The following is a 103,990-nucleotide window of genomic DNA, read 5'->3' as shown; positions in this document are numbered from 1 at the left end:
GCTCAATGTCTATCGACCCGATCGAAAATTTGATCGGGTCGCAAAGGCAAAACCACAACGCTATCCAGAGCGACGTCTCAGGCGAACACTAACTTAACGGCATTAGGGTCTGACCCCGGCTTTGTGCTGTGGGCTGAAGATTATTTCTTGCCCGCGCCAGCCTTTTCCAGCGCCACCTGATAATCGGTCTTTTCATAGCCGGCAAAATACTTGTTGGTCACGTCCAGGAAGGCGCGCGAGCGGTAGGCTGCTTCCAGGTCTTTCACCCAAGGTTTACCTTTGTCGGCAGTGCGGATGGCCACCAGGTTGATGTAGGCGTCCGAGATTTTCTCGGCCACCAGGGCACTGGTCAGCTTGATGCCGGCCGCCTGGGCGAAGTTGCCGTTGATAAAGGCGAAGTCGGTGTCGGCCAGGGCGCGCGGCAGTTGCGCCGCTTCCAGTGGCACCAGTTTCAGTTTCTTCGGATTGGCGGCCACGTCACGCTCGGATGCTCGCAGCGGATCGACGTTCGGTTTCAGCTTGATCCAGCCCATCTTGTCGAGTACCACCAATGCGCGCGCCTGGTTAGTCGGGTCGTTCGGCATGGCGATGGTGGCGCCATCCTTGATTTCCGTCAGAGCCTTGTGCTTGCTGCTGTACATGGCAATCGGAATTGTCGGCACCGTGATCAGGGGCGTGATGGCCAGCTTGTTATCGGTGGCGAACTTGTTCAGGTAGACGATGTGCTGGAACACATTTGCGTCCAGCGAGCCTTCGGCCAGCGCGAAGTTCGGCTGCACGTAGTCATTGAATTCGACGATCTTGACCTTGTAGCCCTGTTTTTCCAGGATGGGCTTGATGCCGACTTTGAGCTGGTCGCCATACGGGCCGGCGCTGGTGCCGATAACGATTTCCTTCGGGTCTTTGGCGTGGGCCGAGAAGGCCAGGGACAGGCCGACGGCGGCGGCTAGCAGGTTGCGGCGAATTGTATTCATGAGTGTCCTTTGATTCAATATGGATTAACGTTTGTCGAGTCGCTTGGCGATGCGGGTGCCGGCGAACTGGATGATTTGCACCAGCACGATCAGGATGGCGACGGTGACGACCATGATGTCGGTCTCGAAGCGGTAGTAGCCGTAGCGGATCGCCAGGTCGCCGATGCCGCCGCCGCCCACTACGCCGGCCACGGCCGAATACGACAGGAAGCTGATCGACAGCACCGTCAGGGCCAGCACCAGGCCGGAGCGCGCTTCGACCAGCAGCACGCGCACGATGATCTGCATTTCCGAGGCGCCCATGGCGTGCGCCGCTTCGATCACGCCGCGCGGCACTTCGCGCAGGCTCTGCTCCACCAGGCGCGCCAGATACGGAATCGCGGCGAACGACAGCGGCACGGCGGCCGCCAGCGGGCCGATCGAGGTGCCGGCGATGATGCGGGTAAAGGGCGTCAGGGCGACCAGCAAAATAATGAACGGGAACGAGCGTACGGTATTGACCAGCCAGCCCAGTATCATCGACAGCGGACGGTTTTCCAGCGACTGGTTTTCCGACACCAGGAACAGCAGCACGCCCAGCGGGCCGCCGATCAGGATCGCGGCGGTCAGGCCGATGCCCAGCATGGTCATGGTCTGTCCCATTGCGACCCAAATTTCCGGCAGCAGGGCAACGACGTTATTGATCGATTCTTCAAACATGGCTTGCATCCTTCCAGGCGGTCGCTTCAAACGCTTCGGTGCCGTAATAAGCCAGTTCGCGGCCCAGCGCCGTCTTGCGCGGGGTGGCGGTGTCGGCCAGGTCGAACTGCTCGGCAATCGCGCCGTTTTCCACCACCGCCACGCGGTTGCAGATGGCGCCCAGCACCGACAGCTCATGGCTCACAAACACGATGGTCACGCCCAGGCGCTGATTGATATCGCGCAGGGTGCCCAGCAGCGCACGCGTGGTTTCGGCGTCCAGCGCAGAGGTCGGTTCATCGCACAGCAGCACGTCCGGGTGGCTGGCCAGTGCGCGCGCAATCGCCACGCGCTGTTTCTGGCCGCCCGACAGTTGCGCCGGATAGCTGTGCTGCTTGTCGGACAGGCCGACCAGCGCCAGGCATTCCCCGACACGGGCGGCGATCTGCTCGCCCTTGGTGCTGCCGTGGATTTTCAGCGGGAAGGCGACATTGTCGAACACGGTGGCGTTTTGCAGCAGGTTGAACTGCTGGAAGATCATGCCGATATTCTGGCGCGCATCGCGCAGCGCGCTTTTCGACAGGCTGGTCAGTTCACGGCCGGCCACGGTGATGGTGCCGCTGTCCGGGCGTTCGAGCAGGTTGATCAGGCGCAGCAGGGTCGACTTGCCGGCGCCGCTCTTGCCGATCAGGCCGAAGATATCGCCAGGGTAGACATCGAGCGTGACGTTTTTGACCGCGTGAAATTGCTCGCCTTTTGGCAGCGCGAAGGTCTTGTTCGCGCCTTCGATGCGGATCACCGGCGGGCGGGATGGTGTGGTCATGCTGTTCCTTTTTATTATTGGCGCCTCACGGCGCTGGCAGTGCACGTGCATGGGCGAATGGCCGCCATGCGACGTCGGTTGCGTAGTATACCCGATCACGTTATTACGCCAACGACAGATTCTTGCTTTGGATATGCAAATAATGTCTATGCAGCCGTCTTTTTCGTTGAAAAGGCGATGCGTGGGAAATTTGCCGAATAAAATTCAGTTCGGGATGCCAGGCCTGCTGCGGGGCGAGCGATTATTAGCCGGCAACTGCGCTGCTTTTATGCGCCTGGTGCACCGGCTGGCGGCGCGAATTACCGGTCAAGACTGGCCAGCAGGGGGTGTCGGGGCAGATTCTGCTACTGCCGGCAGGGGGGCTGGCGCCGGGCCTTCCGGGCGGCGCAGCAGGTAAATCAGTACGCACAACTCCACCGCGCCGACCATGGCGATGACCCACCAGGGCGGGTCGCCCAGGCACATGGCGACAAAACCGATCGCCATGCCGATGCAGGCCATGGCTTTGCCGCGGCGCGAGACGGCGCGGTGCTGGCGCCACTGGCGCAAAGGGTGGCCAAAGCGCGGATGGTGCAGCAGCCAGTGTTCCAGGCGCGGCGAGGCGCGGCTGAAACAGGCCAGCGCCAGGATCAGGAAAATCGTGGTGGGCATTACGGGCAGCATGGCACCGATGACGCCCAGCGCCACCATCAGCATGCCGGCCGCTGTCCAGACCCAGCGGCGCAGGCGCGCGCCATGCGCTTCGCGCACGATCGCCGGCACTGCCTTGGCCGGAACCGTGTCGCTCATAGCCCCAGCGCCTCGACATGGCCGTGCATGCGCATAAAGGCGGCGCGCGCGCCTTCGATCAGGCGTGCCTCGCCTTCCATGTCCAGCGGCGCCGAGTCGAGCACCGCCGTGAAATCGCGCCAGTGACGCGCGCGGCCATCCGGGTGGCCGGCCAGGTGGCGCGCACCGTAGTGTTCATCGAGGCCGATCTTGTTGGCCAGTTTATACAGCACGGCGGCGCCCAGTTTCGAGCCTTCGCTGACATACAGCCAGCCCAGGGCGGTCGCCAGGTCCAGGGGGGCGTCGAACGGCGGCGTCGGCGAGCCGGCCGGCAGGCCGGTAGCCAGGTCGCGCAGGTCGGCGGCGATGCTGGCGTAGCGGCGGCGCTGTTCCAGATCGGGCAGCAGGGCGGCCAGGCCGGCATGGTCGTACAGGGCGTCGACATCGCGCAGGAAGGCATATTGCGCCTGCAGGAAGCGTGCATAATTTTGCTGGTTGTCGAACGGTGCGCTGGCCATAATGCGTTTGTCTAGCACATCGTGGGTGGCCGAGGTGGCGGCCTTCAGGCGCGCGCTGCGCGGCAGGGACGGGTTCGGGGTAGCGCTCAGGGCGGTGGCATCAGGAATGGCTGCGGTCATGTGGTCGGGTCGCTTTACGTCTGTCTATTATGGATGATACCGCCCGGCGCTGCAGTGCGGACGGGCGGGGCAGCCATAGCCGCGCTGGTGGCGCGGCAAAAGGCAGGGATAATAGCAAGCACCGATAATAAGAACAAGAATCATTCTCATTTAAAATGATGGAGTTTTTCGGCAGTGCGGTGAATAATCGAGAACAGAAGGCGATGGTTTGCGGTATTTGCTTTTATTATCGATTTTTTCGATGCTAACTAGGTAAATTTTCCGTTTTACATCAATCTTCATGCCATGCATAATCGTTGCAACACAAGCCACTCCAGCGAGCCCGTGCAGAATGCTGCGGGCGAGCTGGCTGCGGTTTCCCTTGATTCACACTTTCAGGAACTGAATATGAAAAAACTGCTCGCCTTTATCGCCGCCGCCGGCTTCTCGCTGTCCGCCTTTGCCGCTCCGGAAGTCTACGTCATCGACGGCAGCCATACCTTCCCCAGCTTCAGCTACACCCACATGGGTTTTTCCCAGCAGCAGAGCCGTTTCAATAACACCACCGGCAAGATCACGCTGGACCGCGCTGCCAAGACCGGTTCGGTCGAAGTGCTGATCGACACCAAATCGGTCGACACCGGTTCGACCCTGTTCAACACGCATATCCAGGGCGAAGACTTCCTCGACACCGCCAAGTTCCCGGTCGCCACCTACAAGTCGACCAAGTTCAATTTCAACGGCGACAAGCTCGCTAGCGTCGAAGGCAACCTGACCCTGAAAGGCGTGACCAAGCCAGTCACCCTGACCGTCACTTCGTTCAACTGCGCACCGCACCCGATGCTGAAAAAAGACGCTTGCGGCGCCAACGCCACGGCCCAGATCAAGCGCTCGGAATTCAACGCCGGCAAATATGCACCAGCCGTCAGCGATGAAACCACCCTGACGTTCTCCATCGAAGCCGTCAAACAGTAATTGTTTTACATGAAAAAATGGCGGCGGGCTGATGGCCGCCGCCATTTTTTTCGTCTGTCGATCCGTTCATCAAGACAGGTGATGCACCTGCTGCTGCCCATACACGGGCGTTTCCAGCCCCTCCATGCGCGCCTTTAACTGCAGCGACAGATACTGCGAATAATGGCGCGACTGGTGCAGATTGCCGCCATGGAACCACAGCGCCTGCTGCTGCGTCGGTTTCCACATATTGCGCTGTTCGCCTTCCCACGGACCGGGGTCCTTGGTGGTGTTTGATCCGAGGCCCCACACTTTTCCGACCTTGTTGGCTACTTCCTGCGAGATCAGGTCGGCCGCCCAGCCGTTCATGGAACCGTAGCCGGTAGCGTACACCACCAGATCGGCCGGCAGTTCGGTGCCGTCCGTCAGCAGCACCGAATGTGTTTTCAGTTCCTTCACGCCGACGCCGCTTTTCAGCTTGATCTTGCCTTCGGCCACCAGCTCGGAGGCACCCACGTCGATGTAATAGCCGGAGCCGCGCCGCAGGTATTTCATGAACAGGCCCGAGTCGTCGTCGCCGAAGTCCAGCATGAAGCCTTTTTCTTCCAGTCGCGCATAAAAGTCGGCATCGCGTTCGCGGATCGCCCTGAACACGGGCTTTTGAAAATCGGCCAGTATCTTGTACGGGATTGAAGCGAAGGTCAGGTCGGCCTTGGCCGTCGTCATGCCGGCTGCCAGCGCCCGTTCGGAATACAGGTCGCCCAGCGCCAGGTCCATCAGCGAATCGGATTTGACGATATGCGTGGAAGAGCGCTGCACCATGGTCACGTCCACCCCCGCTTCCCATAGTGCGGCGCAGATATCGTGCGCCGAATTGTTCGCGCCGATCACCACCACCTTCTTGCCCGCATAGGCGTCCGGTCCCGGATGTTGCGACGAGTGCTGCTGTTCGCCCTGGAAGATATCCATGCCCTTGAAGTTGGGCATATTGGCCTTGCCCGACATGCCGGTAGCCAGCACCAGCTGCTTCGGCGTCAAGGTTACCGGCTGGCCGTCGCGTACCACCTTGACCGTCCACTCGCCGCTTGCCTCGTCAAAACTGGCCGACTCGCAGCTGGTCGAACCCCAGTAGTTCAGTTCCATCACCCTGGTGTACATTTCCAGCCAGTCGCCGACCTTGTCTTTCGGCGTGAACACGGGCCAGTTGTCGGGGAACGGGATATACGGCATATGGTCGTACCAGACCGGGTCGTGCAGGCACAGCGACTTGTAGCGCTTGCGCCAGCTGTCGCCAGGGCGTGCATTCTTTTCGATGATGATGGTCGGTACGTTCAACTGGCGCAGCCGCGCGCCGAGCGCGATGCCGCCCTGGCCACCGCCGATGATCACGCAATATGGCTGGCGCGCATAGCCGAGTTCGGCCGCTTCGCGCTCGCGTTGTTCCAGCCAGCTGCTGCGGTTGGTGTGCGCGCCGTGCTCGGCGCCCATGGGCCGGCGGCTGCCCTTGGCCTCTTCATGGCCTTTGAGTTCGCTCATGGTGGTGAGCAAGGTCCAGATCTTGCCGTCGCGGATGCGGATAAAGCCCACCCCGCGCGCCACGCTTGTTTCCACCGTGATCCAGCATTGCGTGACGCCTGCGGCCTCGCTGGCCTGTTCGCCCTCGGCGATGCGGATGGTGACGGGCTGCACGGCCGATAGCTGAGACGCCAGCATGGCGGCGATCTGCGCCCGGCCTTCCAGGGTTTTCAGGTTCCAGGTAAACAGCACCAGGTCGCGCCAGTAGCCGTCGTCTTCGAACAGCTGCGCTGCGCCGTCAACGTCATGCTCGCGCAGGGCGCCTTCAAGCTGCTCCAGCAAGGCTGCCACCGTGTGTTGATGTGGATTGGTAGTCATCGTATCTCCTCATGTCGTGATGATGGAATGCGGCTTTGCAGCTTCCACTGCACCGCTGGCGATGTTGTATCACGCACGATCCGAGGCCACATTGCGCATTGCAGCGCGACCGGCCATGAGACAAAAATCTCACGCTATTGCTTGTGTGGCGGCACGATACGGAAGTGTTTCAGGCGCCGGTACAGGGTGGCGCGCGACACGCCAAGCATCATTGCCGCGACCAGCGGACGCCATTTCGATTCCGTCATTGCCTGCACGATGCGGGTGCGCTCGGCCAGTTCCTCGTGCGTGTAGCCGGCAGCCGGTGCTGGCTGGGCGCTCTTGAGGCGGCTGCGCAAGGCGGCCGGTTTGAGCGGCGCGCGTACCCGCGCATGCAGCCAGCCGCCGGCACCCGCCAGGCGCAGGGACAACAGCGCTTGCCCTGCGCGCAAATCGAACAGCCGTTCGGCGCGTACTTCCAGCACTTCGTGCACTGGCCGGGGCAGGGCGCCGAGCCCCGCGATAAGCTGCCGTGCGCAGCGGTTGGCTGCCACCACGTCGCCGTGTTCATCGATGGCCAGCAGCATTTCCGGCTGCACTTCGACAAAATGGCGGTTGCGGTGCGCCAGCACGATGCAGCAGTGGCTGTGTGACTTCAGGAAAAAACCGTCTTCTATCACGGTTGCGCTTTGCCGCACCAGCTGCTTGACCAGGCGCTGGCTGTCGCGCGCGTCCGGCGAGGCCAGGGCGGACGCATCGAGCACCCCGATCAACTCGCCGTGCGGCGAAAAAATCGGCGCCGCGCTGCAGGTCAGGCTGGTAAACGCGGCGCGGAAATGGTCGGTCTTGTGCACCGTGATCGCCTCGCGGTCCAGTAGTACCGAGGCGATGCCGCAAGTGCCTTCCTCGTGTTCGGACCAGCACGAGCCCGGATACAGGCCGGCTTTCTTGAAATGCTTGCGTTGTTCCTGGTCCACCACGTAATCGATGGTCACGCCATGTGCATTGGCCAGTATCACGCAGTAGCCCGCTTCGCGCACCATGGCGTGCAGGCGCGGCAGGCACTGGCCGGTCGAGCGCAAAAAGCCTTCTTCTGCCTGCTGGATCGCGCGCAGCTCGCCGCTGGTGAGAATGCGTGGGCCGGTGGTGGAGGCCGGGTCGAGCCGGTAGTCGTCGAGCGAGCGGCGCCAGGACGAAGCCAGGCGCGCCACGTCGTCGCCGGGGTTGACGATGCGCCCGGCAATCAGGTCGCGTACCCGTTCGAGATGGCTGGTCTGACGCACATAGGGCATGGCGGTCTCTTTTTGCGTTTTTTTGTATGCCGGTTGTAGCACGAAGTGGCGCCTGGCACATCCTGCGGCGCAGCATGGGATTTCAAATTGCCGGCCAAAAGTGCGCTGCTTCTGAGCATTAGTGCAATACTATATTCTTCTCGTTACCAACTATTAATCAAGAAGCAAGCTTCAGAAAGACAAGAACACCATGAATGCCGACGACCACGCCGCACCGCCACAGCCAAGGCTGAGTTTGGGAAAACGCCTGCTCTGGCCCTTCGTGCAAGTGGGCCATGCCTTCAAGCTGACGGGTACGCATTTGCTGCACCATATTATTGGCGCGACCCTGATCGCCTCGGTGATGCTGATGCTGGAAGGATTCCATGTGCTCGAGTGGCTGGACGCGGCCATGCTGCGCGCCAGTGCCGAGCACGGACAGATCGTGCGCGAACGCACCGACCAGGGCGCGCAGTACCGGCCCGGCATCATCGAGATCGACCAGCCCGCGTTTGAAAAGGTGTTTGACGAGCGCGAACCTTTGGCGCGCTCGCGCCTGGAACAACTGATCGCCAGCGCAGCCGCGCGCGGCAGCAAGGTGCTGGCGATCGACCTGGACCTGGCGCCGGCCGTGTATGAACAGCATGACGATGGCGAACGTCCGCTCGACAGCCTGCTCGACAAGCTGGCCAAGGGCGGCCAGCAAGTGGTGCTGATCCTGCCCGAACAGTCGGACCAGAATGCCAACCTGCCCTGGATACGCGAACGTTGCGCCGCCGGCGTGCATTTCGCCAGCGCCCGCATCCGCGAGCGCATGGGCGCCGTCACGCGCATCGAAGTGAAAAGCCCGGTGCTGGCGGCGGTCGCTTTCGAGCTGGCGCATGGCGCCGATGAGCAGGAACAAAAGCAGCCTCTTCCGGCCGTGCTGTCCGAGCAAAAGGAAGTGGTGGCCCTGGCCGACCGCGTGTGCCAGCTGGCCGTGCGTACCAACAGCGAAAAGGAACTTGCCCGCTGGGCGTTCGAGCCGGTGATCCATGGCGACGCCAGGGATGCCAGCGAACAGAACGCCGTCACCGCGCCATTCCATCCGACCGCCGTGGCAAAGGAGTTCCTCGACCCGACACGCACGCGTGTAAAGCTGATCGATGGCAAGGCGAGCGTGGTGCAAGACGCCGTGCGCAAGAACGTGGTGTATATCGGCAGCACCTATGACGTGCGCGACCGCTACACCACGGCCGAAGGCGAACAGGCCAGCTTGCACCTGCATGCGGCGTCGCACACCTCGCTGGGCATCGGCACGGCCGACGTCAACAAGTATGCGGTGTTTGCGGCCGACATCATTATCGGCATTCTGCTCGGTTGCCTGTTCGGCGGCCTGTGGACCTTGTATGGCCGCGCCGAACTGGCGATCGACAAGCGCATGGAAGACCATGATATCGGCAAGCTGCACCAGATGGGCACCCTGGCCGAGTTCTACGGCATCCGCCTGATCCTGGCCGTGGTGTGGGCTTCGCCCGTAATGATCGGCGTGCTGGCCGTCTATCTGTCACACGGCTTGCTGGAGCAGGGCTGGTGGGTCAACCCCGGTCCTTTGATCGCCGGCATGTTCCTGCACGCCATGTCGCTGCGCGACGAAGCGCATCACCCGCACGAAGAGGTGCCTGGCCTGAATGTGTGGGCCCAGCTGCGCCGCACGCATCCGGGCATTGTGCTGGTGCAGGCGCCGCTGGCGGTGGTGCTGTTTGTGATTGCCGTGATCTGAAGCAAAACGGGGCGCCTGCCGTTTTTCGCATAGTATCCGGGCCGGCGTGACCGGAGCGATGCGGCGTGGCGGCAGGATATAAATTGCGCTACACTGGTTGCATCATCAAATTTGATCAAGGGAGGCCTCAATGAGCGCCAGACCAGATATCAAGCCTGCCTCTGCGGTGACCGTTATCCGGCCATCAGGTACGCCGGAAGACCAGAAGCGATTGCGCGCTGAAGCGTTGCTAGCGGCCGAGGTCATGTGGAAAAACCGCAACGATATTCCGCTGGACGGCGTCGCATATCAGGAGCTGATCAGGAGCGAATAGCTTGATTCTCTTCGATACGAATATCTTTATCGACATGCTGGGTGGCTGCCATCAGGCTTCCATCGAGCTTAATTCGTACGACGAACCTGCCATCAGTGCGATTACCTACATGGAGCTGCGGGCCATTACAATAATGTTGTCGAGCGCTCAAGCCAGCAATTTCAAGCCCGGCGGCAGCGCTTCGCCCAGCATGCGCCGGGTACTTGCTTCGTCAAGCTGCACCACTTCGCGCACCATTGCCACCCAGCTCTCGGGCGCACCGATGCCTTTCAGGCGGGCGATGATCGTCGCCCGCTGGTGGTCGCCGATATCGCGCAAGCGGTCGCCTGTCATGCGGGCGATATGGGCGCTGGCAAAGGCGGCCGCTTCGGTTTTCTTCCAGTCCAGCACCAGTAGCATGTCCAGCCATTCGGCAGCGGTGCGGGCTTCCACCACTTCATGCGCGCTGCCGTGGAAGGGCTGGCGTGCGCCGACGCGGGCCAAAGCCCACAGGCTGTGGGCGTCGCCGGCATCGGTGCGCCCCCTGGTTTTTTCCAGGCGCTTGAGCAGCCAGGCGCCCACTTCGGCCTTGTAGCTGCCGGGTATGCGTTCCAGCGACGCGCCCAGGCGCAGCATGTCATCAGTGCTGCCGTTGACCAGGGTGACGGGGCGGCTGCTGCGCTGGGCCACATCGGCCTGCAGGTTAAAGGCGAAATCGTCCAGCAGTCGCAGTTGCGCGGTAGCGTCCAGGCCACCGGTGACGCGGCGCCACAGGGTCCACCATTCAGCGCAGACCTGGCTGTCCTTGTGGTGCTGCACGCCGGCCTCGAACATGGCCCACAGCTGGTCGATGCGCCAGGGATCGAGCGCGTCGCCGTAGCCGGGGCGCAAACACCAGCCGGCCAGGTTCAGCCACACCCGTTCATGTTCGGCGGACCGGCGTCGTCCCCGGTTGCGCTGCAGCAGGGCGTCGAACAGCTGGCGCAGCAAGGCGGTATCCCAGCCTTCGCGCCCGCCCAGGCCTTGTTCCAGATGCTGGCGCAGCTGGCGCACTTCCTTGGGCGTGACTTTTTGCGCCTTGCCGCCGAAGATGCGCTCGATCTTGTCTACCGCTTCCTTGATGCGCGGCGCAACAGTGGAGGCCTCGCTGTCCGGCTCTTCCTCGCCGCGCAGCTGGAATTCCAGCAGCCAGCGCAAACCGGCCTGTTCCTCGGCCACGCAATGCACTTCCAGGGTACCGACTTCCGTCATCACGGTGGCCAGCTGCACGGTGATCTCACGCTTGTCGTTCGGATGGTCGGGGTCGTGCAGCACGCTGGCCAGCGGTGGCAGGCGCACGAAGTCGCCTTCTTTCAGGTCGACGATATCGCCCAGCTGCTGCGGCATCCCCGTGTCACCGGTCGATGAGGCCAGGTGAAAGCGCACCGGCCGGCCCAGGCGCAGCGCAAAGCGGCGCTCAAGCAGGCGGACCTCTTCGCCGCTGGCTGCACCGCGCGGCAGGATGCAGACGGCACGCTGGTCCTTGCCCTCGCCAAGTACCAGGAAATAGCTGCGCGCCGAGCCGCCGGCAATGCGCGGCGCCTGGCCGCGACGCGCCAGCCCATGGGCGACGGCGCCACGCGCGACGGCGACGTCGGGGTTGTCGTTGTGCAGCACGGTAGCCGGTGCACCGCGCCACGCGCTCAAGGTGTCCGTCAGGCGCCGCGCCAGCGCGTCGGCGCGGAACACGCCGCCGTTCAGCAGCAGGGTATCGGGCAGTTCACCGGGATGCTGCTGCAAAAAGCTGGCCAGATGGCGCGTGATGGCCGCGTCTTGCGCATACGGCAGGCCGAATTCAACGATGCCGGCGCGGCCCTTCCTGGCCTTGTCGGACGCTTCGACCAGCGGGAAAAAACCGTCGACCACCATGCTGGCCACTTCCTCGCGCGTGAGCTCGACCGAGCGCGTGCCGCCTATCAGGCGCGAGCCGGCCCCCAGCAGCGTGACTGTGGTCTTGTCGGGCGCGTCCTGTGATAGCAGCACTTCCTTGGCGGCGCGGCAGCGTTCCATCAGCTGCGACAGGCGCGCGGCCGACAGCTTGATGCCGCCCTCGCTGCCTGCCGCCAGCCGTGTCTCCACCAGGTGCGCCAGCGCCAGATCCATATTGTCGCCGCCCAGTATCAGATGGTTGCCCACGCCGCTGCGTGTGAATTGCGGCGCGCCGTTTTCATCGCGCTCGACGTCGATCAGACTGAAGTCGGTGGTGCCGCCGCCTACATCCACCACCAGGATGCGGTGCGTGTGCGCCAGTTGCGTGTGCAGGTCGTCGCGATGCCGGTGCAAAAAGTCATAAAAGGCGGCCTGCGGTTCCTCCACCAGTCTGAGCGTAGGCAGGCCGGCCAGTTTCGCCGCTTCCAGGGTCAAGGCGCGGGCGCCTTCGTCGAACGAGGCGGGAATCGTCAGCACCAGTTCCTGGCGTTCGAGCGGCGCTTCGGGAAAGCGCGCATTCCAGGCGGCGCGCACATACGCAAGATAGCTGGCGCTGGCCGTGACCGGTGAAACCCGGGCCACATCGTCTGCGGCGCCCCAGGGCAGGATAGGTGCGTGGCGGTCGACATGCGCATGCGACAGCCAGCTCTTGGCGCTGGCCACCAGCCGGCCCGGCACCTGCCCGCCCAGCACGCGCGCCAGGGTGCCGGTGACGGCGTTGTCCACGCCCGCAACATCGGCTGTGGACCAGGGCAGGCGCAGTTCGTCCTGCGCCAGCTCGCCATCGGTCGGGTGGTAGCGCAGCGAGGGCAGCAGCGCGCGTGGCCCTACTTCGCCCGGCGCCAGCAGCTGTTCGATGTGGAACAATTTGATGCCGGCTGCCGTATCGCTGGCGTCAGCATAGGCGACCACAGTATTGGTGGTGCCCAGGTCGATGCCGACCAGACAAGAAGCCGGAGCCTTGGCCTTGGCCATTTACTGTACTGCGCCGCGTACGTCGAACTCCACCTTCCAGCGCTCGGCGCCATCCAGCGAGACGGCCAGCAGTTCGAGCGTGCCCGCTTCGGTCACGCGCGCATGCAGTTTCACCTGCACCACATCGCCGGCCTGGCGGTTTTCCGCCGACAGGGTGGCCTGGATCTCGCTCAGTTCCTGCAGTTCGTCGGGCGCCCAGAAGTCGAGCAGGTCGCCGATCTGGTCATTGCGGCGGGTCGACGAAGCAAAGAAGCGGAAGTGCACGGGTTCGCCGACCACCAGGCCGAATTGCTGGCCCGGCAGTTCCAGCTCGCTGCCTTCCTCCATGCCGAATGGCGCCACGCACAGGGCCTGGGTGGGCGGTTCCATGCCGGGGATGGCCGGCATGGCCGATTCGATCGCCACGTAAAAGGCGCTGGCCGTGCCGCCGCGTATGCGCACGCCATGGCCGCGCCGCACATAGCTGTAGTAGGCCGCGCCACGCGCCACCGCCAGGTCCAGGTCGGCGCCGGCCAGCATGCGCGCCGGTTCCGCGCCTTCCAGGTACAGCCAGTCGTTGACGGCGCCCATGATGCGCTGCACCAGCAAGTCGGACTTGAACACGCCGCCGTTGAACAGCACGGCGGTCGGGTGCAAAAAGCTGGCCTCGGCGGGCTGGCGACCTGAAAAACCTTCCAGTTCGGCGGTGGCCGCCACTTGCCGGCCCAGAAACGCGGCCAGGTGGCGCGTGATGGCCGCGTCCTGCGCATACGGCAGGCCCAGTTGCGTCAGGCCGGCGCGCGTGCGCACGGCAGGACGGCTTGACGCTTCTACCTGCGGGAAGAAACCGTCAAGGATAAAGGTCGATACTTCCTCGCGCGTCAGTTCGGTGCGGATCGAGCCGCCGATCAGTTTCGAGCCGCGGCTCGGTACCACAATCGGCGCGCTTTGCGTGCCGCTGTCGGCCAGCAGGCTTTCCTTGGCGCTGCGGCAGCCGTAAGTCAGCGCGCGCATTTGCCAGGCATCGAGCGTGGTGCCGCTGGCAGCCAGCTTGCGTGCTACCAGGTGCGCCAGTGCCAGATCCATATTGTCGCCACCGAGCAGGATATGTTCGCCGACGGCCACGCGGTGCGGTTCGAGCACGCCGTCGCGTTCGAGCACGGCGATCAGCGAAAAGTCGCTGGTGCCGCCGCCCACGTCGACCACCAGGATAATGTCGCCCGGTTTCACGTCCTTGCGCCAGCGGCCTTCGCTGGTCTGTATCCAGCTATATAAAGCCGCTTGAGGCTCTTCCAGCAAGGTCAGGTTGCCGTAGCCTGCGGCCTGCGCCGCTTCCATCGTCAGTTCGCGCGCCGATGGGTCGAACGAGGCGGGGATGGTGACGGTGATTTCCTGCTGCGCAAACGGCGCTTCAGGGTGGGCGTGGTCCCAGGCCTGGCGCAAATGCGTCAGGTAGCGCGTGGCTGCCGTGATCGGCGAGATGCGCGAAACTTCGGGTGGTGCGTCAGCCGGCAAGATGGCCGCGCGGCGGTCCACACCAGGGTGGCACAGCCAGCTTTTGGCACTCGATACCAGGCGGATCGGCGTGGTGGCGCCACGGCTGCGGGCCATTTCGCCGACCACGAACGGCGCCTCGACTTCTTGCGTCACCCAGGGCAGGGCCAGGTCGCCGGGCGCCACTTCGTCGCTGTGCGGCAGATACACAAACGACGGCAGCAGCGGCAGCTGTTCCAGCGTGCCCGGGGCTGACAGCTGCGGCACTTGCAGCACGCCGTGGACCGATGTTTCACCGTCGCTCAGGCCCAGGTTCACATACGACAGGGCGCTGTGGGTGGTACCCAGGTCGATGCCGATCGCAAATTGCGCAGTTTGCGCGCTCACAGCTCCACCTCGGCTGGCGCCAGGATGGCCGCGTCGTGCTTGTCGTTCAGTTTCGGCAGGCGCACGCTGGACGCACGCCAGCCGCGATGGCTCAGGGTTCCCTTGAACGGCGCCGAGCCGACCACATTGCCGGTCAGGCGCACGGCAGCTGGATCAAAACCTTCCTGCAGCACGATGCGGCTGCCTTCGTTTTCCGCGCGTACCGGTTCGATGCTGAAGTACTCGCGCATCACCTTGGCGCAGCCTTCGTGCACCACGCGGGCGGCCGCGCCGATATCGGCGTCTGCATGGCTGGCCAGGTTTTCCTGGGTAAAGTCGATCAGGCGTGCTTCACGTTGCAGCAGCGCCAGCAGTTGCAGGGCGGCGTCAGGCGTGGCTTCTTTCAGGATAACAGGGGCGGCGGCAGGTGCAGGCGCCGGCGCAGGCGTGACTGGCGCGACCGGTGCCGCCTCGGGCAGGTTCAGCTTTTCCACGCGGGCGGCATAAGCGCCATCGGACAGGGTGCTGAAAAAGGCGCCAAACGCCAGCGGGATGCGGCGCCAGAACGATGGATGATTTGGTGTGCTCATGATGGATGGTTTCTCTTATAGTATGGCGTCGGCGGCGCGCGCCTGAACAGCTCGATGCGCGGGGCCGCTTCGCGGTGTGTTGCAAGGCTGGGGCCATGGGCAGGCCAGCGTTTGCCCGCATGATACCAGTTAGCGGCGCTGGGCCAAAGCGGGCGCCGTCCACCGCGTTGGTCACAAATTACGTTTGGCAATAAAATGCAGGCAATGCCATATTAATAAAAAGGAAATCATGCAATTTTCTATCAAGAAGGTCAAGGTGGTGGCGGCCATGGTGCTGATCGCGCTGGCTGGCTGCGGCAGCAAGGGAGAAGCTGGCGGGCAGTCGAGTGCTGCGCGCTTGCAGGGCAAGGAAAAGGGCGCGGAGTTTCTCGCCTATGAACATTCGGTTGGCGTCGATACCAGCGAGGCCCGGGTGCAACCGCTGTATGAAAAAGTGGTGGCCGCCTGCAAGGCCGATACCGCAAACGGCTGCATGCTGCTCGATTCCAGTCTCGATAGCGGCCGTTACATGCAGGCGCGCATCAGCCTGCGCGCCAAGCCGGCCGGCATCGTGAAGCTGGTCGCGCTGGTGGCGACCGAAGGCGAGCTGACCAGTCAAGGCACCAAGGCTGAAGATCTGGGGCGCCCCGTGCTGGACAGCCGCAAGCGCCTGGAAATGCTCAGGCAGTACCAGGCGCAGTTGCAGGAACTGGAAAAACGCTCTGGTAATAATGTCGATGCACTGATCAAGGTCACGAAAGAACTGGCCACCGTACAGACAGAACTGGAAGAGGCGACGGCCGCCAACTCGCTGCTGATGCAGCGCATCGACACCGACTTGCTCAATGTTGCGATCAGCGCGCAAGGCAAGCGCAGCTTCTGGTCGCCCGTCAAGCGCTCCTTGGGCAACTTTACGGAAAACCTGTCCGAGGGCACGGCCAATGCCATCACGGCGCTCGCGTTTATCCTGCCGTGGCTGGTTGGCTTTGCCATCTTTTTCCCGCTGCTGCGCAAAGGCTGGCGCCGCCTGCGCGCACCACGCAAGGGCGTTGAAAAGTAAAGCACCAGCGCGTTGCATTTGCAGAACCCGGTTGCACAGCCCTTGTGCATCCGGGTTTTTTTTCGTGCAAGAAATACGCGTGCGCACCAGACAATGGCGTATTTGCTCATGTGGCGAGCAAGCCGACGCTGGCATGCATTCTGCTTTAACAACCCTGTATGCCCCTCTCGACTATCCATCCACACTCAGGAGTCCACATGTCACGACGCATCATCTTGAAAGCGGCAGCAGCAGGCGCATTGGCCATGGTTGCCTCGGCCTGCATGCAGTCGGCGTTTGCCGCCGATACCATCAAGGTAGGGATTTTGCATTCCCTGTCCGGCACCATGGCCATTTCCGAAACGTCGCTGAAAGACGTGGCGCTGATGACGATCGCCGAGATCAATGCCAAGGGTGGTGTGCTGGGCAAGCAGCTGGAACCTGTAGTGGTCGACCCGGCTTCGAACTGGCCGCTGTTTGCGGAAAAAGCGCGTCAGCTGGTAGCGCAGGACAAGGTGTCGGTGGTGTTCGGCTGCTGGACCTCGGTGTCGCGCAAGTCGGTGCTGCCAGTGTTCAAGGAACTCAACAGCTTGCTGTTCTACCCGGTGCAGTACGAGGGCGAGGAACTGGAAAAGAATGTGTTTTATACGGGCGCCGCGCCGAACCAGCAGGCAATTCCCGCCGTCGAATACCTGATGAGCGCCGATGGTGGCGGGGCTAAACGTTTTGTGCTGTTGGGCACCGATTATGTGTATCCGCGCACGACCAACAAGATCCTGCGCGCTTTCCTGAAAAGCAAGGGTGTCAAGGACAGCGATATCAGCGAGGTCTACACGCCGTTCGGCCATGCCGACTACCAGACCATCGTTGCCAATATCAAGAAGTTTTCGGCCGGCGGCAAGACGGCCGTTATCTCGACCATCAATGGCGATTCGAACGTGCCGTTCTACAAGGAACTGGGCAATGCCGGCCTGAAAGCCACCGACGTGCCGGTGGTGGCTTTCTCGGTCGGCGAGGAAGAGCTGCGCGGCATCGACACCAAGCCTTTGCTGGGCCACCTGGCGGCGTGGAACTATTTCGAGTCCGTCAAGAACCCGGTAAATACCGACTTCATCAAGAAGTGGAAGGCCTACGCTGTCAAGCAGAAGCTGCCGAACGCCGCCTCGGTGGTCACCAACGATCCGATGGAAGCGACCTATGTCGGCATCCATATGTGGGCGCAGGCGGTGGAAAAGGCCAAGTCGACCGATACCGACAAGGTGATCGCCGCCATGGGTGGCCAGACCTTCAAGGCGCCGTCGGGCTTTACGCTGACCATGGATGCCACCAACCACCACCTGCACAAGCCGGTGATGATCGGCGAAATCAAGGCCGACGGCCAGTTCAATGTGGTGTGGAAAACCAAGGAGCCGATCCGCGCCCAGCCGTGGAGCCCGTATATCAAGGGTAATGAGGCGAAGCAGAAGTTGTAATCGCTTGCGCGTCGAAACTTAGTTGTGACCCCAGGCAAAGAGCTGGGGGCCAGACGGGGACGCCGAGTCCCGTCGGGTCTGACCCTGGAATTTGCCTTCGGGGTAAGGAAGCTCATCAACATAGTTGCTTTTCCATCCAGGAACCCATGCGCATGCAGCTCCTCCCCAAACTGCTGGTCTTCGCCTGTCTGATTTTCTCTTCTTTGGCACAGGCCGCCATCGATCCCGCCTTGCTGAAACCGCTGTCCGGCGACGACCCCGAAGCCCGGGTTGCGGCCGTCGGCCAGATTGCCGCCCTGGCCACGCCCGAGGCTGCCCGTGTGCTGCAGGCATTGCAGGCCGAAACCCTGTATGCCACGCCGGGCGGCCAGTTGCTGATCGTCGAGGGTGACGGCGGTCTAGCCTATGATCCCGCCACCGGCAAGACCGGGCCTGCACCGGACGGCATCGACGGCGTGATGGTCAACAACCGCCTGCGCGGCGTGGTCGAAGGCGCTTTGTCGGGCCTGAAACTGCTGGCGCCGGAACGTGCCGCGCGTCTTGCCGCAGCCCGCGAATTGCAACAAGCCGTCAGCCCGGCACAGCTGCCCCTGATCCGCAAGGCGCTGGCGCAGGAGAACGATGCCGAGATCAAACAGATGCTGCAGTTGCTGATCGCCAGCGCTAACCTGCATGCGCCCGATGTGGCCGCGCGCAAGCAGGCGGTGCAGGACCTGAGCGTCAGCAGCGATGCGCGTTTGCTGGCGCCGTTGCAAGCGATGATAGACAAAGGCGCTGACGGCAAGCCGGGCGAGCCCGATGAATCCGTGCGCATCGCCGCCGTCGATACCATAGCCAAAATCAAAGGACGGGTGCAGCGCACCGAATTCATCGGCAATATCTTTTATGGCCTGTCGCTGGGCAGCGTGCTGCTGCTGGCGGCGCTGGGCCTGGCGATTACCTTCGGGCTGATGGGCATCATCAATATGGCCCACGGCGAGTTGCTGATGATAGGCGCTTACACCACTTACCTTTGCCAGCTGTTTTTCCGCGCGTATTTGCCAGGCATGCAGGACTGGTATCTGCTTGCGGCGCTGCCGACGGCGTTCTTTGTCGCCGGCCTGGTCGGCGTGGTGCTTGAACGCACGGTGATCCGCTGGCTGTATGGCCGGCCGCTGGAAACCTTGCTGGCCACCTGGGGCATCAGCCTGATTTTGATGCAGACGGTACGCACCATTTTTGGCGCGCAGAACGTGGAAGTGGCCAATCCGGCCTGGATGTCGGGTGGCGTGACGGTGCTGGGCTCCTTGGTGCTGCCGTACAACCGCATCGCCATTATCGTGTTCGCCATGCTGGTGGTGGTGGCCGTGTGGTTGATCCTGAATAAAACCCGGCTCGGCCTGTTTGTGCGCGCCGTTACGCAAAACCGCCGCATGGCCGATTGCGTGGGCGTGGCCACCGGCAAGGTGGACATGCTGACCTTCGGCCTCGGTTCCGGCATCGCCGGCCTCGGTGGCGTGGCGCTGTCGCAGCTGGGCAACGTAGGGCCGGACCTGGGGCAAAGCTATATCGTCGACTCCTTCATGGTAGTGGTGCTGGGCGGCGTGGGCCAGCTGGCCGGCACCGTGATCGCGGCCATCGGCCTGGGCGAAGTCAACAAATTCCTGGAGCCGGTGGCGGGCGCAGTACTGGCCAAGATCGCCATCCTGGTATTCATCATTATCTTTATCCAGCGCCGGCCGCAGGGCCTGTTTGCCATGAAGGGACGCAGCGTCGAATGATTACTTCTCTACGCGTCAAGCAGGGCCTGTTCTCGCGGCCCGTATGGGCAGCGCTTGCCGCCTTCACCGTGGTGGCCGCCATGCTGCCAATCTTTAACCTGCTGTTTGCCGAAGGTCATCCGCTGCATGTGTCGGCCTATACGGTCGGCCTGGTCGGCAAGTTCATGTGCTATGCGCTGGCCGCGCTGGCGCTGGACCTGGTATGGGGCTATACCGGCATTTTGTCGCTGGGCCATGGCGTGTTCTTTGCGCTGGGCGCGTATGCGCACGGCATGTATCTGATGCGCGCGATTGGCGCCAATGGCCAGTATCAAAGCGCCTTGCCGGATTTTATGGTCTTCCTCGACTGGAAGATCTATCCCTGGTATTGGGCCTTCACGGAGCATTTCTGGTACTGCATGGCGCTGGTGGTGCTGGTGCCGGGTGTGCTGGCGTTTGTGTTCGGCTACTTCGCGTTTCGTTCGCGCATCAAGGGCGTGTATTTTTCGATTATTACGCAGGCCATGACGTATGCCTTCATGCTGCTGTTCTTCCGCAACGATACCGGCTTTGGCGGCAACAACGGCTTTACCGACTTCAAGACCATCCTCGGCTACAGCGTGACAGCGCCGGCCACCAAGGCCGTGCTGTTCCTCCTGACGCTGGCGTTCCTGGTCACGGCGCTGATCGGTGCGCGTGCCATCGTCAGCTCGAAACTGGGGCGTGTGCTGCAGGGCGTGCGCGATGGCGAAGCACGGCTGATGTTCCTCGGCTATAACCCGCTGTGGTTCAAGCTGTTCGTGTGGACCCTGTCTGCCGTGCTGTGCGGCATAGCCGGCGCGTTGTATGTGCCGCAGGTGGGCATTATCAACCCGTCCGAAATGTCGCCGGCCAATTCGATCGAGATGGTGGTGTGGGTGGCAGTCGGCGGGCGCGGCACGCTGATTGGCCCCATCCTGGGCGCATTTACCGTCAATGGTTTGAAAAGCTGGTTTACGGCCGCCTTGCCGGAACTGTGGCTGTTCGCGCTGGGCCTCCTGTTTATCGTCGTCACCTTGTTCATGCAGCAGGGTATGCTTGGCGTACTGGCCAAACTGAAACGCAAGCAAGCCGCCGTGGCGGCAGAGGAGGCCGCATGAGCATCCGCATGCTACCCGGCATGGCGGGCGGCGAAGCCGGTGCGTCCTATGCCAGGGTCAAGGGCGAGGGCGTCGACACCACCCATGGCGCGATTCTGTACCTGGAAGACATCACGGTGTCGTTCGACGGTTTCAAGGCGATCAACAAGCTGAGCCTCGATATTTCGGCCGGCGAATTGCGCTGCATTATCGGCCCGAATGGCGCCGGCAAGACCACCATGATGGACGTGATCACCGGCAAGACGCGGCCCACCTCGGGCACGGCCTGGTTCGGCCAGACCATGGACTTGTCGACCATGACCGAATATGCGATCGCCCACGCCGGCATCGGCCGCAAGTTCCAGCGCCCCACCGTTTTCGAACAGCACACGGTGTTCGACAACCTGGAACTGGCGATGAAGATGAACAAGCGGGTGGTCACTACCCTGTTCGCGCGCCTGAACGCCGAGCAGGAAGGCAAGATCGAGGCCATCTTGCGCCTGATCCGCCTGAATGGACAGGAAGCGCGGCTGGCCGGCTTGCTGTCGCACGGGCAAAAGCAATGGCTGGAAATCGGCATGCTGCTGATGCAGGAGCCGCAATTGATCTTGCTCGACGAACCTGTGGCCGGCATGTCGGACGCGGAAACGGCGCGTACGGCGGAGCTGCTCAACGAGTTGCGCGGCAAGCATTCCATCATGGTGGTCGAGCACGACATGGGCTTTGTCACGGAAATCGCCCAGCAGGGCATCGTGACGGTGCTGCATGAAGGCAGCGTGCTGGCACAGGGCCGCATGGACGAGGTGCAAGCCGACGAACGCGTCATCGAAGTCTACCTGGGAAGATAACATGCTGGAAGTGATGCAACTGAACCAATATTACGGCTCCTCGCACACCTTGCGCGGCGTGTCCCTGACGGCGAAGAAAGGCGAATGCCTGGCTTTGCTGGGCCGCAATGGGGTTGGCAAGACTACCTTGCTCAAGTGCCTGATGGGCGTGCTGCCGGTGGCGCAGGGCAAGGTGGTGTTCAATGGCCGCGATATCACCAGATTGTCGCCGCATGCGCGCGCCAGGCTCGGGCTGGCCTATGTGCCGCAGGGGCGCGACATTTTTGCCCGCCTGACGGTCGAGGAAAACCTGCTGATGGGCATGGCCGTGAAAAGTGGCCGGCAGGCCTCGCGCATCGACGACATGGTGTATGACCTGTTTCCGGTACTGAAGGAAATGCTTGCGCGGCGCGGCGGCGATTTGTCCGGCGGCCAGCAGCAGCAACTGGCGATCGCGCGCGCCTTGCTGGCCAGCCCGGAGCTGATTATTTTCGATGAGCCGACCGAAGGCATCCAGCCGTCCGTGATCAAGGATATCGGCCGCGTGATCCGGCTGCTGAAGCAGCGCGGCGATATCGCCATCGTGCTGTGCGAACAGTATTTCGATTTCGCGCGCGAACTGGCCGACCAGTTTATCGTGTTGTCACGCGGCAGCGTGGTGGCCGGCGGCGGGGCGCAATTGATGGATGGCGAGGATGTCAAACGGCATCTGGCCGTGTGAACCTGGCGGGGTAATTCAGATCAGCTTGAACCACCCCAGCACACCGCCTGCCCCCAGCAGCCACAGCAGGTGTATTTTCGTGCGCCAGATAATCAGGCCGGCCACCACCGACAAGCTCCAGATCGGCCAGTCGGTGGTCAGGTTGTGGTTGGCGCCGCCGAGTATCATGCCGGTGGAGATCAGCAGGGCGACCACGATGGGCGCCATGCCTTGCTTGAAGGCACGCACGCCGCGCAGGTGGCGGTTGCGGTGGCCCCAGCTGGCGGCCATATAGGTCAGGGTAGTGCTGGGCAGCATGATGCCGACCATGGTGACCAGCACGCCCAGGCAGGCGGCGGCCGTGCTGCCGGCGTTCATGCCCACGTTCCAGCCCATCAGGGCGACAAACAATACATTCGGACCGGGCGCGGCCTGGGCGATGGCGATCGATTCATTGAACTGCGCCTGCGTCAGCCAGCCATGCTGTTCCACCAGGAAGCGGTGCATCTCGGCGGTGGTGGAAATGGCGCCGCCGACCGACATCAGGGAGAGCATCAGATAGTGGCAGAACAGGCTGAGCCAGTCGGAGGTGCTCAGCACGAGTTGCAGCGGCGGGTTCATGGCGACAGCTTGCGATAAGTGAGGGTGCAGCCCAGCGCGCCCAGCACCAGCAGCACATACACCAGCGGCAGGCGCAGCACGGCCACCGCCAGTACGCCGAGTGCCACCAGGCTCAAGGTCAGCCACAGGGGCAGCGGGTGCCTGGTGAGGGAAGCGGCCAGCTTGATGCCGGTGGCGGCGATCATGCCGGCCGACACGGCCGCCATGCCGCGCAGCGCACCGGCCAGTCGCGGGTCAGTGCCGAAATGCGTGTACAGCACGCCCAGCAACAGCACGATCAGCAGCGGCACGGCCAGCATGCCGGCCAGCGCCGTCAGGGCGCCGGGCAAGCCGAAATAGCGGCCGCCCACCATCAGCGCCAGATTGACGACATTGGGGCCGGGCATGATCTGCGCCACCGCCCAGTCTTCCAGGAACTCTTCCTGGGTCAACCAGCGCTTGCGTTCGACCATTTCGCGCTGTACTACAGCCAGCACGCCGCCAAAACCCTGCAGGGCCAGCCAGGTAAACGACAAAAACAGGTCGGACAGCGACGCTGGCCGGGGCTGGCTGGTCTCGGGCGGGTCGGCGAGTGGCGCGAAGGAAGGGCTGGGCATGCCAGATTATCACCGCCACTGCATGCGCTTGTCCATGGCTTTTGCCGCTACCGAAAGTCAAGTGGCGGCGGCGCCATAGGGCGCGCGGGCTGCCGCTTGCCAGGCTAACTGCAAATTGGGAGGTTGTTGCTGGAAGCGCGGATGCAGGCTTGCCGAAATAATCATTGCCGCGCAGTTATGCACAAATGATGAGGTAGCGAAATTCTGGAAACTATTTTCAGCTGTCGATAATTCGGTTTGTAACCATTTGATTTTATTACATTTTATTTTTGCTGCTTGATTGAGCAGTTTGTTGAAAGCCGCACCGGCTGTGGCTTTGGGGGCTGTCAAGTGGCGCTTATCCACAAAGATATCCACAATCTGTGTGGATATCTGAAAAAGCGCTTAACAATCCGCTACTTAGCGCTGCCGCGGCGAAATACTGTGTTTTTTGCGGTGCGTGGCGCGCGATGCGCAGCGGGAGGAAAGCGCTGTATGCCCATCCAGTGCTGTTGTTTGCCGAGCAAAAGTTACCCTGCCGGTCTCAGCGTGCAGGGTGGGGAGGCAGTTCGATGCAGTGCTCGAGCGCTGCCGCCAGGTCGCTGACCTGCCGCTCGGCGTCGCGCAGGCTGGCATAGGTACGCAGCGAAGAAATCACGGTGGTAAACAGTTTGCGCGTGGTGAGATCGGTCTTGCACCAGAAATCGTTGATATCGTAGTCGATGATGATACGGTGCTCAAGGGCCTGGCCCGGCTGGCCGGTGCGCAGGATAATGCGCACGGCGCTGTTGTGCAGGTCTTCGCGGATCTGGCGCGCCACCTGCAGGCCCGCATCCTGGGTTTCCATGATGACGTCGAGCAGCACCACGGCAATATCTTGTGTGCTGCGCAGCAAGGTCAATGCTTCTTCGCCCGTATAGGCGTGCAGAAAGCTCAGCCTGCGGCCTTCGAAGCTGGCCTGGCTGAGCGCGAATTTGGTAACCACGTGGACGTCGACATCATCGTCGACGATCAGCACGCGCCACGGTTGCGCGCTGGCCTGAACGGCGTCTTCGTCATCGCCGTGCTGCGGGTCGTCGACCAGCCAGTCCGGTTCATTCTCCGCGTTGGCGGCTTTTACAGTATCAGTATTCATGCATTTCCCAGCGTTGAGCGTGCGCGCCGCATCTACCTTAGGCCAGTGCGCGCGCTTTGTCAAAGGGCAGGGCGGATGTGCAGCTGCTTTTCGCCGTGCTCTTATACACAGAAAATATATTTTTCCTTATGGACAAAAAATTCCTGCGTCAGCGCAAAGGTGATATCGCAAGTCATTGATTATATTCAGGAAAAAAATTGCCTGCGAATTCAGCAAATTATTGAAACCCGCACCAATACTGGCGTTGCGGCTTGTCAAGAGGGGCTTATCAACAACTTTATCCACAGTTGCTGTGGATATCTGAAAAAGCCCTGCAAAAACCGTGGCTTAGCGTGACAAAGAGGCATCAGCCTGTGAGGTCAGGCAGCGCTTAATTCATGGAAACGCTGCAGGAAGCATTGCTTTGCTACACCCGGGTCCATGGCGACAATTATACCGGGCAAGGGAGCGATGCCGTCAAGATAGGCCCAGCGCTCGGCCGAGTGGGGCATCAGGTCGCGCTTCTCGGTGGCCAGCGCGATCAGGTCGGCCCGCTTGATGGGCGCGTAATCGGAAAAATCGATGCCGTAGGTGGCGGCGATGATGGCCGTCACCCGGTCTTCCAGTGCGGCAAACTCCGGCATCAGCACTTTCAAGGGCTTGACCATGTCGCCCAGATAGGCTTCGGCTGCGTCGTGCAGCAGGGCGGCCAGGCGCAGCGGCGGCGGCACCAGGCTGGCGACGATCAGGCTGTGCTGGGCAATTGAATAAAAGGTTTTCGTCTGGCCATTGAAGCGGCACTGGTAGGCCAGGCCGTGGGCGATATCCTCGATGGCGACCCGGTCGATATGGGGCCGCAGCGGATAGAAGCGGTTGCCGGAAAAGGTGGAAACGTAATCGGTGGTAATGGCAGCGGCTTGCATGTCGATAGTCCGGATGGCGGGTGCGATGGGCATGCCGCCATCGTACACCGCGCGGCGCAGCAAGGCAGGTTCCCATGGCTGACCCTGCAATTAATTTCATATCGACAATCTTTCATTTCCGCCTAGACTATATGCAACATTTACTCTTCATCTGCGGGGGCGTGGCGATTATGGCAAGACCTTCTTATATCTACCAGGGCGGCTCGGTAATGATGCACTCGCCGCTGCAACTGAAACAGTCCGAGATGTACGGCTACTTCGTCAAGGGCGAGCTGACGAAGCTGCAGGCAACCGTCGACAGCACCCTGAACCAGGTGGCCGGCAAGCGCATGACGTTCAAGGTCTTGTCGCCTTACGTGATGCTGACCTTTACGCGGGTCAACCATGCCGACTCGGCCAACCCGGTCGACCAGGCCAAGGGCTGGATCACGGAAGTCGATATCGTCACCTGGGTGATGGTCGGCGAGATGGATGAGCACGGCAAGCTGGCCCATCTCTATTGGTACCCATGCCATATCTTTGTCGATGACGCGATGGCCCTGATTAACGGACGCGAACTGTTCGGCTACCCGAAATACCTGTGCGAATACGAGATCCCCGAAGCAGGCAGCGAGCCGCTGCGCTGCTCGGTGGCCGCCAGGGGCTTCCAGTCGTTTTCTCCCGAAACGAAAATCGCCCTGCACCCGCTGCTGGAAGTAAACGCCATCGTGCAGACCGGGCCGCACAAACCCGTCAGCAGTTTTCTGGAACTGATCGAGCAGGCCTTCAAGATTTTCCTCTCCATTCCCGACTTTTTCGACCTCGACCCTGCCGGCTGGCACGATATCCTGTCGCTGCTGCGCAAGCCGCGCATCGACCAGATCTTCCTCAAGCAGTTCCCCGACAGCGCGGGTGTGAAAGCCGTCTACCAGGCGCTGGTGGCGGCGCCGGCCGAAATCAACCGCCTGCACAGCGGCCGTTTGCTGGGCCATGAATACGAATGCACCTTGCACGCCTTCGACAGCTTCCCGCTGGACCAGACCCTGGGCCTGAAGCTGGGCGCGCAATCGGCCATCTTGCCATTCAATGTGAATTTCGACTTCACCGCCATGCCGGGCGAGGAGCTGGTCGACAATTCGGCCATCGCGCCGGAAAAAATCGCCATACTCGGTGGCGGCGTCGGCGCACTGACGACGGCCTGGTACTTGAGCGACCAGCCGGGCTGGCAAAACCAGCACGCGATCACCGTCTACCAGCTGGGCTGGCGCCTGGGCGGCAAGGGCGCCAGCGGGCGCAATGCGCAGTTTGGCCAGCGCATCGAGGAACACGGCCTGCATATCTGGTTCGGCTTTTATGCCAACGCCTTCAGCATGATCAAGCAGGCATACGCCAGCCTGGACCGACCGCCTGGCGCGCCGTTGGCCACCTGGCGCGACGCCTTCAAGCAGCACGATTACGTGGCGCTGTCGGAAGACGTGCGCGGCGAGTGGCGCAACTGGTCGATCGTGTTTCCCACCTTGCCGGGCGAACCGGGCGAGGGCGGCGAAGACGTCACGCTGTGGCAGATGGCGGTGGCGATGGTGGGCTGGATCGAACAGTGGCTGCGCCAGATCCGGCAGGTGGCCGAGGCCGACGCGCGCATCGCCCGCGCCGCCGCCGACCTGGGCCAGGGTGGCGAAGGCAAGTGGCCGGGCTGGCTGCGCCGGCTGGCCGACGAAGTGGTGGAGCAGGCCGACGAGCTGGGACTGGACGTGGGTTTGTCCGTCGCTGCGCTGGTGGCGCTGGTAGCCGACCTGGCGCCCGACTCCAGGCGCCACGATGCGGCCCGCCATCAACTGCTGGCCGGTACGCTTTCCGGCATCCGCGCCTGGCTGCGGTTGCGCTACCGCGCACTGATCGAGGCAGACGACGAGTTGCGCCGGCTGTTTACCTGCCTGGACCTGGGCATCACGGTGCTGAAGGGCTGTTTCGAAGATGGCGTGTTCAAGCATGGTTTTGACGTCATCAACGATATTGATTTTCGCGACTGGCTGCGCAAGCATGGCGGCGACGAGCGCTTCAGCATAGATTCGGCCCCTGTGCGCGGCTTCTACGACCTGGTATTTGCCTATGAAGGCGGCGATTTTTCAAAGCCGAATATTGAGGCCGGCACCTTGCTGCGTTCGATGGCGCGCATCGGCCTGGCCTACAAGGGCGGCATCATGTTCAAGATGCAGGCCGGCATGGGCGACACTATCTTCACGCCCCTGTATGAAGTGTTGAAAAAACGCGGCGTGCAGTTCAAGTTCTTCCAGCGCGTGGAAGAACTGGTGCCCGGCACCGGCGCCGGCGCCAACGAGATCGAGAGCATCCGCATTACCGAACAGGTGGCGTTGCGCAAGCCGGCCGCCGGCTACGCGCCGCTGGTCGACGTGAAAGGCCTGGCCTGCTGGCCTAGTACGCCCGATTACGAGCAGTTGGAGCCTGCCCAGGCGGCCCTGCTGCAACAGGCCGGCATCAATCTGGAGTCGTACTGGAGCGACTGGCCGCAGCAGTACCAGCAGGCTTTCGGCCAGCCGCTGCCCGTCACGGTGTTGAAGAAAGGCGTCGACTTCGACAAGGTGGTGTTCGGCATCTCCATCGGCTCGCTGCCGGCGCTGTGCCCGCAGTTGCTGGCAGCCAGTCCGGCGCTGGCGCAGACGGTCGGCAAGGTAAAAACGGTTGCCACGCAAGCCTATCAGGTATGGCTGAACAAGGACCTGGCGCAGATGGGCTGGACCACGCAGCCGGGCGGCCAGCAGCCGGTGCTGTCGGCCTTTGTGGAACCCTACGATACCTGGGCGCCGATGGACCAGTTGCTGGCGCATGAAGACTGGCCGGCAGAGCTGGAACCGAAGAACGTGTCCTATTTTTGCAGCGCGTTTCCGGTCGATGCCTACCCGCCCGTGACCGACACGGCGTTTCCGGCCCGTTGTGCAGCGCAGGCAAAGCGCGGCGCCGTCAATCAGCTGGAAAACCAGATCGCCGCTCTATGGCCAGAGGCGGCGCCGGCCGGCGCGTTTCCCTGGCAGTGGCTGGTCGACGCGAAACAGGCCAGCGGCCCGGCCCGCTTCGACAGCCAGTACTGGCGCGCCAACGTCGACCCGTCCGAACGCTACGTGATGTCGGTAGTCGGCAGCACACAATACCGGCTGGCGGCCGACCAGTCGGGTTTCAGCAACCTGTTCCTGACCGGCGACTGGATCAAAACGGGGCTCAATGCCGGTTGTGTCGAGGCGGCCGTGATGGCGGGCATGCAGACTTCGCGCGCGATGACCGGGCACCCGGCGGTGATCAAGGGCGAGACCGACTTCTGAGTTGGTATGATGGTGCATCCTGTTGGCTGGATTACCCATGAAACGTCTGCTTGGTCTCTGTTTTCTGTCTTTCAGCCTGCACGCGCTGGCCGTGCCGCCCGGCGCGATTGCATTATGGCCGGGCGCGCCGCCCGGTGGCGCGGCCACCGGGCCGCAGCAGGCGAGCGCCAAAGGGTCGATCACCCAAGTGGTGCAGCCGTATCTGATTGCCCACTTGCCGGCGCATCCCAATGGCACGGCGATGCTGGTGATCAGCGGCGGCGGCTACGCCCATATCGAGGCGGGCAAGGAAAGCGGGCCGGCTGCTGCCTGGCTGCAGTCTCAGGGCATCGCTGCCTTTGAATTGGTCTACCGCCTGCCGCAGGAGGGCGGCGGCACGCAAGCTCCATTCCAGGACGCGCAGCGGGCCATGCGGCTGCTGCGCTCGAACGCGGCGCAGTGGCAGATCGATCCGGCGCGTATCGGCGTCCTCGGTTTTTCCGCCGGCGCGCACCTGGCAGGCATGACGGCGGTACGGCCCGATGCGCCACTCACCACCACCATCGACAAGGTCGATGCGGTGTCCGCGCGGCCCGACTTTGCCGTGCTGTTATACCCCGTGCTGACCATGCAAGTGCCGTTTGACATCACCCATGCAAAAAAAATCCTGCTGGGCGCCGCGCCCTCGCAGAGCGCGCGCGATGCGCTGTCGGTAGAGACGTTGGTCGATGGACGTACACCGCCGGTATTCCTGGCGCAGGCGCTGGACGATCCGATTGCTCCGGTCGACAACAGCCTGCTGATGTTCGCCGTGCTGCGCCGTGCGCAAGTGCCGGTGGCGCTGCATCTGTTCCAGCGCGGCGGCCATGGGTGGGGGATGGGCAAGGCGGGCAGCGAGCCTGCTGCGTGGCCGCTGCTGCTCCGGGCCTGGCTCAAGGCCGGCTCAGATTGACGCGCCCAAGTCCCGCCGCGCCTCGTCCAATGCCGCCTCGATCTGCGGCAGATGTGCTTCCACTTCATCGAGCTTGCCGTCCGACGCCAGCGCTTCCATCTGGTGGCACAGGGCGTGCAGGGTAGGGCGGCTGAGGTAGCCGGCGCTGCCTTTCAGCGCATGGAAGGCGGCCGCCACGGCGCTGGCGTTGCAGTCATGCACGGCCTGGCGGGCCAGGTCGTAGCGGCGGGGGGCTTCGTCGATGAAAGCGTTGGCGATGCGCTGCAAATGCTGCGGCGACAGGCCGGCCAGCGGCAGGATATGCACGGGCGCCGTCATCGGGTCGAGTGGTGCCGGTGCGCTGGCTTCCTCGCTTGCGGATTTGCCCAGGCCGAACTGGCGCGCCAGCGCGTCTTCGTCGGCTTGCGCCGGCGGCACGGGCGCGGTGGATGGCAGCGCATGGTCGCGCGCCAGCAGCAGGTCGATCAGCGCGTCGATCTTCTGGAACAGCAGCGCTTCGTCGACCGGTTTGCTGAGGAAGTCGTCCATGCCGGCGTCCAGGTAGCGCTGGCGGTCGTGTTCGCTGGCGTTGGCCGTCAGCGCAATAATGGGAATCTGCGGGTCCGGAATGGGAAACGCCTGGTTGCCACCGGCGCGTATCAGGCGCGCCGCCTGTTCGCCATCCATCAAGGGCATGCGCCCGTCCATCAGCACCGCGTCGTAGGTGCCGGTGGCCAGTGCGCGCAGCACTTCCTCGCCGTTCTCGACGATGGTGACGGTGTGGCCCATGCTTTCCAACAGGGTGCCGATAATGATCTGGTTGGTGCGCACGTCTTCGGCGCACAGGATATGCAGGTGGCAGCCATGGCGCGCATTGCGGGTCACCTGGCGCGCGTCGGCTGGAGGCGCGCTGCCGGCAGCCAAAGGCAGGCTGAAATGAAAACGCGAACCGATGCCGATCCGGCTTTCCACGCCGATGCTGCCTTTCATCAGTTCCACCAGTTCCTTGCAGATGGCCAGGCCCAGGCCCGTGCCGCCATAGCGGCGCGTGGTGGAATGGTCGGCCTGCTCGAATTTCTGGAACAAACGGGGCAGGGTGTCGGCATCGATGCCGGCGCCGGTATCGCTGATGAAGAAATCGATCTGGTGGCAATCCGCGTGCCGTGAAGGCGTGCGGCTGCGGCGTACCTCCAGCAGCACTTCGCCGCTGGCGGTGAACTTGATGGCATTGCCCAGCAGATTGATCAGGATCTGGCGCAAGCGCGTGGGGTCGGCCCGCACATAGCGCGGCAAGTCCAGCGCCAGTTCGCGCCGCAGCAGCAGGCTCTTGGCGTCGGCCTGGCCTTGCACGATGCCGGTGGCGTCGCCGATCAGGGCCAGCAGGTCGAAGTCCACCGTTTCCAGGGTCAGCTTGCCGGCGTCGATCTTGGAAAAATCGAGGATGTCGTTCAATATCGTCAGCAGGGACACGCTGTTGTGCAGGCCGATGCGCAGGTATTCCTGGGTGCGCCCGCGCACGGTCTGGTCGCGCAGGGCGAATTTCAGCATGCCGATCACGCCGGCCAGCGGCGTGCGGATATCGTGGCTCATGGCCGACAAAAAGTCGATGCGGTGCCGGCTGACGACTTCGGCGTGGGTCTTGGCCGCCAGCAGCGCTTCATTGCTGTGCGTCAGCGCCTGCGTGCGTTCCTGCACCCGCTGTTCCAGGTGGTTGCGCAGCAGCCGTATCTGTTCGGCCAGGGCAAACGCCAGCAGCAGGCCGTCGAGGGTGCCGCCCAGCAGGGTCAGCAACTGCGCGTTGCTGACCAACGCCGGGGTCAGGCCCAAGTTGGCCGGCAGGATCACGAAACCGGGCAGCATCAGGGCCACAAAACCCAGCACGAAAAAGCGTGCCGGCTGGTAGCCGCCGCGCCACACGACGATGCCGCAGACCAGGGCCAGCACCATCCAGATGGTAATGGCGATGGTGGCCAGCGTATGCGCATACTGCGGATAGAAAAAACAGCTGGGCATCAGCAGCAGTGGCAGCACCAGGTTGACCCGGCTCCACCGGTGGAGCCGGGGCGCCATTTCGCGCAGGCGCAGGAACTGCATGTAGAACAAGGTACTGAGGATGGGCAGCAGGAAGAACGGCAGGTAATGCAGCTGCAGCATGCGCCAGTCGAACATGTCGGAAAATACATGGAAGGTGATGGCCCAGGCCAGGCCATACATCAGCACGTACAGCGCGTAGTAGAGCGAAGCTTTTTCGCGCGTGATCGAGAAGATGAAGAAATTGAACAGGCCCAGCGCCAGCAGGGCGCCGAGCGAGGCGATGATCAGGAAGTTTTCCTGGCCCACCAGTTTGCCGTATGCAAGCTGGGTCTTGACGGCAAACAGTGGAGGGTGGGCGTAATACGGGCTGGAAAAGTGGATCAGGATGTCATACGTGGCGCCCGGCGCCAGGGTGACGTTCTTGCCATAGTGCAGCAGGTATTCGTGCGGCCGCTGGTAGCCGGACAGCAAGGTGGCCGGCGTGCCGTTCTGGCCGGGGCCATACACATGGATATCGACGGTATCGATCAGGGTATCGTTCGGGTCGATTACCCACGCCGTTTCATTGGTGTTGTTGCGCACGCGCGCATGCAGCCAGTAGGCGCCGCCGAACAGATCCACTTCAGCAGCCGGCCGCTGGCGCGCCAGCCAGGCGGGCAGGGCGCTGGCGGCCGGCGGCGCGGCGTCATCGCTGGCGCTGTAGAGTTGCCCTTGCGTGCCCAGGTGATGAATCCCCTGCAGCGGCAAGGCGATGCTGGCCTTTGCAGCTTGCGCCTGCGCCTGCGCTTGCGCGCCGCCGGCCAGGCAGGCCAGCATCAGCATGGCCAGCCACGCCGCCACGCAGCGACGTGTCAGGCAAAGGCGGCGGCGGAAAGGGAAGTAAAGGGCTGGCATCGTTGGTCATGGTGGCCCCGGGCTGGGATATCTCATTCTAATCGACAAGTACAGGGCGAACGCAAGTGCTTGCAATTGAGGCATCAAAGCTGATGCAGGCGCAACAGTTTCGGTATCATGGCAGTTTTTCTGTGAACCTCAATCATGCTCAGTGCCGAACAATTTGCGGCCTTCCTGGCCGCCGCCGTGCTGGTGACGGCCAGTCCCGGTCCCGACAATCTGATGGTGCTGGGCGTGGGCATGTCGCGCGGACGTCGCCAGGGCATGGCCTTCGGCCTGGGCTGTGCGCTGGGCTGCCTCACGCATAGCTTGCTGGCGAGCATAGGCGTGTCGGCGCTGCTGGCCGCCTCGCCGATGGCATTTACGGTACTCAAGGTGGCGGGCGGCCTGTACCTGGTGTGGCTGGGGATAGGCGCGATTCGCAGCCGCGGCGGCGCCAGGGTCGACGGTGCGGCCGCCTTGCCCGACGAATCGCTGGGGCGATTGTTTGCCAAGGGATTGTTCGCCAACAGTATCAATCCGAAAGTCGTGCTGTTCTTTTTGTCGTTCCTGCCGCAATTCGTGGTGGCGTCGCGGGGCAATGCCAGCTGGCAAACGGCGCAGCTGGGCCTGCTCTTCACGGCCCAGGCCTGCGTGCTGTTCGGCTTGCTTGGCTACTTTTCGGGCGCCGTTGGCAAGTGGCTCAACCGCCGCCCGCGCGCCGGCCTGTGGCTCGACAGGGCAGCCGGCACCATCTTTATTGCGCTGGGGCTGAGGCTGATCCTGGCGCGCTAGCTTTGTGATTGGCAACGATGTCGAAGGCCAGCTCCATCGGGTCCTGCACCGCCATTGCGCCGCCGAGGATGGCAAACGGCACGATGCCGAAATCGCTTTGTTTCAGCACAAACGCGCCGCTGGCACGCAGGCTGCTGCCGTCAAGCGCCTGCACCAGCTTGACCGGCACCACCACCTGGCGCGTCACGCCGTGCAGGGTGATGGCGGCGTCGACGGCGTTGCCGCTGGCCTGTAGCGCAGCTTGTATCCTGACATCGGGATAGCGTTCGGCGTCCAGCACGCGCACCAGCATATTGTGGCGCGTCCCGGCAATCGCCTCGGCCGACGGCGTGGTTTCCAGTCCGGCGTTGGTGCGCAGCGCGCTTTCATCGACGCTCATGGCGTCGAGCCGGAACTGGAAATCGGCCTGCCGCAGCGCCGGCGCGACCCAGCCCGTGACGGTGCGGCTGGCCACCACATGGTCGTGCCCCAGCCGCGCCAGTGCGCCGCCGCGCCGTACGGTAATTGTCAGCAGGGTAGCCTGGGTGTCGATGGTCAGTACGTTCTCGCTTCTGGCTGGCGGCACCAAAGGTACGGCTATGGGCGCCGGCGTGGCAGGCACGGGCGGTGCGACGGCCAGCGGGGTGCAGGCAGCCAACAGCAGGCAAGTCAGTAATAGAGGCAGGCCGGAATGGCGCATGGTGGTTCCTGGGCTAAGGTAATGTGCTGATGGTAAGCGATTGCGGCATGGAGAGAAAGACGGCACGGAGCACGTCATATTGGTGTCATATCGCGCTGTTATCCTTCTTTTGTTGGCACAGCATATGTGGCGCACATCACTACGCTCCGGGAGCGATAGGATGCCCGTATGACTCAACAGCTTAGCCGGTGAGCTCAACCATCGGCACCAATTCTGCAGGGAACTGGCTAGGGCAGGAAAATCAGGCCGGCTTAATGAAGTCCTAAGCCTGATCAAAGGAAGGACTGGCATAGTACGTACATGGCGCACGGACATCACCGGGCGCAAGGTTGCCGGACACCTCAATGACCGGCACGAACGTGTTGTACCGCAGTACCGTACTGTCCTCCTCTTTATCCCTGCGCTCTGAACAAGCGTTTCAACCGGCTGCCGCTTACTGCGAAGCCGGTTTTTTTTTGCCTGATCAAACAGCGTAGGTCGGGTTAGCGCTTGCGCGTAACCCGACATCATTGTTGACGCCAACGCTATTGTCGGATTACGTGCGGCTGCGCCGCGCTAATCCGACCTACGATCATTATGATTGCGTGCCCAGCCACTTGTCGATCGCAGGCAGCCTTTGTTCGTGTACCTTTATACGGTAGGCGATGTCGGCTATCGAGGTGTCGGCGTCGCCGCGTGCGGTGGCGGCCAGGTGGGCTTTGGCGTAGGCGTCAAGCTTGGCCAGCATGGCCGGGTCGCTGGACGCGGCGGCCAGGCGCGGGAAATAGCGGCTGCGCGAGCTGGCGTCGATGCGTGCGTTGACCTGGTCGATATGGGCCAGCGCATAGTCAAACGCCAGGTCCGGATGGGTACGGGCCACGCGGCTGATCATGGCCGGGCTGTTGGTGAGGCCCGGTTCGTCCGTCAGCGCCAGGGCCAGGGCGCGCTGGGCCAGGGCCGTATCGTCGCTCGAAGCCAGCAGGTCGTACAGCTGGTTGCGGATCAGCGGCGTTTTCTCGGCTTGCGCTTCGGCGTGCAACTGATCCCAGGTCGCGCTGTCGGCATGCTGGGCCACTACGCCCAGGATGGTACGGCGCAGCGCGGCCGGCATGGCGGACGGATCGCTGCTGGCAGCGGCATGGCGGCGGCGCGCTTCGGCGATCACGGCCGGGTCGCCCAGGTCGCTCAGGGTGTCTATCAGCTGGCTGCGCAGGGTGGCCACCGTGGCCGCCTCGCCATCGCGCGCCTGCCAGCCGGTTTGCGCCATTGCCGGCGCCAGTCTGGCAATTGCCCAGGCATCGAAGCGGCGCTGGCGCGCCTGGTCGCCCGCATATTGCTCATGCAAGCCATTCAGGGCGCCTGCCACTTTGCCCCACACTTGCGGATCAGCGGCCAGCGGCGTGGCTTTCACCAGTTCCAGGAAGTCAGACGGGTTTTGCAGGCCGGCCATGCCCAGTGACTGGCTGTCCGACAGCAGGCCCAGCTGGTCGATGGCGGGCAGTGTTGCAAAGCTCGAGGCCAGCGCGCCTGCCTGTTTAGGCGCATACAGGGTGCGGTAGTAGCCGCTCTGGCCGGCGTTCACCAGCAGCGGGCCGCAGCCGGGCACCGTCAGGGTGGCTTTGCCATTTTGTACCAGCACGCGTGCCAGTTTTGCATTGCCCACGGTTTGTGCGATCACCGGCACGCGCCACGACAGCGGTTTTTTCTGTTCGCGGTCCTTGGTGAATTCGCCTTGCGTCAGGGTGACGCTGGTATTGCCGGCCTTGCAGACGGCTTCGCCCACGCGGATCAGCGGCACGCCAGGCTGCAAGGTGAAATCGTGCGCAATCGCGCTGACCGGCTTGCCGGCGGCGGCGTCGACTTCGCGCCACAAGTCATCGGAGACCGTATTGCCGTAGGCGTGCTTGCGCATATAGCTGCGCACGGCCGTGCGCCAGGTGTCGGCACCCACATAGGCTTCGAGCATGCGTATCACCGATTCGCCTTTTTGATAGGTGATGGTGTCGAAGGCCTGGCTGGCTTGCTCGACCGTGGCAATGCGCTGTACCACCGGGTGGGTGGTGGCCAGTGCGTCGCGGCTTATCGCGCTTTCGCGCACGCGCACGCTGGACAAGGCCGTATTCCATTCCGGATGCATGCGCTCGGTGGTGCGGCTTTCCATCCACGAGGCAAAGCCTTCGTTCAGCCACAGGTCATCCCACCAGCGCATGGTGACCAGGTCGCCGAACCACTGGTGCGCCATTTCGTGCGACAGGGTGGTGTAGATGTTTTCCTTGTCGGACTGGGTCGAGATGGCCGGGTCCAGCAACAGGCTGTATTCGAAAGTGAACACGGCGCCCCAGTTTTCCATCGCGCCGAAGAACTGGCTGCGGCCCGGCGCGGCGATATTGTCGAGCTTTGGCAGCGGGAAGCGCACGCCAAAGTAATCGTTGTATTCGCGCAGCAGGGCGGCCGACTCGTCGAGCGCGAAGCGGCTTTGCGCCAGCGCGCCTTTCTTGGTGATCACGCCCACTTCGGTGCCGTCGGCCATCTTTGTAGCGCGTTCGAAGTCGCCCAGGCCGAAGAACAGCAGATAGGTCGACATGCGCGGCGTGACGGCAAACGTCACGCGCTTCTTGCCATTGCCCAGCATGGTGCTGCTGGTAACGGGCATGTTGCCGACCGCCATCTGATCGGCGGGCACCGTCACGTCGAGCGCGAAAGTGGCCTTGTAGTCGGGTTCATCCCACGAGGGGATCACGCTGCGCGCATCCGAATTTTCAAACTGCGTGTACAGCGCGCGCTGGCGGCCGGTTGCAGTATCGTAGTCGAGCGAGAACAGGCCCGTGGCCTGGGTGCCGATCTTGCCGCTGTAGCTGATCGCCAGCGTGTGCTTGCCCTTGGCCAGCGGCTGGGCAAAATGCAGGGTGGCAGTCTGCGTGGCTGCATCGACATCGATACGGGTGGCCTGCTGCGTGCCACCCGCGCCTTCGGCAGTGGCGCCCGCAAAGGCCAGTTCCAGCGCGTTCAGGGTCACCGTGCGCGTCGGCGCGGCAACCTCCACCGTGATCACCACGTTGGCGGTGAACGTAGCCGCCTGCGCATCGGGCGTCAGCGACAGCGCGTAGTGGCTGGGCGTGACACCGCGCGGCAGTTGCGTGGTAGTGGCAATGGCATGGCTGGCCGAAGCCTGTGGCGCCCCTGCTTGCGCGGCATGGCTGGTCAAGGATGCCAGCGCGAGGACGACGGCGGCGGCGATACGGCTGCGTGAGAGATTGCGGTGCATGAAAACCCTGTTGAGTGTAGCGCCGGCCGGCCTTGTAAGCGGCAGGCGCAATGGAAGAGTGGCGGGTGCGCTGGTGTCGGCACGGCGTGGTCAGCATTCCCGTCCAGCAATCTAGTTGTAAACCGCCGCAAAGTCAAACGCAGGCGCCTGCAGCGGCTGATAAGATACAAGCTGTAATAGACAAGTACAACAATCAGGAGACCCGCATGAAACTGTATGTCAGCCCTCGCACGCCCAATCCGCGCCGCGTCGCCATGTTTATCGCCGAAAAAGGCATCGCAGGCATCGAACAAATCTCGCTGGACCTGACGGCGGGCCAGCACCGCGATCCGGCTTTTCTGGAAAAAAATCCGATGGGCAGGGTACCGGCACTCGAATTGCCGGACGGGCGCGTGCTGGCCGAAACACGTGCCATCTGCACCTGGCTGGAAGGCTTGCAGCCGGAACCGAACCTGATGGGACAGGGCTACGAGGAACGTGCGTTCATTGAAATGGAGGACCGCCGGGTGGAGCTGCATCTGTTCCTGGGCGTGGCCAACTGCGTGCGCCACAGCCATCCGGCGCTGGCGTTGCTGGAAAACCCGCAGTTCCCCGACTTTGGCGCAGCCCAGGGCGCGAAAATGCGCGAGACGGCGCAGTGGCTGGACCAGCAACTGGCGCGCCAGCCGTGGGTGGCCGGCGCGCGTTTCACGATAGCCGACATCACGGCTTTCTGCGCGCTGGAATTCGCGCGCGGCTTGATGAAATACCGGCCGGGTGCGGAAGGCTTGCAGCATCTGCAAGCCTGGCGCGACCGTGTTGCCGAGCGCCCCAGCGCGCTGGCAACGAAATGAAATAAGCCAAAAAATTCCGGTCCGTTATTTCAACTGACCTTGCAGGAAGGTGTAGGTCAGCGCCCACATCAGCGCCTGCTGGTCATTATTGGCGGCGCCCGCATGGCCGCCTTCCGTATTTTCCCAGTACAGCACGTCATGCCCTTGCTCTTCCATTTTGGCCACCATCTTGCGCGCGTGGCCGGGGTGGACCCGGTCGTCGCGGGTCGACGTGGTAAAGAACACGCGCGGATATTTTTTATCCTTGAACACATTCTGGTAAGGCGAGTATTTGCTGATGTAGGCCCATTGTTCCGGCACGTCCGGATCGCCATACTCGCCCATCCAGGAAGCGCCCGCCAGCAATTTGTTATAGCGGCGCATGTCGAGCAGCGGCACCTGGCTGACCACGGCGTTGAACAGGTCCGGCCGCTGCGTCAGCACGGCGCCCACCAGCAGGCCGCCATTGCTGCCGCCCATGATGCCCAGGTGGCGCGGGCTGGTCAGCTTGCGCTTGATCAGGTCTTGCGCCACCGAGATGAAATCGTCGTACGCCTTCTGGCGGTGCTCCTTCAGCGCCGCCTGGTGCCAGCGCGGGCCGAACTCTCCACCGCCACGGATATTGGCCAGCACATATACGCCGCCCTGGGCCAGCCATGCTGCGCCCGTGATGCCGCTGTAGTTGGGCTTGAGCGACACTTCGAAGCCGCCATAGCCGTACAGCACGGTGGGGTTCTTGCCATCGAATCTGGTCTTCTTGTCCATGATGACGAAATACGGCACTTTCGTGCCATCCTTCGAAGTCGATTCGAACTGTTCCACCTTGTAAGGGGAGGCATCGAAATAGGCGGGCAGCGACTTGATCCTGGTGCGCTGGTCGCTGCCGGCGGTGGCCAGGTACAGCGTGGTAGGGGTGAGGAAGTCGGTGACGGTCAGGAAGTATTGGTCCGAGTCGACCGAATCGAGCGGACTGGCGACCAGGGTGCCCAGCTTGGGGGCGTCGACCACGCGGCGTTGCCATTTGCCATTCACATGACGCAGTTCCGTCAGGCGGTTTTTTACCTTGTCGAGCGTGGTCAGCAAGATGGCCGATTTGGTCGCCGACACGTTGTCGAGCGAAGAGGTGGCGGTCGGTGCAAACAGCACTTCGAACGCCTGCTTGCCCTGCATGAAGGATTTGAAATCAGTCGCCAGCAAGGCGCCTTGCGGGTAAGTCGTGCCGTTCACTTTCCAGTCCGAGCGCAGGTTGATCACCAACTGGTCGCGCACGGTAAAGGCGGTGGCGTCGTCCGGTTTTGGTACCTTGGTCAGGCTGTCGCCTTCGCGCAGGAACATTTCACCGCTGTAGAAATCGATCTGGCGCTCGACGAACTGATATTCATGGCCGGGCGTGAAATCCTTGTAGGCGCCGGCGCTCATATCCTCCGGTTTGGCTTCGTACAGTGTCCTGGCTTGCTGCAGTGGCGTGCCGCGCTTCCATTCCTTGATAATGCGCGGATAACCGGAGCTGGTCATCGAGCCGGGACCGAAATCGGTAGAAACGAACAGGGTGTCGCCGTTGATCCAGCTGGCGTTGCTTTTTGCTTCGGGGAGGGTGAAACCGTCGGCCACGAACGCGCGTTTCGCCACGTCGTACTCGCGCACGACTTTCGCGTCACCGCCGCCGCGCGACAGCGAAATGAGACAGCGTTCGCCTTTCGGGTACAGGCAGGATGCGCCGCCCCAGACCCAGTTTTCGTTTTCGCCGGCGGCCAGCTGATCGAGGTCGATCACGGTTTCCCAGGCCGGGTCAGGCAGCTGGAACTGCGCCAATGTAGTGCGGCGCCAGATGCCGCGCACGTGCTGGGCGTCACGCCAGAAATTATAGTAATACTCGCCTTCCTTGCTGACGTAAGGTATGCGCTCTTTCGAATTGAGGATGGTCTTGAGCTTTGCCTGCAGTGCCGGGAACGAGGGCTTGCCTTCGAGCTCCTTGAGACTGACGGCATTGTGCTGGCGCACCCATTCCATCGGTTTTTCGCCGGCGACTTCTTCCAGCCATTGCAGGGGATCGGCAGGGGAAGTGGCAGCGGCATCAGGTGCTTGCGCATGGGCGACACCCACGGCGGCTACGCCAAGCAGCATGCTGCCGGCGAACTTGCGATAGAAAGACATGGACAGGATTCCTTGACGATGGTCGGTTGCGCCGTTTTGCACTCAAAACGGCGCTGCCATGTTGCCATGAATTTCTTTTCGGAACCAGAGGAGATGGTGGCTGCGGATAGTTTAATCGGCCTGGCCAGGCAGTTTTGCCACCACCTTGATCTCGAAGTCAAAGCCATACAGCCACGTCACGCCGACCGCCGTGACGGCGGGATACGGCCCCTGGCCCCAGTATTCGGCCAGCACCAGGCCCCAGATGCGCTGGAACACTGCTTCGGGGTTCACTATGAAGAGGGTGACGTCCTGCACATCGGCGAAGGTGCAGCCGGCTGCCTCCAGGATGGCGTTCAGGTTGTCGAAGGCGCGCCGCACCTGGGCGTCGAGATCGGTTTCAGGTGTACCGTCTTCGCGGCTGCCAACCTGGCCGGAGACAAACAGCAGGCCATTGGCGCGCACGGCAGGGGAGTAGCGGTTCTGTTCATACAGGGCCTGGCGCCCTGGCGGGAATACGACGTCGCGTTTCATGTGATGCTCCTGTGGTGATGCAGCGAAGTTGCTGCATGGAGAACACTTTATCCGTCAACAGCTTGCTGATAAAGAGCCCAGTTTTGCCTGGACTGTTTGTATAATCCAAACAATGGATGATGGAGGTGCAGATGGACAGGTTTGATGCAATGATGGCATTCGTGCGGGTAGTCGAGACGGGCAGTTTTACAAAGGCGGCCGCGACCTTGCACATGAGCCGCACCACCGTGACGCAACTGGTGCAGCAGCTTGAAGCGCGGCTGCGCCTGAAACTGCTGAACCGCACCACGCGCAAGGTGAATGTAACGGGCGATGGCGCCGCCTATTACGAGCGCATCGTGCAGGTGCTCGATACCCTGGAAGAAATTGAGACCAGCCTGCCGCATGCGGCCGCCTTGCCACGCGGCCAGTTGCGGATCGACGTGCCCAGCCCCCTGGCCAGCTTGCTGCTGGTGCCGGCGCTGCCACGGTTTCATGCGCTGTATCCCGATATAGTGGTCGACCTGGGCGCCAGCGACCGCATGGTCGACGTGATTGCCGACAATGTCGATTGCGTGATACGCGGTGGGGAACTGGCCGACCAGTCGCTGATGGCGCGCAAGATCGCCGACCTGCATCTGGGTGTGTATGCGGCGCCAGCCTATCTGGCACGGCTCGGCACGCCTTTGCATCCGCTGGAATTGCAGGACAGCGCGCACCGCATCGTGCGCTTTCGCTGGTCGCGTGGCGGCAACGGCTTGCCGTATGTGATGCACCACGAGGGCAAGAGCGTCAGGATCGATGGCCAGCATGTGCTGTCTATCGACGACGGCAACGCTTATATGGCGGCAGGGGTGGCGGGGCTGGGCGTGCTGTGGTTGCCGGACTATATGGCGCGGCCGCATGTGGCCAGGGGTGAGCTGCTGCCCCTGTTCGAACAATGGACGGTCGACGCCATGCCCTTGTTCCTCGCCTATCCGCCGAACCGCCATGTCAGCAAGAAGCTGCGCGTATTCATCGACTGGGTGGTCGAATTGATGGCACAGCAGGCCAATTTCAAGGCAGCTGATTGACCCACACGGGCGCCGACCATAGCAGATTGCCGTCGTCCTGCGTCACGCGCGCATAGTAGAAGTGCGGACCGGGCGCCGGCGTCAGGCCCAGGCTGGCCTGGTCCGACAGCAAGGTAACGTTGCCATTGGCGCCTGGTACGCCTTGAAACAGCGCAATGGCGGCGGCCTGGCGCCCGCGCGTATTGCTGAAACTGACGTCCAGTTGCAAAGGGCCGCGATTGTCGAAGCGCTCGCCCATCATCCTGCCGTTGGCGGTAAAAGACAGTTGACCATGCTTGTCCATGGTGGCAAACACGCGCCGCGCGCGCAGGGCCTCAAACATGCTGTCGCGCGACAGGGCGGCGCCGCGATCGATCAGGATGGCGGTGCGGTTGCCATAGGCGGCGCCCCAGTTGGCGCAATGATTGTCCTGGTTGCTGCTGAAGGCCAGGTGATAACCGGCCGCCAGCGCCTGGTTGCAGGCCGCCTCGAAATTGCTGCGCCGCGTTTCCGTTTCCTCTTCGTTGGTGGAAAAGGCCGAAGTGTTCATCACTTCGCACAGCACCATGGCGGCATCGCCATCGGCCGTAAAACCGAGCGGTGCACCGCCCACCAGGAACTGGCCCGAGCGCGCCGGGTGGTTGAACTGGCCCAGCCAGCCGTGTTCGCGCATCATGGTGTACAGGCCGGCGTAATCTCCTTTCGGCGTGTCGATTTCCGCCAGCAGTTCGCCCTGGCCATTTTTTTCCCAGCCCAGCAACTGCTCGCTGTTGAAGATGTTCAGGTGGCCACCGTTGTTGATCACGCCCCATTCCATGCCGTACAGGGCCAGGAAGCCGGGATGCGCCGCCGTGTAAGCGGCCGCTTCGGCCAGTCCGCTGTGGTAAAGAGAAATCGCATCGGACGGTTCCGCCGCCGCATTGGTGCCGTCGGAGCCGTCATACATATGATTGTGCTCGGAAGTAAGCAGCACGTCCAGCCCATGCTGTTGTGCATAGCGGTAGGCGTGGAGCGGCCCGTAGGGCGCCGATTGCGGTTCCTGTGCGCCTTTGCAGGCGTCCGTCGCTGCGCCGCCATCGCTGTGGCGGGTCTGGCTGTGCAGGTTGGCGTAGACGATGCGGTAGGGAATGGTGCTGTCAACCGCCGGCCTGGACAGGGCCGTCATGGCCGCCATGGTAGCGAGGTTCTGGGTGGCCAGCGCGCCACGGTCGACGGCGATCTGCCATTGCTGTTCCACACTATCGTCACCGCTGCTGGCCACCAGGCGCAATTCGTACAAGCCTCGCGGCACGCGGCTGCGATTGCTGTTGCGGCCGTCCCAGTACAGGCGCAAGGTAGCGCTGCCGCCGTCCAGCACCTGCCGCCCCGACCAGCCGCGCCGCAGCGCACCGTGCGTACCCGGGCCAGACAAACTCAGGTGCCAATTGACGGTGCGCGTGGCGCCGCCATCGTGATGCTCCAGGTGAACCACAAAGGTGCGCGCCTGCGTGCGGCGCTGTGCCGGTGCCGCGCGGAACGGCGCGGCCAAGGTCGCTTCCAGTTCGCCGTGTTCCTTCGGTTCGACCGCCTGCGCGGGCCAGAGCATGACCCAGGTCGCCAGCGCAGACACCGCACCGGCCGCCATTTGCCGCCATCGTCCAGGCATGATCGCCTCCATCCGACTGACACAGATGGTATTTGGACAATTCCTGCAATGTTTCGGTTCATTTTTCTTTTCCTGCACCATGAAGTGGCAGTGCTGCACCGCGATAAACCGTGACAGGGAGAAAACGCCCTGCATATGGCGCGCACACCCCGGTTATCGCCCGTTTACAAGCTGGCACGGCGCTTGCTAGAGAAAAGGAACGGATCAACGGCGATCCCCTGAACAAACAACGGTCCAACGACGGGCCACCATGGACAACGGCGTCCGCTCAAACTGATTTCATGATCGGTGGGAGCGGGCGCCGTTTTTGTTTTTCTAACGGGATACTTCGGGAATAATCATGGCCAGCAAAGCTACCAGCATCACGCTCTTCTCCCTCGCCACGCCACCCATGCGCGCCTTCCACCTGACGTGGATGGCGTTCTTTGTCTGCTTTTTCGCCTGGTTCGCCTGCGCGCCATTGATGCCCATCATCAAGGGCGAGTTCGGCCTGTCGCTGGCGCAAGTGGCCAATATCAATATCGCTGCCGTCGCCATTACCATCCTGGTGCGCCTGATCGTCGGCCCCATGTGCGACCGCTACGGTCCGCGCAAGACCTATACCGGCTTGCTGCTGCTGGGCGCGATTCCCGTGCTGGGCGTGGCTGCCTCGCAAAGCTATGAAAGTTTTCTGTTCTTCCGCCTCGGCATCGGTGCGGTGGGCGCCAGTTTTGTGATCACCCAATATCACACCTCGGTGATGTTCGCGCCGCGCGTGGTCGGCACGGCCAATGCCGCCGCCGCCGGCTGGGGCAATGCGGGTGGTGGGGCGGCGCAGGCGCTGATGCCTTTGATGCTGGGCGCATTGGTGATGCTGGGGGTGTCCGAATCGCTGGGCTGGCGCGTGGCCCTGCTGGTGCCGGGCGTGCTGATGCTGGTGATGGCCGCCCTGTACTGGCGCTTTACGCAGGACTGCCCGCAAGGAAATTACGCAGACATGCGCAAGGCCGGCATCGCCGTTGAAGGAGGAAAGGCCGGACATGGTCAGGCCGGCGGCTGGGCCAGCTTCAAGGCGGCCAGCGCCAACTACCGCGTGTGGCTGCTGTTCGTGACCTACGGCGCCTGCTTCGGCATTGAAATCTTTATCCACAATATCGCTGCTGTTTATTACGTCGACCATTTTGGCCTGTCGCTCAAATCCGCCGGCCTGGCCGCCGGCAGCTTCGGTTTGCTGGCGCTGTTTGCCCGCGCCCTCGGTGGCTGGCTGTCCGACAAGCTGGCGCTGCGCGGCAACCTCAATAGCCGCGTCACCCTGCTGTTCATGCTGATGATAGGCGAAGGCGTGGGCCTGCTGTGGTTTGCCAAGGTCGACAGCGTCACCTTTGCCGTGATCGCGATGCTGGTGTTTGGCCTGTTCACCCATATGGCTTGCGGCGCCACCTACGCGCTGGTGCCATTTATCGACAGCCGTGCGCTCGGCGGCGTGGCCGGCATTATCGGCGCCGGCGGCAATGTCGGTGCCGTCGCTGCCGGTTTCCTGATGAAGGGCACGGGCGATATCCGCCAGACCTTGATCATCCTGAGCGTGCTGGTGGTGGTGTCGGCGCTGTGTGCGATTGCCGTGCGTTTTACACGCGAGGGTTTGGAATCGACCATGGCTGCGGCCTGAGGAGAAGAAGATGAAGATGAACAAGCCCCTGAAAATCGTCGTCCTGGGCCATGGCATGGTCGGGCATAAATTCCTTGAACGCCTGGCGCTGGAAAACAATACCCGCTTGTCTGTGACGGTATTGTGCGAAGAGCCGCGCCCGGCCTACGACCGCGTGCATCTGTCCGAGTTTTTCAGTGGCAAATCGGCCGACGACCTGTCGCTGGTGGCGCCCGGCTTTTTCGACCAAGGCAACGTGGCGTTGAAACTCAATGCCCGCGCCATCGCGGTCGACCGGGCGGCCAAGACGGTGACGGTCAGCACCGGCGAAATCCTGCCCTACGACAAGCTGGTATTTGCCACCGGCTCGACACCGTTCGTGCCGCCGCTGCCGGGCAAGGACCGCGATGGCTGCTTTGTCTACCGTACCATCGAAGACCTGGAAGCCATGCTGGCCTGGGGTGGCAAGTCGAAGACCGGGGTGGTGATCGGCGGCGGCTTGCTGGGCCTCGAATGCGCGAAGGCGCTGCGCGACCTGAAACTCGACACCCATGTGGTGGAGTTCGCGCCGCGCCTGATGGCGGTGCAGGTCGATGAAGGCGGCGCGCGCGTCTTGCGCCGCAAGATCGAAGAGCTGGGCGTGACGGTCCACACGCAAAAGAACACGCTGGCCATCGTCGATGGCGAACACGCCACGCACCGCATGCAGTTTGCCGACGGCAGCCATCTGGAGGCGGACATGATTGTCTTCTCGGCCGGCATCCGCCCGCGCGACGAACTGGCGCGCGCCTGTGGCCTGGAAGTGGGGCCGCGCGGCGGCATCGCCATCGATGACAGCTGCGTCACGTCCGACCCGGACATCTATGCCATCGGCGAATGCGCACTGTGGGGCGGCCTGATTTTCGGCCTGGTGGCGCCCGGCTACGAAATGGCCCGCATCGCGGCGCGCCATGTGCTGCAGGAGGAGGGCGAAGCGTCGTTCAAGGGCGCCGACATGAGCACCAAACTGAAGCTGATGGGCGTGGACGTGGCCAGCCTGGGCGACCCGCATGGCAATGCGCCGGGCAGCCGCTCCTACCAGTTCATGGACGAGCGCAAGCAGATCTACAAGAAGATCGTCGTGTCCGACTGCGGCAAATACCTGCTCGGCGGCGTGATGGTGGGCGACGCCAGCGAATACGGCACGCTGTTGCAGATGATGCTCAATAAAATCGAGCTGCCCGAGTCACCCGAGTTCCTGATCCTGCCCCAGGCCGACGGCCAGCAAAAGGCGGGCCTGGGGGTGGATGCCTTGCCCGATGGCGCACAGATCTGTTCGTGCAATGATGTATCGAAAGGTGCGCTGTGCGCAGCGGTGGCTGACGGTGCCACCACCATAGCCGCCCTGAAAAGTGCTACGTGCGCGGGGACGGCCTGCGGTGGTTGCGTGCCGCTGGTGACGCAGATCATGAAGGCCGAAATGAAGAAGCAGGGCATGGCGGTCAACAACCATGTCTGCGAACACTTTGCCTACACGCGCCAGGAGCTGCACCACCTGGTGCGGGTCGGCAAGATCCGCAACTTCGGCGAGCTGCTGGCGACGCACGGCCATGGCCTCGGTTGCGACGTGTGCAAGCCCCTGGCGGCCAATATCCTGGCCTCTTGCTGGAACGATTTCGTGCTCACCCCCGTGCATGCCAGCCTGCAGGACAGTAACGACTACTTCCTGGGCAATATCCAGAAGGACGGCACTTATTCCGTGGTGCCGCGCATGGCTGGCGGCGAGGTGACGGCCGATGGCCTGATCGCGGTGGGCACGGTGGCGAAAAAATACGGCCTGTACACGAAGATCACGGGCGGCCAGCGGGTCGACCTGTTCGGCGCGCGCGTCGATCAACTGCCGGCAATATGGGAAGAGCTGATCGCGGCCGGTTTTGAGTCGGGCCATGCCTACGGCAAGTCGCTGCGCACGGTCAAATCGTGCGTCGGCTCCACCTGGTGCCGCTATGGCGTGGCCGACAGCGTGGGCTTTGCAATTGAACTGGAAAACCGCTACAAGGGCCTGCGCACGCCGCACAAGATCAAGTTTGGCGTGTCCGGCTGCACCCGCGAATGCGCGGAAGCGCAAGGCAAGGACGTCGGCCTGATCGCTACCGAAAAAGGCTGGAACCTGTACGTGTGCGGCAATGGCGGCATGAAGCCGCGCCACGCCGAACTGATCGCCTCCGATCTCGACGAAGCCACGCTGGTGCGCTATGTCGACCGTTTTTTGATGTTTTATGTGCGCACGGCCGACCGCCTGCAGCGCACCAGCGTGTGGCGCGACAATCTCGAAGGCGGCCTCGATTACCTGAAACGCGTGATCATCGACGACAGCCTGGGCCTGGCGCTGGAGCTGGAAGCGGACATGCAGCATGTGGTCGACACCTATGCCTGCGAGTGGAAAGTGGCGGTCAGCGACCCGCAAGTACGCCAGCGCTTCCGCCATTTCGTCAACAGCGACAAGAACGATGAAAACGTGGTGTTTGCCCTTGAGCGCGGCCAGATCCGTCCTGCCACCGAGCTTGAACGCCGCAGTACCGTGATACCCATCCTTGCAGTGGAGGCTTGAACCATGAACGCGATTAACGAACTTTCCGGCGCCAGCGCCGACAACTGGATGGCCATCTGCCAGCTCGACGACATTGTGCCCGACACGGGCGTGTGCGCCCTGTTGAAAGGCCGCCACGTGGCCGTGTTCCGCGTCGGCGACGCCAGCCCTAAAATTTTCGCCATCGACAATGTCGACCCGAACGCGGGCGCCTCGGTGCTGTCGCGCGGCCTGGTGGGCAGTTTGGGGGAGCGCATCGTGGTCGCCTCGCCGATCTACAAGCAGCACTTCGACCTGCACACGGGCGAATGCATCGAAGCGCCCGAACATTCGGTGGCTGCCTGGCCGACGCGCGTGTTCGGCGGCATGGTGTGGGTGGCGCTGTGAACACCACTGTGGCCGCCGGAGCCCGACCATCGCTGGTGGTGGTCGGCAACGGCATGGCCGGCATGCGCACGGTGGAGGAGTTGCTGAAACTGGCGCCCGACCTGTACGACATCACCGTGTTCGGCGCCGAGCCGCACGGCAATTACAACCGCATTTTGCTCTCGCCGGTGCTGGCCGGCGAAAAAACGGTCGACGACATCATGCTGCATACGCGCGCATGGTATGCGCAGAACGGCATCACCCTGCATGCGGGCGACCCGGTGGTGCGCATCGACCGCAAGGCGCGCACGGTGCAATCGCAGTCGGGAATCAAGGTGGCTTATGACCGGCTGCTGCTGGCGACCGGATCGACGCCGTTTATCGTGCCGGTGCCGGGCCACGAACTGCCAGGCGTGATCGGCTTTCGCGATATCGACGACGTCGACACCATGCTGCGCGCGGCGCGCGAGCACCGCCACGCGGTGGTGATCGGCGGCGGCCTGCTGGGGCTGGAGGCGGCCAACGGCCTGCAGCGCCAGGGCATGGAAGTCACCGTGGTGCACATGAGTGGCAGCCTGATGAACCAGCAGCTCGATGCACCGGCGTCGATGCTGCTGAAAACGGCGCTCGAAGCGCGCGGCCTGCGTTTTCTGATGCAGGCACAGACGGCGGAAATTTTCGGTACCAAGCGGGTGCAGGGCGTGCGCTTTGCCGACGGCAGCAGCATCCCTGCCGACCTGGTGGTAATGACGGCCGGCGTGCGGCCCAATATCGCGCTGGCCAGGGACGCCGGCCTGCACTGCGAGCGCGCAATCGTGGTTGACGACTGCCTGCAAAGCTATGATCCGCGCGTGTATGCTGTTGGCGAATGCGTGCAGCATCGCCGCGCCACCTTCGGCCTGGTGGCGCCGATCTGGGAGCAGGCGCGCGTCTGCGGCGCCCACCTGGCCGGCGCAGGCCACCGCCGCTATGTGCAGCAGGCCAGCGCGACGAAACTGAAAGTCACCGGCATCGACCTGTATTCGGCCGGCGACATTATCGGCGGCGAAGGCAGCGAAGACCTGGTGCTGCGCGACCCGCGCCGCGGCGTTTACAAACGCCTGGTAGTGCAGGGCAAGCGCCTGGCTGGCGCCGTGCTGTATGGCGACGTGCAGGACGGCCCTTGGTATTTCGACCTGATACAGAAACGCAGCGATATCAGCCGCTTGCGCTCGCGCCTATTGTTTGGCCAGGCGCTGTGCGACCTGGCCGCCTGACTGGAAACCCCATGACGACTTGTACGCCAGTTAAAACCACTTGCCCGTATTGCGGCGTCGGCTGCGGCGTCGATGCGACCCGCTTGCCCGATGGTGCGATTCGCATCGCCGGTGACGCCAGCCACCCGGCCAACCTGGGCCGCCTGTGCGTGAAAGGCTCGGCCCTCGGTGACACCGTCGATCTCGACCAGCGCCTGCTTTACCCGCAGGTGCGCCAGGACGGTGCACTTGTTCGCGTGTCATGGGACCAGGCGCTGGACAAGGTTGCCGGTGGCCTGCGCGCGATTGTCGACCAACACGGGCCCGATGCGGTGGCCCTGTATGTCTCGGGCCAGTTGCTGACGGAAGACTATTACATCGCCAATAAATTCATGAAAGGCTATGTCGGCAGCGCCAATATCGACACCAATTCGCGCCTGTGCATGTCGTCGGCGGTGGCCGGCCACAAGCGTGCGTTCGGCGAAGATATCGTGCCGGGCTGCTATGAAGACCTGGAACTGGCCGACATGGTGGTGCTGGTGGGCTCGAACACGGCCTGGTGCCACCCGATTTTGTTCCAGCGCATCGCGCGCATCAAGGAAACCCGGCCGGAAATGAAACTGGTGGTGATCGACCCGCGCCGCACCGCCACCTGCGAGCTGGCCGACCTGCACCTGCCCGTCAAACCGGGCACCGACGTGTGGCTGTTCAACGGCCTGCTGTGCCATCTGGCCAGGGAAGGCATGATCGCCGACGATTTCGTCACGCGCCACAGCAATGGCCTTGATGAAGCGCTGGCCGCTGCCCATGTCGATTGCTCCGATCCCTTGCAGGTGGCGAAAATCTGCAAGGTCGATCCGCAGGCGCTGCTGGCGTTCTACCGCGACTTTGCCGCCACGCGCAAGGTCGTCACGGCTTTTTCAATGGGCGTGAACCAGTCCGCGAGCGGCACCGACAAGGTCAACAGCATCATCAACTGCCACCTGGCGACGGGACGTATCGGCCAGCCGGGCATGGGGCCGTTTTCGCTGACAGGCCAGCCGAACGCCATGGGCGGGCGCGAAGTGGGCGGCCTGGCCAATATGCTGGCGGCCCACCTTGAGCTCGACAAACCATTGCACCGCGAAGCCGTGCAGACGTTCTGGGACGCGCCACGCATCGCCGACAAGCCCGGTCTGAAAGCAGTCGAACTGTTCCAGGCGATCGAGGCGGGCAAGGTAAAAGCGGTATGGATCATCGCCACCAATCCGCTGGTCAGCATGCCCGAAGCCGACCAGGTGCGCCGCGCGCTGGGCAAGTGCGAGCTGGTGGTGGTGTCCGATATGAGCGCGCAAGCCGATACCAATGCCTGTGCCGATGTGCTGCTGCCGGCCTTGGGCTGGGGCGAAAAAGATGGCACGGTGACCAATTCCGAGCGCCGCATCTCGCGCCAGCGCGCCTTTTTGCCGGCGCCGGGCGAGGCACGCGCCGACTGGCAGGTGTTGTGCCAGGTGGCCACGCGCATGGGTTACGACGGTTTCGGTTTCACCTCGCCGCAACAGATTTTCGACGAACACGCGCGCTTGTCCAGCTTCCGCAACGAGGGCGAGCTGGCGCGCCTGTTCAATCTGTCGGATCTGGCAGGGCTGACTGCGGCGCAATACGACGCTTTGCTGCCGCAGCAATGGCCACGGGGCCAGGCACGGTTGTTCGGCGACGCCCGCTTTGCCTATCCCGACGGCCGTGCGCGCTTTATTGCCACCGTACCGCGCGCGCCACAGAACCTGCCGGACGAGGATTTCCCGCTGGTGCTCAATACGGGCAGGGTGCGCGACCAGTGGCACACCATGACGCGCACCGGCAAGGCGGCCAGATTGTCCGGCCATATCGCCGAATCGTTTATCGACATCCACCCGCAGGACGCGCTTCTGTACAGCGTGCGCGAAGGCGAGCTGGCGCGCATCACCAGCTGCTGGGGTGCGATGGTGGCGCGCGTGGTGCATGGCGGCGGCATCGCGCGCGGCCAGGTTTTCGTGCCTATCCACTGGAGCGACGCCAATGCGTCCGACGCGCGCGTGGGCGCTGTCGTCAACCCGGTGGTCGATCCGGTCTCGGGCGAGCCGGAATTCAAGCATACGCCGGTCCGCATCGAGCAGTTCCGCGTGCACTGGCATGCGTTTGTATTGAGCCGCACGCCTTTGGCACTGGACGGCGTGGCGCACTGGACGCGCGTGCAGGGCGAGCAATTCCTGCGCTATGAGCTGGCCGGGCGAACTCGCATCGACGAGTTGGCCACCTGGGCCCGCAGCTTGCTGGGCGTGACCGATACGGAGGCCGACTGGCTCGATTATGCCGACGCCAGCGCGGGTGTGTATCGCGCGGTGCATCTGGAAGAGGGACGCATCGCGCAATGCGTGTATGTATCGCCACGCCCGGACCTGCCGTCGCGCGCCTGGCTCGCCGGCCTGTTCGCGCACGCGCAGCTCGACGGGGTCGATCGCGCTGGCGTGCTGCTGGGCCAGCCGATCAGCAAGGGCGCGGATGCCGGCCCCACCGTGTGCTCGTGCTTTGGCGTGGGCCGCAACACGATCTGCGACGCCATCCGCAAGGACAACCTGACCACCACCGGACAGGTAACGGCCTGCGTCAAGGCGGGCGGCAATTGCGGTTCCTGCGTGCCGGAGATACGCCAGTTGATCGCGGTGGTGGCGGCCGAAGCGCCGTTGGCTTCAGCGCTCACGCCCGGCACCCGGCAACAGGCCCTGATGGGAGGCGACGCTTAGTTCAGCGGCGTGCTTTTCAATTTGTGCGTGCGCGCCACTTCCTTCATCGCCACAAGCAGGTTTTCACGCAATTCGGGTGGCAACTGGCCAAAGAATTCCTCGTCGTTGCGGTCGGCCATGTCGGCCAGCACCGGCACCAGCGCCTCGCCTTCGGTGGTCAGCTCGATCGAGTGCTGGCGGCGGTCGGCCAGCAGGATCGATTTGCTGACCATGCCCTTGCTCTCCAGGCGGTCGATCAGTTTCGAGACGGCACCCTTGCTCATGCCGGCCACTTGTGCAAGCACGGTGGGCGAGGTACAGCCCAGGCGGAACATTTCGCGCAGCACCACCCATTCGGACACCGTCACGCCATTGGCCTCGGTTTTTTTCTGAAAACTTTGCGACACATGGTTGGAGATAAAACGCAGCCAGTAACCGAGGTGGGCTTCCAGTTCGCTGACGTCAGCGGCATGGACTGGACTGGCGTCATTGGCGGCACTGCTGGCCTTGGCAGGGGTGGCGGACCGCACGGCGGCCGGCTGAAAATCGTGGTTCATCGTTATTCCTTCACTGTGCGACGCATCGGGGCGGATCGTGGGCTTGCAGACGATATGGCGCCACGCTCAAAGAGTGATCTTTCAGATTCCCGCCACGCTCAGAAATCATGGCAAGCCAGCAATAATATTGCTTGATAAGAAAAATTAAAAATCAACTCTTGTTGCATCAATCGTAACAGGATTTTTGATTTTTGCTAATGATTTCACTGTGTTAAGTGAGGTCGTCCACACATGGACGCATCGCACCGCTGTTTCCCATTTAAGAGCGGCCTCAGCCGGCCACCACCAGCTTGACGGCGGCGTCGCGCAGGACCTGCGCAAACAGCGCCGACGGTGGCGCGTCGGTAAACAGCAAGTCGACCTGGGCCAGGTCGGCCAGGCGCACGAGGGCCTTGCGGCCGAACTTGTGCTGGTCGGCTACCAGCCACACTTCACGCGATTGCTCGATGATGGCTTGCGCCACCTTCACTTCGCGCGCATCGAAGTCGCGCAGGCTGCCGTCTTCGTCGATGCTGGAAATGCCGATGATGCCGATATCGACCTTGAACTGGCGGATAAAGTCGATGGTGGCTTCGCCGACGATGCCACGGTCGCGCCCGCGCACCACGCCACCGGCGACGATCACTTCACAGCCCGGATTGTCGGACAGGATGGCCGCCACGTTGAGGTTGTTGGTCACCACGTGCAAGCCCGTGTGCTGGCCCAGCGCGCGCGCCACTTCCTCGGTGGTGGTGCCGATATTGATCAAGAGGGAACAGCCATGTGGTACTTGCAGCGCGACGGCGGCGGCGATGCGGCGCTTGGCTTCGCTGTTGAGCACCTGGCGCTGGCTGTAATCGATATTTTCCACCGACGAGGGCAGGCCGACACCGCCATGGTAGCGCGCCAGCAGCTTTGCCTCTTCCATCTGCTTGACGTCGCGGCGCACGGTTTGCGGCGTCACTTTCAGTTGCTGGGCCAGCTCTTCGACCGACACGGTCAGGTGCTGGCGCACGGCGTCGAGCAGGCTGCGCTGGCGGGGATTGAGGATCATGATGCATGCTTTCTTTAAAAACGAACAGAAACGAACAGGTAGTGATGAAAATATGTTGCCATGAGTTCGTATTCTGGCGTAATCTTATTCATCTGGCATAGGAATTATATCTTTATTGATCGTAACGGCAGGGAGTTTTGATGGTGGCAGCACAGGCAAACACGATGATGGAATACGATCTGCTGGTAGTTGGCGGCGGCATCAATGGTGCCGGGATCGCGCGCGATGCGGCAGGGCGTGGCCTGTCGGTGGTGCTGTGCGAAAAAGATGACCTGGCGTCGCACACCTCGTCCGCTTCGACCAAGCTGATACACGGTGGCCTGCGCTACCTCGAATATTATGAATTCGGCCTGGTACGCAAGGCGCTGATCGAGCGCGAAGTACTGCTGCGCTCGGCGCCTCATATCATGTGGCCGCTGCGCTTCGTGATGCCGCATGCCGAAGGACAGCGGCCGGCCTGGCTGATCCGCGCCGGCCTGTTTCTGTACGATATGCTGGCAAGGCGCGAACTGCTGCCGGCCTCAAGCAGCATTACCCTGAGCCGCCATCCGGCTGGCCAACCCCTGAAACCGCAGTTCAAGCGCGGCTTTGTGTACTCCGACGGCTGGGTCGACGATGCCCGCCTGGTGCTGCTCAATGCCCTCGATGCGAAAGAAAAGGGCGCCACGGTACTGACGCACACGTGCTGCACCGGCCTTGTTCGCGAAGCCGATCATTGGCTGGCCAAGCTGCAGCGCAGCGACGGCAGAGCGCTGCAGGTGCGTGCGCGCAGCGTGGTCAACGCCACAGGCCCTTGGACGGCCGACTTCCTGAAGCAGGCGGCGCCCGCTGCGCAAGGCCGCAATTTGCGCCTGATCAAGGGCAGCCATATCGTCGTCAAGCGCTTGTTCGAGCATGATCACGCGTATATCTTCCAGCACCCGGACGGGCGCATCGTGTTTGCGATTCCGTACGAGAACGATTTCACCCTGATCGGTACCACCGACCTCGATTACCAGGGCGACAGCGGAAAAGTTGCGATTGATGAGGCGGAAATTAGTTACTTATGTGAACTTTCCAGCTACTATTTCAGTAAGCCCATCGTGCCTGCCGACGTGGTCTGGACCTATTCCGGCGTGCGGCCGCTGGTCGAAGATGCATCGGCGCAAGCAAAGGCTGTGACGCGCGATTACCGTTTCGAGCTGGACCGCGAAGGCGCGCCGCTGCTGAGCATTTTCGGCGGCAAGATCACCACCTTCCGCAAGCTGGCTGAAGAGGCGGTTGACCTGCTGGCGCCCCTGCTGAAAAACCAGCAGGGGCCATGGACGGCGCAAGCCTGCCTGCCCGGTGGCGACGTGTTCGGCAAGGCGCCCGACAACCGCGCGGTGCGCGAGTTCGGCGCCTTTGTCAATGGCTTGCAGCGGCAGTATGGCTGGCTGCCGGCCACGCTGGTGGCGCGTTACGCGCGCGCCTATGGCACGCGCATTCATGTGCTGCTGGACGGGCGCGGCAGTGTGGCGCAGATGGGCGAGGAAGTGGCCAGCGGTTTGTATGTGGCCGAGATCGATTATTTGCGGCGCCATGAATGGGCCGCGAGTGCCGCCGATATCCTGTGGCGGCGCTCCAAGCTGGGCTTGCATTTGCCGGCCGGCACGGAACAGTTGCTCGATGCCTGGCTGGAGACGCATCCCATGCAGACGTAGTTAGCAGCAAGCAGCAAACGACCATGCCCCGACAGAGGGCGCGGCGAACTATACTGGAGGAGACGACGTGCAACTTGACTTGAGCGAGATCAGCAAGCAGCAGGGTGCTGACACTTATCTGTATCCGATGTCGCTGGCGCTGGTGCCGGGCGCCATCAACGTGCTGCTGGGCACCACGCGTGCCGGCAAGACCACTTTGATGCGCGTGATGGCGGGGCTGGACAAGCCCACCTCCGGCAAGGTGGTGGCCGATGGCATCGACGTGACCGGCGTGCCCGTCAGCCGGCGCAACCTGGCCATGGTCTACCAGCAATTCATCAACTATCCCGCTTTTTCCGTCTACGACAATATGGCCTCGCCCTTGCGCCTGCGCAAGGAACCGGAAGCGCAGATCCGCAGCAAGGTGCTGGCACTGGCCGAACGGCTGCATATCACGCCCTACCTGGAGCGCCGGCCCGGCGAATTGTCCGGTGGCCAGCAGCAGCGCACGGCACTGGGGCGCGCGCTGATCAAGGATGCGTCCCTGCTGCTGCTCGATGAGCCGCTGGTCAACCTCGACTATAAATTGCGCGAGGAATTGCGGCGCGAACTGACGGAACTGTTTTCCAGCGGCAGCACTACCGTGGTCTACGCCACCACCGAGCCACTTGAAGCGCTGCAACTGGGTGGCCATGTGGCGGTGCTGCACGAAGGCCGGCTGTTGCAGCAGGGCCGCACGCTCGACGTCTTCAATGCCCCCAACAGTATCGCCGTGGCGCGCACTTTCAGCGATCCACCGATCAACCTGATCGAGGCCCAGCTCGATGCGCACGGCGTGGCGCAGGCCGCCGATGGCCTGGCGATTGCATTGAGTCCACAGCAACTGGCGGCGCTGGCCGGCCAGCGGCACATCACCCTCGGTGTGCGGGCCCACAGTCTGCACCTGGCGCCGCAGTCAGGCACCGACCTGGCGATCGCGGCGCAGGTGGACCTGGCTGAAATCAGCGGCTCGGAAACCTATGTGCACGCGCGGCGCGGCGCCCTGGCGCTGGTGGCGCAACTGGGCGGCGTGCACAACCTGGACATCGGCAGCGCCTGCACCATGTATTGCCAGCCGCAATCGCTGCTGATCTTCGGCGCCGATGGCGCCCTGTTGTTTGCGCCACAAGGAGGTGCTTGAGATGGCGCGCATCGAACTCGTGGACCTGGCGCATGCCTACAAACCGCATCTAGCCGTGCCGACCGACTACGCGCTGCGGCCGATGAGCATGAGCTGGCAGGATGGCGGCGCGTATGCCTTGCTGGGGCCGTCCGGCTGCGGCAAAACGACGCTGCTTAATATTATTTCCGGCCTGGTGAAACCCTCGCACGGCAAGGTGCTGTTCGACGGCAAGGACGTGACCCAGTTGCCGACCGAAGCGCGCAATATCGCGCAAGTGTTCCAGTTTCCCGTCATCTACGACACCATGACCGTGCACGACAACCTGGCTTTTCCGCTGCGCAATCGCGGCTGGAAAGAAGCCGAGGTCCGGAAGCGCGTGCAGCAGGTGGCGCAGATGCTGGAATTGTCCGGTGACCTGAAAATGCGCGCCAGCGGTTTGTCGGTAGACGCCAAGCAAAAGATCTCGCTGGGGCGCGGCCTGGTGCGCCCCGATGTGGCGGCGGTGCTGTTCGACGAACCGCTGACGGTGATCGATCCGCACCTGAAGTGGTTATTGCGCCGAAAACTCAAGGAAATCCATCACGAGCTGAAACTCTCGCTGATTTACGTCACCCACGACCAGGTCGAAGCGCTGACCTTTGCCGACCAGGTGGTGGTGATGACGCAGGGCGAAGTGGTGCAGACGGGCAGTGCGCAGGCGCTGTTTGAGGCGCCCGAGCATACCTTTGTCGGCTACTTTATCGGCAACCCGGGCATGAACTTGCTTGAATGCACGGTGGAAGATGGCCAGGCGCGGGTGGCGGGACAACTCCTGATGCTGTCCGCGCCGGCACGCGCAGCGCTTTCTGGCGCGCAGGGCCAGATCACGCTGGGCGTGCGGCCCGAGTTTGTCGAGTGCTTGGCAGACCTGCCTGGCGACGATACTGTGGCCGCTACCGTGCTGGCGGTGCGCAATATGGGCACGCACTACCTGGCCGAGTTCCGGCTGGGCGGCGTGACGGTGGCGGCCAAATTGCGCGCCATCACTGCCGTCGCTGGTGACTCCGTGCGCTTGCGCTTTCCGCCTGAACGCACTTTGTACTACCTCAACGACAAACGGGTGGCCTGATGAAAACCGATAACAACCGTGCCTGGTTTTTGATTTTGCCCGTGCTGCTGTGCGTGGCGTTTTCCGCGATTTTGCCGTTGATGACGGTGGTAAATTATTCTGTGCAGGATATTTTGAGTCCGACGCAAAAAGTGTTTGTCGGTACCGAATGGTTTCGCATGGTGATGCTCGATGGCGATCTGCACAGCGCCTTGCTGCGCCAGCTGCTGTTCTCGGCTTCCGTGCTGGCGATCCAGATTCCGTTGGGCATCTTGATCGCCCTGTGCATGCCGGCCGACGGCTGGAAGGCGTCCCTCGCCCTGGTATTGATCGCGCTGCCCTTGCTGATACCCTGGAACGTGGTCGGCACCATCTGGCAGATCTTCGGCCGCGGCGATATCGGGCTGATGGGCTACACCCTCAACTCGCTGGGCATCAACTATAACTACAACGGCAATTCGCTGGACGCGTGGCTGACGGTGATGGTGATGGATATCTGGCACTGGACACCGCTGGTGGCCCTGCTGTGCTATGCGGGCTTGCGCGCGATTCCCGATGCGTACTACCAGGCGGCGCGCATCGACGGTGCCTCGCGCCTGGCCGTGTTCCGTTATATCCAGTTGCCGAAATTGCGCAATGTGCTGATGATCGCGGTGCTGCTGCGCTTTATGGACAGCTTCATGATCTATACCGAGCCGTTCGTGCTGACCGGCGGCGGGCCCGGCAACGCCACCACCTTTTTGTCGCAATACCTGACGCAGAAAGCCGTCGGCCAGTTCGACCTGGGACCGGCTTCGGCCTTCTCGCTGATTTACTTCCTGATCATCCTGCTGTTCTGTTTCGTGCTGTACACCTGGATGCAACGTGTCGGCACGGGAGACCAGAAATGATGCACCATAAACTCAAGAACCTGGTATTGATCGCTTTCCTGCTCGCCTCCATGTTGCCGATCTACTGGATGCTGAACATGTCGTTCAAGACCAACGAGGAAATCGTCGGCGTGCTGAGCCTGTGGCCGCAGCAACTGACGTTTGCCAACTACCACACCATCTTTACCGACCCGTCCTGGTACAGCGGCTATATCAACTCGATGATCTATGTGGCGCTGAACATGGTGCTGTCGGTCACCGTCGCCTTGCCGGCCGCGTATGCCTTCTCGCGCTACAACTTTGTCGGCGACAAGCACCTGTTCTTCTGGCTGCTGACCAACCGCATGACGCCGCCCGCCGTGTTCCTGGTGCCGTTCTTCCAGCTGTATTCCACCGTTGGCCTGATGGATACCCACCTGGCCGTGGCGCTGGCGCACATGGTGTTCAACGTGCCGCTGGCCGTGTGGATACTGGAAGGCTTCATGTCGGGCGTACCGAAGGAAATCGACGAGACGGCGTATATCGACGGCTACAGCTTTCCCCGCTTCTTCGTGCAGATTTTCCTGCCGATGATCAAGTCTGGCGTGGGCGTGACGGCCTTTTTCTGCTTTATGTTCAGCTGGGTCGAACTGTTGCTGGCGCGCACTTTAACGTCAGTCAATGCCAAGCCGATTGCCGCCACCATGACGCGCACGGTGTCGGCCGCCGGCATGGACTGGGGCGTGCTGGCGGCGGCGGGCGTGCTTACCATCGTGCCCGGGGCGCTGGTGATCTGGTTCGTGCGGCATTACATCGCCAAGGGTTTTGCCATGGGGAGGGTGTGAGATGGAAGCGAATGTAGACAGCACAGCCAGCCTGTTCGGCTGGATGGCGTGGACGCCGGAAGTGGCCGTGTTCTTTATCTGCATAGGCTTGATGCTGGCCGGCATGACGATCTGGCAGATCCGCTCGCCCAGCATCGCACGCAAGGGTTTTTTGCCGATGCCGACCACGCGCGGCGACCGCCTGTTCGTCGGCTTGCTGGCGGCCGCGTATGTCAACCTGGCCTGGGCCGGTTTTACCGAATTTCAACAAACCATAGGAGCGGCGATCAGTTTTGTACTGTTGTTGGTAGTGATGCGTTGGGGATGAGGTCGTAGAAGTAGTCGTAGATGCGGACACCGGCTGGTGCTACCGGCCGGATGACAACTATAAAGGAGAATCACGATGAAATTGCAGTTCACGGTAGTGGCGGCGGCAGCCGCACTGTTGATGTCGGGCGCGGCCCTGGCCGACGTCAAGCAGGCGCAAACCTGGATCGACAAGGAGTTCCAGCCTTCCAGCCTCAGCAAACAGCAGCAGCTCGATGAAATGAAATGGTTTATCGACGCCGCCGCCAAGCTGAAAGCCAAGGGTGTCAAGGAAATTTCCGTGGTGTCGGAAACCATCGACACCCACGTCTACGAATCGAAAACCCTGGCCAAGGCCTTCGAGGAAATCACCGGCATCAAGGTACGCCACGACATTATCCAGGAAGGCGACGTGGTGGAAAAGCTGCAGACCTCCATGCAGTCGGGCAAGAGCATCTATGACGGCTGGATCTCGGACTCCGACCTGATCGGTACCCACTACCGCTACGGCGCGGTCGAGCCGCTGTCCGACTATATGGCGGCCAAGGGCAAGGAATTCACCAACCCCGGCCTGGACCTGAAGGATTTTATCGGCATCAGCTTTACCACCGCGCCGGACGGCAAGGTGTATCAGCTGCCCGACCAGCAGTTCGCCAATCTGTACTGGTTCCGCGCCGACTGGTTCGCGCGCAAGGACCTGCAGGCCAAGTTCAAGGCCAAGTATGGCTATGAACTGGGCGTGCCGCAAAACTGGTCCGCCTATGAAGACATCGCCGACTTCTTTACCAACGACGTGAAAGAAATCGACGGCAAGAAGGTGTATGGCCACATGGATTACGGCAAGAAAGATCCGTCGCTGGGCTGGCGCTTTACCGATGCCTGGCTGTCGATGGCTGGCGCGGCCGACAAGGGCATTCCGAACGGCATGCCGATCGATGAGTGGGGCATCAAGGTGGCGGCCGACAAGTGCACGCCGGTGGGCGCCTCGATGTCGCGCGGTGGCGCCACCAATTCGCCGGCAGCCGTATTTGCGCTGACCAAATATATCGACTGGATGAAGAAATACGCGCCGCCACAGGCGAACGGCATGAACTTCTCCGAGTCCGGTCCGGTGCCGGCACAGGGTGAGATTGCCCAGCAGATTTTCTGGTACACGGCCTTTACGGCCGGCATGGTGAAACCGGGCCTGCCGGTGGTGAACAAGGACGGCACGCCGAAATGGCGCATGGCGCCGTCGCCGCATGGCCCGTACTGGAAAGATGGCATGCAGAACGGCTACCAGGACGTCGGTTCCTGGTTCCTGTTCAAGTCCACGCCGGACGACCGCAAGGCCGCCGCCTGGCTGTACGCGCAGTTCGTGACGTCCAAAACCGTGTCGCTGAAGAAATCGATCGTTGGCGTGACCTTCATTCGCGACTCCGATATCCGCCACGAGTATTTCACCAAGCACGCCAATGAATACGGCGGCCTGATCGAGTTCTACCGCAGCCCGGCGCGCGTGGCCTGGACGCCGACCGGCAACAATGTGCCCGATTATCCGAAACTGGCGCAATTGTGGTGGAAAAACGTGGCCACCGCGATCACCGGCGAAAAATCGCCGCAGGCCGCGATGGACAACCTGGCCGAGGAAATGGACCAGGTCATGTCGCGCCTGCAGCGGGCCGGCATGAAGGCCTGCGCGCCGAAACTGAACGCCAAGGGCGACCCGAACCAGTATCTGTCGGACCAGCACGCACCATGGAAAAAGCTGGCCAATGAAAAACCGAAAGGAGAGACCATCGCCTACGACAAATTGCTGCAAGCTTGGAAAGAAGGCAAGGTAAGGTAAACTGCCGCGCTGTCATGAGGGCGCGAGCACAGCACCGCTTGCGCCTGTTTTTACCGGTTTTTTTGTAGTAGCAGACAATGACTAAATACATACTCGCTTTAGACCAGGGCACCACCAGTTCGCGCGCCATCCTGTTTGACCACGCAGGCCATCTGCATGCCTGCGCCCAGGGCGAATTTCGCCAGATATTTCCGCAGCCGGGCTGGGTAGAACACGACGCAAACGAGATCTGGGACTCGCAGCTGAGCGTGCTGCGCCAGGTCATGCGCGACAGCGGCGTGGCGGCAACCGACGTGGCCGCCATCGGTGTCGCCAACCAGCGCGAAACCACCGTGCTGTGGGACCGCGCCACGGGCCAGCCGGTGGCCAATGCCATTGTCTGGCAGGACCGCCGTAACGCCAGCTTTTGCGAGCAATTGCTGGCCGAAGGCAAGGCCGAACTGATACAGCAGAAAACCGGGCTGGTGCTCGACGCGTATTTCTCCGCCACCAAGCTAAAATGGCTGCTCGACAATGTGCCCGGCGCGCGCGCACGTGCCGAACGGGGCGAACTGGCCTTCGGCACCATCGACAGCTGGCTGATCTACAAGCTCAGTGGTGCCCACCTGACCGATACCAGCAATGCCTCGCGCACCATGCTGTTCAATATTCATACCCAGCAATGGGATGCCGACCTGCTGGCGCTGCTCGATATTCCCGCCTCCTTGCTGCCGCAAGTGGTGCCGTCGAGCGGCGTGGCCGCGCATACGCATGCCGATTTGCTCGGCGTGCCGTTGCCGATCGCCGGCATCGCCGGTGACCAGCAGGCCGCTACCTTCGGCCAGGCCTGTCTGAAACCGGGCATGGCGAAAAATACCTATGGCACCGGCTGCTTTATGCTGATGAACGTGGGCAAGAAACCGCTGTCATCGAAGAACCGCTTGCTGAGCACGGTGGGCTGGCGCCTCGGCGACGGCCAGGACAGTACCGACTACCTGCTCGAAGGCAGCGCCTTTATTGCCGGCGCCGCCGTGCAATGGATGCGCGACGGCCTGGGCATTATCAAGCACTCATCCGAAGTCGAGGCGCTGGCGACCAGCGTGCCCGACACGGGCGGCCTGGTCTTCGTGCCGGCCTTTGCCGGCCTGGGCGCGCCGTACTGGGACCCGTATGCGCGCGGCACCCTGATCGGCATCACGCGCGGCACCGGCCGCGCGCATATCGCGCGCGCGGCGCTCGAGGGCGTGGCCTACCAGAACGTCGACGTGCTGTCGGCGATGCAGGATGATGCCGGCATTGCCTTGAGTGAGTTGCGCGTCGACGGCGGCGCGGCCCGCAACGACATGCTGATGCAGTTCCAGTCCGATATCCTGAATGTGCCGGTGGTGCGTCCTGAAGTGACGGAAACCACGGCGCTGGGCGCGGCCTACCTGGCGGGCCTGGCAGTCGGTTTCTGGAGTTCGCTCGATGAAATCGCCTCGCAATGGCGGGTGGCGCGTCGTTTCGAGCCGAAGATGGCCGAAGACGAGCGCTTGACGCGGCTGCACAAATGGCAGAGGGCGGTCGAGAGATCGCGCGACTGGGGCGAGTGATTACATAAGCTTGAGGGTGGACGAGTCGCGCCATCCATTGAAATACTTCGCCAGGCAGGCTGCGAACAGGGGCTGGTACGGCGCGGCCTGCGCAAACAGGGTCAGCGAGGAATGCAGCTTCACATCGTCAGGGTAGCCAAAGATCTCGCTGGCCGTACGATGCTCGACATCCATCAGCAATTGGCAGCATTCTTCCAGCCGGCCGCCCAGCAGAGGATGCGCCACATAGGCCTTTGCCTCGGCCACGCCCGACAGCGCATAGTGGCGCGCCGTTTCGCTGCGTCCCAGCCCCGCGATTTGCGGAAAGATAAACCACATCCAGTGCGAGCGCTTGTGCCCGGCTTTCAGTTCGGTGCGCACCGTCTCGTACACCGGACTTTGCGCATCGACAAAACGTTGCAAATCAAATTCCTGCGCCATTTATTTGCCTCTGACGTAATACAGCAGATACGCCACACTCTCGCGTGGTATCGAATACAGATCACGCCATTCGATATAGGGCGCGTGTGCATGGCCGCTCACCGTGATGCCTTGCCGTTCCATTGCCAACTGACAGCGCGGCACATGGAAATATTGGGTGGCCACGAAGGCCGTGCTCAAGCCGTGTGCATGCAGCCAGGCGGCGGCATTCCTCGCCGTCGCTTCGGTGGTCCAGCCCTGCTTGTCTTCGATAATCGCCGCCGCCGGCACTCCCTGGCGTTTCAGATAGCTGCCCATGGCAGCCGCTTCGTCAAAGCCTTCCTTGCCGGTGCCGCCGCTGACAAAAATACGCGGCGCTTGCCTGTCCCTGAATTGTTTCAGCGCAGTATCGAGTCGCGCCTTCAGGCGCGGGCTCGGCGTGCCGTCGGGCGCCACCGTATTGCCGGGCACCACGATCATGTCGGCCGGCGCGATGTGGTCATCGAGGCCGGCGGCGACGATGGCCGCTGACCCAAGCAGCAGGGCAGCGGGAAAAATCAGCAGGTATTTGAGCATATGGCATGATACCCGCCGGCAGGTTTTCAAGCGTGGCGCGCACGCTGGCTGGACAAGTAAATATTGTCTTTTTCCAGAGGCTGGCCCTGTTCGACTGCTTTTATCCAGGCGGCCGTGCTGGCCACGGCGGCAAAGTTCGAATGGAATACGGTGCTGTAGACGCGGTGGATCTCTTCGGCACTGGCGCTGCCTGCCGCGTTGGCGTATGGCAGGGAACCGGTAGCGTCGGCCAGGAATTCCACTGCGAGGCCATCGTGCGATGCCTGGTAGATGGTGGCCGCGTCGCAGTTGTGCGTCATGTAGCCAACAATGGTCAGCGTATCGATGTTCTTGCCAGCCAGCCACTCGCGCAAGTCGGTGCCGACAAAGGCGCTGCCCATGGTTTTATGGATGTGGTGGTCGGCCTCGATGGCGGCCACTTGCGGGTGCAACTGCCAGTTGTCGCTGCCCCTGGCAAATACGGGTGAGCCTTCGGGCGCGTCGTGCTGCACCACGATTACAGGCACGCCGGCGGCGCGGGCGGCCTGCATGGCGGCGATGATATTGGGCAGGGACACGTCGACCGGCGGATATTCGATCGGCAACTGGCCCGTGAGGTACTCGTTCTGTACGTCGATAACCAGCAGGGCGCGGCGCGGTGTGGAGGTGTCGGACATGGTGTTTCCTTTCATGGTGAACAGTGCGCTTATTGTGGGCCACGCAGCAGCGGCGTGACAGTGGCCTGAAGGCCCGTGTACGATATAATCGGGCCATGCTGACACTTCCCCGTATCCGTCCCCTTGAAGTTGCCGTGATCGCCTTCGACGGCATTACGCCGTTTCATCTGTCCGTGCCCTGCCTGGTGTTTGGCGCCCTGCTCGACGAGGCCGAGGCGCCGCTGTTCATGGTCAGGGTCTGCGCCGCCGCAGCTGCACCGCTGCCCACGGCGGCCGGTTTTGCCATCGTGCCCGAGCATGACCTGTCGCTGCTGGATATGGCCGATATCGTCGTTATGCCGTCGTGGCACGACGACTGCCGCGCCGCCCCCGATTCTCTGGTCATGGCGTTGCAGGGCGCCCACCGGCGCGGCGCGCGCATGGTGGGCCTGTGCCTGGGTGCGTTTCCTCTGGCGCAGGCGGGGCTGCTCGACGGCAAGCGCGCCGCCACCCACTGGGGCATGGCGGCCATCCTGGCGGCGCGCCATCCGCAAGTCATGGTCGAGCAGGAAATGCTGTATGTCGATGATGGCGGCGTGCTGACGTCGGCCGGCGTGGCCGCCGGGCTCGATTGCTGCTTGTATTTGCTGCGCCAGCTCGCTGGCGCCGGGCTGGCCAACAAGGTGGCGCGCCGCTTGCTGGTGGCGCCGCACCGGCAGGGTGGCCAGGCACAATTTATCGAGCGGCCGCTGCCGGTGTCAGGCAGCGAAGGGCGCTTTGCCGAGGTACTCGCTTACGTGGCATCACACTTGGGTGAGGTACACAGTATCGACGCGCTGGCGGAACGGGCTGCCATGAGCCGGCGCAACTTTACCCGGCACTTCCGCCATGCGACCGGCACCTCGTTCAAGCAATGGCTGCTGGGCCAGCGCCTGGCGCATGCGCAGGGCCTGCTGGAAAAAAGCGCCGTCGCCATCGATATCGTTGCGCAAGAGGCCGGTTTCGGCACGGCTATGTCGCTGCGCCAGCATTTCCGCGCCAGCCTGCAGACCTCGCCATCGGCCTATCGCAAGCAGTTTCGCCAGCAAGCTTCGCGTGCGCTTCAACCGGCTTGAGGCGCCTGCAGCCTGGACGGGTCGCGGCCTCCCGGCGCCAACTGCGCGCCAACGGCGATCTGGCGGGCAATGAAGGCTGCCTGATCGAAGCCGTAACGTTCCCGGAAAGACACGGTTTCCGCGCTCATCAGTTCAGCATAGGTCTGCATCAGGGTGGCAGCGCTGCGCAGCTTGCCCTGTTCCAGATAGGTATCGATGGCGGCGGCCAGTACCGGATAGTCGGCGTTTTCCTTGCTGCCGCCAAAGCTGAACGACAGCTGTTTGCAATGGCGCCAGATCGGGTCCGTCACGGCGTCAGGCATCGCTTGCTGGCGCAGCCAGTGCAGGGCTTTGAGCGGCGGGCCACCAAATGATGGTGGCGAGATGATGGCCTGGATGGCGACTTTCACCGCCTCGTCGATTCGCCCCGCACGTACATACTGGCCGTGCAGCGCTACCCGCGCGTCCGTATATTCGGGCACCATGGCCAGCGCCGCTTCCAGCAGCGCGATGGCGCCCGAACCATCCTGTTGCGCGATCAACTCCTTGGCTGCCAGGAAAGCTGCGCGTGGCGAAGCGGGATCGTCGGCCAGCGCAGGCGTGTCGACATAGCCGCCGTCCTCGTCGTCTTCTTCCGTCTGCGCGAGGGCATGCAGAAACGCCGCCAGGCTGGAAAAGTGCGGCTGGATGCGCCACTCGTCGTGCCAGGTCTCGACTACGATGGGCTCCATCGCTTCGCTGCCGATCGGCCAGTACAGGCCGAAGCTGTCGCCATTGCCAAGCGCGGCTTCTTGAAAGGGGATAAAACCGAGGGGAGGGTAGGGGCTGGTGTGGCGCCAGTGGCTGTCCAGTGTCACCAGATCAAGGTTGCCAGGTAATTGCATGGGGGGCGACAGGAAGAAAAAACCGTACTGTAGCGCAGAGGCCGGCGTCAAGGCGTACGCTTGCTTATTTCCTTGGCTCGTGGATGCGAAATTTCCTGACCACGCCGGCGCGGTCGAACATCACGGCCACTTCGCGCGTGCCTTTGTCGCCCAGCAAGGGCAGGTAGCGGCTGGCGGACGGTGCTTGCAACTGGTTCTTGTAGACCCACACTTCATAGCCCGGGTCGAAACTGACTACGGTGGCGCTGCCGAGCGCCGCGTCGAGGTCGAGGCGGGTGGTCTTGCCGACGGTAATGTTCTGGTAGATGGCGCCGTTGGCCGGCGCGCGGTTGACGGTGTATTCGCTGGCGGTGCACATGGCCATGCCGAGGCCCGCGAGGCAAGGAAACGCCAGTTTCAAGAATGGTTTCATAGCAGTAGTCCCGGTGCGCATCACTGCTTCCAATCTCAGAGGGGACGGGCGTGATGTCGCAGGCAAGTGTGCTTGCGTTTGTAACGATGTGCCACCGGATTATACAAAGGCGCATGAGGCGATGCCGATGGTAGCGCAATTTGCTACTTTTATCGGCCCTGCAGCACTTCGGTCGACACTGCCAGGGTTTCCTTGATTTCTTCCATCACCACATAGCTTTTCGATTGCGCTGCGCCTGGCAACTGCAGCAGCATGTCGCCCAGCAACTTGCGGTACTCGGCCATTTCATGGATGCGTGCCTTGATCAGGTAGTCGAAATCACCTGATACCAGGTGGCATTCCTGCACCTCGGGAATCTGCAGCACTTCGCGGCGAAATTGCTCGAAGGCCGAGGCCGACTTCTGGTTGAGGGTAATCTCGACAAAGACCAGCAATTTGGCGCCCAGCGCGGCCGGATTGACCTTGGCGTGGTAGCCCGTGATGACGCCGTCGCGCTCCATGCGCTTGACCCGTTCGATGCACGGCGTGATCGACAAACCCACCTGTTCGCCCAGGTCTTTCATCGAGATGCGTCCGTCCTGTTGCAAGATGCGCAGGATGTGCCGGTCCAGCTTGTCCAGGCCGCGTGACGACTCTTTAAGAATTCTCATGGCTTTTTATGATTATTTGCTGAATATCTCGATTTATACGTGAACATATGCTGGCCACTTACCAATATCATAGCGGTAAATCTGGCAATCTGCCCTAAAATAAATAGAGGAAACTATGCGTATCGTGATTCTGGGTAGCGGCGTTATCGGCGTCACCAGTGCTTACTATCTGGCCCGGGCAGGGCATGACGTGACCGTCATTGACCGCCAGCCAGGTCCGGCACTGGAAACCAGCTTCGCCAACGCGGGGCAAATTTCTCCCGGTTACGCTTCGCCCTGGGCGGCGCCCGGGATTCCCCTGAAAGCCGTGAAATGGATGATGCAGCGCCACGCGCCATTGTCGATCTCGCTCGACGGCAGCATGTCGCAGCTGAAATGGATGTGGCAGATGCTGCGCAACTGCACGCCGGAGGCGTATGCCGTCAACAAGGAGCGCATGGTGCGCCTGGCCGAGTACAGCCGCGACTGCTTCAAGGTCTTGCGGGCCGAGGCCGGCATCACCTATGAAGGCCGCCAGCAAGGCACGATGCAACTGTTCCGCACTGAAAAACAATATAACGATGCGGCCAAGGATATCGATGTGCTGCGCGACGCCGGCGTGCCGTTCGAGGTGTTGCAACGCGATCAGCTGTCGCGCGCCGAACCTGCCCTGGAAGCTGTCAAGGACAAATTGTTCGGTGGCCTGCGCCTGCCCAACGATGAAACCGGCGATTGCCAGTTGTTTACCACGCGCCTGGCCGACATGGCCGTCAACCTGGGCGTGCAGTTCCGCTATGGCGTGGCGATCGACGCGCTGTTGACACAAGGCGATAATATAGCTGGAGTGCAGTGCGGCGGCGAAGTAGTCGAGGCCGACGCTTATGTGGTGGCGCTCGGTTCCTATTCGACCAAATTGCTGCATCCTTTGCTGGGCATACCCGTGTATCCGCTGAAGGGCTATTCGATCACCGTGCCCATCGCCAATGCGGCCAAGGCGCCGGTGTCGACCATTCTCGACGAGACCTACAAGATCGCGGTGACGCGTTTCGACGACCGCATCCGCGTCGGCGGCATGGCCGAGATCGCCGGCTACGACCTGCGCCTCAATCCGCGCCGCCGTGAAACCCTGGAAATGGTGGTCAACGACCTGTTTCCCGGCGGCGGCAATACCAGCGAGGCCACCTTCTGGACCGGGCTGCGCCCGATGACGCCGGACGGCACGCCTATCGTCGGCCGCACGCCGCTGCGCAATCTGTACCTGAACACGGGCCACGGCACCCTGGGCTGGACCATGTCCTGCGGTTCGGCCCAGTTGCTGGCCGACCTGATGTCGTCGAAACAGCCGGCGATCCAGGCCGATGACCTGTCCGTAGGCCGCTACACCGGCGCGCAGCAGGGCGGCAAGCTGCACTACGCGGAGGCGTGACGATGAGTGTGACTGCAAGAGAGCGTAGCGGCGCCATCCTGACCATCGACCTGGACGCCGTGCGCGCCAACTACCGTCTGCTGCGCGAACAGGCCCATCCGGCTGCCTGCTCGGCAGTGGTCAAGTCCGATGCCTATGGTCTCGGCGCGGCGCAAGTTGGTGCCGCTCTGTATGAGGAAGGCTGCCGGCACTTTTTTGTCGCCCACCTGGAAGAGGGCATCAGCCTGCGGCCGCACGTGGCGCCGGACGCGGCCATTTTTGTATTGCATGGCCCGCCAATCGGCACGGAAGGCGAATTCACGCAACACGGTTTGATACCGGTGCTCAACAGCGAACCGCAGGTGGCAGGCTGGCGCGCGCATGCCGCCGCGCTCGACCACCCACTGGATGCAATCATGCAGGTCGATACGGGCATGTCGCGCATGGGCATGTCGCCGCAGGAAATCGATGGCTGGCTGGCCAACCCGCATTTTCTCGATGGCATCAAGGTGCTGTACATCATGAGCCACCTGGCCTGCGCCGACGAGCGCTATCACCCGGCCAATGCCCAGCAACTGGCGCGTTTCCTCGAGATCCGCGCGCGTCTGCCCCACTACCCGGCCAGCCTGGCCAATTCATCGGGCGTGTTTTTGTCGCCCGACTACCATTTCGAGCTGGTGCGTCCCGGTGCGGCGCTGTACGGCATCACACCGCAGTCGGGCGAACCCAATCCGCTGCAATCGGTGGTGCGTTTGCAGGGCAAGGTAATCCAGACCCGCAGCATCAATGCCGGCGACCATGTCGGCTACAGCTGCCGCTATACGGCCACCGGCCCGTGCGTGGTGGCGACCGTATCGGTCGGTTATGCCGACGGCTGGCTGCGCAGCATGAGCAACCAGGGCGTGGCGGTGATCGACGGTGTGCGCGTGCCGCAGGTGGGCGCCATTTCCATGGATTCGATCACGCTCGACGTCAGCAATATCGATGCCGGCCGGGTCGTACCAGGCCAACTGGTCGACCTGATCAGCCCGGAACATCCGGTCGATGCGGTGGCCGCCCTTGCCCACACCATCGGCTATGAAGTGCTGACCAACCTCGGCGGACGGTATTTCCGCGTGTATACAGGTCTTGCCCAAGGCTCTACCTGACCTTCTGGCGTGCAGACGCCTGCAATAATTGTATGGCAAGATAGGCCTGTCGTGATTCACTTCAGGCCTTTTTTTAACCACATCGGGGGATTTACATGAGTCAATACCAAGTTGCAATCATCGTCGGCAGCCTGCGCAAGGATTCCTTCAACCGCCAGCTCGCTGACGCCATCGTCAAGCTGGCGCCGCCTGAATTTTCATTCAAGCAAGTCGAGATAGGCGACCTGCCGCTGTACAACCAGGACGACGACGGCGCCCAGGCCCCGCAAGTATTGCGCCTGAAAACCGAGATTGCCGATGCCCAGGCCTTGCTGTTCCTGACCCCCGAATACAACCGCTCGATTCCCGGCGTGCTGAAAAACGCCATCGACCATGCATCGCGTCCTTATGGCCAGAGCGTATGGGCCGGCAAGCCTGCCGCCGTGCTGGGCGTGTCGGTCGGCGCCATCGGCACTGCGCTGGCACAGCAGCATCTGCGCAATGTGCTGGCTTACCTCGACGTGCCGGTGCTGGGCCAGCCGGAGATGTTTATCCAGGCCAAGGAAGGCCTGTTCGATGAAAACGGCAATATTGGCGAAGCCAGCCTGGGCTTTTTCCAGGGCTGGATGAAGCAGTATGTCTCGTGGGTGCAGAAGCACGCGATTCACGCGTAAGCAGCTAGCCAGACGGCTCTGGCGCGGCGGGTGACAGTTGCTGATCGCAGCGCCTAACATTATCGGTGTTCGTGGAAAAGTCTGACCATGAGGCGGGCAGTGCTTGACCTTGCTTGCATGGGAAGGTTTATAGTGCTGTCATGAACCGCTACTTTCACCGCCACTTCGTGCGCTCACTGCTCTGGCTGCTGATCGCCGTGCTTCCCTTGCCGGGGTTTGCCGCTGCCATGCGCAGCTGCTGCCTGCCGCAAGAGAGCGTCGTGGAAGCAGTAGTGGTCAAGATCCAGGCGCAGCATTGCCACGCCATGGCTGACATGACAGCGACCATGCCAGCGCACGAACAGTCCGGCAAGACCATGGCGCACGGCCATGAGTGCGGCAGCGCTTGCACGTTTGTTGCCACCGCGCCGCCACCGATGTCGGCGCTGCAGTCATTGAGCCTGCGTGCGCCACCACCGCCGGCTGTAAGTCCCGTGCTGTTTTCCGGCCATATTCCGCCCGGCCCTGAACGTCCCCCGAGTAGCATCCGCTCCGCCTGACCGCCCGTGAACCTGGCGGGGTGCGCGCTCGCGCCCCATGCCAGCCTGCATTGCGTACCTGCAGCGTACGACTATTTTGTTATCGAAATCACCTACTCATGAAGCTTATGAAGCATTCAATTGCATTTGCCATGGCCGCATGCGCCTGGTCGCTGGCCGCCCGTGCCCAATCGCCTGCCCCCGAGGATCCACAGGTTGCCGTGCCTGCCGCCCAATACCGGTCCGCCTTCGACGGCTACCAGAGCGCTACCGAAGACGAGGCCACGCCCGATCAGACCTGGCGCACTGTCAACCGCAAGGTGGGCGAGGCCGGCGGCCACAAGGGCCATATGATGAAGATGGATGACCACACCATGCCCGTCAGCAAACCGGGTGCGGCCGAGCAGCACGAACAACACCGCGAACACCAGGGGCACTGAGATGGCCACCTTCCACACCTTGTTGCGATGGAGTCCGCTGGCCGCCGCCTTGCTGCTGGGCGGCTGCGCCAGCTTTACCCACGATGGCGGCATGCAGGCCGTGTCTGCGCTGGCCGATGCGCGCACTGGTGCGCCCGGTGCCTTGTCGGCTGCTGCCGGCGAGGACCGCGTAACGCCGTTGCTGGCCCAGCCTTTGAGCGCCGACAGTGCCGTGCGCATCGCCCTGGCCAATAATCCTGGCCTGAAGGCAGCGCTGGCCGAACTGGGGGCGTCGGAGGCCGACCTGGTGCAGTCCGGCCGCCTGCGCAATCCCGGCCTGTCATTTGGTCGCTCGCATGGTAGCGAAGGCCATGAAATCGACCGCAGCGTCAGCTTTGACCTGGCCGGCCTGCTGACCATGCCGATGCGCGTAAATATCGAGCGCGGGCGCTTCGAGCAGGCCAAGCTGCAGGCGGCAAGCCAGGCCGTGCAACTGGCTGCCGACACGCGCCGCGCGTATTTTACGGCCGTCGCTGCAGTGCAGACAGAAAAGTTCATGCAGCGCGCGCTGGTATCGGCCGTGGCCGGCGCGCAGCTGGCCACGCGCCTGCAGCAGGCCGGCAACTGGAGCCGGCTGGACCAGGCGCGCCAGCAAGTGTTTTATGCTGACGCCGTCAGCGACCTGGCGCGCGCGCGCCACCAGGCCACGGCTGCCCGCGAGCGCCTGACGCGCTTGCTGGGCCTGTGGGGCCGGCAGACAGCGTTTACCTTGCCGGACAGGTTGCCGGACTTGCCCGACAAGGCCGAGGAACCCGGCAATATCGAAGCACAGGCGATGGAGCAGCGGCTCGACGTGCAGATGAGCAAACTCGACTTGGAAGCCACCGCCAGTGCGCTGGGCTTGTCGAAAGTGACGCGCCTCGTCAATGTGTTTGAGGTCGGCTACACCAGCAAGAGCACCAGTACGGCGCCGCGCGAAAACGGCTACGAGGTGTCGCTGGAACTGCCTCTGTTCGACTGGGGCACGGCCCGCCAGGCACGCGCGCAAGCCGTCTATGAGCAGGCGCTGCAGCACACGGCGGGCACGGCCATCAACGCCCGTTCGGAAGTGCGCGAGGCGTATTCAAGCTACCGCACCGCCTATGACCTGGCGCGCCATTACCGCGATGAGGTGGTGCCGCTGCGCAAGACGATTTCACATGAAGTTCTGCTGCGCTACAACGGCATGCTGGCCAGCGTATTCGAATTGCTGACGGACGCGCGCGAGCAGGTGGCCAGCGTCAACGGCGCCATCGAGACCCAGCGTGATTTCTGGATCGCCCAAACCGAATTGCAGTCGGCCATCAATGGCAGCGGCGTAGCGACAAAGGAATAATGATGATTACACGTAGAAACTTTTTCATGAATGCGGGCGCCGTCGCCCTGAGTGCGGCGGCTGTCAGCCGGGTCGGCGCGGCCTCCCTGCCGGAAGCGGCCAGCATGGCCGGCGCCGGGACCCAGGCGCCGCCACCGCCGCCGAATGGCCGGCCGTTCAACCCGGTGGTGACCCTGAACGGCTGGTCTTTGCCCTGGCGCATGAACAACAATGTCAAGGAGTTCCACCTGGTGGCCGAGCCGGTGGTGCGCGAGCTGGCGCCTGGCATGATGGCCAATCTGTGGGGCTATAACGGCCAGTCGCCGGGGCCGACCATCGAAGTGGTGGAGGGCGACCGCGTGCGCATTTTTGTGACCAATAAATTGCCCGAGCATACCAGCGTGCACTGGCATGGCCAGCGCCTGCCGAATGGCATGGATGGTGTCACGGGCCTGACTCAGCCGGGGATTGCACCGGGCAAGACTTTTGTTTATGAATTCGTTGCCAGGCGCCCCGGTACCTTTATGTACCACCCGCATGCCGATGAAATGACGCAGATGGCGATGGGCATGATGGGCTTCTGGGTCACGCATCCGAAAGATCCGAATTTCATGAAGGTGGACCGCGATTTCGTCTTTTTGCTCAGCAACTACGATATCGATCCGGGCAGCTACACGCCGAAAATCATGACCATGACGGATTTTAATCTGTTCACCTTCAACAGCCGCGTGTTCCCGGGAATAGACCCGATGGTGGTGCGCCAGGGCGACAGGGTGCGCGTGCGCGTGGGCAACCTGACCATGACCAATCACCCTATCCACATGCACGGCCACGAATTCGAAGTGACCGGTACCGACGGCGGCTGGACCCGGCCCGAATCGCGCTGGCCCGAAGTGACCACCGATGTCGCCGTGGGGCAGATGCGCGCCGTGGAATTTACTGCCACCGACCCTGGCGACTGGGCCTTCCACTGCCACAAGTCGCACCATACGATGAATGCCATGGGCCATGACGTGCCCACCATGATAGGCGTCGACCACCAGGGCGTGGCGGCGAAAATCAACCAGCTGGTGCCCGGCTATATGGTGATGGGCGAGCGCGGCATGGCCGACATGGGCGAGATGCAGATGCCGATCCCCGACAATACCCTGCCGATGATGGCCGGCGATGGTCCTTTTGGCGCCATCGGCATGGGCGGCATGTTTACCACCGTCAAGGTGCGCAAGGACCAAAAACCGGGTGACTACCGCGATCCGGGCTGGTACCGGCATCCGAAAGGCACGCTGGCCTACGAATGGACCGGTGCCTTGCCGGAACCGGCGCGCGGGCAGGGCGCGGGCAAGCCGGCTGCGCCAGCAGCGGCAACGGTGGAAATGACTGTCAGGAAGCCTGTGGGCCACGGCGACCACTGACGTACCTGGCAATATGGCGGATTCACTAACACAAATGGCCGCTAAATGTGTTGTTTGGCATCAAGGAATTGTCGTTTTGTGACAATCCACGCTTTTCTTTATACGTATTTCCTTTATATTAATTTCGTGAATTCGCAGGCGGTGGTGCCTCAATCCGGGAGAAGATATGTTGAAGGAAATGAAAGTGGGTACGCGTTTGATTGCCGCGTTTTTTTGCGTCGCCTTGCTGGGCGCTATCGTGGCCGGCGTCGGCATTTATAACATGGGCAAGATCGACACCATGGCCGGCAAGATGTACCACAATGAGTTGCTGGGCCTGTCGCATATCAAGGAAGCCAATATTGCGCTGATCAAGGCAGGGCGCGCGCGCGGCAATTTTTTGCTGGCCACTACCGATGAAGAGCGCGCCACGCGCCGGGCCGATATCGCCAAATTTCTGGCTGCCAACAAGGCCAGCCTGGCCAAGGCGCAGCCGCTGTTCGTCACGCCGGCGGCCAAGGAACTGTTTGCCCGCTTTAGCACCGTCGAGGCAGAGTATATGACCGTGATGGCGCAGGCCTTGACCCTGGCTGCGGCCGAACCGCTGGCGCAGCGCAGCCCTGAATTGACTGCGCTGCTCAACAAGACGCGCGACCATGCGAATGAACTCGACAGCTTGCTCGACAAGCTCTCCGAGCAAAAGGAAATGCGCGCGAAAGAGGCGGCCGAGCAGGCATCAAGCGTCTACCAGACCAGCCGCAGCTTCATGATTGCGCTGGTACTGGGCAGCGTGGCGGCCGGCCTGGCGCTGGGCGCCCTGATCACGCGCAGCCTGACACGTCAACTGGGCGGCGAACCGGCTTATGCGGCCCGCATCGCCGGCGCGATAGCCGAAGGCGACCTGACGGTGGCTATCCAGACCCGTAGCGGCGACAGCAGCAGCTTGCTGTTCGCCATGCAAACCATGCGCGACAAGCTGGTCGGCATTGTCAGCCAGGTGCGTGCCGGCACCGAAACCATTGCCACCGCCTCCAGCGAAATTGCACAGGGCAATATGGACCTGTCCTCGCGCACGGAGGAGCAAGCCAGTTCGCTGGAAGAGACTGCCTCGTCGATGGAGGAGCTGACCTCCACCGTGCGCCAGAATGCGGAAAACGCGCGCCAGGCCAATACTCTGGCTGGCGCCGCCTCTGACGTGGCCGGCAAGGGTGGTGCCGTAGTGGGGCAGGTGGTGCAGACCATGGAATCGATCAATGCCTCCTCGCGCAAGATCGTCGACATCATCAGCGTCATCGACGGTATCGCCTTCCAGACCAATATCCTGGCCCTGAACGCAGCGGTGGAAGCGGCCCGCGCGGGCGAGGAAGGGCGCGGTTTTGCGGTGGTGGCGGCCGAAGTGCGCAACCTGGCCCAACGGTCAGGCCAAGCGGCCAGGGAAATCAAGGCCCTGATCGGTGACTCGGTGGCACAGGTGGAAGTTGGCGCCAGGCTGGTGCAGGATGCCGGCCTGACGATGGACGAGGTGGTGGGCAGCGTGCGCCGGGTAGCCGATATCATGCAGGAAATCACCGCTGCCAGCAGCGAGCAGAGCGCCGGCATTGAGCAGGTCAACATTGCCATCGTGCAAATGGACCAGGTTACCCAGCAGAATGCGGCGCTGGTGGAACAAGCTGCCGCCGCCGCCGAATCGATGCAGGACCAGGCCACGGCCCTGAGCGAGATCGTCAGCGTGTTTCGACTCGCCGGCACGGCGCCTGCCATGGTGGCGGCCAGCAATGTCACGCCGCTGCGCCGTCCGCCGGCCGCAAAGTCGCAGCACATGCGCCGCCTCGCCTGAGGTCGCTGTTGCGCGTCCCGCCTGCCAGGCCGCGCTTGCTTGTGTATCCTTCCGAACATACGGTTGTTGATCAGCGTACTACAATTGGGGCATCTATAAGGAGTGTCCCATGAAAAACCTCGTTCTTGCTGCCAGCTTGCTGGTTGCTGCCGCCAGCGCGGCCACCGCCTCTGCCGCCGTCACGGTCAGCATAGGCCAGCCCGGCTTTTACGGGCGTATTGACGTGGGAAACTATCCCGCACCGGAATTGATCTACGCCCAGCCCGTGATCGTCGAACGCCCGCAATATTATTCGGCGCGTCCGATCTACCTGCGCGTGCCGCCTGGCCACGCCAGAAACTGGTCCAAACACTGCCGCCGCTATAATGCCTGTAATCAGGAAGTCTATTTCGTCCAGGATAGTTGGTATAACAACCAGTATGCGCCCCGTTATCGCCAGCAGCACGCGCGTCCGCCCGTACACAGGCCGCAACCGCAGCATGGCCGTCCGGACCACGGACCGCAACATGGCCCGGACCGCGGTCACGGCCGGGACCATGACCGCGACCGCGACCACCATGACAACCGTCCCGGCAGGGGTCACGGCGATGACAGGGGTCATGGCGACCGGGACCATGGACGCCGGAATTAAGCATTTATCGAGGAGGCACTTTGCACAGTAAAATCGTGATCGTCGGTGGCGGGGCAGGCGGGCTTGAGCTCGCTTGCAAACTCAGCCGCAAACTCGGCGCCGGCCAGGTAACCCTGGTCGACAGCCGCCTCTACCATATCTGGAAGCCTTCGCTGCATGAAGTGGCCGCCGGCACCCTCGATATCCACCAGGAAGGCCTGTCCTACCAGATGCTGGCGCACGACAACGGCTTCAGCTATGTGTACGGTCCTTTGATCGCCCTCGATGCCGCTTCGAACAGCCTGACGGTGGGCGCGATAGGCACCGACAAGGGTGAACAATTGCTGCCCGAGCGGCAAATCGGCTACGACCAGCTGGTGCTGGCCGTCGGCAGCACCTCGAATTATTTCGGCGTGCCCGGTGCACAGGAAAACACGATTTCACTGAACGCCACCGAAGACGCCGAGCGTTTCCGCCTGACGTTGCTCAAGCTGCTGGCCATGGCCGAGCAACGCCGTGGCGACGCGGGCCATCCCGGCGTCGATATCGTGATCATCGGCGGCGGCGCCACCGGTGTCGAACTGGCGGCCGAACTGCGCGAAGCGAGCGGTGTGTACGCGGCTTATGGTTTCCAGAGCCTCAATGCCATCAAGGATGTGCGCATCACCCTGCTCGAGGGCGCGCCGCGCATCCTGGCGCCGCTGCCCGAGCGCGTCTCGCTTGCGGCCAATAAATTGCTGATGCAGCATGGTATTACGGTGGCCGCCGATACGCGCGTCACCTCGATCCAGGCCGACAAGGTCAATGTGGCCACCGGCACCAGCTACGCGGCCGATATCGTGGTCTGGGCGGCCGGCATCCGCGCCCCGGAATTCCTCGCTACCCTGGGCTTGCCGACGAATCGCGCCGGCCAGCTCGAAGTGACGGGCATGCTCAATGTGCAGGGTCACGCGAATATCTATGCGCTCGGCGACTGCGCCGCCTGCATGGGCGAAAATGGCAAGCTGGTGCCGCCACGCGCCCAGGCCGCCCACCAGCAGGCCGATTACCTGCGCAAGACCTTTGTGCTGCAGGCCAAGGGCAAGCCACCGCAAACCAGGCCGTATGAATATCTTGATTACGGCTCGCTGGTGTCGTTCGGCCGCACCACGTCGGTCGGCACCCTGATGGGCTCGCTCAAGGGCCTGAGCTGGTTTGTCGAAGGTTTTGTGGCGCGCATGATGTATGTCAGCCTGCACCTGATGCACCACAATGCGGTACTGGGCAGCGTGCGCACGGCCGTGATGGCGATGGGCCGCTTCCTGATCAAGCGCAGCACGCCGCAGGTCAAACTGCACTGATATCCTGGCTTCGACCCTCGCGGAGATGACATGAAACGATCGTTGAATACATTGCTTGCAGCAGCGCTGTGTGCGGGATGGGGGCTGGCACAGGCCGCCGCCATGGCTGCGCCGCCGCCGGAAACAGTGGATAAATTATCCTGGCTGACCGGCTGCTGGCAGGTCGATGGTGCCGAGCCCGGTTCTGGGGAGCAATGGAGCACGGCCGCTGGCGGCACCATTTTAGGCGCCAGCCGCACCGTCAAGGGCGGCAAGACCAGCGCGTTTGAATTCGTGCAGATCCGGCTGACCGTGCCGGGCCAGCTGGCCTACATCGTGCAGAGCTCGGGTGCGGCGCCGGTTGAATTCAACCTGCTGCGCCAGCACAAGCCGAACGAATTCATCTTCGCCAACCTCGATAATGATTTTCCGAGCCGCATCATCTACCGCCACGTCAGCGAGCGTGTCGTGCACGCCAGCATCGTCGGCACCTTGAAAGGGCAGTTGACCACGATTAACTTCCCGATGAGCCGCGTGCGCTGCGATGCGCAGGCCGGCGAGCGTTCCAGGTAGAACGAATTACTGCGGCGCGTTGCGCGGCAGTATTACCGTCAGGGCCGTGCCGCCTTGCGGATTGCCTGCCAGCGCCAGCGTGCCACCGAGGTAATGCACGCGTTCGCGCACCGCGCGCAAGCCGTGCTTGTGCAAGTCTGCGGGCAGGCTGGCCGGGGGGCCGGTGCCGTTATCCTTGATCGTCATCATCAGCGCCTCGTCATTGTCGTCGACGATGACGTCCACTTCCGTGGCACGGGCATGGGCGGCGATATTCGCCAGCCCTTCTTCCAGGGTACGCAGCAGGGCCACGCCCACATTGCGCGGGCACACCAGTTCATCTTCGGGCAGGCTGCAGCGTACGGTGACAGCATGTTGATCGGCAAATTGCGCGGCCACTTCGCCCAGCGCCACGTTAACGCCCAAAAATTCAAGCTTGTCATTCCACAGCTTGATCTGCATCTGGCGGTTCGTTTCGATCACATTCAGCAGCAATTGTTTCATGGTTGCCGCGCGATCGAGCAGCACTGGTTCTTGCGGCATTTTTTGCGTCAGCAGCGACAGATGCATGGTCAAGGCCGTCAGTGACGAACCCAGGCTGTCATGCAGCTGGCGCGACAGAGCGCGGCGCTCGTTGTCCCAGCTGGTATTGATGTATCCCAGCAATTCGCTGAGATCGGCGGCACGCGCCGCATCGGAGTGGGCCGCTTCCTTGCTCTGATCTGTTTGTGCGGACATGGCGCCCCATGAATGGTAAAGGTGTCAACCGAAATGAGGGGATCATACATGAGGATTTCATTGCGGGGCGCATGGCAGGAAAATTTCTGGCTTTCCGACAAATGTCATGACTTCCGGCGCACAGAGGGCCAAAGGGTGTGGTGGGACTGTGCGTTGTGCGTACGCTTGCGCACATACCAAGGTGCGAGCGCCTGCCATAGTAAGACGGTGCGCAAGCAATGCAGCAGGAGCGGCAACTACCGCCATTGCGGCTCGGGCGCGGCACCGGCCCCCACCAAACGAAAGGACATGCCATGAATATCGATACCATTGTTGATCAAGAATACTGTGCCAAAAGCTTCCGCGACATCGTCAACGCGCCCATCAGCGCCTTGCGCGGCGTCAGCGCCAAGGATGCCAAGGCCCTGAATCAGGCCTTTGGCGTGACCACGGTGCGTGAACTGGCCAATCTCAATTTCGTCAAATGGGCCAGCGCGCTGGCCATCCTGGCCGACGAAGAAGGCATGACGGGCGAAGAAAAAGCCAAGGAAGTGCTGCTTGACGATGCCGTTGAAATGACTTTCCCGGCGAGCGATCCTATTTCGGTCGATGCCGGCATCACGCGCATCGAAGTGGCGCCTGAAAAAGTCAGTGCCCAGCTCGATCACCAGCATGCCGGCAAGCATGAAGAAGCGGCGGCCAAGACACCCAAGTAAGCTTGACTGCCGGAACAAAAAAACCGGGATGGCGCATCACAGCGGCATCCCGGTTTTTTTCATGGGCCACGATAATCAGACGATCGAAATAACGCTCTGCCTGTTTGCCTGTACCACAGCCACCTCGTGCGGCGCGCAGCAATAGCGGTTCTTGCCGGATCGCTTGGCTTCGTACAGGGCAGTGTCGGCCGCGCTCAGCAGGGCCTCGACGGTGGTGGCGTCGTCCGGGTAGATGCTGATGCCGATGCTGGTCGACAGGCGCAAGGTCAGGTCGTTGATGAAATACGGTTCGGAAATGACTTCGATCAACTTGGCGGCCGGTTCGCGCGCGTCGCCCTTGCCAGCCAGATTGCCGAGCACGATCACGAACTCGTCGCCACCGATGCGCGCCACCGTGTCTTCCTTGCGCGAGGCGCTGCTCAGGCGCGCCGCCACCATTTTCAGGATTTCGTCGCCATAAGCGTGGCCATACGTGTCGTTGATGGCCTTGAAGCCATCGAGATCGAGATAGAGAATGGCCGATTTGCCGCGCACGCGGGCTGAATGCTGCAAAGTATGTTCGATACGGTCTTCCAGCAGGCGGCGGTTGGGCAGACCCGTCAGCGGGTCGTGCAGCGCCAGTTCCTGCTGCTGCCTGCTGTATTGCGCCAGTTCCTTGTACAGCAAACGCACTTCCAGCATGTTATAAATGCGCTTGTGCACCTCCATCAGGTCGAAGGGCTTGCTGATAAAGTCACGCGCGCCCGCTTCCAGGGCGGCGATCTTGAAACTCGGTTGCGCCGTCAGCGCCAGCACCGGCAGGTAGCCGCCATGTTCGATTTCCTTCAGGCCCTTCATGACCTGGAAACCGTTCAGTTCGGGCATTTGCAGGTCGAGCAAAATCAGGTCATAGCAATGTTCCAGGTGCAGCAGGCAGACCTGCGCCGGGCGCATGGTGGCCGTGACATTGCTGTAGCCGGCATCGCGCAGGATTTCCAGCATCAGGTCTATATTGTCCGGCGAATCATCGACGACCAAAATCTTGGCTTTCAAAATTTCATCTTGGCTAGGCATGGGGTATCCCGGTGAATTCTGTAAGGTCATCGCAAGCATCGTCCGCAGCGAGAGCGGCCAGCGAAGGAGCGCAACGATAGTAACCGCTTGCATCAAGACAGGGCGCACGCAAGACGATGAGTCCGCTTTATCCTTGTCTGGCAAGGGGCGTGCCTGTACTGGTTGATGGCTGCGCGATTAAATTTCAGTGTAGCAAACGGGTGTGAAGTTGCTTGTAGGACAGTGCCGCGTCTGGAAGTAGGAAGTCTAAACCAGATTGATGAATTTTTAGTCAGAAAGGTTTGTTTCTTTGTATTACTTTTTTTAATCCAATTTAACGGCGGTTTCAGCCATTTTTCCTGCCGGCGGCCAGGCGCGCCACCGTTGCCAGCAGTTCGGCCGGATCGAGCGGCTTGACCAGGTAGGCCTGGAAGCCACTGCCGAGCGCGCGCTGGCGATCTTCGGGGCGGGCAAATGCCGTCAGGGCCACAGTCGACAGCTTGCCACTCTGGTCGCTGCCGCGCGCGCGCAGCAAGGCCAGCAAGTCGAAACCATCGACATCGGGCATGCCGATGTCGCTCACCAGCACATCTGGCGGCATACTGTCGAACAGGCGCAGTGCTTCCTCGGCGCTGGCGGCGCTGGCCACGTCGGCATGGGCATCACGCAAGATGCGTTCGGCCAGCTCGCGCGCATCGGCGTCGTCGTCCACCACCAGCACCTTGATGCCGGCCAGGTCATGCGGCCGGGCCGGCTCCTCGCTGTGCTGGCGCAGGGCGGGCAGGCGCACGGTAAACGTGGCGCCCTGCGAGTCGCCGGGACTGCTGGCGGTGATCGTGCCGCCATGCTGCTCCACCAGGTGCTTGACGATGGCCAGGCCCAGGCCCAGGCCGCCATGCTTGCGGGTGGTCGAGGCGTCGGCCTGGCGGAAGCGCTCGAATACATGGGGCAGGAAGTCGGCGCGGATGCCGACGCCATTGTCGGCGATCGTCAGCACCAGGCGCGAGCCCTCGCGCACCACGCCTATGTCGACTGCGCCGCCTTGGGGCGTGAATTTGAGCGCATTCGACAGCAGGTTCCAGATGACCTGCTGCATGCGACCGGGGTCGCCCGTCATGGTGCCGGCGTCGGGGGCGATGCGGGTATGCAGGGTGATGTGCTTGGCATCAAAGGCCGGGTGGAGTGTTTCGATGGCCGAGGCGATCACGGTGGCCGGCACGATGGTCTGCATCTCGAGCATCACTTTGTCGGAGGTGATGCGGCTCATGTCGAGCAAGTCTTCGATCAGCTGAGCCTGGGCGCGCGCATTGCGCTCGATGCTGTTCAGTCCGCGGTGCAGATCGGCCTCATCGCGCGTGCCGCGCCGCAATACCTGTGCCCAGCCCAGGATCGCCGACAGCGGCGTGCGCAATTCGTGCGACAGGGTAGTCAGGAATTCGTCCTTCAGCTGGTTCGTGCGTTCGGCCTCGGCGCGTGCCTCGCGTTCACTGTCGAGCAGCACCTTGCGCTCTTCCGCGGCGTGCCGTGCTTCCACATACAAACGGGTATTGTCGAGCGCGACAGCGGCCTGCGCAGCGATGGCCGCCACGATGCGTTCACTGCGCTGGCTGAACATGTCTGGCTGTGGATGGCCGACCAGCAAGCGGCCCAGCAACTGGCCCGAGCGTGAGCGCACGGGCAGGCTCAGGCAGCTGCGCACCAGCGGCGCGTGCCCATCGTTGCCGCCGTCCGGTACCGCTTCGAAATTATTGTGGCGCATGGCCGGGCCAGTGCGCAGATGGGCGTCGATCGCGGCGGCCTGGCGCACCGTGATCCCGCTGACGGCTTGCGCCACCGTCAGCAAGGCGTCGCTCCCGGTCGCATCGGCCGCGTGTTCGGCATCATAATAAAAGGCGCCGAAGCGCGCGCCGCTGATGCGCGTGGCGGCGTCGACCGTCTCTTGCAGCAAGGACGTCAGGTCGAGCGTGCTGGCCAGTGTGGCGCCGGTGCTGTTGAGCAGTTCGAGCACGCGGGTTTCATCGCGCAGCGCCTCTTCGACCTGCTTGACTTGGTCCACGTCGGTGCTGGTGCCGAACCAGCGCAGCAACTGGCCGTCGCGGTGTACGGGATTGGCCCGCGTGAGAAACCAGCGGTACTGGCCGTCGCTGCCAAGGATGGGAAATTCCATTTCAAAGGGCTTGGCTTCGTCCAGCGCAGCATGCCAGCCGGCCAGCATCTGCGTCAGGTACTGCGGATCGTAGGCCCTGCACCAGCCTTCGCCAGCCATCTCCAGGGGCGTGGTGCCCGTGTAGTCATGCCAGCGCTGGTTGTACCAGACCACGGTGCCGTCGAAATTGGCGATCCACGCCAGTTGGGGAATGGAGTCGGCCAGCGCGCGCAAATCTTCCTCGTTCTGGCGCACGCTGTATTCGTCGGCCTTGCGCTGGCTGATATCGTGCAGATGAATAGTGAGACCGTCGGCGCCGGCAAAGATGCGCACTTCCAGCCAGCGGCCCAGTGGTGCATGCAGCAGCTCGAAACTGTGGCTTTGCTGCAGCGCCATGGCACGTCGCAAGTGCGTTTCCAGCTCCGTGCCCTGCATGTCCGGGCAAGCCTGCCACAGATCGCTGCCGGCCAGTGCGGCGCCGTCACGATGCCGAGGCGCCAGCATGGCAGCGCCACGCGCATTGATATAGCGGATGGTCCAGTTGGCATCGAGCACGCTGAAGCCATCGGTGATGCTTTCGAGCACCGTGGCGATGCCGGCATCCGACAGGCTCAGCGGTCCTGTGGGAGGAGGCGGTTTCTGCAAGCGATCACGCTTAACCATCGGAAATCCCGTGTGTCAGGCCGTCACGGGCTACCGTCACTGAGTTCATTGAATGGATCATGAGGGGAGCGATCATGTGGTTTTACCGGCCAGGTTCTGTCTGTCTCGCAGTCATTGTATCCCCAAGCGTGCTTACGCTTGCACACGCTTGCCCTTGTCATATCTTCAATCCTGTGGACATCCCGTCAACCTGCCGCCAGGTGCGATCTGCCAGGCTGATACAGACGTTTTGTACAGATAGCACTGGACACGCCGCAGTGCAGTCCCTATAATCCCGCTTCTTTCGAGGCAGCAACATCTCGAGCGCTGCAAGCCTTCCGTGAAAGCGGAATACCACAGCGCGAATGGCGTCCGCTTCTCGGGTGCGAAAAGGGCTGGTTCTTGCAGTGCGGTGCTTTGCGAAAACCGGCTAAGCGATTGAAAAATCGAACTTTTCAAAGCGAAACGAATACGCTATAATGTTTGCCTGCGCGGCTGTAGCTCAGCTGGATAGAGTACTTGGCTACGAACCAAGGGGTCGTGGGTTCAATTCCTGCCAGCCGCACCAGAATTCGAAAAATCAGACCCGGTCTGGTTTTGCAGTAAAAAGTTTCAAGCTTCATGTTGTGAGTGAAGTGCAATCAGTTTTGCGGCTGTAGCTCAGCTGGATAGAGTACTTGGCTACGAACCAAGGGGTCGTGGGTTCAATTCCTGCCAGCCGCACCAGTATTAACCCGCTGTCAACGTCCGTTTGAGGTGGGAAAAAATCAGTAACTTCATGCAGCATGATGAAGAGCAAGTTTTGCGGCTGTAGCTCAGCTGGATAGAGTACTTGGCTACGAACCAAGGGGTCGTGGGTTCAATTCCTGCCAGCCGCACCAGTATTACCCGGAGCCTGCAGCACAGGTTTTGGTTGAAGGTTGTGACTTCATGCAGTATGGTGAAGAGTAAGTTTTGCGGCTGTAGCTCAGCTGGATAGAGTACTTGGCTACGAACCAAGGGGTCGTGGGTTCAATTCCTGCCAGCCGCACCAGAATATCGGGGGTCAGATTGTAAAATCTGACCCCCTTTTTCTATTCCGGCGCCGCTTTTCTTTCACCGGTACTGCTGCCGGAACGCGCGCGGGGTCATCTGTTTGTCGGCGCGAAATTGCCGGTTGAAATGCGCCAGGTTGCGGTAGCCCGCTTCCTGGGCGATGGCGGCAATGCCGTGCTGCGTCTGGATCAGCTGCTGGCAGGCGCGGCCGATGCGCAGCCGCGCCAGGTAGCTGCTTGGCGTGCACAGCGCGTGGCGCTTGAAGAAGCGGTGAAACGCGCCCGGCGACAAGGCCGCCCTTTGCGCCAGGTCCGCGACGGCAATGTCTTCCCGGAAGTGCAGATGCATATGGTCAAGCACGGCTGCCATGCGCTTTTGCTGGCCATCGGCCGCGATCAGCTTGCGCGCGCCGGAGGCCAGCGGCCGCGCTTGCAGGTCGCCGGCCAGTTCCAGCAGCACGTTCAGCAGCAGCGGCAAGCGCTGCGGCTGGGGCAGTGCCTGCAGTTGCAACAACATGGCGGCGCTGCGCGCAGCGGCTTCCGTGGTGAATTGCAGCGCCGGCCCGGCCCGCTGCGCCAGTTGCAGCAGGCTGTGCAGTTCCGGCAGTACGCCGGCCAGCTGCATGATCCATTCCAGCGAAAACCATACCACTACCGCCAGCATCGGCCGGCTTGCATCGATGCGCTCGCTGGCCGACCAGGTATGCGGCAAATTCGGCCCTACCAGCACCAGGTCGCCCGGCTCGAAATTGCCCATATGGTCGCCTATATAGCGCTGGCCGCGCGCGTTTACCGTCAGGGTCAGCTCGAACTGCGGGTGGTAGTGCCAGATGAACGGAATCGCCTCCAGCTCACGCCACAGCAAGCCCCAGGACTGGCCGGCGGGAATCGTCACTTGTTCATATAAAGGTGTCATCGCAACGTTCTTTCAGCTCGCATGGTCAGGATAGTATCAGTATTGGCTGTTGCCGACATAGTTGCCAGCGCCCTTGCACGGCACAATCTGTCCCACAACATCACAACAGGAGACAGCGATGCAAGACCGTTACCAATATGGCGATCAGCGCCCCGGCAACCCGTCGGTGGCCTATCTCGAGCAGGCGCAGCTGCGCGACATTCAAAAGCAACTGCCGCTGCGCGTATTGTCCGAACAAGACTTCTTGCACTGGCAAACCTGTGGCTACGTGATCGTCAAGGACGCCGTCAGCCCGGAGCAGGTGCAAGGTACGGCAGATTTCCTGTGGGAATTCCAGGGCCTGGACCAGCATGACCCCGCCACCTGGAACCAGGGGCAATTGCGCGACCATGCGATGAAGGAACTCAACGGTTCGGGCATGGTCGAGGCCTATCACAACCAGGCGCTGTGGAATAACCGCCAGAGCCCGCGCGTGTATGAGGCCTTTGTCGATATCTGGGACCGCGAAGACTTGTGGGTGACCATCGACCGCGCCAACCTGAACACGCCCAACAAGGGCAAGCGCAAGTTTGGCGGCTTTATCCACTGGGATGCCGACACCACGCTGGACCCGCTGCCGGTCAATGTGCAGGGCGTGCTGGCGCTGTCCGACACCTCGCCCGAGAGCGGCGGCTTCCAGTGCTATCCGCAATTGTTCCAGCATCTCATGGCCTGGCGCGAACAGGCGCCGAAGGACCGCAACCCGTGGCTGCCTGATCTGGCAACGGTGCCGTACCCGATGGAATTCATCGCCATGAAAAAGGGTGAGTTACTGATTTTTAACAGCCTGCTGGCGCATGGCATCCGCCCGAATACCTCGACCGACAAGGTACGCCTGGCGCAATACATTTCGTTTACGCCGGCCCAGGAAAGCAATCAAGCCTTGCGTGAGTGGCGTGTGCAGAGCTGGCGCGAGCGCAGTGCGCCGCAAGGCCATGCCTTTCCTGGAGACCCGCTGGAAAAGGAAAAGCTGCATTACCCGCAAGCGCAGCTGAGCGAGTTGGGCGAAAAAATCCTCGGCGCGCGCAACTGGTGATCGACGCCATCGTCTACGCCCTTGGTTCGGAAAACAGCTCGATATGTTGCGCAACGAACCGTAACTGGCCATGGCCTTTTCAAGCCCCTGCCGGCACCAGCATTTCCCAGTTGCCCCGGAAGGTGGCTACATCGAGCGCGCGGTCATGAGGATTGCCCGGCTTGAACAGATCGGTCAACAGCAGGTCCTGGATGGCGCCTGAAAAGCCGCCCGGCTGCCACTTGCCCCAGCGCCGCAAGGCATGGGCAAATACGGCGGCGCGCTGGCGTCCGGCCAGCTGCACCATGGCCGCGCGCACGCTTGCGGCCGCTTCCTGGCCCATGTCGGTAGCCACTGCGCAGACCATGCGCTGGCCGAATTGCAGCGGCTTGCCGGCGCTGTTCAGATGCGCTTCATTGAGCAGGCTGATGAACAGGTCGGGCGCCAGGTCGTCTTTTTCGCACGTGCTCCAGGCGGGTGCCCACGCTTCCAGGCTCATGAAACGTGCGTCCGTGGTGGCCGGGGTGTGCGTCCATTTGGCATGGCCCCTGGCATCCCAGCCCATGCGGCCAAAGGCAATCGGCTTGCCCGCCGAATTGTACTGATGGCTGCGCACGGCGCCCTTGCCGCGCGCTTGCGCCACGACGCCGGCGATGGCCTCATCAAACGGCGTCCATTGTTGCTCAGTCCATAAACCGGGCGCATCGGGTGCAGCCAGCAGCAGGAATACTTCATAGTCACGCAAGAAAAAGGCCATGCAACCATCCTGTCAGTATCAGTAAAATAACTTGGCATGACATTATAGTTGCATGGAATAATAAGATTCGTCCTGTACACAACAGTTGAGCCGGAGACCCCATGCAAGAGACCAGCTACGCCGCGCACGCCGCCTTCCTGATCGGACTGGCCGATCCCGCGCAAGCCTGCACTACCTTTTACGATGAAGATGACGAGACCGTCCACGAGTGGGAAGACGGCGTGCTGTCGATCTCGACCGACTTTGCCGACTACACCACCTACAAACTGACGCCGGTGGCAGCCAGCGTGCCGCTGCGTTTCGATGTGCTGGTGGAAAACGAAAACGGCGTGGCCGACTTCGACGACGACGCGCAGGCCGACCTGAGCGAGCGCCTGGCGCGGCTGGTCGGGCAAATACGCCAGTTCCAGGACAAGCGCGCGCTGACCGATGAAGAGCTGTCACGCTTGCAGGCGATGTTGTTGCCGGCCGGCGAGTGGGAGTGGAAAGAGTGGCCCGAGACAGGCACGCATGCCGTGCAGGATGCCTGCGCGGTGCATGAACTGGGGCTGACGCTAGTCGCACCGAGCAGCAAGCAGCAGCGCGATGTGGCTGCCAGTGACGACTTCAGCGATGGCGTACTGGCCTGGTTCCGCCGGCAATTGCAGCCGCAGGGCTGGACCCTGGTGGCGGTCACGCCGTTTGACGAACTGCAGAGTTTTTTCCTGGTCGCCAATGACAATGTCGAGACGGTGCGCGCGCTGCTGTACCAGCAGGGCCATCGCATGCTGTAGGTAATCACCAGGATCACAACCGCAGACTGGAACTGGAAGCGCATGAGCTATACCAAAACGATTAGCACCACGCGCCTGCTGCTGCGCCCGCCACAACCCTCGGACGCGGCTGCGCTGCAGGCCATGCACGCCGATCCGGAAGTGATGCGCTATTTCAGCGAACCGCCGTGGCAGGACCCGCAACGCGCCGCGCGGCAGATTGCCGATGATCACGCCGCCTTCGAGAAAGAAGAGTTCTTTCGCTTCGCCATCACATTGACAGGCACGGGCGACTACCTGGGCAGCTGCACCCTGCATGCCTTGCACCGGCAAAACCGCCGCGCCGAGATCGGCTATGCCCTGGCCCGTCCGTACTGGGGCCAGGGTTATATGCACGAGGCCTTGAGCGCGCTGCTGGAGTACGCGTTTGTGGAACGCGACCTGAACCGGCTCGAAGCCGATATCGACCCCTTGAACACCGGCTCGGCCAACGCCTTGCTGCGCCTGGGCTTCAAGCAGGAAGGCTACCTGCCCGAGCGCTGGATCGTCGGCGGCCAGGTCAGCGATTCGGCGCTGTATGGCTTGCTGCGGCGCGAGTGGCAAGCGCGGCGTGCAGCAACGTGACACGACTCAGTATCCTGCTGATCGAAGACCATGCCGGTATTGCGCGCCAGGTGGCCACTTTTTTCGACGGCCTGCACTGGCAATGCGACCATGCCGCCACCGGCGCGCTGGGCGTGCGGCTGGCCACCAGCAATATCTATGACGTGGTGCTGCTGGACCTGAACCTGCCCGATATCGACGGCTTGCAGGTGTGCCGCGCCATCAAGGCGGGGGCCCCCAGTAATGTACCGGTGCTGATGCTGACGGCGCGCGACGCTTTTGAGGACAAGGCGCGCGGCTTTCACGACGGCGCCGACGATTACCTGACCAAACCGTTCGATTTGCGCGAGCTGGCCCTGCGCTGCGAGGCGCTGGCGCGGCGCAGGCACTTGCACGTGCACCAGGAAATGCGCGTCGGCCCGCTGCTGTTGCTGGTGCGCGAAGGCCGCGCCCTGTACGGCGAAGCGCGACTGGCGCTGACGCAGAGCGGTTTCAGGATCTTGCTGCTGCTTTGCCGCGAGCATCCGCACGCCGTTTCGCGCTCGGCCTTGATCGCCCACCTGTGGGGCAGCGAGCCGCCCGACAGCGACGCGCTGAAATCGCATGTCTATGCGCTGCGCAAGCATTTGGAATCGGCGGGCGGCGCCGGCGTGCTGGTGACGATACCGCAGCTCGGTTATCGGCTGGCGATGGACGCTGGCAGCCGGGCAGGGCAGTGATGGCCACGACCATACGGCGCAGCCTGTTTGCGGCGCTGGCCGGTTTTGCCGTGCTGCTGTGCCTGTGCTATACGGGACTGGCGGTGGTGATTTCCTATGTGACCGAAGATATGCTGGTGCAGCGCCTGCTGGCACGCGAGGCGGCGCTCATCACCACGCGCGTGCGCCGGCAGGGCGCGGCGGCCTCCGGCAACGACCTGATCATGCTTTATCGCGACTATGGCGCCTTGCCAGCGCCCGTGCGGCAGCAATTTTTGTCATCGGCCCCACGCGCCGAAGTGTTTACCGGTACCGGCCAGCATTACCACGTGATGGCGCTCGATATCGATAATGCCGGCAAGCCCATGCGCTGGTATCTGCTGGCCGACGTGGCGCCGCTGCTGGTGGTATCGCGCCTGGTGCGCGAGGTGGGCGGCGTGCTGGTCGCCGTCGCGCTGGCGCTGGTCGGCCTTGCGCTGCTGCTGGCCTGGTTGCTGGCGCGCCGGCTGGTGTTGCCCTTGCAAAAACTGGCGCAGGAAGCGCGCGCCCTGACGCCTGAGTATCCGCCGCAGTTCAGCGCACGCGGCCGGCCGGACGAAATCGGCTTCCTGGCGCGCCGCCTGGAAACGACCTTTACCGAATTGCAAACGGCTTTGCAGCGCGAACAGGCGTTTGCCCGCGACGTCAGCCACGAATTGCGCACGCCGCTGACCTTGATGCGCAATACCTTGCTGTTGGCGGCAGCGCGTCCGCTGCAGCCGCTTGAACAGGCCCAGCTGCAAGAGGGCGTCGATGATATGAGCAATACCGTCGAGCTGTTGTTCAGCCTGGCGCGCGCCGAACGGATCGCGCAGGAGACGGTAGAGCTGCGCCGCTGCATCGAACAATGCCTGCTGCGTCTGCTCGAGGAACACGGCTGGGACGCCAGCTTGCTGGTACTGGACTTGCCTGAGCGCCTGCCGGTGCAGGGTCATCGCCAGCTGATCAATCTGCTGTTGAACAATTGCCTGGGCAATGCCCTGTTCCATGGCGGCCCCGCCTGCCAGTTGCGCATCGCCTTCGGGCAATGCTGTGTCGCCATCCACAATACCGTGCCGGCCGGGCAGACCGTGCGCGTACAGGGTTTTTCGCATGGCCAGTTGCTACTGGCGCGCCTGGCGCAGGTGATGCAATGGGACATCCGTTTTTATCCGGGCACGGCGAACTACCGCGTCGAGATTGTTCCCATCATGGCGACATGAAAGCCGGCCGATTTCACCGATATTTCACCTTGCCCTCCGTATGCTGGCCGTACCTTACTTACGGAGAACCCATGAAAATCATCGTCAGCCTGCTGTTGTTGCTTGCCATTTGCTTCCCCGTCCTGGCCCAGGTACAAACCCTGCAGCACAAGGACACCAAGCGCCGCTATATCGTCTATGCGCCGCCGGCCTGCCACGGCCAGCCGCAGCAGGCGTTTCCCGTGGTGTTCAATTTTCATGGCGGCGGCATGACCATGGCCGAGCAGATGCTGTACACGCAGATGAACCGGGCCGCCGACCGTCACGGGTTTATCGTTGTCTACCCGCAAGGGATCAAGCAGGACTGGAACGTGGGCTTCGGCATGGATTATCTGGGCGGTACGGACGATGTCGGCTTCACGCAAGCCATGCTGGCCCAGCTGAAACAGGATTACCGCATCGACCCCAGGCGTGTCTACGCCACCGGCCTGTCGCGCGGCGGTTTCTTTGCCCTGCGCCTGGCGGCCGAGCTGCCGCAGCACTTCGCCGCCGTGGCCTCGGTCGGCGCACCGATGCCCGAACCGGTGGTCGCGCATCACGGCAAACCGCAAAAGGTCGGCATGCTTCTGCTCCACGGCACGGCCGACCAAGTGGTGCAGTATGGAGGCAAGGCCGGCGGCTATCTGTCGGCTGACGACACCTTGCGCTACTGGGCCAGAGTCAACGGCATCGCAGCGAATGCGCCTCAGCCGCGCTTGCTGCAAGCCGTGGCCGGAGACGATTTGACAGCAAGCATGGTGGAGAAGAGCAACGGCCAGCAAAGCGTGTCCCTGGTCACCATCGACGGCGGCGGCCACACCTGGCCCGGCGCCGATGCTTTCAATGTCGGACTGTCAATCGGCAAGACCTCGCGCAACGTCGATGCCAATGAGGTGATGTGGGAGTTTTTCGGCAGGCATCGCGGGAACTAAATCAGCCCTTCCTCGCGCAGGGCTTGTTGCACCCCCGGCCGTGCCTGCACGCGCAGGTACCAGTGGCGTAAATGCTCCAGCTGGTCGAAATGGATATCGGCCTTGTAGTACGAGGTCAGCCATGGCGCCTGGCCCCAGCCGGTCAGCGCGAACAGGTAGGCGTCGGCCACGCTGAAATCTTCGCCCATCAGGTATGGCTGGCCGGCCAGTTGCTGGTCAATCCAGGCATAGCGCTGTTCCAGTCTGGGCCTGGCAATGTCCACGTAGCTGCCGGCCTGGGCGGCGTACAGCAGCGGAATAAAGCCCTTGTGCACTTCGGTGGACAGGAAGTTCAGCCATTCCTGCATCCGGTAGCGCTCGAAGCTGCCGTTGGGTGGCGCCAGCCCGGCTTCGGGATGCAGGTCGGCCAGGTATTGCATGATGGCCGGTCCTTCGCGCAGCATGCTGCCGTCGTCGAGCTCAAGCGCTGGCACATAGCCGTGCGCATTGACATCGTAAAAGCTGGCGCCGTCTTCTGTCACATGCTGTTTGTAATCGACCTTGACGAGGGTGGCGTCCAGGCCCAGTTCCGTCAGGACGATATGCGTGCCCAGCGAGCAGCTGGCGGGGATGTGGTACAGCTTCATGATGGCTCCGGTAATCGCGAACTCCAGGTGAGCCCGCCTGGACAGCCATTATAGGCATCAAGGATAAAAAAGGAAGAAGGCACTATAATGTTGTGTAGGTACATTTTTTATACTTGATGCGGATACTGCGGCCATGAAAGCGAGCGTAACGGGATGTTCGATCGAAGAAGCGATGCGGCTGCTGGGCGGGCGCTGGCGCCTGCTGCTGGTGTCGTACCTGATCGATGGCCCCAGGCGTTTCAATGAGCTGCGACGCGACGTGCCGCATATTTCGCAGCGCATGCTGACGCTGGACTTGCGCGCGCTGGAAGAGGCGGGGCTGGTGGCGCGCACGGTGTATGCCGAAGTGCCCGTCAAGGTTGAATATGCCTTGACGGAAGATGGCCAGCGGCTGCTGCCGGTAGTGGCAGTCATGAAAGAATTCGGCTTGTGGCTCAAGGCCCGGCAGCAATGAGGCCAATGCCGGGGTGGTCACGATTCACAAAGGCGCGTCCATCAACTGGAAACGATATCCGAGAAAAATACGGGCGCCGGATCGAAGCTGGCGCGCACGCCGAGGTCGTGCTTGTGATTGTCGAGCCACTCTTGCGCCGCTGCCACGCCCATATCGTGCAGGCGCTGCAGAAAGGCTGGCTGGGCATTCATTTTGGAAGAAATGCTGAACTCGGCAAGGTGCGGATGACCACTGATGAGGTGGAGCAGCGCCGGCGCCGGCTGCACGTTCCGGCCTTGCTCTTCGTCCGGTACGGTGCGCGTGTTGAGTATGCTGCTGACTTCGCGCATGAAGCTGATATTGAAGGCGATTTCATCGCTGCGGTTGCCGATGTCGGCCATGGAACGCGGAAGTTCCCGGCGCGCCACCGGATTGATTTGTACGATCACGATATCGCGCGAACTGGCGTGGCGCAGCAGCGGCGCCAACGGCGGATTGGCCACATAGCTGCCGTCCCAGTAGGTTTCGCCTTCCACTTCGACGGCAGCAAATACGGTCGGCAGGCAGCAGGACGCCATCACCCGCTGTACGTCAAGTTCCTCGCGGACAAACAGCTTGCCGGTACCGGTGCGTACATTGGTGGCAGCTATAAAGATGCTCAGCGCTTTGCAGGCGCGCACGCGCTCGAAGTCGATGGTGGCGCTGAGGAAGTGGCGCAGCGGATTGAGCGTAAACGGGATCTCGAATACCGGGCCGGCCATGGCGGCGGCCATTTGCATCATATGGTAGCCGGGCGAGGTTTGCATGGTATGGCGGCCTGCCAGATAATCGAACGGCGATGGCTGCAAAGGACTCAGCAGCGCTGTCTGCCCCAGTTTCATCCAGAATTTGTCGAGCGCTGCACGCGCGCCTTCGCGCCCGCCGCCCAGCGCGTAGCCATCGGCCATGACCGCCGCGTTGACGGCGCCGGCGCTGGTGCCGCTCACAGCCTCGATGGCCAGCTCCTGTTCCTGCAGCAGCCTGTCCAGCACGCCCCAGCCAAATGCGCCATAGGTACCGCCACCCTGTAATGCAAGGCAGATCGTTTTTTCGCTGCTCAAGGCATTCTCCCAAGTTGACATGATCAAGACTGCACATACAAATTATGCATGAAATCTTGTCAAATACGCTTGGGCGGCATTTTCAATTCCGCGTGGACACACTTCGTCGGCAGCAACCCTCAATCATCCTCACGCCACTACATTGACGGGTGCGCCGCGTTCGAACGCCTCCACATTCTCGATCAGCATGTCGGCCAGCAGCTGCATCGCTTCACCGCTGGCCCAGGCCGTATGCGGTGTCAGGATAAAGTTCGGCAGGCGCAGCTGCAGCAGCGGGTTGTCGGCTTGCGGCGGCTCTTTCGACAGCACGTCGAAACCGGCACCGGCAATCACGCCTGTCTGCAAGGCGTCGGCCAGCGCCGCTTCGTCGACCAGGCCACCGCGCGCGGTGTTGATCAATAGCGCCGTGGGCTTCATGCTGGCCAGCTCTTTGGCACCGATGATATTGCGCGTCTTGTCGGTGAGCGGCAGGTGCAGGCTCAAGATGTCGGAAGTGGCCAGCAGTTCGGCCAAAGACACTTCGGTCACGCCGTCTTCCTTGATGGGCGAGCGGTTATACACGGCCACTTGCATGCCGAAGGCGCGCGCCAGGTGCGCCACGGATTTTCCCAGCGCGCCGTAACCGAGCAGGCCCAAACGGCTGCCGTGCAGATCGCGGACAGGGTGGCCGAACAGGCAGAAGCGGTCGGACGCCTGCCACAGGCCCGCCTCGACGTCAAGACGGTAAGCCACCAGCTGGCGGCGTAGCGCCAGCATCAGCGCCAGCGTGTGCTCGGGCACTGTGGCGCGCGCATAGTCGCGGATATTGGCGACGATAATGCCGCGCGCGCGGCAGGCCGGCAGGTCGATGATGTCGGTGCCGGTGGCGGCCACGGCGATCATTTTCAGGTCCGGCAATTGCGCCAGCTCGGCTTCCCGCAGCGGCACCTTGTTGGTGATGGCGATGCTGGCGCCTTGCAAGCGTTCGACGGTCTGCGCGCTGCCTTTGGTGTGTGCGTGCTCGGCCCACTCGTGGGCAAAGGCGGGCGGTCGGACCTTGGCGATCAGGCTGTCGCGGTCGAGAAAAACGATGCGGTGTCGCTTATGCTGTAGTGCTGTCATGGCTGGACCTCGGTCTGGCCGGCGCGCGCAAACTTCGTTTTCATTTGCGTGGCCGGGTGGTTGGTAAACATGTCGGCGACCCATTCGACAAACACGCGCACCTTGGCCGACAGGTGGCGGTTGGGCGGATAGATCACGTGGATCGGCAGCGGGTCGGATTCCCACTCGGTGAGCAACTCGACCATTTTGCCTTGTTCCATCAAGGGCGCAAGCATGAAATGCGTCATCTGCACGATGCCCAGGCCGGCTACGCCGGCCGCCGTGTAGGCGTTCGAGTCGTTCAGCGCGATATGGCTGGGCATGGCGATCTGTATGCGTTCGCCGTCGCGCGTGAAATCCCATTCGAACGTGCGACCGGTCTTGGCCGAGAAAAAATTCACGCCACGGTGGCGCGGCAAGTCGTTCGGGTGCTGCGGCGTGCCGTGATGGGCCAGGTAGGCGGGCGAGGCGCAGGTGACGAAATGCAGCACGCCGACCCGGCGCGCGATCAGGTTCACATCGCCCAGTTCGCCGCCGCGCACGGCGCAATCCACGCCTTCCTCGATCAGGTCGACCGGGCGGTCGCTGCAACCGAGTTCGAGCACGATGTCCGGGTAGCGCGCGAAAAAGTCGGGCAGGGCGGGGATCAGCAGTTCGCTGGCCAGCGCGGTCGGTGCATCGACCCGCAGACGGCCGCTGGGGTTGAGCCGCGTGCGCGACAGCGACTCTTCCGCTTCGCGCACGTCCGACAGGATGCGCACGCAGTGTTCATAATAGGCGGCGCCGTCCGAGGTGATACTGACGTGGCGGGTGGTGCGGTTCAGCAGTTTCACCGACAGGCTGCTTTCCAGCGCCGCGATCAGGGTCGACACAGTGGCCTTCGGCAACTGCATGTTTTCGGCCGCGCGCGTAAAGCCGCCCGCATCGACCACCTGGATGAACACTTCCATTGCTTGTAGCTTGTTCACTTGATTTCCTGACACTTTACTTCGCATTGTTCAGAATATTGAACAATCAATTCATCATTGCCTACTTTATCAGATTGTAGAACAAGTTTATAGTTGTTGTACTGCAGCATAAATACGAAGTTGCAGAAACGGCGGTCGATAGTTACAGGAGGAAAATCATGGGTCATCGGAATGGAAACTTTGCAGTGTTCGCGCTGGTAGTGAGCTCGCTTGCTCTGGCTTCGATGGTATTTACGGACGCTTACTCGCAGGCGGCGCAAGCCGAGGCCAGCGGCTACAGCGCCCTGACCCATGAAGTTGGAGGCACCTTGCTGTGCGTTAATGACGCCGGCCTGGACATGAACATGGCCGCAGCGCCGGTGGTGGCGCAATGAATGCGCCCGCCAGCGCGGACGACCTGGCGCCTGCCGAGTCGCTGAAGATACGCGATATCGAAGTGCAGGGCGAGGCGGGGCCGCTGGCGGCGCGCATCTATACGGCCGGCGTGCCGGGCGCGAAAAAGCCGAGCCTGTTCGTATTCTTTCACGGTGGCGGCTTTGATGACGGCGACCTGGAAGATGCCGATGATTTTTTGCGCTGCCTGGCACTGGGCAATCCCGACCAGGTGGTGCTGACGTCAAATTACACGCTGGCCAGCGTGCGGCCTTTCCCAGCCGCCGTCGAAGACGCGCATGCCGTGCTGCTGTGGGCGAAGAAGAACAAGGCCAAGCTGGGCTGGACCGGCAAGCAGATGCTGGTGTCGGGCATCGAAGCGGGCGCCAACCTGGCGGCCGTATGCGCCATGATGTCGCGCGACCGCGGCGGCCCGGCGCTGGCGGGGCAGGTACTGATCATGCCGATGCTCGATCCCGGCCTGTCGACCTGCTCGATGCGCTCGCTGCCGAGTTGCCCGGAACTGGTGGAAGTGGCTGATGCCTGCGCCGCCGCCTACCGCAGCTACCTGCCGAACGCCGCCGATCGCAGTCATCCGTATGCGTCGCCGCTGCAGTCAAGCCGCCTGAAAAACCTGCCGCCGGCGCTGATCGTCTCGAGCGAGGATGACCCATTGCGCGACGAGGCTGAACAATACGGCAGCAAGCTGATTGCCTGCGGCATCAAGACTACTGTGCGGCGCTTGCCCGCAGTGCCGCTGCAAGACGCCACCGCCCGCAATGAATGCGCGTGCAAAGTGCACGTCCTCGGTGAAATTGCCAGCTTTGTCGCTGGCCTGAGCAAGGAGACCACCTCATGACACCGCGATTCTGCACCCTGGAATAAATTACACTTATCGGTTTACTTTTTTGGATCTGGTTGTTACACTGTGTAGTGTAGTTCCATGAATACCTAATTCGTCTGCGCTGTGCGTTCGCACAGCCGGTTTGTCGACCCCGCCCGCTTTTCGTACGCAGGCGGTCCCTTTATCTTTGACCGAGCGCCGTCGGGCGCCATAGCATCTTTATTCACTTTAATCGGCTGGGTGGCTTCCTGTCGCTCATACCATTAGAAATTTTCATAAAACAGGGAAATAAAATGAAAAACGTTCAACAAATTTCTATCCTGCTCAAGCCGCTGGCGGCCGCGCTGGCTGTTGCCGGCCTGGTGGCGTTCAGCCTGGCCGGCTGCGATTCGGCCAACAGCAAGGTGCCCGACGCGCCCGCAGCCGGCGGCCCGCCGGTCTCGACCGCCGCCGTGATTGAAAAACGGATTACCGAAACCCAGGAATTCTCGGGTCGCCTGGAAGCCATCGAACGTGTGGAGATCCGTTCGCGCGTCGGCGGCTTCATTACCTCGGTGAACTTCAAGCCGGGCAGCGAAGTGAAAAAAGGCGACGTGCTGTTCGTGATCGATCCACGTCCGTTCCAGGCCGAGGTATCGCGTGCCGAAGGCGCCGCCGCCTCGGCCCGCGCCAAGGCCGAACTGGCCAAGCTTGAACTGGTCCGCGCCGAAAAACTGCTGGCCGAAAAAGCCATCCCGCAGCGCGAACTCGATGAAAAAGCTTCGGGTCTGAAAGAGCTGGACGCCAATGTGCGCGCCGCGCAAGCGTCGTATGAAGCGGCCAGGCTGAACCTGTCGTACACCCAGGTACAGGCGCCGATCAGCGGCCGTGTATCGAAGGCTGAAATCACCGTCGGCAACCTGATCGACGCCACCGCCATTCTCACTTCGGTGGTATCGACCGACCGCATCTACGCCAGCTTCGACGGCGACGAAGACACCTATCTGCGCGTGGCCGGTACGGCGCAAAAGGGCGGCCCTGTGAGCGTCAAGGTGGGCCTGGCCAACGAAGAAGGCTACCCGCACGAAGGCAAGCTGGAATTCGTCGACAACCAGCTCGATCCGGCCACCGGCAGCGTGCGCATGCGCGCCACCTTTGCCAATGCCGACCGCATGCTGGTGCCTGGCCTGTTTGCCCGCATCCAGCTCGACACCGGCAGCGGCCCTCAGGCGCAAGGGTCGGCCTTGTTGATCAGCGACCGCGCCGTCGGTACTGACCAGAGCCGTAAATACGTGTACGTGGTGGGTGCCGACAACAAGGCTGAATACCGCGCCGTCAAGCTGGGTCCGAACTCGAACGGCCTGCGCGTGGTGCGCGAAGGCCTGAAAGCGGGCGAGAAGATCGTCGTCAACGGCCTGCAGCGCGTGCGCCCCGGCGCCCCGGTCACGCCGCAGCTGGTGGCGATGGACTTCGATCCGACCGCGCCAGCCGCTCCCGCGAAACCGGCAGAAAAAGATGCCAAGGTCGCCGCCAATACGCAAGACAAGGCAGCCGCCAAGGCAGCATCGACTTCCAAGGAATAAACCATGAACTTTTCACGCTTTTTCATCGACAAGCCGATCTTCGCGGCGGTGCTGTCGATAGTCATTTTCGTGGCCGGGATGCTGTCGATCTTCGGCCTGCCGATCTCGGAATACCCCGACGTCGTGCCGCCATCGGTGGTGGTGCGCGCCCAGTATCCTGGCGCCAACCCGAAAGTGATCGCCGAAACTGTCGCCGCCCCGTTGGAGGAACAGATCAACGGTGTCGAGAACATGCTCTATATGTCCTCGCAAAACACGTCCGACGGCGCGATGATGCTGACGATCACCTTCAAGATCGGCACCAACGTCGAGCAGGCCGAGACGCAGGTACAGAACCGCGTGCAGCGCGCCTTGCCGCGCCTGCCCGAAGAAGTGCGCCAGATCGGCGTGACGACCGTCAAGTCCTCGCCCAACCTGACCATGGTGGTGCACCTGGTCTCGCCCAACAAACGCTATGACGATATGTACCTGCGTAACTACGCGGTGCTGAACGTCAAGGACCAGCTGGCCCGTTTGCCCGGCATGGGCGACATCCAGATCTTTGGCGCCGGCGACTACGCCATGCGCATCTGGCTCGACCCGCAAAAAGTGGCGGCACGCGGCATGACGGCCAATGATGTCGTCGAGGCCATCCGCGAACAGAACGTGCAGGTCGCCGCCGGTGTGATCGGTGCTTCGCCGGCGAAAAACTCGCCGTTCCAGCTGACCGTCAATACCCAGGGCCGTTTGCAGTCGCCCGAGGAATTCGGCGCCATTATCGTGCGCACCAATAGCGACGGCGCGGTGACGCAACTGAAAGACGTGGCACGCGTCGAAATGGGCGCCAACAGCTACTCGCTGCGGTCCTTGCTGAACAATAATCCGGCCGTCGGCATGGGTATTTTCGAGGCCCCGAACGCCAACGCGCTGCAACTGTCTTCCGACGTGCGCGCCAAGATGGAAGAACTGAAAAAAGACTTTCCGCAAGGCGTGGAATACCGCATCGAGTACGACCCGACCCAGTTCGTGCGTTCGTCGATCGAAGCCGTGATCCATACGCTGCTCGAAGCGATAGCCCTGGTGGTGCTGGTGGTGATCATCTTCCTGCAAACCTGGCGCGCTTCCATTATTCCGCTGCTGGCCGTGCCGGTCTCCATCGTCGGTACCTTTGCCGTGATGCTGGGCTTTGGTTTTTCGATCAATACCCTGTCGCTATTCGGCCTCGTGCTGGCCATCGGTATCGTCGTCGATGACGCCATCGTGGTGGTGGAAAACGTCGAGCGCAATATCGAGGAAGGCCTGTCGCCGCGCGACGCCACCATCCAGGCCATGAAAGAGGTCAGCGGTCCTATCGTCGCCATCGCGCTGGTGCTGTGCGCCGTGTTCGTGCCGATCGCCTTCGTGCCCGGCCTGTCGGGCGAGTTCTATCGCCAGTTCGCGCTGACCATCGCGATTTCGACCGTGATCTCGGCTTTCAGCTCGCTGACCCTGGCACCGGCCCTGTCGGCCGCGCTGTTGAAACCGCACGATGCGCCGAAAGATGCGCTGACGCGCGGCATGGACAAGGTCTTCGGGCGTTTCTTCGCCTGGTTCAACCGCTTCTTCGGCCGTGCTTCGCACCGCTATGAAGCCGGTGTCAAAGGTGTGCTGGGCCGCAAGAGCGCCTCGCTGGGCGTGTATGCGCTGCTGGTGATCGCCGCCGTGTTCGTGTTCAAGGCCGTGCCTGCCGGTTTCGTGCCTGGCCAGGACAAGCAATACCTGGTCGGTTTCGCGCAACTGCCTGACGCTGCCTCGCTGGACCGCACCGAAGACGTGGTACGCCGCATGTCCGACGTCATCAAGTCGGTGCCTGGCGTGGAATCGACGATCGCCTTCCCGGGCCTGTCGATCAACGACTTCACCAATGCGCCGAACGCCGGTATCGTGTTCGCCACCCTGAAGCCGTTCGACGAGCGCACCACCAAGGAGTTGTCCGGTGGCGCCATCGCGGCCGAGATCAACAAGCGCCTGGGTGGTATCCAGGATGCCTTCATCATGGTGTTCCCGCCACCGCCGGTCAACGGCCTCGGTACCATCGGCGGCTTCAAGATGATGATCGAAGACCGCGGCAATCTCGGTTACGACGCGCTGTACAACGCCACCCAGGCGCTGGCCGGCAAGGCTTACCAGACACCGGAACTGGCGGGCGTGTTCTCGGGTTACCAGATCAACGTGCCACAGCTGTTCGCCGATGTCGACCGTGTCAAGGCCAAGCAGCTGGGCGTGCCGCTGGCAACCATCTACCAGACCTTGCAGATCAACCTGGGCTCCTTGTACGTGAATGACTTCAACCAGTTTGGCCGCACCTACCAGGTGCGCGTGCAGGCCGATGCCGAGTTCCGTTCGCATGCACAGGACATCGCGCAGCTGAAGGTCCGTAGCGACAAGGGCGAGATGATCCCGCTGTCTTCCCTGATGCGCGTAAAAGACAGCTATGGTCCGGACCGCGTGCAGCGCTACAACGCCTACGCCGCAGCCGATTTCAATGGCGGCCCGGCACCGGGTGTATCGAGTGGCCAGGCGCAAGCGGCGCTGGAACGCATCGCCAAGGAAGTGCTGCCGCAAGGGATTTCGTATGAATGGACCGAGCTGACCTACCAGGACATCTTGTCCGGCAACACGATGATCTATGTGTTCCCGCTGTGCGTGCTGCTGGTGTTCCTGGTACTCGCTGCCCAGTACGAAAGCTGGACCCTGCCGCTGGCCGTGATTCTGATCGTGCCGATGTCGATCCTGTGCGCGCTGCTGGGCGTGAAACTCACCGGTGGCGACAACAACGTGTTTACCCAGATCGCGCTGTTCGTGCTGGTCGGGCTGGCGTCGAAAAATGCGATTCTGATCGTCGAATTTGCGCGCGAACTGGAAGACCATGGCCGCACCGTGGTGCAAGCCGCGCTGGAAGCTTGCCGCCTGCGTCTGCGTCCGATCCTGATGACGTCGATCGCCTTCATCATGGGCGTGGTGCCTTTGGTGTTCTCGCACGGTGCCGGTTCGGAAATGCGCCATGCCATGGGTGTGGCGGTGTTTGCCGGCATGCTGGGCGTGACCTTCTTCGGCCTGTTCCTGACGCCTGTATTTTATGTATTGCTGCGCACCCTGGCGCAGCGTTTCGAGAAAAAACCAGTTGCCGCCAAGCGCCCCGCCGCGCCGGTGCTGGACCTGGAAGGAGATGTATCGTGAAAAGCCAATTGAACCCGCTGTTCAAACCAGTGCTCGGCGCCATGGCAGCGGCCGTACTGCTGGCAGCGTGCGCTGCGCCCGATTTCCAGCAGCCGCAGATCGCCACCCCGGCCGCTTTCAAGGAAGCGCAAGTGCCGGCGGTGCAGACGGCGCAGGACGGCACCCGCTGGTCGCCGGCGCAGGTGAACTACGCCGAACGCCAGGCGCGCGGCGAATGGTGGCTGGCGTTTAACGACCCCACCTTGACCGGCCTGATTGCGCAGGCCACGCAGGCCAATGCCAACCTGGCCGTGGCAGCCGCCCGCGTCAAGCAGGCGAGGGCGATTGCCGGCATCGCCGAAGCGGACCGCATACCGCAAGTGGGCGTGAACGTGGGCGGCCAGCGCAACCGCGCTTCGACTACCTCGCTGGGCCTGCCGAACGGCACGCCGGTGGCCGCCACCAATGTCTACCAGGCCAACCTGACGGCCAGCTACGAAGTTGACCTGTTCGGCCGCGTGGCGGCCAATGTCAGCGCCTCGCGCAACGATGCGCTGGCGGTCGAAGCGACCTATCGCTCGGTGCTGCTGTCGCTGCAGGCCGACGTGGCGCAGACTTACTTCCAGCTGCGTGCGCTCGACGCCGAACTGGCGACCCTCGCCGAGACGGTGCGCCTGCGCGAGGAAAGCGTGCATGTCAACCAGCGCCGCTATGACCTGGGCGATATCGGCGAATTCGACCTGTCGCGGGCCCGCACCGAACTGTCGACGGCGCGCGCCGAGGCGATCGGCCTGCAGCGCCAGCGCGCCACCGGCGAGCATGCGCTGGCGGTCTTGCTGGGTAAACCTGCGGCCAGCTTCACTGCCATCGTCAATCCGCTGCAGAACAGCGCCTTTTTGCCAGTGATTCCCGCCGGCCTGCCGTCGACGCTGCTGGAACGCCGGCCCGATATTGCCTCGGCCCAGCGCACCATGGAAGCGTCGAATGCGCGTATCGGCGTGGCGAAATCGGCGATGTTCCCGGCCCTGATGTTGAACGCTTCGGGCGGCGGCGCGGCCGATACTTTTTCCGACGTGTTCAAGTGGAGCAGCCGCTCCTGGCTGCTGGGCGCCTTGATGTCGATGCCCATCATCGACGGTGGCCGCAACAAGGCGGCAGTCGCGCGCAGCGAAGCGCAGCTGGAAGAATCGGTCGGCACCTACCGCCAGAGCGTGCTGGTGGCGTTTGCCGAAGTCGAAGACAATCTTGCCGGCCTGCGGATCCTGGCTGGCCAGACACAGCAGATCGACGAAGCCGTGGTCTCGGCACGCCGTTCGGCCGACCTGGCGCAGAAACTGTATGACGCCGGCCGTTCCAGCTACCTGGACCTGCTCGACGCGCAGCGCAATCTGTCGGCCATCGAACGCAGCGCCGTGCAACTGCGCGGCAACCGCGCCGTCACCACCGTGGCGCTGATTCGCTCCCTGGGTGGTGGCTGGGGCGAGCCGGAGCCGCAGGTGGCGGCCAACTAGTTTTCCGGCACTGCGGGCCGGACAACGCCGGCCCGCAGCATGGAAACGTCTGTTGATAGCGGCGCAATGGTCTGACCATTGCGCCGTTTTTTAGGCTATGTCACCATCAAGTGTGGGAAAGACCCCATGGTGGCTTTGAGCAAGCTTTCCGGGGACAAAATTCTCCTGGCGTCGAGTATCCACCGCCAGCCCAGGTAGCTGGGCAGATAGCGTGTCGCCACGCCATGAAAGGCGCTCAGCCAGCCGCGCAGGCGACTGTGATAGGCATTGACGTTTTGCACATGGATCGTGCCACGCACACGGATGCCTGCCCGC

General features: G+C 62.5%; 90 protein-coding genes, 4 tRNA genes and 1 pseudogene. 56 read left to right on the top strand and 39 right to left on the bottom strand.

Going from position 1 to position 103,990, the window contains the following annotated elements:
* Positions 1-140: 140 nt before the first annotated feature.
* The 5 genes from ACQ4WM_RS23270 to ACQ4WM_RS23250 all read right to left on the bottom strand — a co-directional run bounded on the left by ACQ4WM_RS23270 (position 141) and on the right by ACQ4WM_RS23250 (position 3,881).
* A complete protein-coding gene (locus tag ACQ4WM_RS23270) occupies positions 141-974 on the bottom strand; it encodes a MetQ/NlpA family ABC transporter substrate-binding protein (RefSeq protein WP_436549027.1) in 834 nt (277 codons plus the stop codon).
* A gap of 24 nt (positions 975-998) precedes the next feature.
* Entirely contained in the window at positions 999-1,673 is a 675-nt protein-coding gene (locus ACQ4WM_RS23265) for a methionine ABC transporter permease (RefSeq protein ID WP_436549026.1), read from the bottom strand.
* Complete coding sequence (locus ACQ4WM_RS23260; protein ID WP_436549025.1) at positions 1,666-2,475, bottom strand: methionine ABC transporter ATP-binding protein; 810 nt, start codon at positions 2,473-2,475, stop codon at positions 1,666-1,668. The genes ACQ4WM_RS23265 and ACQ4WM_RS23260 overlap by 8 nt, the downstream gene beginning before the upstream one ends.
* Before the next feature lie 306 nt (positions 2,476-2,781).
* Positions 2,782-3,264, bottom strand: coding sequence for a YbaN family protein (locus tag ACQ4WM_RS23255; RefSeq protein ID WP_436549024.1), 483 nt, complete (start codon positions 3,262-3,264; stop codon positions 2,782-2,784).
* Complete coding sequence (locus ACQ4WM_RS23250) at positions 3,261-3,881, bottom strand: biliverdin-producing heme oxygenase (protein ID WP_436549023.1); 621 nt, start codon at positions 3,879-3,881, stop codon at positions 3,261-3,263. Before ACQ4WM_RS23250 ends, ACQ4WM_RS23255 begins: the two co-directional genes overlap by 4 nt.
* 387 nt (positions 3,882-4,268) lie before the next feature.
* Here ACQ4WM_RS23250 and ACQ4WM_RS23245 point away from each other — a divergent pair, with 387 nt between their 5' ends.
* Positions 4,269-4,835 carry a YceI family protein gene (locus ACQ4WM_RS23245; protein WP_436549022.1) on the top strand — a complete coding sequence of 189 codons (567 nt, stop codon included), beginning with the start codon at positions 4,269-4,271 and terminating at the stop codon, positions 4,833-4,835.
* A 69-nt stretch (positions 4,836-4,904) separates the two neighbouring features.
* Here the strand turns inward: ACQ4WM_RS23245 and ACQ4WM_RS23240 are convergent, their stop codons facing one another.
* Together ACQ4WM_RS23240 and ACQ4WM_RS23235 are read right to left on the bottom strand one after the other, a co-directional pair.
* Entirely contained in the window at positions 4,905-6,707 is a 1,803-nt protein-coding gene (locus ACQ4WM_RS23240; RefSeq protein ID WP_436549021.1) for an NAD(P)/FAD-dependent oxidoreductase, read from the bottom strand.
* A gap of 134 nt (positions 6,708-6,841) precedes the next feature.
* Complete coding sequence (locus tag ACQ4WM_RS23235) at positions 6,842-7,978, bottom strand: sigma-54-dependent Fis family transcriptional regulator (protein WP_436549020.1); 1,137 nt, start codon at positions 7,976-7,978, stop codon at positions 6,842-6,844.
* 190 nt (positions 7,979-8,168) lie between these two features.
* On the opposite strand from ACQ4WM_RS23235, the gene ACQ4WM_RS23230 reads away from it, so the two are divergent.
* Positions 8,169-9,719, top strand: a complete 1,551-nt coding sequence (locus ACQ4WM_RS23230) for a CHASE2 domain-containing protein (protein WP_436549019.1) — start codon at positions 8,169-8,171, stop codon at positions 9,717-9,719.
* Positions 9,720-9,849: 130 nt separating this feature from the next.
* On the top strand, positions 9,850-10,032 hold the full coding sequence (locus tag ACQ4WM_RS23225) for a hypothetical protein (protein ID WP_436549018.1): 183 nt from the start codon (positions 9,850-9,852) through the stop codon (positions 10,030-10,032).
* 147 nt (positions 10,033-10,179) lie between these two features.
* On the opposite strand, the gene ACQ4WM_RS23220 is transcribed toward ACQ4WM_RS23225, so the two are convergent.
* The 3 genes from ACQ4WM_RS23220 to ACQ4WM_RS23210 are packed head-to-tail and all read right to left on the bottom strand — an operon-like array spanning position 10,180 to position 15,383.
* The gene (locus ACQ4WM_RS23220) at positions 10,180-12,954 is read right to left on the bottom strand and encodes an Hsp70 family protein (protein ID WP_436549017.1); all 2,775 of its coding nucleotides are present in this window, start codon (positions 12,952-12,954) and stop codon (positions 10,180-10,182) included.
* The gene (locus ACQ4WM_RS23215; RefSeq protein ID WP_436549016.1) at positions 12,955-14,814 is read right to left on the bottom strand and encodes an Hsp70 family protein; all 1,860 of its coding nucleotides are present in this window, start codon (positions 14,812-14,814) and stop codon (positions 12,955-12,957) included.
* Positions 14,811-15,383 (bottom strand): DUF2760 domain-containing protein, encoded by a 573-nt coding sequence (locus tag ACQ4WM_RS23210; RefSeq protein ID WP_436549015.1) that lies wholly within the window; start codon positions 15,381-15,383, stop codon positions 14,811-14,813. Before ACQ4WM_RS23210 ends, ACQ4WM_RS23215 begins: the two co-directional genes overlap by 4 nt.
* Before the next feature lie 229 nt (positions 15,384-15,612).
* On the opposite strand from ACQ4WM_RS23210, the gene ACQ4WM_RS23205 reads away from it, so the two are divergent.
* The 6 genes from ACQ4WM_RS23205 (at position 15,613) to urtE (ending at position 22,278) form a co-directional block, all read left to right on the top strand.
* Positions 15,613-16,422, top strand: a complete 810-nt coding sequence (locus ACQ4WM_RS23205; RefSeq protein ID WP_436549014.1) for a DUF4349 domain-containing protein — start codon at positions 15,613-15,615, stop codon at positions 16,420-16,422.
* Between the two features lie 197 nt (positions 16,423-16,619).
* On the top strand, positions 16,620-17,873 hold the full coding sequence (gene urtA / locus ACQ4WM_RS23200) for an urea ABC transporter substrate-binding protein (protein WP_436549013.1): 1,254 nt from the start codon (positions 16,620-16,622) through the stop codon (positions 17,871-17,873).
* Between the two features lie 152 nt (positions 17,874-18,025).
* Positions 18,026-19,633, top strand: a complete 1,608-nt coding sequence (gene urtB, locus ACQ4WM_RS23195; RefSeq protein ID WP_436549012.1) for an urea ABC transporter permease subunit UrtB — start codon at positions 18,026-18,028, stop codon at positions 19,631-19,633.
* Positions 19,630-20,751 (top strand): urea ABC transporter permease subunit UrtC, encoded by a 1,122-nt coding sequence (gene urtC / locus ACQ4WM_RS23190; RefSeq protein WP_436549011.1) that lies wholly within the window; start codon positions 19,630-19,632, stop codon positions 20,749-20,751. The genes urtB and urtC overlap by 4 nt, the downstream gene beginning before the upstream one ends.
* Positions 20,748-21,578 carry an urea ABC transporter ATP-binding protein UrtD gene (gene urtD, locus ACQ4WM_RS23185; protein WP_436549010.1) on the top strand — a complete coding sequence of 277 codons (831 nt, stop codon included), beginning with the start codon at positions 20,748-20,750 and terminating at the stop codon, positions 21,576-21,578. Before urtC ends, urtD begins: the two co-directional genes overlap by 4 nt.
* A gap of 1 nt (position 21,579) precedes the next feature.
* Positions 21,580-22,278 (top strand): urea ABC transporter ATP-binding subunit UrtE, encoded by a 699-nt coding sequence (gene urtE / locus ACQ4WM_RS23180; protein WP_436549009.1) that lies wholly within the window; start codon positions 21,580-21,582, stop codon positions 22,276-22,278.
* A gap of 15 nt (positions 22,279-22,293) precedes the next feature.
* Here the strand turns inward: urtE and ACQ4WM_RS23175 are convergent, their stop codons facing one another.
* The 5 genes from ACQ4WM_RS23175 to ACQ4WM_RS23155 form a co-directional block, all read right to left on the bottom strand.
* On the bottom strand, positions 22,294-22,878 hold the full coding sequence (locus ACQ4WM_RS23175; protein WP_436549008.1) for a chromate transporter: 585 nt from the start codon (positions 22,876-22,878) through the stop codon (positions 22,294-22,296).
* Complete coding sequence (locus ACQ4WM_RS23170; RefSeq protein ID WP_436549007.1) at positions 22,875-23,474, bottom strand: chromate transporter; 600 nt, start codon at positions 23,472-23,474, stop codon at positions 22,875-22,877. Before ACQ4WM_RS23170 ends, ACQ4WM_RS23175 begins: the two co-directional genes overlap by 4 nt.
* Before the next feature lie 57 nt (positions 23,475-23,531).
* Complete coding sequence (locus ACQ4WM_RS23165; protein WP_436549006.1) at positions 23,532-23,804, bottom strand: hypothetical protein; 273 nt, start codon at positions 23,802-23,804, stop codon at positions 23,532-23,534.
* Positions 23,805-23,997: 193 nt separating this feature from the next.
* A complete protein-coding gene (locus tag ACQ4WM_RS23160; protein WP_436549005.1) occupies positions 23,998-24,588 on the bottom strand; it encodes a response regulator in 591 nt (196 codons plus the stop codon).
* A 359-nt stretch (positions 24,589-24,947) separates the two neighbouring features.
* Complete coding sequence (locus ACQ4WM_RS23155) at positions 24,948-25,523, bottom strand: phosphohydrolase (RefSeq protein WP_436549004.1); 576 nt, start codon at positions 25,521-25,523, stop codon at positions 24,948-24,950.
* A 137-nt stretch (positions 25,524-25,660) separates the two neighbouring features.
* Here ACQ4WM_RS23155 and ACQ4WM_RS23150 point away from each other — a divergent pair, with 137 nt between their 5' ends.
* Both ACQ4WM_RS23150 and ACQ4WM_RS23145 read left to right on the top strand, forming a co-directional pair.
* Positions 25,661-28,804 (top strand): NAD(P)-binding protein, encoded by a 3,144-nt coding sequence (locus tag ACQ4WM_RS23150; RefSeq protein ID WP_436549003.1) that lies wholly within the window; start codon positions 25,661-25,663, stop codon positions 28,802-28,804.
* 37 nt (positions 28,805-28,841) lie between these two features.
* On the top strand, positions 28,842-29,735 hold the full coding sequence (locus ACQ4WM_RS23145; RefSeq protein ID WP_436549002.1) for an alpha/beta hydrolase: 894 nt from the start codon (positions 28,842-28,844) through the stop codon (positions 29,733-29,735).
* On the opposite strand, the gene ACQ4WM_RS23140 is transcribed toward ACQ4WM_RS23145, so the two are convergent.
* Positions 29,727-32,642: a hybrid sensor histidine kinase/response regulator gene (locus ACQ4WM_RS23140; protein ID WP_436549001.1), complete on the bottom strand. Its 2,916-nt coding sequence runs from the start codon at positions 32,640-32,642 to the stop codon at positions 29,727-29,729. The genes ACQ4WM_RS23145 and ACQ4WM_RS23140 overlap by 9 nt on opposite strands.
* A 144-nt stretch (positions 32,643-32,786) precedes the next feature.
* On the opposite strand from ACQ4WM_RS23140, the gene ACQ4WM_RS23135 reads away from it, so the two are divergent.
* On the top strand, positions 32,787-33,416 hold the full coding sequence (locus ACQ4WM_RS23135) for a LysE family translocator (protein WP_436549000.1): 630 nt from the start codon (positions 32,787-32,789) through the stop codon (positions 33,414-33,416).
* Here the strand turns inward: ACQ4WM_RS23135 and ACQ4WM_RS23130 are convergent.
* On the bottom strand, positions 33,379-34,095 hold the full coding sequence (locus ACQ4WM_RS23130; RefSeq protein ID WP_436548999.1) for a YceI family protein: 717 nt from the start codon (positions 34,093-34,095) through the stop codon (positions 33,379-33,381). The two genes, ACQ4WM_RS23135 and ACQ4WM_RS23130, sit on opposite strands and share 38 nt — an antisense overlap.
* Before the next feature lie 574 nt (positions 34,096-34,669).
* Positions 34,670-37,339 (bottom strand): M1 family metallopeptidase, encoded by a 2,670-nt coding sequence (locus ACQ4WM_RS23125; RefSeq protein ID WP_436548998.1) that lies wholly within the window; start codon positions 37,337-37,339, stop codon positions 34,670-34,672.
* A gap of 206 nt (positions 37,340-37,545) precedes the next feature.
* On the opposite strand from ACQ4WM_RS23125, the gene ACQ4WM_RS23120 reads away from it, so the two are divergent.
* A complete protein-coding gene (locus tag ACQ4WM_RS23120) occupies positions 37,546-38,172 on the top strand; it encodes a glutathione S-transferase family protein (RefSeq protein WP_436548997.1) in 627 nt (208 codons plus the stop codon).
* Positions 38,173-38,196: 24 nt separating this feature from the next.
* Here ACQ4WM_RS23120 and ACQ4WM_RS23115 read toward each other — a convergent pair whose 3' ends face one another.
* Positions 38,197-40,305: a prolyl oligopeptidase family serine peptidase gene (locus tag ACQ4WM_RS23115; protein WP_436548996.1), complete on the bottom strand. Its 2,109-nt coding sequence runs from the start codon at positions 40,303-40,305 to the stop codon at positions 38,197-38,199.
* 111 nt (positions 40,306-40,416) lie between these two features.
* On the bottom strand, positions 40,417-40,818 hold the full coding sequence (locus ACQ4WM_RS23110) for a RidA family protein (protein WP_436548995.1): 402 nt from the start codon (positions 40,816-40,818) through the stop codon (positions 40,417-40,419).
* 131 nt (positions 40,819-40,949) lie between these two features.
* Between ACQ4WM_RS23110 and ACQ4WM_RS23105 the strand changes: the two genes are divergently transcribed.
* Positions 40,950-41,870, top strand: a complete 921-nt coding sequence (locus ACQ4WM_RS23105) for a LysR family transcriptional regulator (protein ID WP_436548994.1) — start codon at positions 40,950-40,952, stop codon at positions 41,868-41,870.
* Here the strand turns inward: ACQ4WM_RS23105 and ACQ4WM_RS23100 are convergent.
* Positions 41,854-43,494, bottom strand: coding sequence for a CehA/McbA family metallohydrolase (locus ACQ4WM_RS23100; RefSeq protein WP_436548993.1), 1,641 nt, complete (start codon positions 43,492-43,494; stop codon positions 41,854-41,856). The two genes, ACQ4WM_RS23105 and ACQ4WM_RS23100, sit on opposite strands and share 17 nt — an antisense overlap.
* Positions 43,495-43,834: 340 nt before the next feature.
* On the opposite strand from ACQ4WM_RS23100, the gene ACQ4WM_RS23095 reads away from it, so the two are divergent.
* The 5 genes from ACQ4WM_RS23095 to ACQ4WM_RS23075 are packed head-to-tail and all read left to right on the top strand — an operon-like array spanning position 43,835 to position 52,053.
* A complete protein-coding gene (locus ACQ4WM_RS23095; protein ID WP_436548992.1) occupies positions 43,835-45,142 on the top strand; it encodes an MFS transporter in 1,308 nt (435 codons plus the stop codon).
* A 16-nt stretch (positions 45,143-45,158) separates the two neighbouring features.
* Positions 45,159-47,711, top strand: a complete 2,553-nt coding sequence (gene nirB / locus ACQ4WM_RS23090; protein WP_436548991.1) for a nitrite reductase large subunit NirB — start codon at positions 45,159-45,161, stop codon at positions 47,709-47,711.
* Between the two features lie 3 nt (positions 47,712-47,714).
* Positions 47,715-48,077 carry a nitrite reductase small subunit NirD gene (gene nirD, locus ACQ4WM_RS23085; RefSeq protein WP_436548990.1) on the top strand — a complete coding sequence of 121 codons (363 nt, stop codon included), beginning with the start codon at positions 47,715-47,717 and terminating at the stop codon, positions 48,075-48,077.
* An 8-nt stretch (positions 48,078-48,085) separates the two neighbouring features.
* Complete coding sequence (locus tag ACQ4WM_RS23080; protein ID WP_436549031.1) at positions 48,086-49,312, top strand: NAD(P)/FAD-dependent oxidoreductase; 1,227 nt, start codon at positions 48,086-48,088, stop codon at positions 49,310-49,312.
* An 11-nt stretch (positions 49,313-49,323) separates the two neighbouring features.
* A complete protein-coding gene (locus ACQ4WM_RS23075) occupies positions 49,324-52,053 on the top strand; it encodes a molybdopterin-dependent oxidoreductase (RefSeq protein WP_436548989.1) in 2,730 nt (909 codons plus the stop codon).
* On the opposite strand, the gene ACQ4WM_RS23070 is transcribed toward ACQ4WM_RS23075, so the two are convergent.
* Both ACQ4WM_RS23070 and ACQ4WM_RS23065 read right to left on the bottom strand, forming a co-directional pair.
* Entirely contained in the window at positions 52,050-52,589 is a 540-nt protein-coding gene (locus tag ACQ4WM_RS23070; protein WP_436548988.1) for a MarR family winged helix-turn-helix transcriptional regulator, read from the bottom strand. The two genes, ACQ4WM_RS23075 and ACQ4WM_RS23070, sit on opposite strands and share 4 nt — an antisense overlap.
* A 271-nt stretch (positions 52,590-52,860) precedes the next feature.
* Positions 52,861-53,622: a DeoR/GlpR family DNA-binding transcription regulator gene (locus ACQ4WM_RS23065; RefSeq protein ID WP_436548987.1), complete on the bottom strand. Its 762-nt coding sequence runs from the start codon at positions 53,620-53,622 to the stop codon at positions 52,861-52,863.
* 167 nt (positions 53,623-53,789) lie between these two features.
* On the opposite strand from ACQ4WM_RS23065, the gene glpD reads away from it, so the two are divergent.
* The 8 genes from glpD to glpK all read left to right on the top strand — a co-directional run bounded on the left by glpD (position 53,790) and on the right by glpK (position 62,909).
* Entirely contained in the window at positions 53,790-55,304 is a 1,515-nt protein-coding gene (glpD, locus tag ACQ4WM_RS23060; protein ID WP_436549030.1) for a glycerol-3-phosphate dehydrogenase, read from the top strand.
* A gap of 67 nt (positions 55,305-55,371) precedes the next feature.
* Positions 55,372-56,463 carry an ABC transporter ATP-binding protein gene (locus ACQ4WM_RS23055; protein WP_436548986.1) on the top strand — a complete coding sequence of 364 codons (1,092 nt, stop codon included), beginning with the start codon at positions 55,372-55,374 and terminating at the stop codon, positions 56,461-56,463.
* A 1-nt stretch (position 56,464) separates the two neighbouring features.
* Entirely contained in the window at positions 56,465-57,553 is a 1,089-nt protein-coding gene (locus ACQ4WM_RS23050) for an ABC transporter ATP-binding protein (protein WP_436548985.1), read from the top strand.
* Positions 57,553-58,422, top strand: a complete 870-nt coding sequence (locus tag ACQ4WM_RS23045) for a carbohydrate ABC transporter permease (protein ID WP_436548984.1) — start codon at positions 57,553-57,555, stop codon at positions 58,420-58,422. Before ACQ4WM_RS23050 ends, ACQ4WM_RS23045 begins: the two co-directional genes overlap by 1 nt.
* Positions 58,419-59,225, top strand: coding sequence for a carbohydrate ABC transporter permease (locus ACQ4WM_RS23040; RefSeq protein WP_436548983.1), 807 nt, complete (start codon positions 58,419-58,421; stop codon positions 59,223-59,225). The genes ACQ4WM_RS23045 and ACQ4WM_RS23040 overlap by 4 nt, the downstream gene beginning before the upstream one ends.
* A gap of 1 nt (position 59,226) precedes the next feature.
* Positions 59,227-59,532, top strand: coding sequence for a DUF2160 domain-containing protein (locus ACQ4WM_RS23035; protein WP_436548982.1), 306 nt, complete (start codon positions 59,227-59,229; stop codon positions 59,530-59,532).
* 75 nt (positions 59,533-59,607) lie between these two features.
* Positions 59,608-61,338 carry an ABC transporter substrate-binding protein gene (locus ACQ4WM_RS23030; protein WP_436548981.1) on the top strand — a complete coding sequence of 577 codons (1,731 nt, stop codon included), beginning with the start codon at positions 59,608-59,610 and terminating at the stop codon, positions 61,336-61,338.
* Between the two features lie 77 nt (positions 61,339-61,415).
* Positions 61,416-62,909, top strand: a complete 1,494-nt coding sequence (glpK, locus tag ACQ4WM_RS23025; protein WP_436548980.1) for a glycerol kinase GlpK — start codon at positions 61,416-61,418, stop codon at positions 62,907-62,909.
* Here glpK and ACQ4WM_RS23020 read toward each other — a convergent pair whose 3' ends face one another.
* Genes ACQ4WM_RS23020 through ACQ4WM_RS23010 form a run of 3 tightly spaced genes read right to left on the bottom strand, consistent with a single transcriptional unit; the run spans position 62,910 to position 64,540 of the window.
* Positions 62,910-63,329, bottom strand: coding sequence for a DUF1810 domain-containing protein (locus ACQ4WM_RS23020; protein WP_436548979.1), 420 nt, complete (start codon positions 63,327-63,329; stop codon positions 62,910-62,912).
* Positions 63,330-63,884, bottom strand: a complete 555-nt coding sequence (locus ACQ4WM_RS23015; RefSeq protein WP_436548978.1) for a YdcF family protein — start codon at positions 63,882-63,884, stop codon at positions 63,330-63,332.
* Between the two features lie 26 nt (positions 63,885-63,910).
* Positions 63,911-64,540 (bottom strand): cysteine hydrolase family protein, encoded by a 630-nt coding sequence (locus ACQ4WM_RS23010; RefSeq protein WP_436548977.1) that lies wholly within the window; start codon positions 64,538-64,540, stop codon positions 63,911-63,913.
* A gap of 95 nt (positions 64,541-64,635) precedes the next feature.
* On the opposite strand from ACQ4WM_RS23010, the gene ACQ4WM_RS23005 reads away from it, so the two are divergent.
* Positions 64,636-65,634: a GlxA family transcriptional regulator gene (locus ACQ4WM_RS23005; RefSeq protein ID WP_436548976.1), complete on the top strand. Its 999-nt coding sequence runs from the start codon at positions 64,636-64,638 to the stop codon at positions 65,632-65,634.
* On the opposite strand, the gene ACQ4WM_RS23000 is transcribed toward ACQ4WM_RS23005, so the two are convergent.
* The 3 genes from ACQ4WM_RS23000 to ACQ4WM_RS22990 form a co-directional block, all read right to left on the bottom strand.
* The gene (locus tag ACQ4WM_RS23000) at positions 65,622-66,497 is read right to left on the bottom strand and encodes a tetratricopeptide repeat protein (protein WP_436548975.1); all 876 of its coding nucleotides are present in this window, start codon (positions 66,495-66,497) and stop codon (positions 65,622-65,624) included. The genes ACQ4WM_RS23005 and ACQ4WM_RS23000 overlap by 13 nt on opposite strands.
* 64 nt (positions 66,498-66,561) lie before the next feature.
* A complete protein-coding gene (locus ACQ4WM_RS22995) occupies positions 66,562-66,909 on the bottom strand; it encodes a hypothetical protein (RefSeq protein WP_436548974.1) in 348 nt (115 codons plus the stop codon).
* 149 nt (positions 66,910-67,058) lie between these two features.
* Positions 67,059-67,559: an Lrp/AsnC ligand binding domain-containing protein gene (locus ACQ4WM_RS22990; RefSeq protein ID WP_065308736.1), complete on the bottom strand. Its 501-nt coding sequence runs from the start codon at positions 67,557-67,559 to the stop codon at positions 67,059-67,061.
* A gap of 115 nt (positions 67,560-67,674) precedes the next feature.
* Between ACQ4WM_RS22990 and ACQ4WM_RS22985 the strand changes: the two genes are divergently transcribed.
* The 11 genes from ACQ4WM_RS22985 (at position 67,675) to ACQ4WM_RS22935 (ending at position 78,765) form a co-directional block, all read left to right on the top strand.
* Positions 67,675-68,964, top strand: coding sequence for a D-amino acid dehydrogenase (locus ACQ4WM_RS22985; RefSeq protein WP_436548973.1), 1,290 nt, complete (start codon positions 67,675-67,677; stop codon positions 68,962-68,964).
* A 2-nt stretch (positions 68,965-68,966) separates the two neighbouring features.
* Positions 68,967-70,091: an alanine racemase gene (alr, locus tag ACQ4WM_RS22980; protein WP_436548972.1), complete on the top strand. Its 1,125-nt coding sequence runs from the start codon at positions 68,967-68,969 to the stop codon at positions 70,089-70,091.
* A 95-nt stretch (positions 70,092-70,186) separates the two neighbouring features.
* The gene (locus tag ACQ4WM_RS22975; RefSeq protein ID WP_436548971.1) at positions 70,187-70,744 is read left to right on the top strand and encodes an NADPH-dependent FMN reductase; all 558 of its coding nucleotides are present in this window, start codon (positions 70,187-70,189) and stop codon (positions 70,742-70,744) included.
* A gap of 140 nt (positions 70,745-70,884) precedes the next feature.
* Entirely contained in the window at positions 70,885-71,283 is a 399-nt protein-coding gene (locus ACQ4WM_RS22970) for a hypothetical protein (protein WP_436548970.1), read from the top strand.
* A gap of 107 nt (positions 71,284-71,390) precedes the next feature.
* Positions 71,391-71,702 carry a hypothetical protein gene (locus tag ACQ4WM_RS22965; protein ID WP_436548969.1) on the top strand — a complete coding sequence of 104 codons (312 nt, stop codon included), beginning with the start codon at positions 71,391-71,393 and terminating at the stop codon, positions 71,700-71,702.
* Between the two features lies 1 nt (position 71,703).
* Positions 71,704-73,056 (top strand): TolC family protein, encoded by a 1,353-nt coding sequence (locus ACQ4WM_RS22960; RefSeq protein ID WP_436548968.1) that lies wholly within the window; start codon positions 71,704-71,706, stop codon positions 73,054-73,056.
* Between the two features lie 2 nt (positions 73,057-73,058).
* Positions 73,059-74,447, top strand: a complete 1,389-nt coding sequence (locus ACQ4WM_RS22955; protein ID WP_436549029.1) for a multicopper oxidase family protein — start codon at positions 73,059-73,061, stop codon at positions 74,445-74,447.
* Between the two features lie 166 nt (positions 74,448-74,613).
* The gene (locus ACQ4WM_RS22950; protein WP_436548967.1) at positions 74,614-76,263 is read left to right on the top strand and encodes a methyl-accepting chemotaxis protein; all 1,650 of its coding nucleotides are present in this window, start codon (positions 74,614-74,616) and stop codon (positions 76,261-76,263) included.
* 109 nt (positions 76,264-76,372) lie between these two features.
* Positions 76,373-76,894, top strand: a complete 522-nt coding sequence (locus tag ACQ4WM_RS22945) for a hypothetical protein (RefSeq protein ID WP_436548966.1) — start codon at positions 76,373-76,375, stop codon at positions 76,892-76,894.
* Between the two features lie 20 nt (positions 76,895-76,914).
* Positions 76,915-78,213: an NAD(P)/FAD-dependent oxidoreductase gene (locus ACQ4WM_RS22940; protein WP_436548965.1), complete on the top strand. Its 1,299-nt coding sequence runs from the start codon at positions 76,915-76,917 to the stop codon at positions 78,211-78,213.
* Positions 78,214-78,243: 30 nt separating this feature from the next.
* Positions 78,244-78,765, top strand: coding sequence for a DUF6265 family protein (locus tag ACQ4WM_RS22935; protein WP_436548964.1), 522 nt, complete (start codon positions 78,244-78,246; stop codon positions 78,763-78,765).
* 6 nt (positions 78,766-78,771) lie between these two features.
* Here the strand turns inward: ACQ4WM_RS22935 and ACQ4WM_RS22930 are convergent, their stop codons facing one another.
* Complete coding sequence (locus ACQ4WM_RS22930; protein WP_436548963.1) at positions 78,772-79,482, bottom strand: sensor histidine kinase; 711 nt, start codon at positions 79,480-79,482, stop codon at positions 78,772-78,774.
* Between the two features lie 293 nt (positions 79,483-79,775).
* On the opposite strand from ACQ4WM_RS22930, the gene ACQ4WM_RS22925 reads away from it, so the two are divergent.
* On the top strand, positions 79,776-80,177 hold the full coding sequence (locus ACQ4WM_RS22925; protein ID WP_436548962.1) for a hypothetical protein: 402 nt from the start codon (positions 79,776-79,778) through the stop codon (positions 80,175-80,177).
* Positions 80,178-80,252: 75 nt separating this feature from the next.
* On the opposite strand, the gene ACQ4WM_RS22920 is transcribed toward ACQ4WM_RS22925, so the two are convergent.
* Both ACQ4WM_RS22920 and ACQ4WM_RS22915 read right to left on the bottom strand, forming a co-directional pair.
* Positions 80,253-81,230, bottom strand: coding sequence for a diguanylate cyclase domain-containing protein (locus tag ACQ4WM_RS22920; RefSeq protein ID WP_436548961.1), 978 nt, complete (start codon positions 81,228-81,230; stop codon positions 80,253-80,255).
* A gap of 325 nt (positions 81,231-81,555) precedes the next feature.
* A complete protein-coding gene (locus ACQ4WM_RS22915) occupies positions 81,556-84,018 on the bottom strand; it encodes a hybrid sensor histidine kinase/response regulator (RefSeq protein ID WP_436548960.1) in 2,463 nt (820 codons plus the stop codon).
* Positions 84,019-84,488: 470 nt separating this feature from the next.
* Between ACQ4WM_RS22915 and ACQ4WM_RS22910 the strand changes: the two genes are divergently transcribed.
* The 4 genes from ACQ4WM_RS22910 (at position 84,489) to ACQ4WM_RS22895 (ending at position 85,030) form a co-directional block, all read left to right on the top strand.
* Positions 84,489-84,565: transfer RNA gene (locus tag ACQ4WM_RS22910), tRNA-Arg, on the top strand.
* A gap of 81 nt (positions 84,566-84,646) precedes the next feature.
* Positions 84,647-84,723 (top strand) — tRNA-Arg (locus tag ACQ4WM_RS22905).
* Between the two features lie 78 nt (positions 84,724-84,801).
* Positions 84,802-84,878, top strand: a tRNA-Arg gene (locus ACQ4WM_RS22900).
* Between the two features lie 75 nt (positions 84,879-84,953).
* Positions 84,954-85,030, top strand: a tRNA-Arg gene (locus ACQ4WM_RS22895).
* A gap of 62 nt (positions 85,031-85,092) precedes the next feature.
* On the opposite strand, the gene ACQ4WM_RS22890 is transcribed toward ACQ4WM_RS22895, so the two are convergent.
* Entirely contained in the window at positions 85,093-85,947 is an 855-nt protein-coding gene (locus tag ACQ4WM_RS22890) for a cupin domain-containing protein (RefSeq protein WP_436548959.1), read from the bottom strand.
* Positions 85,948-86,065: 118 nt separating this feature from the next.
* Here ACQ4WM_RS22890 and ACQ4WM_RS22885 point away from each other — a divergent pair, with 118 nt between their 5' ends.
* Positions 86,066-87,022 (top strand): phytanoyl-CoA dioxygenase family protein, encoded by a 957-nt coding sequence (locus ACQ4WM_RS22885; RefSeq protein WP_436548958.1) that lies wholly within the window; start codon positions 86,066-86,068, stop codon positions 87,020-87,022.
* A gap of 79 nt (positions 87,023-87,101) precedes the next feature.
* Here the strand turns inward: ACQ4WM_RS22885 and ACQ4WM_RS22880 are convergent, their stop codons facing one another.
* A complete protein-coding gene (locus tag ACQ4WM_RS22880) occupies positions 87,102-87,758 on the bottom strand; it encodes a hypothetical protein (RefSeq protein WP_436548957.1) in 657 nt (218 codons plus the stop codon).
* A 101-nt stretch (positions 87,759-87,859) separates the two neighbouring features.
* On the opposite strand from ACQ4WM_RS22880, the gene ACQ4WM_RS22875 reads away from it, so the two are divergent.
* From ACQ4WM_RS22875 to ACQ4WM_RS22855, 5 genes are all read left to right on the top strand, one after another.
* On the top strand, positions 87,860-88,531 hold the full coding sequence (locus tag ACQ4WM_RS22875) for a DUF6630 family protein (RefSeq protein ID WP_436548956.1): 672 nt from the start codon (positions 87,860-87,862) through the stop codon (positions 88,529-88,531).
* Between the two features lie 42 nt (positions 88,532-88,573).
* Entirely contained in the window at positions 88,574-89,134 is a 561-nt protein-coding gene (locus tag ACQ4WM_RS22870) for a GNAT family N-acetyltransferase (protein ID WP_436548955.1), read from the top strand.
* Positions 89,131-89,832, top strand: coding sequence for a response regulator transcription factor (locus ACQ4WM_RS22865; protein WP_436548954.1), 702 nt, complete (start codon positions 89,131-89,133; stop codon positions 89,830-89,832). The genes ACQ4WM_RS22870 and ACQ4WM_RS22865 overlap by 4 nt, the downstream gene beginning before the upstream one ends.
* Positions 89,832-91,052, top strand: a complete 1,221-nt coding sequence (locus ACQ4WM_RS22860; RefSeq protein WP_436548953.1) for a sensor histidine kinase — start codon at positions 89,832-89,834, stop codon at positions 91,050-91,052. The genes ACQ4WM_RS22865 and ACQ4WM_RS22860 overlap by 1 nt, the downstream gene beginning before the upstream one ends.
* Before the next feature lie 71 nt (positions 91,053-91,123).
* Positions 91,124-92,002: an extracellular catalytic domain type 1 short-chain-length polyhydroxyalkanoate depolymerase gene (locus tag ACQ4WM_RS22855; protein WP_436548952.1), complete on the top strand. Its 879-nt coding sequence runs from the start codon at positions 91,124-91,126 to the stop codon at positions 92,000-92,002.
* On the opposite strand, the gene gstA is transcribed toward ACQ4WM_RS22855, so the two are convergent.
* Positions 91,999-92,628, bottom strand: a complete 630-nt coding sequence (gstA, locus tag ACQ4WM_RS22850) for a glutathione transferase GstA (protein WP_436548951.1) — start codon at positions 92,626-92,628, stop codon at positions 91,999-92,001. The genes ACQ4WM_RS22855 and gstA overlap by 4 nt on opposite strands.
* A gap of 133 nt (positions 92,629-92,761) precedes the next feature.
* Between gstA and ACQ4WM_RS22845 the strand changes: the two genes are divergently transcribed.
* Positions 92,762-93,082, top strand: coding sequence for a winged helix-turn-helix transcriptional regulator (locus ACQ4WM_RS22845; protein WP_436548950.1), 321 nt, complete (start codon positions 92,762-92,764; stop codon positions 93,080-93,082).
* A gap of 41 nt (positions 93,083-93,123) precedes the next feature.
* Here the strand turns inward: ACQ4WM_RS22845 and ACQ4WM_RS22840 are convergent, their stop codons facing one another.
* The 3 genes from ACQ4WM_RS22840 to ACQ4WM_RS22830 all read right to left on the bottom strand — a co-directional run bounded on the left by ACQ4WM_RS22840 (position 93,124) and on the right by ACQ4WM_RS22830 (position 96,209).
* On the bottom strand, positions 93,124-94,161 hold the full coding sequence (locus ACQ4WM_RS22840; RefSeq protein WP_436548949.1) for a patatin-like phospholipase family protein: 1,038 nt from the start codon (positions 94,159-94,161) through the stop codon (positions 93,124-93,126).
* 129 nt (positions 94,162-94,290) lie between these two features.
* On the bottom strand, positions 94,291-95,262 hold the full coding sequence (locus ACQ4WM_RS22835) for a D-2-hydroxyacid dehydrogenase (protein WP_436548948.1): 972 nt from the start codon (positions 95,260-95,262) through the stop codon (positions 94,291-94,293).
* The gene (locus ACQ4WM_RS22830) at positions 95,259-96,209 is read right to left on the bottom strand and encodes a LysR family transcriptional regulator (protein ID WP_436548947.1); all 951 of its coding nucleotides are present in this window, start codon (positions 96,207-96,209) and stop codon (positions 95,259-95,261) included. The genes ACQ4WM_RS22835 and ACQ4WM_RS22830 overlap by 4 nt, the downstream gene beginning before the upstream one ends.
* A gap of 158 nt (positions 96,210-96,367) precedes the next feature.
* On the opposite strand from ACQ4WM_RS22830, the gene ACQ4WM_RS22825 reads away from it, so the two are divergent.
* From ACQ4WM_RS22825 to ACQ4WM_RS22805, 5 genes are all read left to right on the top strand, one after another.
* Positions 96,368-96,583, top strand: a complete 216-nt coding sequence (locus ACQ4WM_RS22825; RefSeq protein WP_436548946.1) for a hypothetical protein — start codon at positions 96,368-96,370, stop codon at positions 96,581-96,583.
* Positions 96,580-97,440 (top strand): alpha/beta hydrolase, encoded by an 861-nt coding sequence (locus tag ACQ4WM_RS22820; RefSeq protein WP_436548945.1) that lies wholly within the window; start codon positions 96,580-96,582, stop codon positions 97,438-97,440. Before ACQ4WM_RS22825 ends, ACQ4WM_RS22820 begins: the two co-directional genes overlap by 4 nt.
* A 278-nt stretch (positions 97,441-97,718) precedes the next feature.
* A complete protein-coding gene (locus ACQ4WM_RS22815; RefSeq protein ID WP_436548944.1) occupies positions 97,719-98,987 on the top strand; it encodes an efflux RND transporter periplasmic adaptor subunit in 1,269 nt (422 codons plus the stop codon).
* Positions 98,988-98,990: 3 nt separating this feature from the next.
* Positions 98,991-102,185 carry an efflux RND transporter permease subunit gene (locus ACQ4WM_RS22810; RefSeq protein WP_436548943.1) on the top strand — a complete coding sequence of 1,065 codons (3,195 nt, stop codon included), beginning with the start codon at positions 98,991-98,993 and terminating at the stop codon, positions 102,183-102,185.
* 41 nt (positions 102,186-102,226) lie between these two features.
* Positions 102,227-103,675: an efflux transporter outer membrane subunit gene (locus ACQ4WM_RS22805; RefSeq protein ID WP_436549028.1), complete on the top strand. Its 1,449-nt coding sequence runs from the start codon at positions 102,227-102,229 to the stop codon at positions 103,673-103,675.
* A 95-nt stretch (positions 103,676-103,770) separates the two neighbouring features.
* Here ACQ4WM_RS22805 and ACQ4WM_RS22800 read toward each other — a convergent pair.
* Positions 103,771-103,990, bottom strand: a pseudogene (locus tag ACQ4WM_RS22800) (IS1595-like element ISJsp4 family transposase); the annotation flags it as partial.

The organism is Janthinobacterium longum, from assembly GCF_051380735.1.
Lineage (GTDB): Bacteria > Pseudomonadota > Gammaproteobacteria > Burkholderiales > Burkholderiaceae_D > Janthinobacterium.
This window is presented reverse-complemented; position numbering and strand designations above follow the sequence as displayed.

Coding starts and splice junctions, on each gene's coding strand:
- ACQ4WM_RS22825 (WP_436548946.1), top strand. CDS start 96,368: ATGGGTCATCGGAATGGAAACTTTGCAGTGTTCGCGCTGGTAGTGAGC.
- nirB (WP_436548991.1), top strand. CDS start 45,159: ATGAACAAGCCCCTGAAAATCGTCGTCCTGGGCCATGGCATGGTCGGG.
- ACQ4WM_RS22945 (WP_436548966.1), top strand. CDS start 76,373: ATGAAAAACCTCGTTCTTGCTGCCAGCTTGCTGGTTGCTGCCGCCAGC.
- ACQ4WM_RS22810 (WP_436548943.1), top strand. CDS start 98,991: ATGAACTTTTCACGCTTTTTCATCGACAAGCCGATCTTCGCGGCGGTG.
- ACQ4WM_RS22855 (WP_436548952.1), top strand. CDS start 91,124: ATGAAAATCATCGTCAGCCTGCTGTTGTTGCTTGCCATTTGCTTCCCC.
- ACQ4WM_RS23100 (WP_436548993.1), bottom strand. CDS start 43,494: ATGCCTGGACGATGGCGGCAAATGGCGGCCGGTGCGGTGTCTGCGCTG.
- ACQ4WM_RS23245 (WP_436549022.1), top strand. CDS start 4,269: ATGAAAAAACTGCTCGCCTTTATCGCCGCCGCCGGCTTCTCGCTGTCC.
- ACQ4WM_RS22870 (WP_436548955.1), top strand. CDS start 88,574: ATGAGCTATACCAAAACGATTAGCACCACGCGCCTGCTGCTGCGCCCG.
- ACQ4WM_RS22890 (WP_436548959.1), bottom strand. CDS start 85,947: ATGACACCTTTATATGAACAAGTGACGATTCCCGCCGGCCAGTCCTGG.
- urtA (WP_436549013.1), top strand. CDS start 16,620: ATGTCACGACGCATCATCTTGAAAGCGGCAGCAGCAGGCGCATTGGCC.
- urtC (WP_436549011.1), top strand. CDS start 19,630: ATGATTACTTCTCTACGCGTCAAGCAGGGCCTGTTCTCGCGGCCCGTA.
- ACQ4WM_RS23105 (WP_436548994.1), top strand. CDS start 40,950: ATGGACAGGTTTGATGCAATGATGGCATTCGTGCGGGTAGTCGAGACG.
- ACQ4WM_RS23030 (WP_436548981.1), top strand. CDS start 59,608: ATGAAATTGCAGTTCACGGTAGTGGCGGCGGCAGCCGCACTGTTGATG.
- ACQ4WM_RS22950 (WP_436548967.1), top strand. CDS start 74,614: ATGTTGAAGGAAATGAAAGTGGGTACGCGTTTGATTGCCGCGTTTTTT.
- ACQ4WM_RS22925 (WP_436548962.1), top strand. CDS start 79,776: ATGAATATCGATACCATTGTTGATCAAGAATACTGTGCCAAAAGCTTC.
- ACQ4WM_RS22805 (WP_436549028.1), top strand. CDS start 102,227: ATGGCAGCGGCCGTACTGCTGGCAGCGTGCGCTGCGCCCGATTTCCAG.
- ACQ4WM_RS23240 (WP_436549021.1), bottom strand. CDS start 6,707: ATGACTACCAATCCACATCAACACACGGTGGCAGCCTTGCTGGAGCAG.
- ACQ4WM_RS23150 (WP_436549003.1), top strand. CDS start 25,661: ATGGCAAGACCTTCTTATATCTACCAGGGCGGCTCGGTAATGATGCAC.
- ACQ4WM_RS23230 (WP_436549019.1), top strand. CDS start 8,169: ATGAATGCCGACGACCACGCCGCACCGCCACAGCCAAGGCTGAGTTTG.
- ACQ4WM_RS22875 (WP_436548956.1), top strand. CDS start 87,860: ATGCAAGAGACCAGCTACGCCGCGCACGCCGCCTTCCTGATCGGACTG.
- ACQ4WM_RS23210 (WP_436549015.1), bottom strand. CDS start 15,383: ATGAGCACACCAAATCATCCATCGTTCTGGCGCCGCATCCCGCTGGCG.
- nirD (WP_436548990.1), top strand. CDS start 47,715: ATGAACGCGATTAACGAACTTTCCGGCGCCAGCGCCGACAACTGGATG.
- ACQ4WM_RS23040 (WP_436548983.1), top strand. CDS start 58,419: ATGATGCACCATAAACTCAAGAACCTGGTATTGATCGCTTTCCTGCTC.
- ACQ4WM_RS22860 (WP_436548953.1), top strand. CDS start 89,832: ATGGCCACGACCATACGGCGCAGCCTGTTTGCGGCGCTGGCCGGTTTT.
- ACQ4WM_RS23155 (WP_436549004.1), bottom strand. CDS start 25,523: ATGCCCATCGCACCCGCCATCCGGACTATCGACATGCAAGCCGCTGCC.
- ACQ4WM_RS22835 (WP_436548948.1), bottom strand. CDS start 95,262: ATGACAGCACTACAGCATAAGCGACACCGCATCGTTTTTCTCGACCGC.
- ACQ4WM_RS23255 (WP_436549024.1), bottom strand. CDS start 3,264: ATGAGCGACACGGTTCCGGCCAAGGCAGTGCCGGCGATCGTGCGCGAA.
- ACQ4WM_RS22815 (WP_436548944.1), top strand. CDS start 97,719: ATGAAAAACGTTCAACAAATTTCTATCCTGCTCAAGCCGCTGGCGGCC.
- alr (WP_436548972.1), top strand. CDS start 68,967: ATGAGTGTGACTGCAAGAGAGCGTAGCGGCGCCATCCTGACCATCGAC.
- ACQ4WM_RS23130 (WP_436548999.1), bottom strand. CDS start 34,095: ATGCGCCATTCCGGCCTGCCTCTATTACTGACTTGCCTGCTGTTGGCT.
- ACQ4WM_RS22930 (WP_436548963.1), bottom strand. CDS start 79,482: ATGTCCGCACAAACAGATCAGAGCAAGGAAGCGGCCCACTCCGATGCG.
- ACQ4WM_RS22885 (WP_436548958.1), top strand. CDS start 86,066: ATGCAAGACCGTTACCAATATGGCGATCAGCGCCCCGGCAACCCGTCG.
- ACQ4WM_RS23035 (WP_436548982.1), top strand. CDS start 59,227: ATGGAAGCGAATGTAGACAGCACAGCCAGCCTGTTCGGCTGGATGGCG.
- ACQ4WM_RS23075 (WP_436548989.1), top strand. CDS start 49,324: ATGACGACTTGTACGCCAGTTAAAACCACTTGCCCGTATTGCGGCGTC.
- urtD (WP_436549010.1), top strand. CDS start 20,748: ATGAGCATCCGCATGCTACCCGGCATGGCGGGCGGCGAAGCCGGTGCG.
- ACQ4WM_RS23065 (WP_436548987.1), bottom strand. CDS start 53,622: ATGATCCTCAATCCCCGCCAGCGCAGCCTGCTCGACGCCGTGCGCCAG.
- ACQ4WM_RS23045 (WP_436548984.1), top strand. CDS start 57,553: ATGAAAACCGATAACAACCGTGCCTGGTTTTTGATTTTGCCCGTGCTG.
- ACQ4WM_RS22955 (WP_436549029.1), top strand. CDS start 73,059: ATGATTACACGTAGAAACTTTTTCATGAATGCGGGCGCCGTCGCCCTG.
- ACQ4WM_RS23265 (WP_436549026.1), bottom strand. CDS start 1,673: ATGTTTGAAGAATCGATCAATAACGTCGTTGCCCTGCTGCCGGAAATT.
- ACQ4WM_RS23205 (WP_436549014.1), top strand. CDS start 15,613: ATGCAATTTTCTATCAAGAAGGTCAAGGTGGTGGCGGCCATGGTGCTG.
- ACQ4WM_RS22990 (WP_065308736.1), bottom strand. CDS start 67,559: ATGAGAATTCTTAAAGAGTCGTCACGCGGCCTGGACAAGCTGGACCGG.
- ACQ4WM_RS22880 (WP_436548957.1), bottom strand. CDS start 87,758: ATGGCCTTTTTCTTGCGTGACTATGAAGTATTCCTGCTGCTGGCTGCA.
- ACQ4WM_RS23095 (WP_436548992.1), top strand. CDS start 43,835: ATGGCCAGCAAAGCTACCAGCATCACGCTCTTCTCCCTCGCCACGCCA.
- urtE (WP_436549009.1), top strand. CDS start 21,580: ATGCTGGAAGTGATGCAACTGAACCAATATTACGGCTCCTCGCACACC.
- ACQ4WM_RS23070 (WP_436548988.1), bottom strand. CDS start 52,589: ATGAACCACGATTTTCAGCCGGCCGCCGTGCGGTCCGCCACCCCTGCC.
- ACQ4WM_RS23160 (WP_436549005.1), bottom strand. CDS start 24,588: ATGAATACTGATACTGTAAAAGCCGCCAACGCGGAGAATGAACCGGAC.
- ACQ4WM_RS23010 (WP_436548977.1), bottom strand. CDS start 64,540: ATGTCCGACACCTCCACACCGCGCCGCGCCCTGCTGGTTATCGACGTA.
- ACQ4WM_RS23120 (WP_436548997.1), top strand. CDS start 37,546: ATGAAACTGTATGTCAGCCCTCGCACGCCCAATCCGCGCCGCGTCGCC.
- ACQ4WM_RS23000 (WP_436548975.1), bottom strand. CDS start 66,497: ATGCAATTACCTGGCAACCTTGATCTGGTGACACTGGACAGCCACTGG.
- ACQ4WM_RS23175 (WP_436549008.1), bottom strand. CDS start 22,878: ATGAACCCGCCGCTGCAACTCGTGCTGAGCACCTCCGACTGGCTCAGC.
- urtB (WP_436549012.1), top strand. CDS start 18,026: ATGCAGCTCCTCCCCAAACTGCTGGTCTTCGCCTGTCTGATTTTCTCT.
- ACQ4WM_RS23260 (WP_436549025.1), bottom strand. CDS start 2,475: ATGACCACACCATCCCGCCCGCCGGTGATCCGCATCGAAGGCGCGAAC.
- ACQ4WM_RS23125 (WP_436548998.1), bottom strand. CDS start 37,339: ATGCACCGCAATCTCTCACGCAGCCGTATCGCCGCCGCCGTCGTCCTC.
- ACQ4WM_RS22960 (WP_436548968.1), top strand. CDS start 71,704: ATGGCCACCTTCCACACCTTGTTGCGATGGAGTCCGCTGGCCGCCGCC.
- ACQ4WM_RS23110 (WP_436548995.1), bottom strand. CDS start 40,818: ATGAAACGCGACGTCGTATTCCCGCCAGGGCGCCAGGCCCTGTATGAA.
- ACQ4WM_RS23015 (WP_436548978.1), bottom strand. CDS start 63,884: ATGCTCAAATACCTGCTGATTTTTCCCGCTGCCCTGCTGCTTGGGTCA.
- ACQ4WM_RS22920 (WP_436548961.1), bottom strand. CDS start 81,230: ATGCCTAGCCAAGATGAAATTTTGAAAGCCAAGATTTTGGTCGTCGAT.
- ACQ4WM_RS23225 (WP_436549018.1), top strand. CDS start 9,850: ATGAGCGCCAGACCAGATATCAAGCCTGCCTCTGCGGTGACCGTTATC.
- ACQ4WM_RS22845 (WP_436548950.1), top strand. CDS start 92,762: ATGAAAGCGAGCGTAACGGGATGTTCGATCGAAGAAGCGATGCGGCTG.
- ACQ4WM_RS23140 (WP_436549001.1), bottom strand. CDS start 32,642: ATGCCAGCCCTTTACTTCCCTTTCCGCCGCCGCCTTTGCCTGACACGT.
- ACQ4WM_RS23145 (WP_436549002.1), top strand. CDS start 28,842: ATGAAACGTCTGCTTGGTCTCTGTTTTCTGTCTTTCAGCCTGCACGCG.
- ACQ4WM_RS23020 (WP_436548979.1), bottom strand. CDS start 63,329: ATGGCGCAGGAATTTGATTTGCAACGTTTTGTCGATGCGCAAAGTCCG.
- ACQ4WM_RS23250 (WP_436549023.1), bottom strand. CDS start 3,881: ATGACCGCAGCCATTCCTGATGCCACCGCCCTGAGCGCTACCCCGAAC.
- ACQ4WM_RS23135 (WP_436549000.1), top strand. CDS start 32,787: ATGCTCAGTGCCGAACAATTTGCGGCCTTCCTGGCCGCCGCCGTGCTG.
- ACQ4WM_RS23005 (WP_436548976.1), top strand. CDS start 64,636: ATGCTGACACTTCCCCGTATCCGTCCCCTTGAAGTTGCCGTGATCGCC.
- ACQ4WM_RS22975 (WP_436548971.1), top strand. CDS start 70,187: ATGAGTCAATACCAAGTTGCAATCATCGTCGGCAGCCTGCGCAAGGAT.
- ACQ4WM_RS22970 (WP_436548970.1), top strand. CDS start 70,885: ATGAACCGCTACTTTCACCGCCACTTCGTGCGCTCACTGCTCTGGCTG.
- ACQ4WM_RS23115 (WP_436548996.1), bottom strand. CDS start 40,305: ATGTCTTTCTATCGCAAGTTCGCCGGCAGCATGCTGCTTGGCGTAGCC.
- ACQ4WM_RS22915 (WP_436548960.1), bottom strand. CDS start 84,018: ATGGTTAAGCGTGATCGCTTGCAGAAACCGCCTCCTCCCACAGGACCG.
- ACQ4WM_RS22935 (WP_436548964.1), top strand. CDS start 78,244: ATGAAACGATCGTTGAATACATTGCTTGCAGCAGCGCTGTGTGCGGGA.
- ACQ4WM_RS23270 (WP_436549027.1), bottom strand. CDS start 974: ATGAATACAATTCGCCGCAACCTGCTAGCCGCCGCCGTCGGCCTGTCC.
- ACQ4WM_RS22985 (WP_436548973.1), top strand. CDS start 67,675: ATGCGTATCGTGATTCTGGGTAGCGGCGTTATCGGCGTCACCAGTGCT.
- ACQ4WM_RS22965 (WP_436548969.1), top strand. CDS start 71,391: ATGAAGCATTCAATTGCATTTGCCATGGCCGCATGCGCCTGGTCGCTG.
- gstA (WP_436548951.1), bottom strand. CDS start 92,628: ATGAAGCTGTACCACATCCCCGCCAGCTGCTCGCTGGGCACGCATATC.
- ACQ4WM_RS23170 (WP_436549007.1), bottom strand. CDS start 23,474: ATGCCCAGCCCTTCCTTCGCGCCACTCGCCGACCCGCCCGAGACCAGC.
- ACQ4WM_RS22995 (WP_436548974.1), bottom strand. CDS start 66,909: ATGAAACCATTCTTGAAACTGGCGTTTCCTTGCCTCGCGGGCCTCGGC.
- ACQ4WM_RS23220 (WP_436549017.1), bottom strand. CDS start 12,954: ATGGCCAAGGCCAAGGCTCCGGCTTCTTGTCTGGTCGGCATCGACCTG.
- glpD (WP_436549030.1), top strand. CDS start 53,790: ATGGAATACGATCTGCTGGTAGTTGGCGGCGGCATCAATGGTGCCGGG.
- ACQ4WM_RS23235 (WP_436549020.1), bottom strand. CDS start 7,978: ATGCCCTATGTGCGTCAGACCAGCCATCTCGAACGGGTACGCGACCTG.
- glpK (WP_436548980.1), top strand. CDS start 61,416: ATGACTAAATACATACTCGCTTTAGACCAGGGCACCACCAGTTCGCGC.
- ACQ4WM_RS22820 (WP_436548945.1), top strand. CDS start 96,580: ATGAATGCGCCCGCCAGCGCGGACGACCTGGCGCCTGCCGAGTCGCTG.
- ACQ4WM_RS23050 (WP_436548985.1), top strand. CDS start 56,465: ATGGCGCGCATCGAACTCGTGGACCTGGCGCATGCCTACAAACCGCAT.